This window comes from Streptomyces roseirectus, assembly GCF_014489635.1.
Taxonomy (GTDB): Bacteria; Actinomycetota; Actinomycetes; order Streptomycetales; family Streptomycetaceae; genus Streptomyces; species Streptomyces roseirectus.
Genome location: NZ_CP060828.1, coordinates 5,096,172 through 5,197,500 on the forward strand (window position 1 = coordinate 5,096,172; position 101,329 = coordinate 5,197,500).

A 101,329-nucleotide genomic window follows, 5' to 3' on the forward strand; every position below is an offset into this window, starting at 1 on the left:
CTTCACCTTCCACCAGGCCGACGCGCTCACGTTCCCGCTGGACGGGTTCGACCTGGTCCACGCGTCGTGGCCGTGCCAGCACTTCGCCCGTGTCACCGGGTGGCGCGGAAGCCGTGCGGACCACCCCGACCTCCTGACCCCCGGCCGTGAACGGCTGGAGGCGTCGGGACTGCCGTGGGTCATGGAGAACGTCCCGGAAGCACCGCTGAGGCGGGACTACCTGCTGTGCGGGACCCAGTTCGGGCTGAACGTCCGCCGGCACCGGGGGTTCGAGACGTCGTGGGGCGGCGGCGGGGACCTGGTCGCCCCGTGCTGGCACCGCAAGGGACTGCTGGCATTCGAGCACAAGGGCGAACGCGCGTATGCCGACGCCATGGGTTGCACCTGGATGACCAGCATCGAAGCCCGTCAGGCCGTACCCCCCGCCTACACCCACTGGATCGCCACCCAGTTCCTCGCCCTGGAAGGGAGGGCGGCAGCATGAGCAAGGATCTGTTGCACGCGGCGCTGGACGCGGCGGGCCGTGGCTGGCACGTCTTCCCCCTGCGCCCCGACACCAAGCGCCCCGCCCTGCACGGCGAGGCAGCGTGCCCCCGCACCGGCCCCTGCACCACCGGCCACCTGAAGTGGGAACAGCGCGCCACCACCGACCCCGCCCGCATCCACGCCGCGTGGCAGCGCGCCCCGTTCAACGTCGGCATCGCGTGCGGCCCCTCCGGGCTCCTGGTCGTCGACCTGGACATGCCCAAGACCCAAGAGCACAAGGGCAGTCAGGACGCGCCTTGCGGCGCGGCGACCTTCGAGGCGCTCTGCGAGCGCGCCGGGCACGCCGTCCCCGACACCTACCGGGTGCGGACCGCGACCGGCGGACAGCACCTGTACTTCACCGCCCCCGCCGGGGTCCGCCTCGCCAACACGGCGGGAACCATCGGGGAGTTGATCGACACCCGGGCGTGGGGCGGCTACGTCGTCGCCGCCGGATCCACCACCCCCGCCGGGACCTACGAAGCCGTGAGCGGCTCTGTGGCGGCCCCGTTGCCCGAATGGCTGCAAACCATCCTGAAACCCCACCCCAAGCCGTCTGCGGGCCCGCTGAGGCTTCCCGTGGTCGACGGGAGCCGCGCGGCCCTGTCCGCCCTCGAAGCCGAATGCGCCGCCGTGGCCACCGCGCCGGACAAGCAGCGCAACACGACACTCAACCGGTGCGCCTTCAAGGTGGGGCGCTTCGTCGCGTGGGGCGACATCCCCCGGCACGTGGTGGAAGCGGCCTTCCAAGGGGCGGGGGAAGCGCGGGGACTCACCGCCGCCGAGTGCCGCGCCACGATCCGCAGCGCCCTGGACAGCTCCATCCGCAAGGCCCGCCCCCGGGAGGCGGCATGAACACCCCCCGAACCCTCCCCTTGGAAGGCCAACCGCCCCCGAACGGAGGGCACGACGCCGAACCAGCCGCGCTCCCGGCGGTCGTGGGCGGACCGAAGGACGTCGCCCGCAAGGGCGTCCCTTCAGCTCTTGTCCCTGACCCGCGCCCGCACACCGACAGCATCACGGACCCGACGCCGGAACGGCCCGGTATCCGCATCTGCGCCCCGCCGGTCTACCGCTACCACTACGACGGCGCCCGCTGGTCCAAGCGCTACGCCACCACCCCCACCGCCGCCTGCGCGTGCGCCTGCGGACACACCCGCACCGCCACCGGCCAACGCGCCGTCACCGCCCTGGTCACCGAGTACGGCCGGCACAAGACCACCTGCACCGGCACCCCCACCGCACAACCCGACAGGAGGGCCGCCGCATGACACCGACGCCCATCGACGGCGCCGCACTGCTGAACGAGGTCGAAGCGTTCCACCGCCGCTTCAACGTCTTCCCCACCGAAGCCGCCTACGTCGCCGTCGCCCTGTGGGACGCGCACGCGCACCTGCTGGACTGCTTCGACTCCACCCCGCGCCTCGCGTTCCTCTCCCCGGAACCCGGATCGGGCAAGTCCCGCGCGCTGGAAGTCGTCGAGACCCTGGTCCCCGCGCCGATGACGGCGGTCAACGCGTCCGCCGCCGCCCTGTTCCGCTCCGTCGCCAACCCCAACGGACGCCCCACGATCCTCTTCGACGAGATCGACACCGTCTTCGGCCCGAAGGCCGGGGACAACGAGGAACTGCGCGGGTTCCTGAACGCCGGTCACCGCCGTACCGGGGTCACCTACCGGTGCATCGGAGACGGCGGCAACCAGACCGTTCAGGCGTTCCCCTCGTACTGCGCGGTCGCGGTCGCCGGACTCGGCAACCTCCCCGACACGATCATGACCCGGTCCGTCATCATCCGGATGCGCCGCCGGGCACGCAACGAGAACGTCGAATCCTTCCGGGCCCGCATCCACGAAGCCGAGGGCCACAAGCTCCGCGACCGCCTCGCCCAGTGGGCCGAAGCCATCCGGGGGTTCGTCATGGGTGCCTGGCCCGAGATGCCCGACGGGGTCACCGACCGGCCGGCGGACGTGTGGGAATCACTCCTTGCCATCGCCGACGCGGCCGGCGGGGACTGGCCCGAGCGCGCCCGCGCCGCGTGCGTGACGCTGGTGACCGCGTCCAAGGCCAACGACAAGGGCAGTCTCGGGGTCCGTCTCCTGACTGACCTGCGCGACCACGTCCTCACCGGCATCGACCGCCTCCCCACCGTGGCGATCCTCGACCGCCTCAACTCCCTCGACGACGCGCCGTGGGCCGACCTGCAAGGCAAACCGCTGGACAGCCGGCGCCTGTCGAAGATGCTCGCGGAGTACATGACCGGCGACAACGAGCCCATCGCCTCCCGCAACATCAAGACCGCCGGGAGCGTCCTCAAGGGCTACTACGCCACCGACCTGTGGGACGCGTGGCAGCGCTACTGCCCCCCTCCCCGGGAAAGTCCGCTACCGCCGCTACCCGGCACCGAAAACATGGCCTGACCAGCGACAACGCGGTAGCGGCATCCCGCGTTCGGGGCCGCTACCGCCCCGCTACCCGTCCGCTACCGCTACCCCTTCCCGCTACCCCGAACAGGCCCCTGACCTGCGCGGTAGCACCGGTAGCGGAAGTAGCGCCCCTCAGAAGGGGGCCGACAGTGCCCCCGCGCCCTGATCCCCACCCGTGAGACCAAGGAGCGCCGCATGGAAACGGCCCGCCTCGCCGAAGCCGTCGATCCCACCCTCGTACTGCTGACCGTCGAAGAGGCCGCCCGCCGACTCCGCATCGGCCGAACCCTCTGCTTCCGGCTCATCCGCACCGGAGAGCTGGAGTCCATCACCGTCGGCCACCTCCGCAGGGTCCCCGCCGACGCCCCCGCCGAATACGTCGCCCGCCGCCGTAGCAACGTCCGTACCGCCGCTTGAGGAGCACACGCGTGACCGAACCGAACGACAAGACGAAGCGCACCCGCCAACCCAACGGCGAGTCATCCATCTACCTGGGCAGCGACGGCAAATGGCACGGCCGCGTGACCGTCGGCATCCGCGACGACGGCAAGCCGGACCGCCGCCACATCGAGCGCAAGACCCGCCCCGAGGTCGTGAAGGCCGTCCGCGCCATGGAGAAGCAGCGCGACGCCCAGACCCTGGCCAAGCCGGGTAAGCCCTGGACGGTCAAGACGTGGCTGACTCACTGGATCGACACCATCGCGCCCCTCGCGGTGAACGAGAACACGATGGTCGGCTACGGCGTCGCCGTCCGGAAGCACCTGATTCCGGCACTCGGTGCGCACCGGCTGGACAAACTTCAGCCCGAGCACATCGAGCGCTTTTACGGGAAGATGCAGGCCAACGGCCGCAAGGCCGGAACGATTCACCAGATCCACCGCACCTTCCGCACCGCGCTGAACGAGGCGGTACGGCGCGGCCACCTCGGACGGAACCCCGTCCAGTTGGCCAAGGCGCCCAGTGTCCGCGAGGAAGAGGTGGAGCCGTACACCGTCGAAGAGGTACAGCGGCTCTTGGCCACCGCCGACCGGCGCCGGAACGCTGCCCGTTGGGCCGTCGCGCTCGCGCTCGGTCTGCGGCAGGGGGAAGCGCTGGGCCTCAAGTGGACGGACGTCGACTTGGAGCGGGGTGTCCTGATGGTCCGCCGGAGTCGTCGCCGCCCGCGCTACGCCCACGGGTGCGGCGACCCCTGCGGCAGGAAAGCCGGGTACTGCCCCCAACGTCAGCGCACGAACCCCGAGACGGCCGACACGAAGTCCCGCGCGGGGCGGCGCGCGGTCGGCTTGCCCGCACAGCTTGTTGATCTGCTCCGAGTCCACCGGACCAAGCAGGACGCCGAACGCGCGGCTGCCGGCGACCAGTGGACGGACGAAGGATGGCTGTTCGCCACCCCGACCGGTCGGGGCACGTCGCCCCGTACGGACTACGACGACTGGAAGGAGCTGCTTGACGCCGCGAAGGTGCGGGACGGCCGTCTGCATGATGCTCGTCACACCGCCGCCACGGTGCTGCTGATCCTCGGCGTCTCCGAACGCGCCGTCATGGGACTGATGGGCTGGTCGACTACGGCCATGGCCGCGCGGTACCAACACATGGTGGACAGCGTCCGGCACGAGGTGGCCAAGCAGGTCGACGGACTCATCTGGAAGCCGACCGGAGACAAGCCGGACGACGGTGACGATGGCGCCGCCGGGGTGCCCGTACCGGCCAACTGAGACGGAAACTGAGACGGAACGCGATGAGGGGTTGGCTCCAATTGGAGCCAACCCCTCATTCACCTGCGGTAGCGGAGGGATTTGAACCCTCGGTGACTTGCGCCACACTCGCTTTCGAGGCGAGCTCCTTCGGCCGCTCGGACACGCTACCGAGAGAGACCTTACAACATTCCGTTGGACGGTTGGTAATCGATCTCAGCGCTGACGAAAGAAGCTGGTCAGAAGCCCGGCACAGTCCTCGGCCAGCACCTCCCCGATCACCTCGGGACGATGGTTCAGCCGCCGGTCGCGGACGACGTCCCAGACCGAACCCGCCGCCCCCGCCTTCTCGTCCCGCGCGCCGTAGACCACCCGGTCCACCCGCGCCTGCACCAACGCCCCCGCGCACATCACACACGGCTCCAGCGTGACGACGAGCGTGCAGTCGACGAGCCGCCACGCCCCCAGCGCCGACGCCGCCCGGCGCAGCGCCAGCACCTCCGCGTGCGCGGTCGGATCCCCGCCCGCCTCACGCTCGTTGTGCGCCGCCGCCAGCACGGTCGTGCCGTCCGGCGCGAGGACGACGGCCCCGACGGGGACGTCCGCGCCGGCCCGCCCCGCCTCGGCGAGGGCGAGCCGCATCGCGGGACGCCAGGGGTCGCGTACGGGGTCGGGGGTCAGCGGACGGCTTCCAGGATCTCCGTCGCGCCGAGGGCGCCCGCGATCTCGCCCAGGGCGTCGCTGTCGAAGGACTTCAGCTCCTTCTCCGAGACGCCGAGGTCGTCCAGGAGTCGGGCGTCGCCCAGGGGGCCGTGCGGGACGGCTTCGGCGGCCGGGTCGTCGTCCTCGTCCTCCTCGCCGTCCTCGGTGCCGTCCAGGTCGAGGGCGTCCAGGTCGTCGGCGGGGTCCTTGGCGAGCAGGTCGGCGAGCAGCAGCTCGCCGTACGAGGTGCGGGCGGCCACCGCGGCGTCCGAGACGTACACGCGGGGGTCGTCCTCACCGTCCACACGGACGACGCCGAACCAGGCGTCCTCCTGCTCGATGAGGACGAGGACCGTGTCGTCGTCCACGGACGACTCGCGGGCCAGGTCGGCCAGATCGGCGAGGGTTTCCACATCGTCGAGCTCTGAGTCGCTCGCTTCCCACCCGTCTTCGGTGCGCGCGAGCAGTGCGGCGAAGTACACCGTGACTCTCCCAGATGGTCAAAGGTGTGCCGGTTGGGGGTCCCCCCGGCGGAGGTCTTCGGGTGGGTCAAGAGCGCTGGCGCCGAGCCCCACCCACTCGGAATCGTGGCAGAAACAAGGGCCCAAGGGGACGTCTTCGGCTCCCTGTGTCCGGCATTTTGATCGCGGATTCCCGCAACCGACCAGCGCACTCGCTTCTGCCACCTGCGGATCGTACGCGGCTTTGCCATCGGCCAACGCACGGGCGGGGCTTGAGGCCGGTGAGGGGCCGGTGATCTTTACCTCAAGCCGGCCCGACGGGTCACCAGCGGAACGTCCGCATGCGCATCGCGTGCCTCAGCCGGGCCGCCTTCGCCCGGCGGGGCTGGACCCGGTCGCGCAGCTCCCGCGCCTCCGCCAGCTCGCGCAGGAACCGGGCGCGGCGCCGACGCCGGTCGGCCGCACTCTCGGTGCCCTCTTCGTCGCTTTCCGGGTTTTCCGGCACAGTTCACACCACCGCGGTTCAAGTCGGTCATCCTCACTGTGCCCCTGTTCGGGGTTCCGACGCCAGAGCGGGCGGGGTGTGGCCCCGGTTAATCTGGACGTATGCGTCTCCACGTCGTCGACCACCCCCTGGTCGCTCACAAGCTCACCACGCTGCGCGACCAGCGCACGGACTCCGCGACCTTCCGCCGCCTCGCCGACGAACTGGTCACCCTCCTCGCCTACGAGGCGACCCGCGACGTACGCACCGAGCAGGTCGACATCACGACCCCGGTCACCGAGACGACCGGCGTCAAGCTGTCGCACCCCCGCCCCCTCGTCGTCCCGATCCTGCGCGCGGGCCTCGGCATGCTCGACGGCATGGTCCGCCTCCTGCCCACCGCCGAGGTCGGCTTTCTCGGCATGATCCGCAACGAACAGACCCTGGAGGCGTCCACCTACGCCACCCGCATGCCGGAAGACCTCTCCGGCCGCCAGGTCTACGTCCTCGACCCGATGCTGGCCACGGGCGGCACCCTGGTCGCGGCGATCCGCGAACTGATCAAGCGGGGTGCGGACGACGTAACGGCGGTAGTCCTCCTCGCGGCCCCCGAGGGCGTCGAGATCATGGAACGCGAACTCGCGGGCACCCCGGTGACGGTCGTGACGGCAGCGGTAGACGACCACCTGAACGAACAGGGCTACATCGTGCCGGGGCTGGGCGACGCCGGGGACCGCTTGTACGGCGCGGCGGAGTAAGGGTTCGCTTTGTAATGCCGGGGGGGCTGGTTGCTTTTTTAGGGGCGCGGGGAACTGCGCGACCAGCCCCCGACTACCCGCACCCGCTCAACAACCCTTCTTGGCAACCGGGTTGGCGGCCTTAGGCGCACTCAACGCGGTAAGCGCCTTGGCGGCGTCAGCCGGCGTGGCCAACCCCTTGAACGCGTTGCCGATGACGAAGTCCACGGACGCGTCCTTGCGGGCCGCGTCCATCTTCCGTTCGGCGCCGGGCAGTTGGACACCGACGACGGACAGCGATGTACCGGACGCGGTGGGCAGGCCCACCAACACCCCGGCGCCGGGGACCTTCTTGTCGAACTGGGCCGGGGCGTTCCCTACCTGCCCGACCTTGAACCCGCGCTTCTTCAACTCATCCGCGGTGCTCTTGGCGAGCCCGCTGCGCGTGGTCGCGTTGAAGACGTTGACGGTGATCTGCGCGGGCTTGGGCAGAACGACGGCCGCCGTACTGGGCACCGCCTGCTTCGACTTCGGCGCGCACCCTCCGGAGGACGCCGCCGACGCCGTCCCGCCCCCGCCCGTGAAGACGTCGACGAGCTGCAAGGTCCCCCACCCGGCGACCCCGAGAACGGCTCCGCACGCGACGACGACCACAACGAGCCGCCCACGCCGCCGGGATGGCCGCATGCGCGGGTACTTGTCGCCTGTGATGCGGTACTTGCCGCCCATGCCGGGGGGAGTCAGCATGCTCATGAGCGCAGCGTAGTGCGCCGACGCGCCCGTGACTAATAAACGATCATCCGACACCGCACGGTCACACGGATTGCACCCGAAAGGGTCAACACGGCTACCCGGAGCCCGGCGTCAGAGCCCGCGCCGGGATCTAGTCGAGTTCGAGCACGCGCGCGTGCAGCACCTGCCGCTGTTGCAGCGCCGCCCGCACCGCCCGGTGCAGCCCGTCCTCCAGATACAGATCGCCCTGCCACTTCACGACGTGCGCGAAGAGGTCCCCGTAGAACGTCGAGTCCTCGGCGAGCAGAGTCTCCAGATCGAGCTGCTGCTTCGTGGTCACGAGCTGATCGAGGCGGACCGGGCGCGGCGCGACGTCCGCCCACTGCCGGGTGCTCTCCCGGCCGTGGTCGGGGTACGGCCGGCCGTTTCCGATGCGCTTGAAGATCACACGGAAAGCCTACCGGCCCAGACCTTCCGGGCGCAGCCACGGCGGCGGAGTGCGACGCTGCAAATAACGTCAGGTACCCAGGCAAACCGGGAACGAGGGGCAGTCGATGAGCACGAGCGGACCGACCCCGGACGCGGTCACGGAGATCGCGGCCGGTTACGCCTTCACGGGCCCCGCCCTCGACCTCGGCGCACTCCTGTGGGACGGCGCCGCCCACCCCGAGGCGGCCGTCCGCATCCCCCTGCCCGTGCTCAACCGGCACGGACTCGTCGCGGGCGCCACCGGCACCGGCAAGACGAAGACGCTCCAGCTGATCGCCGAGCAGCTGTCGGCGCAGGGCGTCCCCGTCTTCCTCGCGGACGTGAAGGGCGACCTCTCGGGCATTTCGGCGCCGGGCGAGGCGGGGGAGAAAGTACAGGCCAGGGCCGCCGAAGTAGGCCAGAAATGGACCCCGTCCGGCTTCCCCGCGGACTTCTACGCCCTCGGCGGCATCGGCCACGGCATCCCCGTCCGCGCGACGGTCACCAGCTTCGGCCCCGTCCTGCTCGCCAAGGTGCTCCAGCTGAACCCCACCCAGGAGCAGTCCCTCGGCCTGATCTTCCACTACGCCGACACCAAGGGCCTCGAACTCCTCGACCTCAAGGACCTCCGCGCGGTCGTCGCCTTCCTCACCTCGGACGAGGGCAAGACGGAACTCACGAACATCGGCGGCCTCTCGACGGCGACGGCGGGCGTGATCCTGCGGTCCCTGACGGCCTTCGAGGCACAGGGCATGTCCGACTTCTTCGGCGAACCCGAATTCGACACCGCGGACTTCCTGCGGACGGCCCCCGACGGCCGGGGCATCGTCTCCGTCCTCGAACTCCCGGCGGTCCAGGACAAACCCCAGCTCTTCTCCACCTTCCTCATGTGGCTGCTGGCCGACCTCTTCCACGACCTCCCCGAGATCGGCGACGCCGACAAACCCCGCCTCGTCTTCTTCTTCGACGAGGCGCACCTCCTCTTCAACGGCGCCTCGAAGGCGTTCCTCGACTCCATCACCCAGACCGTCCGCCTCATCCGCTCCAAGGGCGTCGGCGTCTTCTTCGTCACCCAGACCCCGAAAGACGTCCCCGCCGACGTCCTCGCCCAGCTCGGCAACCGCGTCCAGCACGCGCTGCGCGCCTTCACGCCGGACGACCAGAAAGCGCTCAAGGCGACCGTCAAGACGTTCCCGAATTCCGCGTACGACCTTGAGGAACTGCTGACCTCGCTGGGAACGGGGGAGGCGGTCGTCACCGTCCTCAGCGAGAAGGGGGCGCCGACGCCGGTCGCGGCGACGCGGCTGCGGGCGCCGGAGTCGTTGATGGGGCCGGTCGAGGCGGGGGTTTTGGAGCGGGCGGTGGCGGGGTCGGTGCTGTACGGACGTTATGCACAGGCTGTGGACAGGGAGTCGGCGTACGAGAAGCTGGAGCAGAGGCCGGCTTCTGGGGCTGCGGTTGAGCCTCAGCGGAAGAAAGAGGCGCCGTCGATGGTCGAGCAGGTGATGGGCAGCGGGATGTTCAAATCCCTGGCGCGGTCGATCGGGACGCAATTGGGCCGGGAAATCACGCGGTCGCTTTTCGGGACGGCTCGGCGGCGGCGCTGAAATGGGGGTGGGCCGGATTTATTGGCCCACCCCCATTTCTGTTCAGCGGCTCTGCTCAGTCGGCGACTGGGCCCGCTTCTCGTTCTCCGGACGCTTCTCCCGGATCACCGACTCCGTCGCTTCCGGCGCCGTCCGCCGGGCCTCCGCGCGCAGCAAAGCACGCAGTACCGCATAAGGGTCTGTGGGCATGACTTTGTTTCCTCGCTCTGCGTGAAAGATGGGGTGTTTCGGGGATTTCGGGACTTTCCGAAACGCCGTCATCAGCACCGCAGAACCACACATCGCACGGCGGAGAGCGCGGGGGGAACGCGGGTCTCCGGGAACCTCTCCTGAACCTGCTCCGGAACTCCCGCCGGGACCTCCGGCAGCGCAGCGGGCCGCAACACCGTCACGGCACGCTCGACCGGCGCCGCCGACGGCCGCAGGCCGCTGTCGACGACGTCGTACTCCACACTCTCGACGGCCATCGCCACGCACGGCACCGTGCAGGCTTCCCCCGGCACCAGCAACGCGAGCACCACGGCCAACGCCCGCAGCCAGGTCCGGCCGCGCGAAAGAAGTCGTGTACTACTCACACAACGGGGATGCCCATGGCGCGCGGGGGAGGAGTCATGAGGGCGGCGAAATCAACCCGTTCGGAGGAGCGCACGGGGAATCAGTGGGGAGCGCTTTTCTCTTTTCGGGTCCGCTACCCCTTGGCCTCTTTCTTTTTCTCCTGCTTGTATGCCCGAACCTTGGCCAAAGAGTCCACCCCCGTGATATCCGCCACGGACCGATAAACCTTGGCCTCCCCATAACTCCCCGCAGCCTCCCGCCACCCCGTCGGCCGCACCCCCAGTTGCTTACCGAGCAGCGCCAGGAAAATCTGGGCCTTCTGTTTCCCGAACCCCGGCAGCGCCTCAAGCCGCTTCAACAGCTCGCCCCCGCTCGTGACCCCGGTCCACACCTGCTCGGCGTCCCCGTCGTAGTGCTCGACGAGGTACTGGCAGAGCTGCTGAACCCGCTTCGCCATCGACCCCGGATACCGGTGCACCGCCGGCTTCTCGGAGAGCGCCGACGCGAACCGCTCGGGATCCATCCCGGCGATCTCGTGGGCGTCGAGGTCGTCGGCGCCGAGCCGGTCCGCGATGGTCCGGGGGCCCTTGAAGGCCCACTCCATCGGCACCTGCTGATCCAGCAGCATGCCGACCAGCGCCGCGAGCGCGGACCGCCCGAGCAGTTCGTCGGCGTCGGGATCCTGCGCGAGATGAAGGGTGACGTCCATGCCCCGATGATCCCGCCGAAGACGTCAGCTCGCGCGCCAGTACCCGAGCGCGTGCAGCCGGTCCTTGGCGACGCCGAGGTCCTTGCGGACGTACGAGGACAGGGTCCGCGTCGTCTGCGTGTCGCAGGCGATCCAGACGTACGGCGACGGCGTCGACGCGAGGAGGTCGGGCAGTTCGCGCTTGACGCGGTCGACCAACTCCCCGCGCGGGACCCGGCGTACGTCCGTCCGGAACGGCAACTCCGGTTCCCCGCCCTCGAACCAGACGGTCACGGGTACGGAACCCAGCGCGTCGGTCAGGGAGTTGATCGCGGGCAGCGACGCGGGGTCGCCGATCGCGAGGACGTGCGTCGGCGCCGGGACGGGCATCTCGAACCCGGTCCCCTGAACGGTCGCCTCGATGGTCTCCCCGGCCCTCGCGCTCCGCGCCCACTCGCTCGCGGCCCCCTCGTGCAACGCGAACTCCAACGCGAACGTCCCGCCTTCCGGGTCCGGATCGACCAACGTGTAAGCCCGCTGGTGCGGCTTCCCGGCGTTCCGGAACCAGAGGCGGACCCACATCGTGGGATGCACCGGATTCGCCGCGAGCAGCCCCCCATCCGTCACACGCACCCGCCGGTACCCCTCGCTGACCTCCTCATTCGCCGTCACGGTGAGCGTGAAGTCCTTCGCCCGCATCAGCTTCAGGACCGCGCCCTCCCACCCCCGACCCTGCGCCATACCGTCTCCACCCCTCACGTACGCTTCCTCCACGCCTAACTTAGGCAAGCCTAACCTAAAACCCGGGAGCTACCCAGAATGACCACAGCCCTCTACCGCGACCCCTGGGGCATCCCCCACCTCCGCACCCAGACCCCTGCTTCCCTCGCCCACGCCCAGGGCCTCACCACCGCCCACGACCGCCCCTGGCAACTGGAACTCGAACGCCACCGCGCCCAAGGCACCTCCGCCACCTTCCTCGGCCCCAACGCCCTCCCCTGGGACACCTTCGCCCGCCGAGCCCGCCTGATGGACACGGCCCGAAGATGCTTCGAGCACTTGGAGGAGACGGATCCGGAGACGGCGGAGTGGGTGCGGGCTTATGTGGCGGGGGTGAACGAGGGGTTGGGGGTTGCGGGGGAGAAGGACGCGGGTGCCCTGCGGGGTACGCCGGGAGGCGGGGGCGCGCGGGGCGCGGGGGCTTCCGGGGGCGTATCGGGAGGCGAGGTCGCGCAGGGCGCGGAGGGTTCGGAGGACGTGGGGGTTTCGGAGGGCGCTGCGGGAGGTGAAGTCGCGCGGGGCGCTGAGGCTTCGCGGGTCGGGCCGAGGGTCGGGAGCGTCCGGGGTGCTGCTGCTTCGGGGTGTGTTGCGGGAGGCGGAGTCGCGCGGGGCGCGGGGGCTTCGGAGGGTGCTGCGGGAGGCGGAGTCGTGCGAGGCGCTGGCGCTCCGCGGGATGTGCCGGGGAGCGGAGGCGCGCAGGACGCTGCTGCTCCGAGGGGTGTCGTGGAAGGTGAGGCCGGGCGGGACGCGGAGGCTGCTCCGGTCGTGGCGGGCCCGCGTGCCGAGTCCGCTCCGGCGGATCCGCTCACCACCCCGGCTCCCGCCGAACCGCCGCGCGCTGCCGCCGAGTTCGAGCACGCCAGTGCGGACCAGGCTTACGCCGGGCCCGCGTATGCCGCCGGGTGCGCTGGCGCCGGCTCGGTTCCGGCTTCTGTCGGACCCCTGCGCGCGTCCGCCGAGCCCTCAAGCACCGGCTCGGCCTTTGCGTTCGCCGTCCCGGCTTCCGCCGAACCTTCCCGGCCCGCCTCCGGTTTCGCTGCCGCCCCCCAGACTCCAGCCAAGCCCTCTCATCCCGCCTGTGAGTCCGAGCGCGTCGACGCAGCCCCGGCTTCCGCCGGATCCGCGCGCTCGGCCGCCGAGCCTCAAAGCACCGGCCCGGCCGCCGAGTTCGCCGCCGACTCCCCATACCCCGCCCCCGAGTTCGAGCGAGTCGGCCTTGTCCCCGGCGTGTGGGAGCCCTGGACTCCCCTCGCGATCTGGCTTTCCGTGCACATTCTGTTCGCCGGGTTTCCCGCCAAGCTCTGGAGGGAGGAGGCGGTTCGGCATCTGGGGGAGGGGGCGGTGGGGTTGTTCGCGACTGATGGGCCGGCGACCTCTGGGAGTAATGGGTGGGTGCTGGACGGGAGTCGGACCGTGAGCGGGAGTGCGCTCATCGCGGGGGATCCGCATCGGTTCATCGAGGACCCCGGCATCTATCAGCAGATCCGGCTGGCGTGTGACGAGTTCGACGTGGTCGGACTGGCGGTGCCCGGGGTCCCTGGGATCGCGCACTTCGGGCACACGGGAAAGGTCGCGTGGGCGATCACGAACGCGATGGCCGACTACCAGGACGTGTACCGGGAGAAGTTGAGGAGGACCGGCGCGGGGGTGGAGGCGCTGGACGCGGACGGCGTGTGGAGGCGGGTTTCCCGGCACACGGAACTGATCGAGGTGGCGGGCGAACCCCCCGTCGAGATCGAGGTGTTGGAGACCCCGAGGGGCCCGGTGATCGCGGGTGGGCCTGAAGGGCTGGACGACGCGACCCCGTTGGCGTTGAGCCTGCGTTATCCGCCGCGCGTGACAGGGGAGTTGGGATTCGGCGCGCTGCTGAAACTCCTGCGCTCGACGACCGTCGCCGACGTGGACGCCGCTTTGGACGACTGGTGCGAGCCGGTGAACGTCGTCCAGGCGGCCGACACCGCCGGAGGCACCCTGCACAGGGTCGCCGGCAGAGTCCCCGTCCGAGCGGAGGCGAACCGCGTCCGCGTGGTCCCGGCCTGGGAACCCGGCCACGACTGGACGGGCTGGCACGAGATGCCGAGGGCCGAACTCACCGACGGCGCGGCGGTGATGGCCAACCAGCGGGGCCCGGCGAGGGAGTTGGGCGTCGAGTTCGCCCCACCCCACCGGGCCGACCGCATCAGAACCCTCCTCCAGGAACGCCGGAAGTGGACCCCGCAGGCCCTGACGGCGATCCACATGGACACCCGACTCGCGTCGGCGGAACCCCTGTTGAACACCCTCGCGGCGCTGAAGGACCTCACCGCCCCGGCGAACACCCTGCGCACCCAACTCCTGCGCTGGAACCGCCACATGGACGCCACCAGCACGGCCGCCGCCTCCTACGCGTCCCTCCGCGGCGAGGTCGTCCGCAGACTCGCCGCCCACCCCGCGTTCGCGGACCTGAGGACCCCGCCCGCCTACCCCGACGTCCTCCTTCCGTGGCTCGCCCTCACCCCCCGGATCGGCTTCGCCCTCGAACACCTGCTGCGCGCCGAGGAGTTGTTCGGCATCGACCGCGAGTCCGTCGTCCGCGAAGCCCTGGAGGACATCGCGACCCGCCCCCGGCGAACGTGGGGCGACACCCACCGCCTGACCCCGTGGCGCGCCCTCCCGGACGACACGTTCGACCCGCCGCCCCTCTCCGGCGACCACGACTGCGTGCTGTGCACCACCGCGATCCCCGGCGTCACGGACCACGCCACGCGGGGCCCGGCGGCGCGCTACGTCTGGGACCTGGCCGACCGTCAACGCAGCCGCTGGATCGTCCCCGACGGAGCCCAACTCCCCTTGTGGCTCAGGGGAGACACCGTCCCCGTGACCACCGACTGGAACAGCTTGCGCAAGGAGCACGATGTACGTCCATGAACAGCCCGTCCCCGGCTTCGGCACGGTCCGGATCCGCCCCCTGGACCCGGTCGGCGACGTCCGCACGGTCCACACCTGGGTCAGTGAGCGACGCGCCGAGTTCTGGGGCATGACCGGCCTCACCGAACCCCAAGTCACCGAGATCTACGCCCACATGGCGACCCTGGACACCCACCACGCCTTCCTCGCCGAGCTGGACGGCACCCCGGTGGCCCTGTTCCAGCTCTACGACCCGGCGGCGGACCGCGTGGGCGAGTGCTACGACGTCCAGGACGGCGACGCCGGCGTCCACGTCCTGCTGGCCCCCGGCGAGCGCCAACCGGGTTGGTCGGCGGCCCTGTTGGGGGCGTACGCGGCGTACGTGTTCCTGACGCTGGGCCGGCGCAGGGTCGTCGTCGACCCGGACCCGCGCAACGAGAAGGCCGTCGCCCGCTTCCTGCGCCAGGGCTTCGAGGCGGGCCCGCTCGTCACACTCCCCGAAGTCGATTTGTCGGACGTCCACTTGCCCGCGAAACCGGCCCGACTGGCGTTCCTGAGGCGGGAGGTAGCCTTCCCCGGATGACGCCGGAAGACCTCATCGCCCACTACTCCCTGGAGCCGATCCCCCGCGAGGGCGGCCTCTTCCACCGCACTTGGACCGGCCCGCCGGCCCCGGACGGCCGCCCCTCCGGCACCGCGATCGTCGCCCTCCTGCGCGACGGCGAGTACTCCGCCCTCCACCGCCTCCCCCACGACGAGACCTGGCACCACTACCTCGGCGCCCCCCTGGAGATGCTCCTGCTCGCCGAGGACGGCACCACGCGGACGCCGGTGCTGGGCCCGGACGTCCTCGGCGGCCAGTCCGTCCAGCTGACCGTGCCCGCGCGCACGTGGATGGGTGCGCGGCCCCTCGGCGGCTGGACGCTCTTCGGCTGCACGATGGCCCCGGGATTCACCTATGAGGAGTACGAGCACGGGGAACTCGGCCCGCTCACGGAGCGTTACCCCGATCAAGCGGAGCGTATTGGGGCGCTGTGCAGGCCGTGAGAGGCCGGGGCGGGGGAGTTGCCGGTGGGGCAAGCAGTGAGCGGAGGTGGGACCCGAGCCGTACGTACAGGGAGGAATGGACGCAGGGGGCAGTACGGAGGCGCAGTGAACGACGTGGGTGAGAAAGGCCGACCGGCGGGACGGGTGATCGTGCGGCGCGGCCTGGTGCTGCTGGGCACGCTGCTGGTCCTGCTGCTCTTCACCGGCCCGGGACCGGCGTCGGCGCACGCGGCGCTGGCCGGCACCGACCCGGCCGACGGGAGCGTGGTCAAGACCGTCCCCGGCGAGGTCACCCTCAGATTCACCGAGTCCGTCGGGCTCCTGGACGACTCCATCCGCGTCCTGAGCCCCGAGAACCGCCGCGTGAAGACCGGCAAGGCGGGCCACGTGCCGGGCCGTTCGGACGCCGTGCGGGTCACCATGCCGTCCGACGCGGGCACGGGCACGTTCACCGTCGCCTGGCGCGTCGTCTCCGCCGACAGCCACCCCGTCTCGGGCGCCTTCACCTTCTCCATCGGCGAGCCGTCCGCGACGCTCGTCCCGGTCGCCGCGGGCCCGACGGAGAACCCGACCACCAACAGCCTCTACACGCTCACCCGTTACGCCGCGTACGTCTCCGCCGCGCTCCTCATCGGCACGGCCGTCTTCATCGCCGTCTGCCGGCCCCCGGACACCCGCGCGCTGCGCCGCCCACTGCGCGTCGGCGGCTGGACCCTCGCGGGCACGAGCGTCCTCCTGCTCCTGCTGCGGGCCCCCTACGAGGCCGGCACCGGCATCGCCGGGATCCTCGACCCCGCCGCGCTCTCCCGGACGCTCACCACCCGCCCGGGGCTCGCGCTGCTGGCCCGGCTGCTCCTGCTCGGCGTCCTCGCGCTGCTCATGTGGCAGAAGTGGTGGTCGAAGCGGGCCACGCTGAGCGCGGGCGCCGTCACCATCGTCGGCCTCGCGCTGACCTGGGCCGCCGCCGAACACGCCTCCGCGGGCATCCAGGTGCCGCTCGCGATGACCTCCACGGTGCTTCATCTCCTTTCCATGGCCGTATGGTTGGGGGGTCTCACCTCCCTGTTCTCCGTGCTGAACCGGAGTTCTGTTCCGGTGCCCGCGCGCGTGATCACGGCCTTCTCCCGTACCGCCGCGACCTGTGTGGTCGTCCTTGTGGTGACGGGTGTCTACCAGTCCTGGCGAGGACTCGGCTCGCTCACCGCGCTCACCGAGTCCTCCTACGGACGGATCCTGCTCGCGAAGCTGGCGGCTGTCGTGGTGCTGCTGGCGGTCGGGGCGTGGTCGCGGGGAGCCGTGAGGCGGTTGACGGTGGCCGAGAGCGAGAGTCAGACGAGGGGAAATGCCGTGAGCAGTGCGGTGAGTTCCGCGGTGCGGGAGCGGGTGGTGGAAACGGTGGGAGCCGCCGGGGCCGGGGGCGCGGAGCCGTTGACGGCGGTACCGGGCCCGAGGTCGGGCTCGCGATCAGATGTGGCTGCGGGTGTGGGTGCGGGTGCGGGCGCGGGTTCGGTCAAGTCGCGCCCGGCGTCGGCCGGTTCGGCGGACGAGGGCGCGGACCAGGCGCCGGACGCGGACGCTGACGGGGTCGCCGGTGAGGGCGAGGCCAGGGGCGCGCGCAAGCCGTCGGGCGAGGGCGAGTCCGGGACACCGGGTGACCGCACGGATGTCCCCGTCCCGCTGAAGTCCCTTCCCGACCCCGGCAGGTTGACGCCGGCCGAGGACGCGCACCGGCGTGCGCTGCGGCGGTCGGTGATGCTGGAGGTCGTCGTCTCGGTGATCGTCCTGGTCATCACGACGGTCCTCACGGGCACGCTGCCCGCCCGCGCGGAGGCGGAGGCGGCGGCGACCCCGGCAGCGGAGTCCGGCATCCTCACGACCTCCGTGACCCGGGTCCCCTTCAGCGTCGCCGTCCCCGGCACCAAGGCCCAGGGCACCGTCCAGATCACCCTCAACCCCGGCCGCGTGGGCGCCAACTCCCTCGAAGCCGTCGTCTACGCGGCCGACGGCGGCTTCGCCACCGTCCCCGAACTCCGCATCTCCTTCACCCTCCCCACCCAGGACATCGGCCCCCTCGAAGCCAACCTCACCAACCGCGGCGGCTACTGGGCCGCCGACTCCCTCAACCTCCCCATCCCCGGCGACTGGACCATGCGCGTGACCGTACGAGTCTCCGAGATCGACCAGGTGACGGTGGAGAAGAGGGTCCGCATCGAGAGGTGAGGCGAGGGGGACGAGGCAAGGTGTCGGAAAACCCGGCGCCGAGGGATGGGCCCAACACCGGGCTGGGGACGGGCTGGCCCGGCGTCCGACGCTGGCCTCGGCGGTTGGCGCCGGGTCTCGCGGGGCAGTCTTGGCGCTGGACTGGGCTCGGCGTGACGGTCTTGGCGCTGGTCTCGGCGGGGCGGGTTTGGCGCTGGTCTCGGCGGTTGGCGTCGGGTTTCGCGGGGCGGTCTTGGCGCTGGGCTCGCTGGGCGGAGTTGGCGCCTGGGTTCGTGGGGAGGGCGCGGCGTCGGTCTCGGCGGGGCGGGTTTGGCGCTGGGCGCGGGGTTGGCGTCGGGTTTCGCAGGGCGGTCTTGGCGCTGGGCTCGCTGGGCGGAGTTGGCGCCTGGGTTCGTGGGGCGGGCGCGGCGTCGGGCTCCGCGTCGAACATCGCGGAACGACCGGAACGAACCAACGCAGGTGCCCGGACGCCGCCAGGGGCGCGGGGAACTGCGCGACCAACCACAACGCACCCGCACCCCGCCCCCGGCAGAACCCCCCACCCCCTACCGCCCCCGACCACCCCTCACGCGGCCGTACGAAACACCTGCTCCACATGCCACTCCCGATACCCCGCAGCCACAGCCCGCTCCCCCACCCGAGGCCCGATCAACGAGCGCCCGGCAAGCCCCGTCACCTGGGCCTCGGCAGCCGCCGTCCCCCCACTGAAGACCGGCGACACGAGAATCCGATACCCGGCATCGAACCCGAGCACCCCCTTGTCGAACAGCTTGTGATGCAGCGAGCAGAGACAGAGCCCGTTGTCGACGGAGTCGGGCCCCTCGAACGCCCACCAGCGAACATGCGCCGCCTCAAGCCCGACAGGCTTCCCGCCAAGCTTCCCGTCGTACCCACAGAACGCGCACTGATGGCCGTACGCGGCAAGCACCAACTCCCGCATACGAGGATCCCGTTGCTGCCGCCGCCCGAACGAGTACCGCGCCGGTGAGAACGCCTCCTCAAGCCCGACCGCCTCGCACAACTCCCCATGCAGCGACGGCGGAAAATGCCGCTCAAGGATCAACTGAACGAGCTGCCACAGCAGTTCGGGCCGCCGCCGCAACTCCCCTTGCAGCGAGGGCGCGAGCCGCCCCGTCGCCCCCGACTCCCGCAACAGCCGCACCCCGCTCCCGGGACTCTCGTCCCCGAGTTCGCTGCGCACCTCCCACACCCCGTCGTTGACGAGGTGATGGAACGGATAGGCCGGCGTGGTCGGACGGGTGGGCCCGTACTCGGCCAGCAGCCGCTTCAACTCCCCTTCGACAGCGCTGTACTTGAGCTCGTCCTCGTCCTGCCGGAACCGCCCGAGCGCATACAGCAGCAGAAGCGGCTTGTGCGGCGCCCGCACCCCGTGCCGAGACCACTGCCGAAGCTCCGCCACCCGCTCAAGCCACTCCATGCCCCGATCGTAATAACCACCCCCGCACCCCCCCCGAAACCCGGACGGCCCCGAAACCCGAACGGGCCCGGAACCACCAGGTCCCGAGCCCGTCACTTCAACGAGCGCCCCCTGCACCTAGGCCCCCTACACCTCGGCCCCCGCCGCAGTCGCAGCCGCCCCCACCGGCCGCTCACCCACCGACTCCCCGACCCCCACCCTCCGCCGCGGAATGAACATCGCGAGGAGGAAAGCCACCACCGCCGCCCCCGCCCCGAGCGCCATGACGACCTTGAACCCGTTCTCCGAGGCCAGCGCGTGCCCCCCGAAGTCCGTGGTCATCTGCGCGAGGACAACCCCCGCGATGGCGCTGGCGAACGACGTCCCCAGCGACCGCATCAACGTGTTGAGACTGTTCGCCGCCCCCGTCTGCGACGGATCGACCGCACCCATGATCAGCGCGGGCAGCGCCCCGTACGTGAACCCGACCCCCGCGCCGATCACACAGGACACCAGGATCAGATGCCACACCTCGGACATCAGCAGGATGTTCAGCCCGTACCCGCCCGCGACGATCAGCGAGCCGATCATCAGCGTCACCTTCGGCCCCTTCGCCCGCGTGACCTTCGCGGACAGCGCGGAGACGACCATCATCACGAACCCCTGCGGCGCCAGCACCAGCCCGACGGTCATCATCGACTTCCCGAGCCCGTACCCCGTCCGCTCCGGCAACTGGAGCAACTGCGGCAGCACCAGCGACATCGGGAACATCGAGAACCCGAGCGCGACCGACGCCAGGTTCGTGAACAGCACCTGCGTCCTCGCGGTCGTCCGCAGATCCACCAACGGCTGCTTGGCCCGCAGCTCCCACCAGCCCCAGCCCAGCAGGACGACGACGGCGACGGCGCCGAGCCCCAGCGTCGTCCCCGAGGTCCAGCCCCAGTCGGCGCCCTTCGACACCGCGAGCAGCAGCGAGACCAGCCCGGCGGACAGCCCGAGCGAGCCGACCAGGTCGAACCGGCCCCCGGCGCGGTTCCTCGACTCCGGCACGAACGCCATGACCAGCAGGAACGAGACGACGCCCAGCGCGGCCGACGTCCAGAACAGGATGTGCCAGTCCCAGTTCTCCGCGATGAACGCGGCGATCGGCAGCCCCAGCGCACCGCCGACACCCAGCGACGCACTCATCACGGCCGTCGACCCCGCGAGCCTGTCGGCCGGGACCGTGTCCCGCAGGATGCTGATCCCGAGCGGCACGACCGCCGCGGACAGCCCCTGCAACGCACGGCCGATGACCATCGGGACGAGCGAGTCGGCCAGCGCGCACACCACCGAGCCGGCGACCAGCAGCACGATGCTGACCAGCAGCATCCGCCGTTTCCCGAACATGTCCCCGAGCCGCCCCACGACCGGCGTCGCCACGGCCGCCGCCAGCAGCGTCGCGGTCACCGCCCACGCCGTGTCCGACGCGGGCGCGTCCAGCAGCCTCGGCAGCTCCGGGACGATCGGGATGACCAGCGTCTGCATCAACGAGACGACGATCCCGGCCAGCGCCAGCACCGCCACCACGGCGTTCGGCTTCGGCTGGGCCGGCGACCCCGCCGGGGCCTCCGAAAGGAGGGAGGTTGCTTGAGTTGCGCAAGTTAATTTTTCCGAGCCGTGTCACCGGGCCCGGCGCGGAACGGGGGGTGTTTCCGCTGCCGGGCCCGGTGTCCGCGTCGCTCCCCGTCCCCACGGGACACGACGCGCTCCGGGGTTACGCCCGCTGACGTAGACCCCGGGTCTTGGAACCCCTGGACCTCCAGAGGTAGTACCTCAGGGACGGTGGTGGTGCCCCCACCCGTGCCAGGAGACGACGAACGCGGCCAGCCCCGCGCCGAGCAGCCCGAGGGCGAGTGAGCAAAGGAGGGCGGCGTCCGGCATGGGGTCACTCCTGACGTTCATCGCGGATTCCTCTCCGGTGCTCCACCCGCATGGGGGTCGGGTGGAGCACCCCCAGGCTACTTGTACTTTCAAGATTCTGTGGGGTGATCGGAGGACTTGCGTAGTCCCGCAGAAGGAGTACCGCAGAGGGAGTACCGCAGAGGTAGTCCCACGGCGGGAGTTCCGCGGCGGGAGCGGAGGGAGACCGGAACACCCGCACCCCCGGCCATGAACCTGCACCCTCCGGCCATGAACCCGCAACCCTTTTCGGCCATCTCTAGTAGGGGCCCCGCGCTGTCCCGAGACCGGCGCGGGGCGAGAGGGACCGAAAGGGAAGACACGTGCCGGTCATCGGTCAGCGGACGCACCTCGTGCTGCTCGCCGCCTGGACGCTCCTGTGGTTCGCGGTGGTCGAGCCGCACGGGGGGTTCTCCTGGCACTACCTGCGCACCGGCGGCGAGCTGATCTACGGCGGCGAGGGCGGCGGCCTCAACCTCTACGCCCACCACCCCGAGCTCCAGATGGGCCCGGTCAGCTTCCTGGTCGCGGGCCTGTTCAACCCCTTCTCGCAGCACACGGGCCAGTTCCTCGCCGCCGCCCTGATGTCGTTCCTCGGCCTGGTCATCCTCGTCCTCGTCGGCCGCAGCGCCGCCTGGCACATGCTGGGCACCGGCACCAACCACCAGCGCCTGCGCCAGCGCGTCCTCGTCGCCGGCCTCGCGTTCATCCCGATGTGGATCGAGGTGGCGGTGCGTTTCGGGCACCTGGACGACGTCCTCGCCCTGTTCTTCACGACGCTCGCCGTCCGCGCACTCACCCGGGGCAACGCGGTCGCGACCGGCGCGTTCCTGGCGCTGGCCCTCGACTCCAAACCGACGGCGCTGGCCTTCGTCCCCCTGCTCCTCGCCCTCCCCCGACGCCACTGGCTCCGCGCGCTCCTCACCTGCGCCGCCCTGGTCGCCGCGGCCTGGCTCCCCTTCTTCATCGACGCCCCGCACTCCTACGCGGCGGCCCAGTTCACCATCCCCGTCCAGCCGGCCTCCCCCCTCCGCTGGCTGGGCGTCGGCACCCCCGACACCCCGCCCTGGGGCCGCCCCGCCCAGGCCGCCCTCGCCCTCACCCTCGGCTGCCTGGCCGTCGCCCGGGGCCGCTGGCCCGCGGTGGTCCTCCTCGGAGCCAACGCCCGCATCGCCCTCGACCCCAGCGTCTACACCTACTACACCGCCTCGGTCCTCCTCGGCACCCTCCTCTGGGACACCATCGGCCAACGCCGCCTCATCCCCTGGTGGACCTGGATCGGCCTCCTCACCCTCTACGCCCCCGTCCTCACCATCCCCGACGCCGCCACCCGCGGCCTCCTCCGCCTGGCCTTCGTAGTCATCTCCACCCTGTACGTCCTCTTCCGCCCCCTACGCCCCCGCACCCGCCGAAACCCCCACCCCTTGGCACGAGCCACCTGACCTCGCGCCTCACTCACCGCCTCCCAAAAGCCGCACGCATCGGCCAGGGACAATGCCTCGCTGCCGAGTACGAAGACGCGAAACGGCCGTTACTCGCGCCCACCGACGCGCCTTTTCACGCGACCTCTCCCGTGTCGCTTCCTCCTGGAGTCAGCCGGCCAGTTCCAGCCAGGCGGTTCGTTACGGGTGTCATCTGTTAACCCCTATCCCAAATTATCTCGGAGGGCCAAGGCTGCCATCTCCGGGAAAAAGTGCAGGTGTGCCAAGAAGCGGCGCCATCCTGGTTGCGCTCCAAACCTCTCGTAGCCGTACGTACTATGTGCGCACCTGTAATGCGCACTGGACTCCTCTGGTTGCTCACCCCTACGGTTCAGGGGTCGAGCAGTGGCCAACACCAGAAGGGGAACACATGGTTGCCATGTCGGATGAGCGTGATCCGCTGATCACCCGGTCGGAGATCGCCTCGTACGCGGGTGTGGAACGGCCGACCGTATCCAACTGGGCGCGACGACATCAGGATTTCCCCGTCCCGACGCGCTCCGGTGAGCTGGAGTACTTCCGCCTCTCCTCGGTTCTCGACTGGCTCGGTGACCGGAAGATCTCGCAGGGCCGACTGCGGCCCGACGAGAGCCCCGGCGCCACTTACCGGGACCGTGTCCTGAGCGGTTGGCAGGCCCGGAACGGTCCTGCGAACCCTGTCCGCCGAACGGAGAGTGAGGAAGAGAACGGAGAGGCCGACAAGCGGAGTGTCAGCGCACTCATGGGACCCCTTTCCGACCGAGTGCGGGGCTCAGCCTCGATGCTGGACTACCTGACCTTGCTGCTCGCCCTCGTTTTCCTGCGCGGCAACGAGTCCCGATGGAGCACCCTCAAGGCCGCTGCCGATGCCGGTACAGGCCCGGAACACATCGCGGACTTGCTGCACCGGATCGGCGACGCGGCCGACGAAGAATTGCGGCGGTACGGGGTGCTGCCGGGGATGCGGGAGATCCTCGGCCGGCTGGAGCCCCGGACCTATGGCGACCTCGCCCAGGTGGTGCGGCTGGCGGGGGAACTGCGTCGAGGAGCCTTCCGGCTCATCCTCGACGAGTACGAGTCCCGGGCGGGGCTCCGCAGTGGAGAGTTCTTCACCCCCAGAGGGGTGGTTCGCTTGGCCGCCGAACTGGCCCTGGGCGCGGACAAGGGTGGCAAGTCGGTCTACGACGGGTACGCCCGTGGCGGCGAGATGCTGGCGGCGGCGGCCGAGTACGTCGGCGCGCGGACGTCCGGATTCTCGGTGCGGGGTGAAGTGCCCAGCCGTGACACCCTGCGGCTCGCCGGGATGCACGTGCTCCTGCACGGGGCGCTGCCGAGACTGCGCAGCACCGGGGACCTGCCATGGGAGGCGAGGACCCGCGCCGAGCCGTTCGCCGACGTGGTGATGATGAATCCCCCGTTCAACATGACCGACTCCACCGGATCGGGCCGGAGGGAAGGCGTATGGGAGTTCGGGGCCCCGCCCAGGGGCAACGACAACTTCGCCTGGCTGCAGCACGGGATGGCGCAGCTGAAGGACGAAGGGCGCGCTGCGGTCGTGATGCCGGTCAAGGCCGGCAACTCGGTCGATGAAGCCGAGCGCAATATCCGGCGGAACCTGATCGAGAGCGGAGCGGTCGAGTGCGTGATCGCCCTGCCGCCCAACTTGTTCTCCGCGACTCCCGTGCCGGTGGCCCTGTGGTTCCTGCGGCGCACCGAACAGCCGACTCCCGAAGTCCTGTTGCTGGATGCCCGGCACCTGGGTACCAGGCAAGGAAACCGGAACGTCCTCGAAGCGGACGACCGGCAGGCCATCGTGGACGTCGCCGTGCCATGGCTGTTCCGGCAAGTACGACCGACCGCGGGCAGTGGCCTTGAGCCGTACACGGCGTTGATCCCGCGAGGCGCGTTCGAAGCCGTCGACTACTCACTGAGTCCCATCGATCACGTCACCGGCAGGCGCCCTGAAGAAGCAGGCTCTCTCGACGAGGTCGACGCGTCGCGTCAGGAAAGTGTCCGCCTTCGTGACGACGTCGACACGGCGGACGAGGCAGCGGCTGCCCTCGACTGGAACTGGGGCGCGAGCGGAACCGCACGCCACGGGGAGCCGCCGTCGGCATGGATGGAAACCACTCTGGCTGAGCTGTGCGAGATCCAGCCGGGGCCCTCCTATACCCGCCTGGGCAAGAACGACCGCTCGGAGCAGGGGCTGGTGCCGGTTGTCCTGCCGCGCCAGCTCGTGGACGGCAGGGTCGTCGCCCTTGACGGTGAGCGGGTCTCTTTGGAGACGGCGAAGAAGCTCAAGAAGTTCTGGTTGCGGCCGCAGGACATCGTGTGTGTCCGGTCCGGGGCCATGCGTGCCCCCGCGATGGTGACCGCGGAGCAGGAGGGCTGGCTGCTGAGCCCCAACGTGATGAGGCTCAGGCTGCGAGAGCACTCTGTCGCGGTGGACCCCGAATACCTCTTGGGCTATCTCGCGTCGCCACGCCGCATGGAGTGGATGAGCAACCGGTCAGCGGCCACCGCCGCTTCCTCCCTCAGCCGTGACGTGCTCGGTCATCTACCGGTCCGGCTCCCGCCGCTGGAACAGCAGCGACGTGCGGTACGGGCGATCAACACACTCCGCGACCAGGCCGCGGCTCACCAGGCGTATGCGGACTCGCTTTCCAGGACTCGTGCGGAGCTGGCGAAGTTCCTGATGGACGGACCACTGGGCACCCCGTGATTCACGACCTCTTTTTCTCTCCCACCCTTCGCAACCCTCTGAAAGGAACCTTCCGTGTCCACGTCTGTGCCTCCGGCCTCCTCACGCACCTGGGCCCTGTGGCTGGGGATCGCTGCTCTGCTGTCCACCGTGGTGGCTCTCTGCGTAGCCCTGCTCAAGGTCCGCGCCGGCGCGGACACGACTGACGTCGTGCTGTCCGCCGGCGGGGGTTTCGCCGCAACAGCCGGCTTGTGCCTGGCTGTGCCGGCAGCTGTGAAGGAACTGAAGCGGCTCAGTTGAACGTCGAAGGGCCCCACCGCAAGCGGTGGGGCCCTTCGACAACGTGCCCGGTGAGGCACTGGCGGAGGATACGAGATTCGAACTCGTGAGGGGTTGCCCCCAACACGCTTTCCAAGCGTGCGCCCTAGGCCTCTAGGCGAATCCTCCGGTCGGAACATTACATGACGTCGGAGGGTGGTTGCGAACTCGTTCGGGGGAGGGTGGAGGGGTGGGGAGAGGGGGTGGGGGATCGGGTAGGCTGGGGGACAGCCCCTCACGCGGCGCTATCTGACTGAACTCCCCCAGGGCCGGAAGGCAGCAAGGGTAGGTTGGCTCTGGCGGGTGCGTGGGGGGTCTTCGCGTACGCGCGCGACAGACGCCGGCTCGCCGTCACGGCCCCGTACCGTCGTCACCGTTCCCCGTCCCCGCGGCCCCTCTTCCCCGCCCCACCCCACCACCCGGCCCGGTTTGTCAGTGGGCGCCTATAACCTCGTAGGCGTGTCGTCTCTCGCGCTGTACCGCCGTTATCGCCCGGAGTCGTTCGCCGAGGTCATCGGGCAGGAGCATGTGACAGACCCGTTGCAGCAGGCGCTGCGGAACAACCGGGTCAATCACGCGTACCTGTTCAGTGGCCCGCGCGGCTGCGGGAAGACGACGAGCGCGCGGATCCTGGCGAGGTGCCTGAACTGCGAGCAGGGGCCGACGCCGACGCCGTGCGGGGAGTGCGAGTCGTGCAAGGACCTCGCGCGCAACGGCCCCGGTTCGATCGACGTGATCGAGATCGACGCGGCGTCGCACGGCGGCGTGGACGACGCCCGTGACCTGCGCGAGAAGGCGTTCTTCGGCCCGGCCCGCAGCCGCTACAAGATCTACATCATCGACGAGGCCCACATGGTCACGTCGGCGGGGTTCAACGCGCTGCTGAAGGTCGTCGAGGAGCCCCCGGAGCACCTCAAGTTCATCTTCGCGACGACCGAGCCCGAGAAGGTCATCGGCACGATCCGCTCGCGCACGCACCATTACCCCTTCCGCCTCGTCCCCCCGGGCACGCTGCGCGACTACCTCGGGCAGGTGTGCCAGAAGGAGGACATCCCGGTCGAGGACGGCGTCCTGCCGCTCGTCGTGCGCGCGGGCGCCGGCTCCGTGCGTGACTCGATGTCCGTGATGGACCAGCTCCTCGCGGGCGCCACCGCCGAGGGCGTGACGTACACCATGGCGACCTCGCTCCTCGGGTACACGGACGGCTCGCTGCTCGACTCCGTCGTCGAGTCGTTCGCGACGGGCGACGGCGCGGCCGCCTTCGAGGTCGTCGACCGCGTCATCGAGGGCGGCAACGACCCCCGCCGCTTCGTCGCCGACCTCCTGGAGCGCCTGCGCGACCTCGTCATCCTCGCGGCCGTCCCGGACGCCGCCGAGAAGGGCCTCATCGACGCCCCCGCCGACGTCATCGAGCGCATGCAGGCACAGGCCGGCGTCTTCGGCGCCGCCGAACTCAGCCGCGCCGCCGACCTGGTCAACGAGGGGCTGACCGAGATGCGCGGCGCCACCTCCCCCCGCCTCCAGCTGGAGCTGATCTGCGCGCGCGTGCTCCTGCCCGCCGCCTACTCCGACGAACGCTCCCTCCTGGCCCGCCTCGACCGCATCGAACGCGGCGCGAGCTTCGCCGCCGCCCACACGCCCCCCGGCGTCCCGGTCGGCTACGCCCCCGCCTCCGACGCTCACATGCAGGTCGCCCCGGGCGGCGGCGCGGCAGCGGCGAGGGCGGCGGTCCGAGGCGGCACGGGGACGACGCCGGCGCCCCTGGCACCCCCTGCGCAGTCCCCGGCGCAGCCGCAGTCCCCCGCACCCGCGTACGCCCCTCCCGCCCAGCAGCCCTCCGCCCCGCCCGCGTACGCCCCCCCGGCGCAGCAACCGTCCGCCGCCCCGGCCCCGGCCCCGGCACAAGCCCCGGCCGCGTACGCACCCCCCGTCGAACCCCCCGCCACCCCCACCCCCACCCCCACTCCCGGTGCCTGGCCCACCCCCGCCTCCACCGGCGCGGACCGCAAACCCGGCGGCTGGCCCACCGCTACCACCCCCGGCGCCGCCCCCCGCCCCGCCCAGCAGCCCCAACCCCAGGCACAGGCGCAGGCCCCCGCACAGCCCCCCACCGACCAGGCCCCCGCCTACACCCCCCAGGCCGGCGGCCTCGACCCCCGCATGCTCTGGCCCAACATCCTGGAGGCCGTCAAGACCCGCCGCCGCTTCGCCTGGATCCTCCTCAGCCAGAACGCCCAGGTCAGCGGCTTCGACGGCACCACCCTCCAGCTCGGCTTCGTCAACGCGGGCGCCCGCGACAAGTTCGCGAGCAGCGGCAGCGAGGAAGCGCTCAAGCAGGCGCTGGCGGAACAGTTCAACGTCCAGTGGAAGATCGACGCGGTGGTCGACCCGACGGGCTCAGGCGCCCCGCCGAGCGCACCCCCGCAGGCGTACGCCACCCAGCAGGCCCCCGCGTACCAGCAGCAGCCCCCGGCACCGGCCTACCAGCCCCCGCAACCGGCCCCTCAGCCCCAGCCGACCCCGCACCCCACCCCCCAGTCCGCCCCGCAGTCCGCCCCACCCCCGCCCCCGGTCCACCACGAGGTGGTGGCCCCCGAGGACGACACCCCCGAGGACGACGACCCGGACCTCAACGAGTCGGCCCTGTCCGGCCACGAACTGATCGTCAGGGAGCTCGGCGCGACGGTGGTCGAGGAGTTCACGAACGAATAGGGGAGAGGCGGGCGGGCTTTGGAGGAACGCACAGCCAATCCGCCCACCAACCCTCAGCGGTTACGCTGACCCCGTGAACGTCCTCGTCATCGGAACCGGCGCCCGCGAACACGCCCTGTGCCGCTCCCTGTCCCTCGACCCCGCCGTCACGGCCCTGCACTGCGCCCCCGGCAACGCCGGCATCGCCGAGGTGGCCGAGCTGCACCAGGTCGACGCCCTGGACGGCGAGGCGGTGACGGCGCTGGCGAAGAAGCTGGACGCGCAGCTGGTCGTCGTGGGCCCCGAGGCCCCCCTCGTCGCGGGCGTCGCCGACGCCGTGCGCGAGGCCGGCATCCCGGTGTTCGGCCCGTCGAAGGACGCGGCCCAGCTGGAGGGCTCGAAGGCGTTCGCGAAGGAGATCATGGCGGGCGCGGGCGTCCCGACGGCGCGCTCGTACGTGTGCACGACGCCGGAGGAGACCGCCGAGGCGCTGGACGCGTTCGGCGCCCCCTACGTCGTGAAGGACGACGGCCTGGCGGCCGGCAAGGGCGTCGTCGTCACGGACGACCTCGACGCGGCCAAGGCGCACGCGGACGCCTGCGAGCGCGTCGTCATCGAGGAGTTCCTGGACGGCCCCGAGGTCTCCCTCTTCGCGATCACGGACGGCGAGACGGTCGTCCCGCTCCAGCCGGCCCAGGACTTCAAGCGCGCGCTGGACGGCGACGAGGGCCCGAACACGGGCGGCATGGGCGCGTACTCGCCGCTGCCGTGGGCGGACCCGAAGCTCGTCCAGGAGGTCATGGACACCGTCCTGCAGCCGACGGTCGACGAGATGCGCAGGCGCGGCACCCCCTTCTCGGGCCTGCTGTACGCGGGGCTCGCGATCACCAGCAGGGGCGTGCGGGTCATCGAGTTCAACGCCCGTTTCGGCGACCCCGAGACCCAGGTCGTCCTGGCCCGCCTGAAGACCCCGCTGGCCGGCGTCCTGCTCGCCGCCGCGACCGGCACCCTCGCCGACCTGCCCCCCCTGCGCTGGAGCGACGAGGCCGCCGTCACCGTCGTGATCGCCTCCCACAACTACCCCGGCACCCCCCGCACCGGCGACCCCATCACCGGCCTCGACGAGGTCACCGCCGAGGACGCCCCGCACGCGTACGTCCTCCACGCCGGCACCCGGCGTGAAGGCACCGACATCCTCAGCGCCGGCGGCCGCGTCCTCTCCGTCACCGCCACCGGCGAGACCCTCACGCACGCGCGCGACCGCGCCTACAAGGCCGTCTCCCGCATCACCTTGGACGGCTCCCAGCACCGCACGGACATCGCGGCGAAGGCGGCGGCGCAGTCCTGACGCCGTCCCCCCCGCCGAACCCGCCGAACCCGGCGCACCCGGTGAACCCGAAGGGCTCCGCATCCGTCTCACGGTGCGGGGCCCTTTTCCGTCCCGGCCCCCCGGGTTCCGGTCAGCCACCTCTCCCCAAAGCCATTCCATCGAGTGACCGTCGCACCATCCGGCTGACGGGGATGGCCGCCCCAACTAGGGTGCGGGCCATGTGTTCAGGCGCCTGCCGAGGTTCCGGCACTTGGCCCACCGGCATTGCGATGTCAGTGGCGGGTGCCACAGTGGGGGAGTGAGCAGAGGCAGGCGGAAGCGAGCGAGCCGGGAGGGGGAGTGATGCGGGCATGAACGGCGGTTCGGTCGGTGTGGAGGCAGGTGCGCAGGCCGCGCGCGCCCGCGCCCTCGCGGTGCTGCGGATGCGCGGGCGCGCGCTGGGCGTGGCCCTGCTGCCGGCGGCGGCCGCCGTGATCCTGCTCGCCGGGGGAGGGACGGACCATCTGGTCGGCCCCGGCTGGGACCTCGCCCGCTGGATCGTCTCCGGCGTCGCCGTCGTCGTCCTGCTCGCCACCGCCGCGATCGCCCTGCTCGTCGCCCGCGCGCGCCCGGCGGTCAGCCCGACCGTCCCGGTCCCGGAGTCGGCCGCCCCCGACCTCTACCGCATGGTCCGCGACCTCGCCGACCGGCTCGACGTCCCCGCGCCCTCCGCGATAGCCCTGACGCCGGACTGCGACAGCTGGCTGGAGGACCGCACGCACCGGGCGCACGGCACCCCGGCCCCGCCCAGGGGCGACGAGGTCGCGGGCGGCGACACCCCGAGGCGGACGGCGACGGCACCGGTCCTCGTCATCGGCTCGCCCTTCCTGTGGTGGATGCGCGTCGGTGAACTCCGCGCGGTCCTCGCCCCCGTCGTCGCCGGCACCGGCCCCTCCGCGCACCCCGACATAGCCGCCGCCCGCCGCTTCGTCCGCGGGCTCGACGCGGCCGTCGCGGTCACCGCAGGCCGCTCCCCCCGCCTGCTCCTCGCGGGCGTCGGACACGTCGTACGGCTCCTGCTGCGCGCCTGCCGGACACACGCGGCGGAGATGGAGCGGGCGGTCGCGGCAGCCGCCGCCGAGCGCGCCCAGACGGTCGACTACGGCCTGCGCATCGTCGCCCAGGAGCAGGTGGGCCTCGCGTACGCGGGCTGGGACCGCCTCCTCACCCGGGTCGCGCTCCCCGCCTGGCGCATGGGCCGCTGGCCCTCCCGGCTCGACGCGGGCGTGGTCGCCGCCCTCACCGAACTCTCCCGCCGCGACCGCCTCGCCGAGGGCTTCGCCTCCCGCCTCGGCGAGCGCCCCGCCTGCGACCTCCTCGAAGAGCCCGGCACGATCGACGAGGCGGCCTCCCTCCTCGCCGCCCGCCTCTTCCACGGCGGCCCCACCGACCCCGGCCCCGACTGGTCCCCGGTGACCTGGCAGGACTACCCGGACGAGGTCGTCGACCGCAAGTGGCGCACCGACGCCTCCCGCCTCCACCGCACCCTCGACGCCCTCGGCGTCCGCCCCTCCCCGGCGACCAACGACCACCCCCACGCCCCGACGCTGGCGAGGGTCCTGGACCACTTGACGGAGGCCGAGGAACGCCGGCCGAACCCGCCGGGGGAGACCCCGGGGACGACAGGGCGGGCCACCATGGACGACACGGACGCCGGTGCGCCCGCGGGGCCGTTCACGCCGGACCCCTCCGAAGCCGCCGGGGACCCCGCACAGACGTCCGCGCCGCCCCCGTCCGAAGCCGTCGAAGCCGGCGAAGACTCCCCCCACCCCGACGACGCCGGCCTCTACCCCGAGGACCCCCCCGCCCTCTCCCCCCGCACCTCCGCCCTGGCCGCCCGCCTCAGCGCGGAACTCGCCCGCGACGAGGCCGCGACCCCCCGCCGGACGGCCCCGGACGCCACGCCGGGCCCGGACGCGGCCCTGTGGGACGACGCCGCGCTCCCCCTCTTCCCCCTCCAACCCCCGCGCACGGAACGCGAGTTGCTGGCCGACCACGTCACGGCGATGGTCTGCTGCGCGGCGATGGACACGGCGGGCGCGACGCCGGGCCTGGACTGGCTGGACGGCCCGGTCCTGCTGGTCGCCGGCGAGCGGGCCCCCGACCTGACCCCCCGCGTCCTGAGCCTCGTCGAGGACGGCGACCCCGAGCCCCTGCGGATCTGGCTCGTGGAGCTGGGCATACGTCCGGAGAAACCCCTCCGCCTGGTCTGACGCCGGAAGCGCGGATTCCTCTTCAGGCCAATTAGCGACGAACAGTGACTACCTACGCGCGTTATGTGATGTGCTGGGACCGATCGGGGTACATGGCAAGGTCCCCCGACATAGGACAGACACAGAGCGCGACCGCACGGCGCGACCACGGGGGCGAGCGGGAGGGGAGCGACCATGACGAAGAACCCGGACAAGAACGCACACCCGCCCACGCCGGACGACTTCCCCGTCCCGGACGACGACTACGCCCCCGAGGAAGACCCCACCCCCCTCCCGCCCCCACCCGGCACCCCCACCCCCCGCTGGCAGTCCGGCGCCCTCGCGCACGCCGTCTCCGACCCCTTCGCCCTCGGCCCCCTCCCCTGGCTGAGGGGCAGCGAGACCTACTTCGACGACACCGGCAGGATCGTCCCCTGGTACGTGGACCACCCCCCGCACCACACCCCCCGCGTCCCGCCCCCCAGGGACAGGACCTTCCCCACCGGCGCCCCCCGCTCGGCGGACGACGTGCACCGCCAGATCAAGGGCTTCACGGCCCAGGGCGCGGTCGCCCCCGGCGAGGCGATCGACTTCCACATCACGGTCGACCCGCCCCAGCAGTTCACCGTCGACGTCTACCGGATCGGCCACTACAACGGCGAGGGCGCCGCGAAGATCACCACCAGCCCCCGCCTGAGCGGCATCGTCCAGCCCCCGCCCCTCACGGCGGACCGCACGGTCTCCTGCCACCACTGGTGGCTCAGCTGGCGCCTCCAGGTCCCGGGCTACTGGAACGTGGGCGCGTACGTGGCCGTCCTGACCACGGTGGACGGCTACCGCTCCCACATCCCGTTCACCGTCCGGGACAACCGCCCGGCGGACCTGCTGCTCCTCCTGCCGGACGTCACCTGGCAGGCGTACAACCTGTACCCCGAGGACGGCCGGACCGGCGCGAGCCTCTACCACGCGTGGGACGCGCGGGGCCGCCTCCTGGGCGAGGCCGACGCCGCCACGACCGTCTCCTTCGACCGCCCGTACGCCGGCGCCGGCTTACCCCTGCACGTCGGCCACGCGTACGACGTCATCCGCTGGACCGAGCGCTACGGCTACGACATGGCGTACGCGGACGCACGGGACCTGCACGCCGGGAACGTCGACCCGACCCGCTACCGGGGCCTGGTCTTCCCCGGCCACGACGAGTACTGGTCGGCGAACATGCGCCGCACGGCCGAACTCGCCCGGGACAGCGGCACCTCCCTCGTCTTCCTGTCGGCGAACACCATGTACTGGCAGGTCGAGCTGGGCCCGTCCCCCTCCGGCGCCCCCGCCCGCCTGCTGACCTGCCGCAAGCGCAAGGGCCCCGGCAAGTCCCTCCTGTGGCGCGAGATCGACCGCCCGGAACAGCAGCTCCTCGGCATCCAGTACTCCGGCCGCGTCCCCGCCCCCCGCCCGATGACCGTCCGCAACGCCCACCACTGGCTGTGGGAGGCGACCGGCGCCCACGAGGGCGACGAGATCGAGGGCCTGGTCGCCGGCGAGGCCGACCGCTACTTCCCCCGCACACCCCTCCCGGAGCACGAGGAGCGCGTCCTGCTCGCGCACTCCCCCTACGGCGACGCCAGGGGCGTCCGCCGCCACCAGGAGACGTCCCTGTACCGGGCCCCCTCGGGCGCCCTCGTCTTCGCGTCGGGCACGTTCGCCTGGTCCCCGGCGCTGGACCGCCCCGGGCACGTCGACGCGCGCATCCAGCGGGCGACCGCCAACCTCCTGGACCGCATCTGCAAGCGGGACTGACCCGCCGACCCCGGCGCGGACCGTATACGGGAGAATCGAGTCACCTTTTATACAGATCCACGGGGAGGAACCGTGCCCGGTTTCGTAGTAAAGCCCGAACCCACCGAGGTTCCGGGCCTGGTGCACCTGCACACCGGAAAGGTGCGTGAGCTGTACCAGAACGAGGCGGGCGACCTCGTGATGGTCGCCAGCGATCGCACCTCCGCCTTCGACTGGGTGATCCTCAGCGAGATCCCCGACAAGGGCCGCATCCTCACGCAGCTCTCCCTGTGGTGGTTCGACCAGCTCGCCGACCTGGTCCCCAACCACGTGATCAGCACGGACGTCCCCGAGGGCGCCCCCGCCGACTGGGCGGGCCGCACGCTCGTCTGCAAGTCGCTCACGATGCTCCCCGTCGAGTGCGTGGCCCGCGGCTACCTGACCGGCTCCGGCCTGCTGGAGTACAACGCGTCCCGCACGGTCTGCGGCCTCGCGCTGCCCGAGGGCCTGGTCGACGGCAGCGAACTCCCCGCCCCGATCTTCACCCCGGCGACGAAGGCCGCCGTCGGCGACCACGACGAGAACGTCTCCTACGAGGAGGTCGCCCGCCAGGTCGGCGCCGACACGGCCGCCCAGCTCCGCCAGGCCACCCTCGCCGTCTACGGCCGCGCCCGCGACATCGCCCGCGAGCGGGGCATCATCCTCGCCGACACGAAGTTCGAGTTCGGCTTCGACGGCGACACCCTGGTCATCGCCGACGAAGTCCTCACCCCCGACTCCTCCCGCTTCTGGCCCGCCGCGACGTGGCAGCCGGGCCGCGCCCAGGAGTCCTACGACAAGCAGTTCGTCCGCGACTGGCTGACGTCCCCCGAGTCCGGCTGGGACCGCACGAGCGAACAGCCCCCGCCCGCCCTCCCGGACGAGATCGTCGAGGCGACCCGCGCCAAGTACATCGAGGCGTACGAGAAGCTGACGGGCCAGAGTTGGCAGTAGCGCATGAGAAAACCCCGGTCCGAACCCGGACCGGGGTTTCATCTGGAGCGGACGACGAGGCTCGAACTCGCGACCTCAACCTTGGCAAGGTTGCGCTCTACCAACTGAGCTACGTCCGCAGTGCGCCGAAGCGCGAGCCCAACTATACCCAACCCCGCTCCCGGGCGAGCCGCACCGCCGCATGCCGGTTCTCCACCCCCAGCTTCGACACGGCGGACGACAGATAGTTCCGCACGGTCCCCTGGGACAGCGACGCCCGCTCGGCGATCTCCGCGACCGGCGCCCCGTCGGCGGCCAGCTCCAGCACCTCCGCCTCCCGCGACGTCAGCGGCGAGTCCCCGGAGGAGATCGCGTCGGCCGCCAACTCCGGGTCCACGTACCGGTTCCCGGCATGCACGGTCCGGATGATCTCGGCCAGCCGCTGCGCGCTCACCGTCTTCGGCACGAACCCCCGCACCCCCGCCGCGAGCGCCCGCTTCAGATGCCCCGGCCGACCATGACTCGTCACGATCAGCACCCGGCACGAAGGCAGCTCGGCCCGCAACGATGTGGCGACCTTCACACCGTCCGCCCCCGGCATCTGAAGATCCAGCACGGCGACGTCGGGCTCGTGCGCCCGCGCCATGGCCAGCGCCTCGGGCCCGGTGGCCGCCTCGGCGACGATGACGAGGTCGTCCTCCAGCGACAGCAGCGCGGCCAGCGCACCCCGGATCAGATGCTCGTCGTCGGCGAGCAACACCCGCACGCTCATGAAACGCCCCTGTTCACAGAACCGACAGAACTCCCGGCCCCCACGGACAGCGGCACATCCGCCACGACCCGGAACACCCCACCCGGCACCAACCCCGCCTCCAACGTCCCGTCGACGACGGCAAGCCGCTCCCGCAACCCCGCGAGCCCCGACCCGCCCGTCCCGCCGCCGGCCCCGCTCGCCCCGTCGTTCTCGACGGTCAGCACGACCCGTCCGTCGGACACGGCGAGCCCCACCCGGCACCGCTGCGCGTCCCCGTGCCGCAGCACGTTGGTGGTGGCCTCCCGCACGACCCACCCCAGCACCGACTGCACCTCCCCGGGCAGCTTCCCGACGTTCCCCCGCACCTCGCACTCGATCCCGGCCGCGCTCAACACACCCTGCGCGCCGAGCAGTTCGACCCCGAGGTCCACCTCCCGGTACCCCCGCACCACTTCCCGTACCTCCCGCTGCGACTCCTGTGCGATCCGCTGCACCTCGATCATCTGCTCCACCGCCTCCTCCCGCCCCCGCCGCGCGAGTTGCACGGCCAGCTCGCTCTTCAGCGCGATCACCGCGAGGTTGCGCCCCATCACGTCGTGCAGATCCCGCCCGAACCGCAACCGCTCCTCGGCGACGGCGAGCCGGGCCTGCGCCTCGCGGGCGGAGTCGAGTTCGTAGACGGCGTTGATGAGCCAGATCGAGAAGACGCCGATGACCGCGCACAACGCGGAGGAGATCAACACGACGACGGCGACGACCAGCGCGGCGACCCAGGGCCGCCCCAGCGCCGGCAGCAGCACCGCCGTCCCGCCCGTGAATCCGCCGACGACCGTGTACATCTGCCGCCGCTCCCGCAGCCCGAAGCAGACGATGCCGGGACCGAAGACCATGACGACGCCGAAGATCCCGCCGGCGACGCTCTCCACGTCGTTGCCGGGACCGTACTTGCCGATCACGCTCGCCACGGCGCCGATCAGCGCGGTGAGCGCGCCGAACGCGTACAGCAGCCGCACGGGCTGGTCGCGCAGCCCCCGATGCCAGTCCAGCGACCGGAAGACGACGGCGACGACGCCCGCCGCGTGCAGCGCCGTCAGCCCCAGCATCAGGGGGCCGAGCGTCGGCCCCAGGCGGTGGACGGAGACCACGATGCTTCCGACCTCGATCACCCCGAACGAGCCGAACGACCACCGCATGTACGTGTCGAACTTCTCCGGCGTGCTCTTCCGCCCCCACCAGCCCCGCATGTTCTCCCGCTCCTCAGCGCCTCGGCTCCCACCGGAACCACCGCTGCACAGCAAACACGCCTCCGACGGTCCAGGCCACCCCGACCACGACCGCGAGCACCGCGTCGCCCCCGGACATGTCGCCCGTCCACCCGCCCCGGATCAACGTGATGGCCGGCGACAGCGGCAGCAACTCGAAGAAGGACGCGGCCCGTTCGGGAAAGACCTCCAGCGGCACGGCGACCCCGGAGAGGATCATCGAGACGAACAGGAACGGCATCGGAGTCACCTGCGCGCTCTCCGCCGTCTTCGTCAGCCCGGACGTCACCGCGGCCAGCGTCACACACACCGAGAACCCCAACACCACTCCCAGCAGCGCGAGATGAGGCGCCTCGGGCATGCCGAGGTCGACCAGCGCCATGGACCCGGCGATGAGGACGAACGTCTGGAGCAGCCCCGTCAGGACCATCGGCAGCGCGGTCCCGGCCAGGATCTCCGCGTCCCGCAGCTCCCCGGTGCGCAGCCGCTTCAGCACCAGCTCCTCGCGCCGCATCGTGTAGATCGCGGAGAGCGTCGTGTAGACGCCGAACAGCAGCGCGAACCCGATCCCGGCGGGCAGCAGCACCTGCCCGACGTCGAGCCCGGTCTCCTTCAGCATCTTGTCGTCCGTGAACGCCTTCAGGCTGAACGGCAGCAGCAACGGCACCAGCAGCGCCGTGACGAGCGTGCTCCTGCTCCGCACCAGCAGCGTGAACTCGGCCCGCGCGAGCGCCTTCAGCCGCCCGCCCGGCGTCGTCGTGGCGATCCCGCTCACACCGTCACCTCTTCCTTGCGCTCCGAGGCGATCCCGAGGAACGCCTCCTCCAACGAGGCCGACCGCACGTCCAGCCGCCCCAGTTCCACCCCGGCCTCCCGCGCCCACACGAGCACACCGGTGGCCGCCCGCTGCAGCTCGTGCGTCCGCAGCTTCACGACGTTCCCGTCGACGGTGTGCCCGGTCACCCCGAGTTCCCCGAGCGGCGGCAGATCCCCGACGAAGTACCCCGGGGGCAGCTCGAAGGAGATCCGGGACGGCTGCGAGGCGGTCACCTCGGCCGGCGTCCCGGCGACGGCGACGCTCCCGGCGTGCATGATCGCGAGCCGGTCCGCGAGCCCTTCGGCCTCCTCCAGGTAGTGCGTGGTGAGCAGCACGGTCGTCCCGGAGTCCCGCAGCTCCCGCACCAACTCCCAGGTGTCGCGCCGCCCTTCGGCGTCGAGCCCGGTCGTCGGCTCGTCGAGGAACAGCACCTCGGGCTTGCCGAGCAGCGCGAGCGCGAGGTCGAGCCGCCGCCGCTCACCGCCGGACAACTGCTTGACCCGGACGGTCCCTTTGGCGCCCAGCCCCACCAACTCCAGTGCCTCACCGATCGGTCGGGCCCCGCTGACGCACCCCGCCCACATCCGCGCCGTCTCCATGACGGTCAACTCCGAGGGAAATCCGCCCTCTTGGAGCATGACCCCGGTCCGGGGCCGGACGGCGGCCCGCTCGGCGTACGGATCGTGCCCGAGCACGCGCACCTGACCCCCGTCCGGCCGCGCCAGCCCTTCCAGCAGTTCGACGGTCGACGTCTTGCCGGCGCCGTTGGTGCCGAGCAGCGCGAAGACCTCCCCGCGGTCGACGTGGAAGCTCACCCCCCGGACCGCCTCGAAGCCGCCCCCGTACACACGCCGGAGGTCTGTCGCCTCGATCACGTGTTCTTTCGTCCCCATGGCGTTCATGCCTTCAGCGTCTCGTGAGGGGAGGGGGTGAGGCAGTGCGCGTTGTCACCACCCGGCATGACAAATGTCAGAAGCGGATCACAGAGGCAGGGCGCGAGGGAACGAAAATACCCCGGTCCGAATGGACCGGGGTCTTAACCCTGAGCGGACGACGAGGCTCGAACTCGCGACCTCAACCTTGGCAAGGTTGCGCTCTACCAACTGAGCTACGTCCGCACTGCATCCGACCGGCTCCCACCGATCGGCGCGAGCACCACCCTACCTGATCCACAAGCCAGACCGGTACGGCGATGCAGAGCGGGTGACAGGAATTGCACACTGCGCCTTCCCCCTGGAAGGGGGATGTTCTGCTACTGAACTACACCCGCACAACCTGCCTGGCCTGGATTTTTCTCCCGTGCCCGGCGGCGTGCTCCAGACATTAGCCGATCGGCAGGGGGGTAACGCAAGTCGGCTGCCCCCAGGCCCTCCTGAGGGTGCGGGCGGGGGCAGCCGGCCGGTGGCTACTGCGCCTCGGCGAACGCCTCGTACACCTTCTTGGGGATCCGGCCCCGGGCCGGCACGTCGAACTTGTTCGCCAGGGCCCAGGCCCGGACGGCGGACGGGTCGGGGGCGACCTCCGTCTGCTTGTACGCCTTGCCCGACCGGGACCGCTTGCGGCCGGCCTCCACGTACGGCGCGAGCGCCTTACGCAGTTTCTTGGCATTGGCTTCATTCAGGTCGATCTCGTACGACTTGCCGTCGAGCCCGAACGCGATCGTTTCCGCCGCTTCCGAGCCGTCGATGTCGTCAAAGAGAGTGACCACGACCTTCTGCGCCACGAATATCGGTCCCTTCGGCTGAAAATGCCAATTTTTTTGTCACGGTACAGCGCCTGGTAATAAAAAGTGAAGCCGACTAAATCTCCCCGCGTGTCAGCTGCGCAATACCCGCCGGGGGCCGAACAGGGATCTTTCCCGGAACTTTTCCCGAGCGCCACAGTCCGATACCGGATCGTGATGGCGATCACGTAGCTTCCTACAACTCTACCCGCGTAGAAATTTCGTACGGGTAGTCTGAAGACACCTGCCGGAACAGCCGCAGGAACCCAAGCACCACACCACCGGGAGTGCCCGTGGCACGCGTCGTAGTCGACGTCATGCTCAAGCCGGAGATCCTCGACCCCCAGGGCCAGGCGGTGCAGCGCGCACTGCCGCGTCTGGGTTTCGACGGGATCTCGGATGTACGTCAGGGAAAGCGATTCGAACTGGAAGTTGACGGACCCGTGGACGAGGCCGCCCTCGCCCGGATCCATGATCTCGCCGAATCCTTCCTCGCCAACACGGTGATCGAGGACTTCACCGTGAAGGTCGAAGAAGTCGCGGAGGCGGCCAAGTGACCGCTCGTATTGGCGTCGTCACATTCCCCGGCAGTCTCGACGACCGCGACACCCAGCGCGCGATCCGCCTCGCCGGCGCCGAACCCGTCGCTCTCTGGCACAAGGACAAGGATCTCCACCAGGTCGACGCCGTCGTCCTTCCCGGCGGTTTCTCCTACGGCGACTATCTCCGCGCCGGCGCGATCTCCCGTTTCTCCCCGGTGATGGAGACGGTCATCGAGCAGGCCAAGGCCGGCCTCCCGGTCCTCGGCATCTGCAACGGCTTCCAGATCCTCACGGAGGCCCACCTGCTGCCCGGCGCGATGCTCGGCAACAACCACCTGCACTTCATCTGCCGCGACCAGAAGCTGCGCGTCGAGAACGCGGGCACGGCGTGGACGTCCGACTACGCGGCGGGCCAGGAGATCCACATCCCGCTGAAGAACATGGACGGCCGCTACGTCGCGGACGAGTACACGCTCGACAAGCTGGAGGCCGAGGGCCGGGTCGTCTTCCGGTATCTCGACTTCAACCCCAACGGCTCCCTGCGGGACATCGCGGGCGTCACCAACGAGGCCGGCAACGTCGTGGGCCTCATGCCGCACCCCGAGCACGCGGTCGAACCGCTCATCGGCACCGGCCGCACCGACGGCCTCCCCTTCTTCACCTCGATCCTCAAGAAGCTGGTCAACGCATGAGCCGCACGCCTCTGGACACGGTCGAGAACGCGGCCGCGACCCCCGACGTCGAGCTGCCCTGGGCCGAACTCGGCCTGAAGAAGGACGAGTACGAGCGCGTCGTCGAGATCCTGGGCCGCCGCCCGACCGGCGCCGAGCTCGCCATGTACTCGGTCATGTGGTCCGAGCACTGCTCGTACAAGTCCTCCAAGGTCCACCTCCGCCAGTTCGGCGAGAAGGCCCCCCAGTCCGACGCGATGCTCGTCGGCATCGGCGAGAACGCCGGTGTCGTGGACGTCGGCCAGGGCTACGCGGTCACCTTCAAGGTCGAGTCGCACAACCACCCCTCGTACGTCGAGCCCTACCAGGGCGCCGCGACCGGCGTCGGCGGGATCGTCCGCGACATCATCGCGATGGGCGCCCGCCCGGTCGCCGTCGTCGACCCGCTGCGCTTCGGCGCCGCCGACCACCCCGACACCAAGCGCGTCCTGCCGGGCGTCGTCGCGGGCATCGGCGGCTACGGCAACTGCCTGGGCCTGCCCAACATCGGCGGCGAGGTCGTCTTCGACGCCTGCTACCAGGGCAACCCGCTGGTCAACGCCGGTGCCATCGGCGTCATGCGGCACGAGGACATCCACCTCGCGAAGGCGTCCGGCGCGGGCAACAAGGTCATCCTGTACGGGGCCCGCACCGGCGGCGACGGCATCGGCGGCGCGTCGATCCTCGCGTCCGAGACCTTCGACGACGCCAAGCCCTCCAAGCGGCCCGCGGTCCAGGTCGGTGACCCGTTCCAGGAGAAGCTGCTCATCGAGTGCACGCTCGAAGCCTTCGCCGAGAAGCTGGTCGTCGGCATCCAGGACCTCGGCGCGGCCGGACTCTCCTGCGCCACCAGCGAGTTGGCGTCCAACGGCTCCGGCGGCATGCGCGTCACCCTGGACGACGTCCCGCTGCGCGACTCCACCCTCTCGCCCGAGGAAATCCTCATGAGCGAGTCGCAGGAACGCATGTGCGCGGTCGTCGAGCCCGAGAAGGTGGACCGCTTCCTCGCCATCTGCGAGAAGTGGGACGTCATCGCCACGGTCATCGGCGAGGTCACCGACGGCGACCGCCTGGAGATCTTCTGGCACGGCGGCAAGATCGTCGACGTCGACCCGCGCACGGTCGCCCACGACGGCCCCGTCTACGAGCGCCCCTACGCCCGCCCCTCGTGGCAGGACGCGCTCCAGGCGGACGGCGCGGAGAAGCTGGCGCGACCGGCCGACTCCGCTGAACTGCGGGCGCAGGTACTGAAGTTGGTCGCCTCCCCCAACCAGGCGTCCAAGAGCTGGATCACCTCCCAGTACGACCACTTCGTGCAGGGCAACACGGTGCTGGCCCAGCCCGAGGACTCCGGGATGATCCGCATCGACGAGTCGACCGGCCTCGGCGTCGCGATCGCCACGGACGGCAACGGCCGCTACGCCAAGCTCGACCCGTACACCGGCGCCCAGTTGGCGCTCGCGGAGGCGTACCGCAACGTCGCGACGACGGGCGCGAAGCCGCTCGCCGTCTCCGACTGCCTCAACTTCGGCTCCCCCGAAGACCCCGCCGTCATGTGGCAGTTCGCCGAGGCCGTGCGCGGACTCGCCGACGCCTGCCAGCAGTTGGGCACGCCGGTCACGGGCGGCAACGTCTCCCTCTACAACCAGACGGGCGAGGCGGCGATCCACCCCACGCCGGTCGTCGCGGTGTTGGGCGTCATCGACGACGTCGCCCGCCGCACGCCGGTCGCCTTCCAGGAGGAGGGCCACCTGCTCTACCTCCTCGGCGACACCCGCGAGGAGTTCAGCGGTTCGGCGTGGAGCCAGGTCGTCCACGACCACCTGGGCGGCCTGCCGCCCAAGGTCGACCTGGAGCGCGAGCGGCTGCTGGCCGAGATCCTGATCTCCGCCTCCCGCGACGGCATGATCGACTCCGCCCACGACCTCTCGGACGGCGGTCTGATCCAAGCGGTCGTGGAATCGGCCCTGTTGAGCGGCCTCGGCGCCCGGCTGGTCGTCCCGGACGGCCTGGACGCGTTCACCTTCCTCTTCTCGGAGTCGGCGGGCCGCGCGGTCGTCGCCGTCCCCCGCTCCGAAGAGCTCCGCTTCACCGACATGTGCGGCGCACGCGGCCTGCCGGCCACCCGGATCGGGGTCGTCGACGGCGAAGAGGTGGAACTCCAGGGCGAGTTCACGCTCCCGCTCGCGGAACTCCGTGAGGCCCACGAGAACACGATCCCGGCGCTGCTGGCGTAGTTCTCCGAGCACAACGATCCGAGCACAACGAGAGGTCCCGTCCGGCTCACCGGGCGGGACCTCGTCGTACGTCAGGCCCGCCGCACCCCGGCCGCGTGCGCCCAGCCGCGCAGGTCCGCGCAGGTCGGGCCGGGCGTCGACACGCGACCCGTGAGCGTGAGCAGGGTGTGCGCCAAGTACCGTCTCAGCACGGGGACATGGGGATAACGGACGTACACGCACAGCCGCAACGCCAGCGCGGCGGTCTCCTCGGCCTCGTCCATGAACGCGGACGGCATCCCGATCAGGAACGCGTAGTCGGCCCTGTCGGTGACCACCTCCAGGACCGCCTTCAGCGGAACGGCGTCGAGCGTCGCGACGGACAGTGAACTCCCCTCCGCCACAGCGTCCTTGACCGCCGAGTGGAACACGATCCCGGCGAACACCCCGAACACGTACTCCCCCCGCTCCACCCCCATCTTCTGGAACGTCTCCGCCCGGCTGTCCCGCCGCCACGCCTCCACATCCATCAACGGCAACAGACACCGACCCAGCCACACGCACTCGCCCCACACCCGCTTCTCCTCTTCCCCACCCATCAACTCCGCTCCTTCCAGGGGCAATTGTCAGGTCTCCGCACCCCTACGGAAAACCCCACCTCCACGCCACCGGCCACCCCCATTCCTCCCCCGCCCAACTCGCCCTAACGTCCCCCCATGCCAAGAACCACGCCCCTCCTCCTACGTGCCGTCCTGTTCCTTCTGGCCCTGTCCGCAACGGTGTTGACCGCACCCACCGCTTCGGCCGCCACCGTTCAGCTCGAACTGCCGCGCCCCACAGGCCAGTTCGCGGTGGGCCGGGACACGCTGCACCTGGTCGACGCCAGCCGGCCGGACCCCTGGGTGCCGGAGGCGGGCGCGCGGGAGTTGTTGGTGTCGCTCTCCTACCCGGCCCGTCCCGGCACCGGCGACCCGGCCGCCTACATGACCACGGCAGAGGCCGAACGGCTCCTGAAGAACCAGGGCTACGACACCGTCGTCCCCGCCGAGACGGTCAGCGCCACCCGCACCAACGCCCGCACCTCCGCCCGCCCGGCACCCGGCCGCTTCCCCCTCGTCCTGCTCTCCCCCGGCTTCACCCTCCCCCGCACGACCCTCACCCTCCTCTCCGAGGAGATCGCGAGCCGCGGATACGTCGTCGCAGCGGTCGACCACGCCTACGAGTCCGTGGCCACCACCTTCCCCGGCGGACGCCTCCTGCCGTGCGTGGCCTGCGAGAAGTACAAGGAGACGGGGCTGGCGAAGGTCACCGAGATCCGCGCACGCGACTTCTCTTTCGTGACGGACGAATTGACGGGGGACCACAGCCGACACGCCACTCCCTCTCCTTACGCCGCGATGATCGACCCCCGGCGCATCGGCGTCGCAGGCCACTCCGTCGGCGGCGCGAGCGCGGTCCCCGCCATGGCTGGTGACCCCCGCTTCCGCGCCGGCGCGAACCTGGACGGCGGTTTCTTCACCGACGTACCCGCCGCCGGCCTCGGCGCCCGCCCCTTCCTGATGCTCGGCACCCGGTCCACCCACAGCCCCGGGAACGCGACCTGGGACCTCGCCTGGCAGCGCCTCGACGGCTGGAAGCGCTGGCTGACCGTCACCGACGCCGGCCACTTCACCTTCACCGACCTCCCCGTCCTCGCCGGCCAACTCGGCATCACCGACCCCGACGCCCCTCTCCCCGGCGCCCGCTCCGGCGAGATCACCCGCGCCTACCTCGCCGCCTTCTTCGACCTCCACCTCCGCCACCTCCCCCAGCCCCTCCTGTCCGGCCCCACCCCCACACACCCAGAAGTGACCTTTCAGCACACCTGACCCTCACTCGAACGAGTGATCATCACCCACATGGCGGACATTGCCCGGACAGACGGTCCTACGATCATGGCGTTCACATTGAGTAACCGCTTAGGGACGCCATGGTGAGTTCACCGCACGAGGCAATGCACCGGATCATCCAGCAGGACCCCGGTGTCTTCGTCCGCGTGGCCAGGGCGAACGGGATTCCGTTCGCCGACATCGTCACCAGCAAGGAGATGCCGACCGACCTCACGGAGAACCATCCGCTGGAGCGGCGGGTGGACAGCCTGCTGCGCATCTACACCTCCGACAGCGAGAGCTACCTCCTCGCGGTGGAGGCCCAGCGCAAGAAGGACGAGGACAAGGCGGCCAGCTGGGCCTACTACCTCAGCTACCTCTACTCCAAGTACAGGATCCCGCCGGTCCTGGTGGTCGTCTGCGAGGACCGCGCCACTGCCGAGTGGGCCGCCGGGCCGTTCGACATCGGCCCGGAGGAATGGAGCGCGCTCACTCTGCGGCCCATCGTCCTGGGCCCGGACAACGTCCCGGTCTTCACGACCCCGGAGCAGGCGGCCCGCGACATCCCGATGACCGTCCTGTCCGCGATCCTGCACCACCGCGACCCGGAGATCCGGGCCATACTGAAAGCACTGGTGCTGGCTCTCCGGGACCTTCAGGATCGCGACGAGTCCGCAGCAGAACACTTCGTCGAACTCACCGCTCAGGGCCTGGGCAAGGGCCCGTACGCCGACCTCTGGAGGGAACTCGTGGCCATCGACACCTCATTCTTCGTCTCCCCCCTGTCGGAGGGCATCCGTGAGGAGGGCCGCATCGAGGGCCGGGAAGAGGGCCGGGAAGAGGGCCGGGAAGAGGGCCGGGAAGAGGGCCGTGCGGAAGCCACCGCGGAAGCCATCCTGCACCTCCTCACCCGCCGAGGCATCGCCCTCCCCACCCCCGCCCGCGACCGCATCACCTCCTGCACCGACCTCCCCACCCTCGACCGCTGGTTCGACCGAGCCATCACGGCCACCACGGCAGACGACGTCTTCGCCGGAGACGCCGGAGATCCCGGGGACTCCTGAACCCGCGCCCACCACCCCTGCCCCCTGAGGCGAGGGGCATAGGCTCCCGCCCATGCCTCCCGCCCAGAAACGCCCCCGCACGTACGACCCCGCCAGAACCCGCGCGGCGATCCTCGCGCAGCTGGCGCACCTGGACACGGCCGTGAGGAGCCTCACGGCTGAGCAGTTGGGCCGCCCGACGAGGCTCGGCGGATGGACGGTGAGGGAGCTGATCGCGCACATCGGGATGGCGGTCACGGCGGTGGACAGGGCCCTGTCGCTCCCGGAGCCGCAGGAGCGCACGGCGACGCTGCTGGACTGGCCGTTCGCGACGGCGTCGAACGCGGGGGCGATCGACGAGTTCACGAGGAAGCTGGCGGACGAGGCCCCGGCGGACCTCGCGGCGACGGCGAGGACGTTCGCCGCGCGGCTCGACGCCCACCCCGGCACCCGCCTGGTCCAAACGAACGCGGGCGCGATGCCGCTGGCCGAGTACGTGGTCACACGCACGGTGGAGCTGATCGTCCACACGGACGACCTCAACGACGCGCTCCCGGACAAAGCCGTCCCCTACGACCGGCAGGCCCTCGCCGCGGCCACCCGCCTCCTGACCGACGCCCTGGCGAAGAAGGCCCCCGGCGGCTCCACGGAGGTCCGCGTCCCCCCGTACGCGGTCGTGCAGTGCGTCGAGGGCCCGAAGCACACGCGAGGCACCCCGCCGAACGTCGTGGAGACCGACCCGCTGACCTGGATCAGGCTCGCGACAGGCCGTCTGAGCTGGGCGGACGCGCTCGACGGGGCCAAGCTGAGCGCCAGCGGGGAACGCGCTGACCTGACCCCCTACCTGCCGGTGATGTCGTAGGCCAGAGGGCCCCGAATGATGTGCGACACCTCACTCACCGGTACGGCAAACCGCACCGACCGAGCCGGAAAGAACCCCGCTGACCAGCGGAAACACAAACTCCGGAGACTACTGACCGGTATCCCCAATTCGGACCAGTGGTCGACCTCGCCTACACTCGGAGCCGTGCCACGTGGTGACGGTCGACTCAGTCATGATCTGCTCCCCGGTGAGAAGGGCCCCCAGGACGCCTGCGGCGTCTTCGGAGTCTGGGCTCCCGGCGAAGAGGTCGCCAAACTCACTTACTTCGGGCTGTACGCCCTCCAGCATCGGGGCCAGGAATCCGCGGGAATCGCGGTCAGCAACGGCTCCCAGATCCTCGTCTTCAAGGACATGGGGCTCGTCTCCCAGGTCTTCGACGAGACCTCCCTCGGCTCGCTCCAGGGTCATATCGCGGTCGGTCACGCCCGCTACTCGACCACCGGAGCCTCCACCTGGGAGAACGCCCAGCCGACGTTCCGTGCCACCGCGCACGGCTCGATCGCGCTCGGCCACAACGGCAACCTGGTCAACACCGCGCAGCTCGCGGAGATGGTCGCGGACCTGCCCAAGCAGGAGGGCGGCCGTACGCCCCGCGTCGCGGCCACCAACGACACCGACCTGCTGACGGCCCTGCTCGCCGCCCAGACGGACGACGAGGGCACCCCCCTGACCATCGAGGAGGCCGCCCACGCGGTGCTCCCGAAGGTCCGCGGCGCCTTCAGCCTCGTCTTCATGGACCAGCACACCCTCTACGCCGCCCGCGACCCGCAGGGCATCCGCCCGCTGGTCCTGGGCCGGCTGGAGCGCGGCTGGGTCGTCGCCTCGGAGACCGCGGCCCTCGACATCACGGGCGCCAGCTTCGTCCGCGAGATCGAGCCCGGCGAGTTCATCGCCATCGACGAGAACGGCCTGCGCACCTCCCGATTCGCGGACGCGAAGCCCAAGGGCTGTGTCTTCGAGTACGTCTACCTCGCCCGCCCCGACACCGACATCGCCGGGCGGAACGTCTACGCCTCCCGCGTCCAGATGGGCCGCATGCTGGCGAAGGAGGCCCCCGTCGAGGCCGACCTCGTCATAGCGACCCCGGAGTCCGGCACCCCCGCCGCGATCGGCTACGCCGAGGCGTCCGGCATCCCCTTCGGCAACGGCCTCGTCAAGAACGCCTACGTCGGCCGGACCTTCATCCAGCCCTCGCAGACCATCCGGCAGCTCGGCATCCGCCTGAAGCTGAACCCTCTCAAGGACGTCATCAAGGGCAAGCGCCTGGTCGTCGTCGACGACTCGATCGTCCGCGGCAACACCCAGCGCGCCCTGGTCCGCATGCTCCGCGAGGCGGGCGCCGCCGAGGTGCACATCCGGATCTCCTCGCCGCCGGTCAAGTGGCCCTGCTTCTTCGGCATCGACTTCGCGACCCGCGCCGAACTCATCGCCAACGGCATGACCGTCGACGAGATCGGCACCTCGCTCGGCGCCGACTCCCTGGCGTACATCTCCATCGACGGCATGATCGAGGCGACCACCATCGCCAAGCCGAACCTCTGCCGCGCCTGCTTCGACGGCGAGTACCCGATGGAGCTGCCGGACCCCGAGCTGCTGGGCAAGCAGCTCCTGGAGACCGAGCTGGCGGCCGGCACGGCGGCCCCGGCGGCGGTCGACGCGATCCGTCGCCCGTAAGCCTCCGCAGGACGAAACGAAAGTCACACCATGTCTGAGACCCCCGTTGTTTCCGAGGGCGGTGCCAGCTACGCCGCGGCCGGCGTCGACATCGAGGCGGGCGACCGCGCCGTAGAACTGATGAAGGAGTGGGTGAAGAAGACCCAGCGCCCCGAGGTCCTGGGCGGCCTCGGCGGCTTCGCCGGCCTCTTCGACGCCTCCGCCCTCAAGGGCTACGACCGCCCGCTGCTCGCCTCCGCCACGGACGGCGTCGGCACCAAGGTCGACATCGCCCGCCGCCTCGGCGTCTACGACACGATCGGCCACGACCTGGTCGCCATGGTCATGGACGACATCGTGGTCTGCGGCGCCGAGCCCCTGTTCATGACCGACTACATCTGCGTCGGCAAGGTCCACCCCGAGCGGGTCGCCGCGATCGTCAAGGGCATCGCCGAGGGCTGCGTCCTCGCCGGTTGCGCCCTGGTCGGCGGCGAGACGGCGGAGCACCCCGGCCTGCTCGGCCCGGACGACTTCGACGTCGCCGGCGCGGGCACCGGCGTCGTCGAGGCCGACCGCCTGCTCGGCGCCGACCGGATCCGCGAGGGCGACACGGTCATCGCGATGGCCGCGTCCGGCCTGCACTCCAACGGCTACTCGCTGGTCCGCCACGTCCTTCTGGACCGGGCGAAGCTCGACCTGGACGCGGAGATCGCGGAGCTGGGCCGCACGCTGGGCGCGGAACTCCTGGAGCCGACCAAGATCTACTCCCTGGACTGCCTCGCCCTCACGCGGACGACGGACGTCCACGCCTACTCCCACGTGACCGGCGGCGGCCTCGCGGCGAACCTGGCCCGTGTGATCCCGGACACCCTGCACGCCGTGGTCGACCGCTCGACCTGGACGCCGGGTCCGATCTTCGACCTCGTCGGCACGACCGGTCAGGTCGAACGCCTCGAACTGGAGAAGACCCTGAACATGGGCGTCGGCATGATCGCCATCGTCCCCCAGGACTCCACTGACGTGGCCCTGACGACCTTGGCGGACCGCGGGGTGGAGTCGTGGGTCGCGGGCGAGATCACGGCCCGTGGAGACCGCACGACGGGCGCCGAGCTGGTGGGCGACTACGCGAGCTGAGCCCCCTGCGGAGGGCAGCACAAAACCCGGTCCGATGATCCCTCGGACCGGGTCGGGTGCGGCCAAACCGCCGGAAGCTAACGCTTACGCGCCACGACGGTGTTGGTGTTGGGACGAGGGCGACTCGTCGTCGTCCTCGTCGTCCCCGTACAGCTCGGCGTACCGTGCGTACGGGTCATCCTGCCCATCGTCATCGTCGTCATCCTCGAACGGCTCAGCGTTCGGCGGAATATTCGATGGCGATGCGCCCAGCTCTTCGGCCAGGCGTGAGAGATCCGTCCCGCCGCTGTTGTACTTCAGCTGGCGGGCGACCTTCGCTTGCTTGGCCTTGGCCCGGCCGCGCCCCATGGCTCGACCCCCTCAACGACGGGGCTCGACGGCCCCAGAGTCTTGACACGCGTTCATGATCCAGAACGGACTCTCCGTGGAGAGGCCGTCCGTAGGGCTCCCACGGTACCTGAGCCCGCACCCATACGGTACGTCGCCCGTGGCGAGCGCGTGCGCCCGGCCTCGGTGAGACATGCCGTCATGGCTGGTCAGTGGCGATTTTAACCACTTATTGGCGGGCGACCCGCCGGGAAGAGTGAGAGTTCTCTCCAACTTTCCTCCCGGCGGTACCGCGACCTTGCTCCGGGGACCTGCTACCAACCCCGCGCGAGAGCCCCCTCGTGCATCCGCTGCTCGGCGATCCGGTCGGCCGCGGCGGCCGGCGGAATCCCGTCCGTCTTCGCACGTGCGAATATTGCCAGCGTCGTGTCGTAGATGCCGGCCGCCTTCGCCTTGCACCGGTCGAAATCGAACCCGTGCAGCTCGTCGGCGACCTGGATGACCCCGCCCGCGTTCACGACGTAGTCCGGCGCGTAGAGGATCCCCCGGTCCGCGAGGTCCTTCTCGACGCCGGGGTGGGCGAGCTGGTTGTTGGCGGCGCCGCAGACGACGGACGCGGTGAGCACCGGCACGGTCGTGTCGTCCAGCGCCCCGCCGAGCGCGCACGGCGCGTACACGTCGAGCCCGTCGACGCGGATCAGCGCGTCGGTGTCGGCGACGGCCCGCACCCCGGGGTGCAGATCGAGCACCCGGCGCACGGCGTCCTCGCGGACATCGGTGACGACGACCTCGGCGCCCTCGGCGAGCAGATGGCCGACGAGGTGGTGGCCGACCTTCCCGACCCCGGCGATGCCGACCCGCCGCCCGGCCAGGGAGGGGCCGCCCCACAGGTGCTGGGCGGAGGCCCGCATGCCCTGATAGACCCCGTACGCGGTGAGGATCGAGGAGTCGCCCGCGCCGCCGTTCTCGGGCGAACGCCCGGTCGTCCAGCGGCACTCGCGCGCGACGACGTCCATGTCCGCGACGTACGTGCCGACATCGCACGCGGTGACGTACCGGCCGCCGAGCGAGGCCACGAACCGGCCGTAGGCCAGCAGCAGTTCCTCGGTCTTGTCGCGCAGCGGGTCCCCGATGATCACGGCCTTGCCGCCGCCGTGGTCGAGCCCGGCCATGGCGTTCTTGTACGACATCCCGCGCGCCAGGTTCAGCGCGTCGGCGACGGCCTCCTCCTCGGAGGCGTACGGGTAGAACCGGGTCCCGCCGAGCGCGGGGCCCAGCGCGGTCGAGTGCAGTGCGATGACGGCCTTGAGGCCGCTCTTGCGGTCCTGGCAGAGCACGACTTGCTCATGACCACCCTGATCGGAGTGGAACAGGGTGCGCAGGACGCCGTCGGATACGTCGGTCACGGTGGTGACTCCCAAGTAACTAGCGGCGGTTGGGGCTGAGACCCCGTACAGGTGGCGGGGCCTGTGGCATGAGCGTAGGGCCTTTTCGGACAGCGGAGGGGGTGTGTGGGGGATCACCCGCGGGAGGTGTACGCACGTGCGACGATTTGCACGGCTTTCGGGTTCATTCGTGACCGGTCCGGCAGGTTTTCCGATCGGCGGGCTGGGGAGGGAGCAGGCGTGCCCAAGGTGTCCTCGGTGACCGTCCCGTACGCGGCCTACTTGCGCGTGTACGAGCCCCTGGCCGCTTTCCCGGAGCCCGAGCGGGAGCACTGGACGCGCTACGCCCGCCGTCCGCACCGCCCGTCGTACCAGGACGAGCTGCGCCGCTCGCTCGCCGACCTGCTGCCCACGCCGCCGGTCGCGGTGCCGGTGCACGAGAGCACCGACGCGTTCGTGATCGAGGCGAACGGCGTGCTGTGCGTGTGCCCTTGGCGGACCCGGCTGCGCGGCTGGCAGGCGCTCGGCGACCTGGAGGGCGAACTGCCCCGCCCGCTGGTGGACGCGGTCCTGCCGGAGCTGGTGCGCAGCCAGGCGGCCCAGGACTACGACCGCTGGCGCCGCCGCAACCCCGACGCCCGCCCCTGGATCCGCACGGCGACCTGGCAGGTCCCGCTGAACTGGTTCGTGCTGGTCTCCGACGACGAGCGGCGCTGGGACAAGGGCACCGCCGACGAGCCCCCCACGCTGCGCTACCGCACCCCGATGGTCCAGGCGAGACGCCGGGTCGCGCGGGGCCTGAAGGCCCTCAGGGACGCGATCGACGAGGGCCCGCTGATCGACGGCCTGACGGACGTCGGACGCTGGCTGGAGGAGTTCCACCCGCGTTCGCTCGTCGAACTCGACTACGGCGGGCTCGTGCACACCCTGCCCGCCGGCGACCTGGAGGTCGACCACTCGGCGGCCGACGTCGCCGAGGGCATCGACGCGCTGCGGCGCGGGGACGGCGAGGCGGCGGGGGAGGCGTACGGGCGGCTCGTGGAGCGCTGGCGGGCCGTGCGCGACCGGCGCTCCGCGAACTGACCGGTCGGTCACGGGGATGTTGCAGGTAACTGATCCGTCATCAACTGTGACGCACGTCACGGCTCGAACGTTGTCGAACAGCGTACGGTCTGCCGTACTTCGTCCTGAGGTTCGGAAACTGATGGGACGTTGGTCCCGATCCGGGCTTTCGTGTCAAGCGTGACAGACCGCACGTAACTGGCCCTTGCGTCCCTCGCCGCTCCTCGTGCCAAAATAGGACAAGGAGCCCGGGGGAGGCTCTGTCTCAGCATTACATGCTTTGGGGGGTCTTGTGACTCCTGATCATCGCTGTGACTGATCGTCACAGTGGTGTGACTGTCCGCTATGGCATGGTCCATCGGCTTCCGCGGCTGATGACTACCTGGGAGGGCAATTCCATCGGTTTGGCCGACGCGGCTGGACAGATGGTGTAGTTGTAGTGCCGAGGACAAGCCGTTCGTCCTATAACCGACTCGACTCGCGTCCGCCCATTTCGGGCAACGCGGGTCAAGGTGCAGAATTTAGAGGAAAGAACCGAGAAGGTTCGGTTCTCCCGAGGAGGCCGCTCATGACCGCTCGCACCCCTGATGCTGAGCCGCTGCTGACCCCGGCTGAGGTCGCCACCATGTTCCGCGTCGACCCCAAGACGGTCACGCGGTGGGCGAAGGCCGGGAAGCTCACGTCCATCCGTACGCTCGGCGGACACCGCCGTTACCGCGAGGCCGAGGTTCGCGCACTGCTTGCGGGCATTCCGCAGCAGCGCAGCGAAGCCTGACGCCCACTGACCGGGCATCCCGGCGGTCCCCCCACCGGTCGTGATGTCCACTGCTCCACCGCATCACCGCTTTATCGCAACACCGCTTCACCGCACCACAGCTCCACACGACGCGGGCCCTGCCCCAACAGGCCCCTGACCCACACCGGGTGTGTCGTCGATCGCGCTGGACTCCGCCGGGTCCAGCGCGATCTTTTTTTGTGCGTCGGGACATGCTCGGGCATGGGTGCAATTGCACATATTAAATTGACCCTTTGTAGGAGGCGGGTAAGACCCCTCATCCTTCGAACAAACCTCGTGACACCCATCACACCCCCACACCCTTGCCCCCAACCCCCGCTTCCCCTATAGGAGTTCACCCCTGCTGTATGTCTACCCGCCTGCCCGCTCGCGGACACGCGAAAGAGGCCCGCGCCCAGTGGGCGCGAGCCTCTTCAACTATGCGGTCCTGACGGGATTTGAACCCGCGGCCTCCACCTTGACAGGGTGGCGAGCACTCCAAACTGCTCCACAGGACCAGGCTTTGCGGCTGGGGATTCGTGCTTTCCCCTGGCTGCGAAGAGGACTCTACAGGAGGTGAGTGGTCAGGTCGAACTCACCCTCTGTGAGCGCCTGATCACGGTACTTCCGCGTCGATCGCCTTCACGATCCGCTTGTCCGAGACGGGGTACGCGGTGCCCAGCGCGTGCGCGAAGTAGCTCACCCGCAGCTCCTCGATCATCCACCGGATGTCGAGCACCGACGACGGCACCGGACGCCCCTTCGGCAACTGCTCCAGCAGCCAGGCGTACTCGTCCTGCATCTCGTGGACCTTCTCCATGCGGGTGGTGTCCCGCTGGACGTTGGCCGGCATCTGCTGGAGCCGCCGGTCGACCGCGACCAGGTACCGCATCAGGTCCGGCAGCCGCCGAAGCCCCGCCCGCGTCACGAAACCGGGCCGTACGAGCCCGTCCAGCTGCGTCCTGACGTCCCGTAGGTTCGCGAGCAGCGCGGGGCTGCTGACGGCCTTCAGGCGCCGTTCGGCGGCCTGCCAGGCGGCGAGCACCTGCTGCACCGCCCCGACGGTCCGCACGGTCGTGTCGACGATCTCCGCGCGCACCTTGTCGTACAGCTTCCGGTACGACGACTCGTCCCACGCCGGGCCCCCGAAGTCACCGATCAGCTTGTCGGCGGCGGCCATCGCGCAGTCGTCGAACAGTGCCTGGATCGAACCGTGCGGATTCGCCGACAGCGCGAGCTTCTGCGCGTTGGTCAGCTTCTCGGAAGCGAACTTTGCGGGGTTGACCGGAATGTTGCGCAGGATCAGCCGCCGCGTGCCCTTCCACATCGCCTGCTGCTGCTCGGCCTCCGTGTCGAAGAGCCGGACGGAGACGGTGTCCCCGTCGTCCACCAGCGCCGGGTACGCCTTCACGGGCTGGCCGGCCCGCCGGGTCTCGAAGACGCGGCTCAGCGAGCCGATCGTCCAGTCCGTCAGGCCCTTGCGCTCCAGGGACTCGCCGCCCTCGCGCTCGGCGGTGACCGCGGCGGCCTTGGACAGCGCCTGGCGCGCCTTCGGCTTCAGCTGGAGACGCAGCGCCTCCAGGTCCTTGTCCTCGGCGAGCTTGCGGCGCCGCTCGTCCACGATCCGGAACGTGATCCGCAGATGCTCCGGGACGCGGGCCCAGTCGAAGTCGTCCGCCTCGAAGGGGACGCCGACCATGCGCTTCAACTCCCGCGCCATGGCGGTCGTCAGGGGCTCCTGGACGGGAACCGTGCTGTCCAGGAAGCGCTTCGCGAAGTTCGGGGCCGGGACGTAGTTGCGGCGGATCGGCTTCGGGAGGGAGCGGATCAGCTCCGTCACCAACTCCTCGCGCAGGCCCGGGATCTGCCAGTCGAAGCCGTCGTCCGTGACCTGGTTGAGGACCTGGAGCGGGATGTGGACGGTCACGCCGTCCGCGTCCGCGCCGGGCTCGAACTGGTACGTCACACGGAACTTGAGCTGACCCTGGCGCCAGCTGTCGGGATAGTCCGCCTTGGTGACCGCCTCCGCCGACTCCCGAATGAGCATCGCGCGCTCGAAGTCCAGGAACTCCGGCTGCTCGTGCCGCTTGTGCTTCCACCACGAGTCGAAGTGGGCGCCGGACACGACGTGTTCGGGCACCCGCTGGTCGTAGAAGTCGAAGAGGGTGTCGTCGTCGACGACGATGTCCCGGCGCCGGGCGCGGTGTTCTAGTTCTTCGACCTCGCTCAACAGCTTCCTGTTGTCCGCGAAGAACTTGTGGTGCGTGCGCCAGTCGCCCTCGACGAGCGCGTTGCGGATGAACAGCTCGCGGCTGACCTCGGCGTCGATCCGCCCGTAGTTGACCTTGCGCTGCGCGACGAGCGGGACGCCGTACAGCGTCACCTTCTCGTACGCCATCACCGCCGCGAGGTCCTTCTCCCAGTGCGGTTCGGAGTAGGTCCGCTTCAGCAGGTGCTCGGCGAGGGGTTCGACCCACTCGGGCTCGATGCGGGCGTTGACGCGGGCCCACAGGCGGGAGGTCTCCACCAGCTCCGCCGACATCACGAACCGCGGGGGCTTCTTGAAGAGCGCCGAGCCCGGGAAGATCGCGAACTTGGCGCCGCGGGCGCCCAGATACTCGTTCCGGCCGCCCTCCTTGCGCGGGTTGCCGGCGGCGTCCTTGGTCTCCTTCACGTCCTTCATGCCGACGTGGGAGAGGAGACCGGCGAGGAGGGAGACGTGGATGCGGTCGCCGTCCGCGTCCTGCTCGTTGAGGTGGATGCCCATCTGCTTGGCGACCGTGCGCAGTTGGGTGTAGATGTCCTGCCACTCGCGGATGCGCAGGAAGTTCAGGTACTCCTGCTTGCACATCCGGCGGAACGACGACGAGCCGCGCTCGCGCTGCTGCTCCCGCACGTACCGCCACAGGTTCAGGAACGCCAGGAAGTCGCTGGTCTCGTCCTTGAAACGGGCGTGCTGCTGGTCCGCCTGCGCCTGCTTGTCCGACGGGCGCTCGCGCGGGTCCTGGATGGACAGCGCGGCGGCTATCACCATGACCTCGCGGGCGCAGCCGTTCTTGTCGGCCTCCAGGACCATGCGGGCGAGCCTCGGGTCCACCGGGAGCTGGGCCAGCTTGCGGCCGGTCTCCGTGAGCCGCTTGCGCGGGTCCTTCTGCGCCGGGTCCAGGGCGTTCAGCTCCTGGAGCAGCTGGACGCCGTCGCGGATGTTGCGGTGGTCCGGCGGGTCGATGAACGGGAACTTCTCGATGTCGCCGAGGCCGGCCGCCGTCATCTGGAGGATGACCGAGGCGAGGTTCGTGCGCAGGATCTCCGCGTCCGTGAACTCCGGGCGGGTCAGGAAGTCGTCCTCGGAGTACAGGCGGATGCAGACGCCGTCGCTGGTACGGCCGCAGCGGCCCTTGCGCTGGTTCGCGCTCGCCTGGCTGACCGGCTCGATCGGCAGGCGCTGCACCTTCGTGCGGTGGCTGTAGCGGCTGATGCGGGCGAAGCCCGGGTCGATCACGTACTTGATGCCGGGGACCGTGAGGGAGGTCTCCGCGACGTTCGTCGCCAGAACGATCCTGCGGCCCGTGTGGGGCTGGAAGACGCGGTGCTGTTCGGCGTGCGAGAGGCGGGCGTACAGGGGGAGTACTTCCGTGAACCGGTACTTCTTCTTCTCCAGCGCGTCCGCCGTGTCCCGGATCTCCCGCTCGCCGGACAGGAAGACCAGGATGTCGCCGGGGCCCTCGCCCTGAAGTTCCTCTACGGCGTCGCAGATCGCGGTGATCTGGTCGCGGTCGGCGTCCTCGGAGTCGTCCTCCAGGAGCGGGCGGTAGCGGACCTCCACCGGGTACGTCCGGCCGCTCACCTCGATGATCGGGGCGTCGCCGAAGTGGCGGGAGAAGCGTTCCGGGTCGATCGTCGCGGAGGTGATGACGACCTTGAGGTCGGGGCGCTTGGGGAGGAGCTGGGCGAGGTAGCCGAGCAGGAAGTCGATGTTCAGCGACCGCTCGTGCGCCTCGTCGATGATGATCGTGTCGTAGGCGCGCAGCTCGCGGTCCGTCTGGATCTCCGCGAGGAGGATGCCGTCCGTCATCAGCTTGACGAACGTCGCGTCCGGGTCGACCTGGTCGGTGAACCGGACCTTCCAGCCGACGGCCTCGCCGAGGGGGGTGCGCAGCTCCTCGGCGACGCGTTCGGCGACCGTGCGGGCGGCGATCCGGCGGGGCTGGGTGTGGCCGATCATGCCCTTGACGCCGCGGCCCAGCTCAAGACAGATCTTCGGGATCTGCGTCGTCTTCCCGGACCCCGTCTCGCCGGCCACGATGACGACCTGGTGGTCGCGGATGGCCGCCGCGATGTCGTCCTTCTTCTGGCTGACCGGAAGCTGCTCGGGATAGGAGACGGCCGGCACTCTTCCGGTCCGCTGGGCCATCCGTTCGGCGCACTTCTCCACCTCCGCCCCGATCTCGGCGAGCACCGCGGTCCGGGCTTCCGGCTTCCGAATCTTCCGCGCACCCTCAAGCCTGCGGCCGAGCCGGTGCGCATCGCGCAACGAGAGCTCGGTGAGGCGGGAAGCGAGGTTCCCGAGGGCGGGGGCAGGCTGCGTAGACATACGCCACCCAGGATCTCATCCTCCCGAAATCCCTGGCGAACCCTTTTGCCCCCGACCCTTCCGCCCTCGCTCCTTCTGCCCCGCCCGGCGTCCGTCAGCGGACGTCCACGTAGTCCTCGGTCCCGGCTCCCACGAAATGCCGGTAGTCGGGTTCGAGGAAGACCGGCACCCAGGTGCCGTCCTGCTGGGCCCGGAACCCCTTGCTGAACGAGCCGTTCGTCCTGTTCGAGGTGACCGTCGCCATCAGATACCAGGTCTTCTTGCCCTGGGGCCGGAAGAGGATCTGCACCTTCCGTGAGCCGTACGCCTTCCACGCGGCGCCGGGCGCGCGTTCCTGGAGGACACCCCTGACGGTGATCGTGCGCCCCTTGCGCACCGGCTCCGGCGACGCGTCGGCGTTCGCGATCCGCGTGTCCACGCGGTTGCGGCGCAGGACGGCGCTCGTGGTGCCCCTGATGTCCTTCGCGGTGGAGCCCGCGTAGGACAGCCGCCAGTAGCCGTCCGTGTAGCCGGGCAGGTCCTTCACCCAGAACTGGGAGTCGAACGACGTCCGCACGGTCTTCTGGGTGCGCCAGCCGGTCTTGCCGTTCGGCGAGTACTGGACGGCGACGTCGACCGGGCCGTCGAAGTGGTTGCCGACGGGGCGCAGGATGCCGCTCATCTCCAGCCGCGCGTACTCGTCGATCCGTGCGGTGAACTCCGTGAACCGGCTCGTCGAGGTGACCGCCACGCGGACGTCGGCGGTCGCCGTCTGCTGGATCCAGGGGTTGCGCGGGTAGTACGGGAAGCGGACCTGGTAGACGGCGGTGGCGTAGCCGTACTGGGAGAAGACGAAGCGGCCGTTCGGGTCCGTGGTCGCCTCGGACGGGTGCGAGACGCTGCTGTCTTTGTAGTCCATCTCGACGGGGACACCGGCCAGGGGCTTCCAGGTCGTGCCGCTTTGGTACTCGGCCTTGCCGGTGACGGTGTACGACTGGTTGGCGACGGGGTGGAAGCTGTTCCTGTCGAGGATGATGCGGGTGGGGGCCTGTTGGGGGTCGACGTTGACGCTGGGGGCATCGGCGTAGCCCAGGTCGCCCTGGTAGGTGGCCCAGAACCAGGTGTCGCCCGGGACCTCACTGGTTCGGGAGAACCGGCCCGCCTCGTCCGTGACCAGAGTGAACGTCCCCTGGCCCGATTTGACGTCCACGGAGGCGTCCGGGAACGGGACCGTCTCCCGGCTCCTGGGATCGCGGACGACCATGCCGCCGCTGACCGTGACGCGCTTGTCCTCGATGGTCGGCGCGGACGGGGTCGCGGTGAAGTCCGTGAACACCGGCTGCTTCGCGTAGTGCAGGGTCCCGGCGTTCTTCTTGACCGTCGTCTCGCCCGCCGAGTTCGTCGCCTCGACGTCGATCGTGTAGTCCCCCAGCGTCTCCAGATGCACCGGCGGCGACGACCAGACGCCCTCCCACTGGCTGACCCAGTACGTCTCCTTGAACTCGGTGACGGTCGCCACCGGCGCATCGCCCTCCGCGCTGCCCACGGGACGAAGACTCGCCTTGACCTTCTCGATCTCCCCACCGAAGTTCAGCCGCACATCGACGACCGACCAGTCGGTGGAGTGACTGCGCGCCTCCATGACCGTCGGTCCCGCCGCGTACGCCGTCCCCGGCAGCCCGATCCCGGCCAGCAGAACGGCACCGGCTGTCAGCAGCCCCTGGCTGATACGTCTCAAGAAACCCCCCTAGGTTCCGGATACAACAACACCCCCACCGGTTACCCGGTGAGGGTGTGTGCTGTGGCTGGGGCCGGGGTCGAACCGGCGACCTACCGCTTTTCAGGCGGTCGCTCGTACCAACTGAGCTACCCAGCCGAGGAGAACCAGCGAGTGGAACTCCAGCGGTCCTGACGGGATTTGAACCCGCGGCCTCCACCTTGACAGGGTGGCGAGCACTCCAAACTGCTCCACAGGACCTTGCGTTGTGCGAACAGTGTCGCACAGGGTGTTGCGTGCCCCCAACGGGATTCGAACCCGTGCTACCGCCTTGAAAGGGCGGCGTCCTAGGCCGCTAGACGATGAGGGCTATCGGCCCGCCTGGGCGCTTTGTCAGCGCGTCGGGGACGTCTGAAGCATAGGGGATGGCTGGAGGGATCGCCAAAACGGATTACGAGGGGGAGGGGGACGGGGGCGCCCCGGGCTTGTTCTCCTCGGCGAGGTGGCGGCTCACCTCGGCCGTGGTCTCGCCGAGCCCGCCGAGCTTGATCTCGTCCCACGCCTGGAGCCGGCGGCTGTCGCGGTCGAAGTAGAGGATGGACGCCTCGATGGGGTCGGGGTACTTGCCCTCGACGGCGCGGAGGCCGCTTCCGCCGGTGGAGCCTTCGACGCGCAGCCGGGTGCCGTTCTTCATGACCTCGGTCTGCCGGTGGTGGAGGTGTCCGGAGAGGACGAGGGGAACCGTCCCGTCGACTTCCCGCGCGGCGTCCGGCTCGTGGACGACCGCCACATCGGCCGGCGGCCCGAGCCGCAGCGCGCCCGCGAGCCGTCGCCCGGCGGCTTCCTGGACCCCCTCCTCGCGCGCCGCGGACCGGTCCGGCGTGAACTGGGGGTCGCCGATCCCGGCGAAGCGCAGCCCGGCGAGGGTGACGCTCCGCCCGTCGTCGAGGACGTGGACGCCCCGCATCCGGGCGAGGTACCGCTGGGTGACGAGGGAGTCGTGGTTGCCGCGGACCCAGACGTACGGCGCCCCGAGGTCGGCGATGGGGTCGAGGAACCCGTTCTCGGCGGCCGACCCGTGGTCCATCGTGTCGCCGGAGTCGACGATGACGTCCACGTCGTACTGCTCGACCAGCGAGGCGACGATTTTCCAGCTCGCGGGGTTGAGGTGGATGTCGGAGACGTGCAGGACGCGCACGGTCGTCGGGTCGGGCCGGTAGACGGGCAGCGTCGAGGTGACGTCGTACAGCTTGGTCACGTTCGTCACGAGGCGGGCGAGTTCCTGCTGGTAGACGTCGAACTCGGTGACGATGCTGCGGGCGTCGCCGACGAGGGAGGGGGCGGAGGACAGGAGCCCGGAGAAGCGGGGTTCGAGGACCGACTCCGGTTTCCAGGTGGCGAACGCGGTGGCGCCGGACGCGGTGAGCAGGGACAGCGCGAGGCCCCCGGCCAGCAGCGCCCGGCGCGGCCGGCGGTACACCGCGAGCCCGAGCGCCGTCGCCCCCGTCACGACCGCCGCGTAGGAGCGGACCACGAGGTCGAGCGCGCCGTGCGAGACGTCGCGGGCGACCTCGTCCTGGAGCCCGGAGAGCCGTTCGGGGTGGTCGACGAGGGCCTGGGAGCGGACGGGGTCGAGCTGGTCGACGTTGACGTCGAGGCGGACCGGCGCGGTGTGGGTGTCGAGGGCGAGCGCGCCGAGCGGCGAGACGTTGATCTTCGTGCCGCCGTCGATCGAGGGCCGCAGCGTCATCGTCGTGTCCATCGGGCCGACCGAGGTGCGGACGTTTCCGACGATCAGCAGGCCCAGCCAGGCGCCGACGAGGACGACGGCGACCATGCCGAGGGCGCCGCGCCAGCGGATCAGGGACTCCTGCAGACGGGACATTGCTGCCGTATGCCCCGGTGCGCGCACGGGTATGCGGACACAACAGGGACCGGCACAGGGCTCCGGCGTACCTGACAATGGGCGTGTGCTGGAGATGACGCGCGAGGAGTTCGAGGAACTGGTCGCCGAAGCGCTCGACCGGATCCCCCCGGAGCTGACGCGGCTCATGGACAACGTGGCGGTGTTCGTCGAGGACGAACCACCCGCCGACGACCCGGAGTTGCTGGGCCTGTACGAGGGGACGCCGCTGACGGACCGGGGCGAGTGGTACGCGGGCGTCCTGCCCGACCGGATCACCATCTACCGGGGTCCGACCCTGCGGATGTGCGAGACGCGGGAGGAGGTCGTCGCGGAGACCGAGGTGACCGTCGTCCACGAGATCGCGCACCACTTCGGCATCGACGACGAGCGGCTGCACGCGCTGGGCTACGGCTGAGCGCGTGTCCTCTTACGGGCGGCGGGAGTTGGAGGGGTGACTTCTTCCCCCTCACCCGGAGGCTCCCGTGCGCTCCTGTTCCGTTTCCGTCCGGCTGGCCGCCTCGCTGCTGGCCGTCGCCGCCGCCTCCGGCTGCATGAGTGTCGGGGACGACGGCGCGGGCGCCGGTGCCGTGAAGCCGTCCCGGTCGGCGGGCGGGCCGGGTGGCGTCGCGCCGGACGGCGGCAAGGCGGGCTCGGGCCGGTACGTGGACGGTCCGGCGCGCGAGGGCGACGGCAAGGGCCCGCACGACGGGCACGCGGACGGCACCGGCGAGCCGTCCGCGTCGCCGTCCGCGTCGGTCTCGGCGGGCGCGTCGCCGTCGGCGCCCGCCCCTAAGCCGGGGGGCGGTGGGCCGGGGCCGGGGAAGCCGGTGCCGACGCGTTCGCCGGTGCCGCAGGAGCCGCAGCCGTCGCCGGAGCAGCCGACGCCGCCGGTGGAGTCGCCGTCGCCCTCGCCGGAGCCGTCGCAGCCCGAGCCGTCGCCGTCCGCACAGGAGCCGGCACCCAGCTGACCTGCGCGGTTTGCCTAGTGGGGGGTGAGGTGCGTATGGTGGTAGATCGTTTGATCCCATTTGCCCGGCGCCAACGCAGAGCGCGCCGTGTGGCGCGTACTCTCCTTTGCCGTGGCGGACCGCATAGAGGCGGTCGTAGTGCAGAAATCACGGAGTTGACGGGCGCGTGCCGACGAGACTCCGGAAGGTTTCGCATACGCATGTCCATTTCCAGTTCTGATCAGGTCGTCGAGTCGGTCGTCGAGTCCGAGGAGTTCGTCTCGGACGAGGCCGTCGAGGTCTCCGAAGACACCACCCCCGAGATCACCTTCGCCGACCTCGGTCTCCCCGAGGGTGTCGTGCGCAAGCTCGCGCAGAACGGCGTCACCACCCCCTTCCCGATCCAGGCCGCGACCATCCCGGACGCGCTCGCGGGCAAGGACATCCTGGGCCGGGGCCGCACCGGCTCCGGCAAGACCCTCTCCTTCGGCCTGCCGACGCTGGCGCGTCTCGCCGGCGGCCAGACCGAGAAGAAGCGCCCCCGCGCCGTCATCCTCACCCCGACCCGTGAGCTGGCGATGCAGGTCGCGGACGCGCTCCAGCCCTACGGCGACGTCGTCGGCCTGAAGATGAAGGTCGTCTGCGGCGGTACGTCGATGGGTAACCAGATCTACGCCCTGGAGCGTGGCGTCGACATCCTCGTCGCCACCCCGGGCCGGCTGCGCGACATCATCAACCGGGGCGCCTGCTCCCTGGAGGACGTCGAGGTCGCCGTCCTCGACGAGGCCGACCAGATGTCCGACCTGGGCTTCCTGCCCGAGGTCACCGAGCTGCTCGACCAGGTCCCGGCGGGCGGCCAGCGGATGCTGTTCTCCGCGACGATGGAGAACGAGATCTCCACGCTGGTCAAGCGCTACCTCGTCGACCCGGTCTCGCACGAGGTCGACGCGGCGCAGGGCGCGGTGACGACCATGTCGCACCACATCCTCATCGTGAAGCCCAAGGACAAGGCGCCGGTCACCGCCGCGATCGCCTCCCGCAAGGGCCGCACGATCATCTTCGTCCGCACCCAGCTCGGCGCCGACCGCGTCGCGGAGCAGCTGCGCGAGTCCGGTGTGAAGGCGGACGCGCTGCACGGCGGCATGACCCAGGGCGCGCGCACCCGCACGCTGGCCGACTTCAAGGACGGGTACGTCAACGTCCTGGTCGCCACGGACGTCGCCGCGCGCGGTATCCACGTCGACGGCATCGACCTCGTCCTGAACGTGGACCCGGCCGGCGACCACAAGGACTACCTGCACCGGGCGGGCCGCACCGCTCGCGCGGGGCGCACCGGGACCGTCGTCTCGCTGTCCCTGCCGCACCAGCGGCGCCAGATCTTCCGGCTGATGGAGGACGCGGGCGTCGACGCCGGGCGGCACATCATCCAGGGCGGGTCGGCGTTCGAGCCGGAGGTCGCGGAGATCACCGGCGCGCGGTCGATGACCGAGGTGCAGGCGGAGTCCGCGGGCAACGCGGCCCAGCAGGCCGAGCGTGAGGTCGCCCAGCTCACCAAGCAGCTGGAGCGGGCGCAGAAGCGGGCCGCCGAGCTGCGTGACGAGGCCGACCGGCTCGTCGCCCGGGTCGCGCGCGACCGTGGCGAGGACCCGGAGGCCGCCGTCGCCGAGGCGCAGGAGCAGGCCGTCGCCGAGGTCGCCGCCGCTGTCCAGGAGGCGGCTGCCGCCGAGGCGCGGGACGCGCGGCGTGAGCGTGAGCGGGACGACCGTGGTGGGCGCGGGTTCGAGCGCCGGGACGACCGGGGTGACCGTGGCGGGTTCCGCCGGGACCGTGAGGACCGTCCGTTCAACCGTGACCGCCGTGACGACCGCCGTGACGACCGGGGTGGCCGTGGGTTCGAGCGCCGCGAGGGCGGTTTCGAGCGCCGGGACAACGACCGTGGCTTCGAGCGGCGTGACAATGACCGTGGCGGGTTCCGTCGCGACCGCGAGGACCGTCCGTTCAACCGTGACCGCCGTGACGACCGCGGTGGGCGTGGGTTCGAGCGTCGGGACAACGAGCGCGGTGGGTTCGAGCGCCGGGACAACGACCGTGGGTTCGAGCGGCGCGACGACCGGGGCGACCGGGGTGGCTTCCGCCGGGACGACCGTGGTGGTCACCGGGGCAGCGACCGTCCGTTCAACCGTGACCGGCGTGACGACCGTCCGGGCTTCCGCTCCGGCGGGCACGACCGGCCGTACGGGCGTCGTGACGACCACCGGGGTGCCGGTTCCGGCTCGTCCTTCCGTCGTGACGACAAGCCGCGCTGGAAGCGCAACGGCTGAGTGAACGTCTGAATGTCTGAAGGGCCCTCTCGTTTCGGCGAGGGGGCCCTTTTCGTGCGCGCTTCTTGGCCACTTGTGACGCATGTCACGTGCGATGCCAGGGCATTGCATGTGACATGACAGATGACGCGATATCCGCCGAGCGCACCTCGGAACTCACCGGTGACGAGGAGCGGTTGGCGCAGCTCGGCTACACGCAGGTCCTCGCCCGCCGTATGTCGGCGTTCTCCAACTACGCGGTGTCCTTCACGATCATCTCGGTGCTGTCGGGCTGTCTCACCCTCTACGCGTTCGGCATGAACACGGGAGGTCCGGCCGTCATCACCTGGGGCTGGGTCGCCGTCGGTCTCATGACCCTCTTCGTCGGCCTCTCGATGGCCGAGATCTGCTCGGCGTACCCCACCTCGGCGGGCCTCTACTTCTGGGCGCACCGCCTCGCGCCGGCGCGGTCGGCCGCGGCCTGGGCCTGGTTCACGGGGTGGTTCAACGTCCTGGGCCAGATCGCCGTCACCGCCGGTGTCGACTTCGGTGCCGCGTCCTTCCTGGGGGCCTATCTCAACCTGCAGTTCGGGTTCGAGGTGACGCCGGGGCGGACGATCCTGCTCTTCGCGGGGATCCTGCTGCTGCACGGGCTGCTCAACACGTTCGGCGTGCGCATCGTCGCGTTCCTCAACAGCGTCAGCGTCTGGTGGCACGTCCTCGGGGTCGCCGTCATCGTCGGCGCGCTCACCTTCGCGCCGGACCACCATCAGTCGGCGTCCTTCGTGTTCGGGGAGTTCGTCAACAACACGGGGTGGGGGAGCGGGGTGTACGTCGTCGCGCTGGGGCTGCTGATGGCGCAGTACACGTTCACCGGGTACGACGCCTCGGCGCACATGACCGAGGAGACGCACGACGCGTCCACCGCCGGGCCGCGGGGCATCGTCCGGGCCATCTGGACGTCCTGGATCGCCGGGTTCGTGCTGCTGCTCGGGTTCACCTTCGCCATCCAGGGGTACGACGCCCAGCTGGGCTCCGAGACCGGGGTGCCGCCCGCGCAGATCCTCCTCGACGCGCTCGGGGCGACCGCCGGGAAGCTGCTCCTGCTCGTCGTCATCGGCGCGCAGTTGTTCTGCGGGATGGCGTCCGTGACCGCCAACTCCCGCATGATCTACGCCTTCTCGCGGGACGGCGCGCTGCCGTTCTCCCGGCTCTGGCGCACCGTCAGCCCCCGGACCCGGACGCCCGTCGCCGCCGTCTGGCTCGCGGCGGGCGGTGCGCTGGTCCTCGGCTTGCCGTACCTCATCAACGAGACGGCGTACGCGGCGGTGACCTCCATCGCCGTCATCGGGCTCTACATCGCGTACGTCATCCCGACGTTCCTGCGGGTGCGCAAGGGCGCCGACTTCGACCGGGGCCCCTGGCATCTCGGCCGCTGGTCCGGCGTCATCGGCGCGGTCTCCGTCACCTGGGTCCTCGCCATCACCGTCCTCTTCATGCTCCCCCAGGTCTCCCCCGTCACCTGGGAGACCTTCAACTACGCCCCCGTCGCCGTCCTCGTCGTCCTCGGCTTCGCCGCGACCTGGTGGCTGACCTCCGCCCGCCACTGGTTCCTCAACCCCGACCACACCCCCCAGGAATCCGCCGATCTCTGACCATTCCGCCCCCGGACACGGCCGTGTCCCCCCTACCCGATCGGCGACACGGCCCCGGGCGGCTATGCTCGGGGTGGCAACATCAGCCTCGGGCCGTTAGCTCAATTGGCAGAGCAGTGGACTTTTAATCCATTGGTTGTGGGTTCGAGTCCCACACGGCCTACCGAAGGCGGGCGAGGAACCCCATCGCCCCGCCGTGAAGCGCCCCGACCGGGTTCGACTGGTCGGGGCGCTTTGGTGTTCGCTCGGGAAGTCCGGCTGGACGGGCCGGCTGGAAGCGGCCCGGCCCGGGGCGGCGATTCTTGTCCACTCCAGCGGCAAGGCGCATCTTCCCGGCTGCTGGCACATCGTCCCGGCCGATGTCCGGCCGCCTGTCTACGGATGGGTGCTTGATTCGCCGCCCGGGGAATGGCGCCGCTGATGCGACGCAGTAGGGGGCGGCCTTCCTAGTGCGCCGTCCGCTGCTGCCACGGCCCCAGTTTCTGGGGGTTGCGGATGGCCCAGATGTGGTGGATGCGGCCGGCGGTGATGTCGAAGGCGTAGACCGTGGCGACGGTGCCGTGCTGGTGGGCGAGGAGGCCGGGGAGGCCGTTGACGGGGTGTTCCTCGAAGGTGGTGAAGTGGCCGGCGTGGTGGATGATCTCGGCGTAGGCGTGGGCGATGTGGTGGGCGCCGATGAGGGGGGCGAGGTGGGTGACGGCGAGGCCGCCGCCGTCGGCTGTCGCGGTGGCGGCGGGGTCGAGGAGGGTGATCAGGGTGGTGATGTCCTTCGCCTCCCAGGCGAGCCTGAAGCGGCGGATCGTCGACGCCTGTTCGGCGGACGGGGGAGCGGGGGCGCGGGACGTGCGGATGCGGCGGCGGGCCGAGGTGGCGAGTTGGCGGCAGGCCGCGGGGGTGCGGCCGACGATCTCGGCGACCTCGGCGAAGGGGTAGCGGAAGACGTCGTGCAGGACGAACGCGACGCGCTCCGCCGGCGTCATCGTGTCGAGGACGACGAGGAAGGCCATCGTCACCGACTCGTCGAGGGTGATGCGGTCGGCCGGGTCGGCGTCGGGCGTGGGCTCGGGCAGGGGTTCCGGGAGCCACGCGCCCACGTACGTCTCCCTGCGCGCCCGTGCCGAGCCGAGCAGGTTGAGGCAGATGCGGCTCGCGACGGTCGTCAGCCACGCGCCGGGGGACTCGACGGCGTCCTGCTGCTGCCGTGACAGGGCGTACCAGCGGGCGTACGTCTCCTGGACGACGTCCTCCGCGTCGGCGAGCGAACCGAGCAGGCGGTAGCCGAGGTTGAGCAGTTTCCGCCGCTCGCTCATGATCGCGCCGAGGTCCGTTTCGTCCGTCGCCATGGTCTTCCCCGTTCGTCCGTGAGCCCTCTCCCCACTTACGACACCGCGGGGCGCCGGATTGTGAGGGCGCCGGCTCACATTTCGCGGGGCCGCTCTGTCGTACCGGTGAGGACACCTACGGACGGAGACACCATGAACGACTTCCAGGCCGTCGCTGACCGGGTCGAGATCGAGGCCCTGCGCGCGGAGTTCACCGACGCGGCGATGATGCGCGACCGGGCCCGGCTCGCCGCGCTCTTCCTTCCCGACGGGGTGCTGCGGATGCCCAACATCCCCGTCGAGCAGGTCGGGCGCGCGGAAATCCTCGCCGGGGGTGAACTGCTGCAACGCCAGTGGGACTTCTTCGTCCAGAACACCCACCCCGGGACCGTCGTCCTCGACGGGGACACCGCCACCGGGCGGGCCTACATCCACGAGATCGCCCGTGCGCTCGACGGACGTCAGGGCATCAACTACGCCGTCTACCACGACCGTTACCAGCGCACCGAGGAGGGCTGGAGGTTCGCCGAGCGGGAGTACGAGGTGCGGTATCTGGACACGTCGCCGTTGACGGGAGCGGCGCCGGAGACGGACGACGGTGGTCCCGACTTCGGCGCCCCCGCGTCGGACGCCCGGCTGGAGCGGACGGCAACTGCCCTGCGCGGGAACGGTTTCGACGTCGAGATCCTGGACGACGTCGCGGCCGCGCGGGCCCGTGTGAAGGAGTTGCTGCCCGAGGGTGCGGGGGTGCTCACCGGCGCGAGTGAGACGCTGCGGCTGTCCGGGATCGACGAGGACATCAACGCCACCGGCCGCTACGACGCCGTCAGGCCCCGGCTCCTCGCCCTCGACCGCGCCGCCCAGGGCGACGAGTTCCGTCGGCTCCTCGCGAGCCCCGACTACGTCGTCAACAGCGTTGCCGCCGTCACCGAGACCGGCTCCCTCGTCCTCGCGTCCGGCAGCGGCAGCCAGCTCCCGGCCAACGCGGGCGGCGCCGGCCACCGCGTCTGGATCATCGGCGCCCAGAAGGTCGTCCCCGACCTCCCGACGGCCCTCCGCCGCGTCGAGGAACACGCCCTCCCCCTGGAGAACGTCCGCGCCCGGGCCGCCTACGGCCAGGACAGCGCCGTCAACCGCCTGCTCATCCTCAACGCGGAGCCGCAGGCGGGGCGGGGGCGGGTGCTGCTGCTGAGGGAGGCGGTCGGGTACTGAGCGGGGGCGTCGGCGTGTCCCACCTGGGCTGGTGCTGTGAGCGTGTGGCGGCTCAAGTCCCTTCTGGTTGACCGGAATTCAGGCACTCTCCGGCGCTTTCCGGCCAAAGTCTGAGGTCTCTCTGAGGTTTTCCCGTCCCCTGGTGCCCAACAATCACAGGCAGGCGGCAACGGCGTGTGCATGCCATCCGCCTGTGACCAAGCGATTGACCAAGCGACCAGCTTCATCGAAACGGGGGACCCATGAGAAACGTGCTGACGCGCACCGCGCTGCCCGTCCTGACCGCCGCGACCGTCCTGTTGACGGCGTCCGGGGCGGGTGCCGCGGCGGCGGACGACGAGCCCGTACCGGCCGACGGTACGAAGATCGTCATGAACGACGGGACGGTCGTCGGTGCCGACGGCGAGACCGACTTCGCGTTCGAGGGGGACGAGCCGGAGGAGAGGCCGTCGAAGTCCCCGTTCGGTTCCGTCTGCCCCGAGGTGAACCAGCCGGCCACGTACACCGTGAAGGGGAAGCCGTACTTCCTGGTCGACAAGGACGAGCCGCAGTCGACGTGGCTCCTGCCCCGGCAGTCGGTGAAGTGGGAGGTGTCGGGCTCCCACACCTTCACGTTCGACGTCACCGGCGGGTACGAGGCGGAGGCCAAGATCATCGTGGCGAAGGCCAAGGTGAAGATCGACGTCAAGGTCGGCAACTCGTGGACGTGGACCGGGTCCCAGACGGTCACCGACACGAACAGCACCAGCAAGGCGTACCGCGCCGTTCTCGGCCAGGTGGGCTGGAAGCTGACCTCGGTGAAGACCTGGTATGCGCCGCCGTGCGTCAAGAAGACCAAGACCATCGTCGTGAAGGCCCCGCGCAAGGGCGACATGTCGATCGGCCGCCAGAAGTCGTGATCCCGGCAGGGCACGCCTGACGCCCTGGACCTCGAAAGCCGGCACCTCCGTGAAGGGGGTGCCGGCTTTGGCGTGAACGGGGCGCGGGACCCGGAGGGAGGCTCAGCCCGCGTTCAGCTCCGCCAGCGGCAGCGTGTGGCTGGTCTGGAGGACCTTCGCGCGGAGGTAGCGGACGTTGTGGGGGGTCGTGAAGACGCCGGTGGGGACGCGGTTGTGGATGGTGAGGCCGAGGGTGCGGAGTTGTTCGGCCTTGTCGGGGTTGTTGGAGAGGAGGTCGAAGCCGGAGATGTCGAGGGCGGTCAGCATCTGGGCCGCCGCCGTGTAGTCGCGGCCGTCCTCGGGGAGCCCGAGCGCCTTGTTCGCCTCGTACGTGTCGAGGCCCTGGTCCTGGAGGGCGTACGCGTCGAGCTTGTTGTAGAGGCCGATGCCCCGGCCCTCCTGACGGAGGTAGAGGAGGACGCCGCCGGTTTCGGCGATGCGCTCGACGGCCTCGCGGAGCTGGGGGCCGCAGTCGCAGCGGGCGGAGCCGAAGACGTCGCCGGTGAGGCATTCGGAGTGGAGGCGGACGAGGGGCGTGCGGGTGCCGGGGTCGCCGAGGACGACGGCGATGTGCTCCTGGCCGTCGGCGAGGCCGTGGAAGGTGACGATCTCGGCGTCGACGCCGTAGCCGTCGGCGAAGCGCAGCGGGACCCGGACACGGGAGCGCGGCGTGGCGGCGGGGAAGTCGGTCATGCGGGTCTCCGGGGTCCGGTGCGGGTGCCATGACTATCTGCTTCAGTTTTGAAGCAGGTGACGGGTCCCGACCCTACTCCTCGTTTTAAAGTTGAAGCAACAGGTTTGTGATGCATGCCCTGTGACGGCAGAGGCTCAGCCCTCGCACCCCGCCCCCGACGACCTCCGCCGCCACGGCACGTCCTCCCCGCCCCCCTGCTGCCCCTCCAGCGCCCCGGCGATCCGCCGGCTGATCTCCTCCAGCTGGCCCACCTGCTCCGGCGTGAGCTGGTCGAAGACCGCCGAGCGGACCGTCTCGACGTGGCCCGGCGCGATCCGCTCCAGGATGGCCAGCCCCTCGTCGGTGAGCGCGGCGATGCTCCCCCGCTTGTCCCACCGGCACTGCTCGCGCCGGACCAGACCGTCCTTTTCCAGCCGAGTCACGGCATACGTCAGACGGCTGCGCGTGATCTTCGTACGCTCGGCGAGGTCGGTCATCCGCAACTGGCGCTCGGGCTCCTCGGAGAGGTTCGCGAGGATCGAGTAGTACAGGTGCGGCATACCGGCGTCCTGCTGGAGCTGCCGGTCGAGCGTGTCCTCGAGGAGGAAGACCGCTGAGATGTACGCGCGCCACGCACGCATCTCGTCGGGGTTGAGCCAGCGGGTCGTCATACGACCAGTGTAAGTTTGTTTCAAACTTGAACCAAGATCCCCGGGGGAGACCGCGCCGATGCCCTACCCGTACGTCCTCCTCTCCGCCGCCGTCTCCCTCGACGGCTACCTCGACGACACCGGCAAGGACCGCCTGCTGCTGTCCAGCCCGGCGGACTTCGACCGCGTCGACGAGGTGCGCGCGTCCGTGGACGCGATCCTCATCGGCGCCGGCACCATCCGCGCCGACAACCCGCGCCTCCTGGTCAACTCCCCCGACCGCCGCGCCGCCCGCCGCGCCGAGGGCCGCCCCGAGTACCCCCTCAAGGTCACGGTCACCGCCTCCGGCGACCTCGACCCCGACGCCAACTTCTGGCACACCGGCGACAAGAAGCTCGTCTACACGACGGACGGCGGAGCGGCCCGCGCCCGCACGGCCGTCCGGGACACCGCCGACGTCGTCCCCCTCGGCCCCGAGCTGGACTGGCACCGCCTCCTCGCCGACCTGCACGCGCGCGGCGTCCGGCGGCTGATGGTCGAGGGCGGCGGCACCATCCACACCCAGCTCCTCCAGCGCGGCCTCGCGGACGAACTTCAGCTGGTGCTGGCCCCGCTGTTCGTCGGCGACCCCAAGGCACCCCGGCTCTTCGGCCCCGGCACGTACGAGCCGGGCCGCCTCACCCTCGTCGACACCCGGCAGATCGAGGACGTGGTCCTGATGACGTACCGCCCCGCCGTCACCCCCGCCGACCACCACTGGCTCTCCCTCGCCTGCGACCTCGCCGCGCTGTGTCCGCCCTCGGAGACGGCCTTCAGCGTCGGCGCGGTGGTCGTCGCGGCCGACGGGACGGAGATCGCGCGCGGGCACTCGCGCGAGGGCGACGACACCGTCGTCCACGCGGAGGAGGCGGCCCTCGCCAAGCTGGACCCGGCGGACCCGCGGCTCGCCGGGGCGACGGTGTACTCCAGCCTGGAACCCTGCGCGCGCCGCGCCTCCCGCCCGGCGCCCTGCGCGCGGCTCATCCTCGACGCCGGGGTGCGGCGGGTCGTCACGGCGTGGATCGAACCGGACACCTTCGTCCAGGACGCGGACGGCAACGGGCTGCTGAGGGACGCGGGGGTGGAGGTGCTGCTGTTGGACGAGTACGAGGGACGGGCGAAGGCGCCGAACGGGCACCTGCTCTGATCAGCCGGGGGAGCCCTGACCCGCCCGGCCCACCCCAACCTGCGCACCACCCCGGTCCGGGCCACGCTGCCCACATGAGGTCAGCCAAACCCGTACTCGCCGCCGCCCTGCTGCTCGCGCTCGCCGCCTGCTCCACCACCACCCCCGAACCCCGCCGGATGGCCCGCGCCCTCCCCCCGGAGGCGTCGTTCACGCACCCGGGGGTGCTGGTGGCCAGGACGCAGCTGGACGCCGTCCGGGAGAAGGTGCACGCCGGTGAACAGCCGTGGCTGGGCGCCTACTTGGACATGAGGGACAGCAAGTACGGCTCGTACAAGTACGCCCCGGAGCCGTACGAGAGCGTCGACTGCCCCGGCGGCGACCAGCCGAACCGCCCCGCGCACGGCTGCGTGGAGGAGCGCCAGGACGCGATCGCCGCCTACACCCAGGCCCTCCTGTTCAGCGTGACCGGCAAGCCGCGGCACGCCGAGAAGGCGCGGGAGATCATGGACGCCTGGTCGGCGCGGATCAGACGGCACACCGAGGACGACGCCGGGCTCCAGACCGCGTGGGCGGGCTCGACGTGGGCGAGGGCGGCGGAGATCGTCCGGCACACGCCCGGCGGGGGCTGGCCCGAGGACCGGGTGCTGCGGTTCGAGGCGATGCTGCGCGACGCCTACCTCCCGGCCGTCACCCGGGAGGTCCCGGACTACAACGGCAACTGGGACCTCGCGATGACGGACGCGGCCATCGGCATCGGCGTCTTCACCAACGACCACAAGGTCTTCGACCAGGCCCTGAGCCGCTTCCGGGCCCGCGTCCCCGCCTACTTCTACCTGGAGAAGGACGGCCGCATCCCGATCGCCCCCGCGAAGGCGGGCCTGGACGACCCGGCGAAGCTCACCGCGTACTGGTTCGGGCAGACGACGTTCAAGGACGGCGTCTCCCAGGAGACCTGCCGCAACTTCAAGCACGCCGGCTACTCCCTGGCCGCCGCCGCCCACATCGCGGAGACGGCGTGGCACCAGGGCGTCGACCTGTACGGCGAGACCAAGGACCGGCTGAAGGCGGCGGCCGAGCTGCACGCCCGCTACCAGGCGGGCGAGAAGGCCCCGGCGTGGCTGTGCGGCGGGAAGGTCGACCGCAACATGGGCCCCGACCTGGAGGTCCTGGTCAACCACCTGGAGGGCCGGCTCGGCGAGTCCGTCCCGGCGGCGCACCGGCTCGTGGAGCGGCACCGGCCCGCCGGCACGGACGACCTGTTCGTGGCCTGGGAGACCCTGACGCACGCCCGTAACCCGGGGGTATGACGGGGGTAGGACGGAACCGGTTTGGAGTTCCACTCGGCGTATGCCTATAGTTATCTCACCGACGCGGGGTGGAGCAGCTCGGTAGCTCGCTGGGCTCATAACCCAGAGGTCGCAGGTTCAAATCCTGTCCCCGCTACTGAAAAAGGACCGGGATCCTGGAAACAGGGTCCCGGTCCTTTTGTTGTCCCCGGCGGTCACTCTGCGTATCGCGAGGTTCGCATCACCGCCCCAACTCGCCCGTTTTTCCCTACCGTTGACCCGAAAATTCCGGGCCAGAAATGTTTGTCGATCAAGAGGAACAGCTTGGAAACGGGTACTCGGGTCGATTAACGTTCGATAACGCAGCACGGTTGTTCCAGCCGTCATCAGGGGCGGCTCCGTGCGCACGCGCCGAATCCCGTAAGGGAACCGGGGAACCACCACCTTGGGGTGAATCACGCGGACGCCACCGCTCACGAGCGGCCGGTTTACGCGCGTAGGAGACCTTCCCGCTCCGAACCCGTCAGCTAACCCGGTAGGCGGCGGAAGGAAAGGAGTGCGCCCGCGTGGCGAACCGGACTGCCCCAGAAGCCCCTGCCCAGCCGACCTTCGGGTTCGGCGGCTACCGCGTCGAGGAAGAGGGCCCCTGGGAGGAGTGGAACCCGACGGCCGACTCCGTCCCGGCCAAGGGCAAGCACCGGGTCGCCAGGCAGCGCGCCGGAGCCGGCGGCGGATTCGCCCGTAGCTCCACGGTCCTCGGCGTCGGCGTCATAGCCGCCGTCAGCGCGGGCGGCATGGCCAGCGCCAACACGGGCAACGCGCCCGTCTCCATCTCCGTCGACGACATCCCCGGCGTCGGCTCCCTCGTCTCCGACGACGACGACCGGACGCCCGAGGCCACGCCGATCGCCAGCATCGTCAGCGAGGCCGGGCAGGAGTCCGCCGACGCCGCCGAGGCGCTGCGCAACCGGATCATCGCGCAGGCCGAGTCGCAGGCGACGCAGGCCGAGCAGCAGGCGAAGGTGGCCGCGCAGCGCGCCGAGGCCGACGCCGCCGCGAAGGCCGCCAAGGCCGCGCAGGCCAACGTCGAAGAGGCCAAGGAAGAGGCCGACGCCGCCGCCAAGCGCAAGGCCGAGGAGGCGCGGCTCGCCGAGCTGGCCAAGCAGTACGCGCTGCCGACGTCCTCGTACACCATCACCTCGACGTTCGGGCAGTCCGGGGCGCTCTGGTCGTCCGGGTACCACACCGGGCTCGACTTCGCGGCGCCCACCGGCACGCTCCTCAAGGCTGTCCACAGCGGGACCATCATCGAGGCCGGGTACGCCGGGTCCTACGGCTACCTCACGAAGCTCAAGCTGGATGACGGCACCGAGATCTGGTACGCCCACCAGTCGTCCATCAGCGTCAGCGTCGGCCAGCGGGTCGGGACCGGGGACGTCATCGGGCGGGTCGGGGCGACGGGGAACGTGACCGGGGCGCACCTGCACCTGGAGGTCCACGTCAACGGGTCCGGGAGCGGGATCGACCCGGCGGCTTGGCTGCGGAGCAAGGGCCTGACGATCTGAGGGTGCTCGGACGGGCTCTTCGCGTGGTGAGTTCTTTGCGTGACGGGCGGAATTCGTGGGTCCGGGGCCGGTGTTGACGTAGATCATGACTACTCTGCGCCCGCTCGGCTCCTCCGACCTCGAAGTCTTCCCCCTCGCCCTCGGCGGTAACGTCTTCGGCTGGACCGCCGACGAGGAGACCTCCTTCGCCGTCCTCGACGCGTACACCGCGGCGGGCGGCAACTTCGTCGACACCGCTGACGTCTACTCGGCCTGGGTCGAGGGCAACAGCGGTGGCGAGTCCGAGACGATCATCGGCAAGTGGCTCGCCTCGCGCGGCAACCGGGACGACGTCGTCATCGCGACCAAGGTCAGCCAGCACCCCGAGTTCCAGGGGCTGTCCGCGGACACGATCAAAGCGGCGGCGGACGCGTCCCTGAAGCGCCTCGGTACCGACCACATCGACCTCTACTACACGCACTTCGACAAGCCCGAGACGCCGGTCGAGGAGATCCTGGGCGCGCTCGACGAGTTGGTGCGGGCGGGCAAGGTGCGGCACATCGCCGCCTCCAACATCTCCCCCGAGCGGCTTCGCGAGTTCCTCGACTTCTCCGACCGCGAAGGGCTCGCCCGGTACGTCGCCGTCCAGCCCCACTACAACCTCGTCTCCCGCGACACGTACGAGGGGCCCCTCCAGGACGTCGTCTCCCACACCGGCCTCGCCGCCGTCCCCTACTTCGCCCTCGCCTCCGGCTTCCTCACCGGCAAGTACCGCCCCGGCACGACCGTCTCGGGCGCCCGTGCCGCCGGCGGCGCCGGCAAGCACCTCGACACCGAGCGGGGCCGCAAGGTCCTCGCCGCCCTCGACGAAATCGCCGCCGCGCACGACGCCGAGGTCGCCACCGTCGCCCTCGCCTGGCTCGCGGCCCAGCCGACCATCACGGCGCCGATCGCTTCCGCCCGCACGGTCGCCCAACTCCCCGCCCTGCTCGCGGTGGGAGAGCTGGAACTGACGGAGGCGGAGATCGGGAGGCTGACGGAGGCTTCGGCGTAAGGGGCAGCGGGGCGGGGGCTTCGGCGTAAGGGGGGAGCAGGGGGGGCTTCGGCGTGCGGGGGAGCAGACGGGGGCTTCGATCACGTCCCGGTGAGTGGTGTACCGGCGTGGAGCCGGCGACTGGGTGGCGTCCCGCCAAGTGGTGCAGCCGCTCGGCTGTCACGGCTTCGCAGGTCGCGGCCGAGTTCCGCCCGTCGGTCCAGGGCCGGGCGGCCCCCGCCGCGCCGACCGGCTCACGCGGCGGCGCGGGCTTCGGCCGAGCCGGCGATCGCGGGGCGCTCGGCGAGCGCGCTCCGGAGGGCTCTACACCACTCGGCGGGACGCCACCGGGGCTTCGGCGCCGGGCCGCGCTTCAAGGGGGCCCGGTCCCGGTGGTGTCCCGCCGGGTGGTGTGACTGTGCGGGGCCGTCGGCCTCCGCCCGGAGCCGAGGCGGCTGCCGCAGGCACGCCTGCCCAGCCGCGACGCGTGCCGTTCACCGGCATCAGCGCGCCGATGCGATCCGCCGGCCCCAGCCGGCCGCCCTGCCGAGCCACCGGTTCCACGCCGGTACGCCAGCGGGACATCACCCCGGTCCCTTCGTCGGCTTCGGCGCCGGGATTCGGCTCAGAGGGGGGCGCGGCTGAGGGGTGAGGGCGCGTGGCTCATGAGCCGGTGCCGGGCATGGCTCCTGGCGGCTTCGGCGCCTCGCTGCGGAGTTCAGGGAGTGGGGGCGCGCTTCGTGAACCGGTGCCGGGGCATCGCTTTCGGTGGCTTGGACGCCGGGTTGCGGCGCACGGGGGCGTCGAGGTGAGGGCCACGGCGGTTCGCGGGGCGGTGTCCCGGGGTGGGCTCGCCGGGGCGGCGTCGGGGGCTCGGGGGTGCCCGCCTTGCGTGGTTCGGGGCGTTGCAGGGGGCGGGGCCGTGGGCCGGGGGTGGACGGGTACGTCATGCCGGGCGCGGTTTCTGATGCTCTGGGCCCGGCGCATTTACGACCGGTTCGCGCTGGGGGCGTGCGGTCGGGAGGGGCCTCGACGCCGGGGGATTGGGCACGGGAGCCTCGTCCGTATCTGTGGCCGGAGGCCGGTTGAGGGTGCGGGCGTCGGTGCTCGGGGGCGGTTGCTTGGGCCGTCTTCGGCCACTGGGCCTCCGTCCCGCTCCGGGCCTGGCTCCTGCGGCGTCGCGCCTCGGGTCCTGGGGCGCGGCTCTGTCTTCTCGGCCCGGTCCTGGTCAGGGCCCTTCGGCTCTGTTCCCCTCCGGCGCTGACCTCTCAGGATCTGGTCCCGGGCCTTGGGCCCCCGGCTCTGTGTCCCCGCGCTGATGTCCCCAGCTCCGGCCTGCTCCGCGCCTGGCCTGCTCCGTTCCGGCCTGCTTCGTTCCGGCCTGCTCCGTTCCGGCCTGCTCCGCGCCTGGCCTGCTCCGTTCCGGCCTGCTCCGTTCCGGCCTGCTTCGTTCCGGCCTGCTCCGTTCCGGCCTGCTCCGCGCCTGGCCTGCTCCGTTCCGGCCTGCTTCGTTCCGGCCTGCTTCGTTCCGGCCTGCTCCGCGCCTGGCCTGCTTCGTTCCGGCCTGCTTCGTTCCGGCCTGCTTCGTTCCGGCCTGCTTCGTTCCGGCCTGCTTCGTTCCGGCCTGCTCCGCGCCTGGCCTGCTCCGCGCCTGGCCTGTTCCGTTCCGGCCTGCTTCGTTCCGGCCTGCTTCGTTCCGGCCTGCTTCGTTCCGGCCCACTCCGCGCCTGGCCGCTTCTCGCTCCGGGCCCTTTCCGACGTCGGCTCCTGCCGTGGCCCCGTCCGGTTCAGGTTTCTTTCCGGTCCGGCCCCGACCGGGACGGTTCCCCCACTCCGGCCTCTCTCCCGGCGCGGCTTGGCCTGCGGCGTTTACCGCCTGGCTCTCTGCTCGGCTCGCCCTTGTGCCCGCCCCCCCCGCATACCCCGTCCCCGGCCTCCTCCAGCCCGGCTCTTCGCTCGGGCTCGACCTGACTCTCTCCCCGGCCTCTTCGGCTCCGGCCCCTCCAGACTCGGTCCTGCCGCTCCCGCGCGGCTCGGTTCTTGCTCTCGGCCCAGCCCGTCTCCGGCCATGCGACCTTCTCGCTCCGGCCCCTCCCGGTCTGGCTGTTTGCCCAGCCGGCATCACTCCGCCTGCTCCAGCCCCTCGCAGCTCAGCCCGTCTCCGGCCCGCCCCTACGCCCGGTACCCCCCGTACTGCGGGGGATATGGCCCCGTCGGTAGGCCGTAGGCCGGGGGGTGTTGCCAGGTGGGGTGGGGGTGCCAGGGGAAGGGGGCTGGGGTGGGGGGAGTGGTGGTGTGGGCCGCGTATTCGAGGGCGGGGCGGGTGGTGGGGCGGAGGGTCCAGAGGGTGGTGAGGAGGTGGTGTTCGAGGGTGACGAAATCCGTGGGGGCGTGGCCGAGGCGGCCTCGGCGGCGGAGTTGGGCGAGGGCGGTGGCGGTGGAGGTGTACTCCGCGAGGGTCTTCGCGGCCGGTTTGCCGAGGTAGTGCGTCGCGTACTCGCGGGCGACGCGGCGAGCCCGCATGGAGGAGAGGGCGAAGGGCTCGGCGGGGGAGAGCCAGCCGGCGGCGACGTATACGGGCAGCTCTTCGCGGAGTTGCCGCAGGCCACGTCGGCGGGTCCAGAGGACGAGCCAGGTCAGCAGCCCGAACACCGGCACCATGAAGACGCCGTAGACGACGAAGAACCCGAGCGGACCGAAGTGCGCGGAGCCGTTCCACAGGGAGTGCATCCCCATCGCGAGGACCAGCCCGGTGAGGGGGAGCAGGACCCGGCGGGCGCGCCGGCGTTCGGGCGTGAGCGCGGAGAGTCCGAAGCCGATGCCCGTGAACACCGTGAACAGGGGATGCGCGAACGGCGACATGATCACCCGCACGAAGAACGTCGCCGCCGTCACCGACGCGACCCCGCCGTCCCCGGACAACTGGTCCGTCCCGAACGCCGAGCCCAGATAGAGGATGTTCTCGGTGAACGCGAACCCCGCCGCCGTGGTCCCCGCGATGACGACGCCGTCCACCAGCCCCGTGAACTGCCGCCTGCGGAACAGGAAGACGAGCAGGACGGCGGCGGCCTTGGCCGTCTCCTCGACGACCGGCGCTATCAGCGTCGCGCCGAGCGTGTCCGCGCCGTCCGGATCGGCCGTCGTGTTCGCTATCCACTGTGTCGTGAACGTGTTCGCGAGGATCGCGATCAGCGTCGCCGCGCAGGCGCCCCACGCGAACGCGAAGACCATGTTCCGCCAGGGCGCGGGGTCCGTCCGGTCCAGCCACCTGAACGCGGTGACGAGGATCGGGACCGGGAAGACGGCCAGCCCGAGCCCCACCAACAGGCCCTGCGTGCCGGTCTGTTCACGGACGAGCGCCAGGATGATCACGCCGGAGACCGCGAGGAGGGCGATCAGGGCGGTGTAGCGGACGGCGGGGCGTTTCCACCAGCGGGGGCGCAGCTCTTGGGGGTGTGGGGCGGGCGGGGGCGGCACGGCACTGGTCGACACGTCATTGACCCTAACGAGGGAACGGCTCCGCCGCGACGGGCCGAACGCCGGTGCGCGAGGGTGCCGTTCGCCGGGGGCGCCGCTCGCTGAGGCGCCGTTTGCTGAGGGCGCCGCCCCTCCCGGCCCTCAAGGACGCCGGTCCTCAAGGGCGTTGTTCCCTAAGGGCGTCGTTCCACCCGGCGGAACAGCAGGTCGTTCACCACGTGCCCCTTCTCGATGCCCTGTGCCTCGAAACGGGTCAGCGGACGGAACTCCGGACGCGGCGCGAAACCGCCGTCCGTCCGCGTGTTCTCGAACTCCGGGTGCGCGTCGAGGACTTCCAGCATCTGCTCCGCGTACGGCTCCCAGTCCGTCGCGCAGTGGACGACCCCGCCCGGCCGCAGCCGCGTCGCGACGAGGTCCAGGAACTCCGGCTGGATCAGCCGCCGTTTGTGGTGCCGCTTCTTCGGCCACGGGTCCGGGAAGTAGACCCGCAGCCCGTCCAGCGCGTCCGGCTTCAGCATCTCCCGCAGCAGGATGATCGCGTCCCCGTTGGCGACCCGGACGTTCGTCAGCCCGTTCTGCTCGGCGAGGTTCAGCAGGTTCCCCTGCCCAGGGGTGTGGACGTCCACGGCGAGCACGTTCGTCGCAGGATCAGCCGCGGCCATCTGCGCAGTCGCCTCGCCCATCCCGAACCCGATCTCCAGGACGACCGGCCGCTCGTCCCCGAACAGCTCCCGCAGATCGACGGCATGCCCGTCGATATCCAGCCCCCACCTCCCCCACAACCTCTGCAACCCCTCCGCCTGCCCCGCCGTGACCCTGCTCCGCCTCGGCTGAAAACTCCTGATCCGCCGCTCGAAGTGCGACCCCGCAGGATCCGCCTGCGGCCCATCAGGAAACCGCGGCTCCCCCCTGACCCGCCGCGCCCGCGCGAAGGCGGCGGCGACGTCGTCGGAGGACCGGTGCTCGGAGGACGGGGGCTCACTGGGATTAAGGGATTCAGACACAGTGAGCCGATTTTACGGGGTGCGCCACATACCGGCTCGCGCAGCAGCACCTGCCGGCCTGCGAAACAGCACCTGCCGGCTCGCCCAGCCCTCTCCAGCCCGCCCGACGTTTGAGCCCGAGCCCCACCCAGAACCGCCCCCCACCCACAAGCCCCACCTCTCCACCGGCCCCAGCCCGCCCGACACTTGAGTCCAGGCCCCACCCAGGCCCGACCCCCACCCACAGCCTCCACTTCCCCACCCACCCAACTCCCTCCAGCACCCCTTCCCACCCACCCCAGCCCTCTCCAGCACCCCTTACCCCACATCACCTCCCCACCCCCCCCCCCACTTCCCCACCCACTCCCTCCAGCACCCCTTCCCACCCACCCCAGCCCTCTCCAGCACCCCTTCCCACCCACCCCCCCCCCCCCCCCCCCCCCCCCCCCCGCCGGCCGGGCGCTTGCGCCCGAGGCCCCTTAAGGGCCGAACGGGGTCCAGGGGCAGAGCCCCTGGCGGGGTGGAAGGGGCGGAGCCCCTTCGAAGGGATGGGACGGGTAGGGGCGGCGGGGGCGAGAAAACCCCGTCACGCGGCCCGCAGCACATCCACCGCCCGCCGAGCCACCTCCCGCCCGATCGGCAGCGAGGCCGTAGCCGCAGGGGACGGCGCGTTCAACACGTGCACAGCCCGAGCCCCCTCCTGAATCAGGAAGTCGTCCACGAGCCCCCCGTCCCGCAGGACGGCCTGAGCCCGCACCCCCGCCTCGGCCCGCACCAGATCCTCGGCCTCGACCCCCGGCAACATCCGCCGCACCGCGTCGAGGAAGGCCGCCTTGGACACGGACCGGCGTATCTCCCCGGCGCCATACCGCCAGTGCCGCCGCCCCATCCGCCAGACCCCGGGCCAGGCCAGCGTCCCGGCGAGTTCGGCCCCCCGGACGACCCCCCACCCGTACCCCTCCCGGGCAAGCGCGGGAACGGCGTTGGGCCCGACATGGACACCCCCGTCGATCCCCCGGGTCAGATGCACCCCGAGGAACGGAAACGCCGGATCGGGCACGGGATACACGAGCCCCCGCACGAGGGAGGTCCGCGTCAGCGAGTAGTACTCCCCCCGGAACGGCACGATCCGCACGGACGGTTCGTCCCCCACGAGCCGGGCGAGCGAGTCGCAGTACAGCCCGGCGCAGTTGACGAGCACGCGCCCCCGCACGACGTCCCCACGCGAGGTCTGGACGGCGACCCCGAGGTCGGCCCGCCGATCGGCACGGACGACCTCGGCCCCGTACCGCACCTCCGCCCCGGACGCCTCCGCGAGGACCCGAGCGACCCCGGCGTAGTCACAGATCCCGGTGGTCCCGACATGGATCGCCGCGAGCCCCCGCACCTCGGGCTCGTACTCCTGGATCTGCGCGCCCCCGAGTTCCCGCACGGAGATCCCGTTCTCCCGCCCGCGCTGCACGAGCGCGTGCAGCCGGGGCAACTCGGCCCGGTCGGTCGCGACGATCAGCTTCCCGGTGACCTCGTGCGCCACCCCGTACTCGGCGCAGAACTTGACCATCTCGGCCCCGCCCTGCACGGCGAACCGCGCCTTCAGCGACCCGGGCCGGTAGTAGATCCCGCTGTGGATGACCCCGCTGTTGCGCCCGGTCTGGTGCCGCGCGGGCCCGTCCTCCTTCTCCAGGACGACGACCCGCGTCCCGGGGGCGGCGCGACCGACGGCGTACGCGGTGGCGAGCCCGACGATCCCCCCACCGACGACGAGCACATCACAGTCGTACGAACCCCCACGGGCCACGAGCACCACCTCCGCCTCCGATAGTGCACTGCGCCACTGACAACGCCTTCAAACGTCTACGCCGGAGTCATCAGCAACGGCCGGGCCCGCTCCCGCAGCTCGACCACCCGGGGCTCGTCCCCGTACGGCTCCAGCCGGTGCAGGAGGTCCTTGACGTACTCGGTGGTCCGCGCGGACGAGATCCGCCCGGCGACCTCCACGGCCCGCACCCCCTGCTCGCAGGCCGCGTCGAGGTTCCCGGACTCCAGCTCGGCGACGGCGGAGACGACGAGCCGCAGCCCGTGCGAGCGCACGAACTCCTCGGTGGGCGAGGACAGCGCCTGCTCGGTGAACCGGCGCACCTGGCGCGGCGCCTTGAGATCGCGGTAGCACTCGGCGGCGTCGGCGGCGAACCGGTCGTAGGAGTAGAAGCCGAGCCAGGAGGGGTCGCTGTCGCCGTCCCGCGCGCGCTCCAGCCAGCCCTCGGCGGCGCGCAGGGCGGCCCCGGCGGCGTGCGCGTCCCCCGCGCGGGCGTGCGCGCGTGCCTCGACGAGGCGGAAGAAGCTCATGGTGCGGGCGGTGGCGAGGCCCCGGTTGCGTTCGAGGGCGGCCTGCGCGAGGTCGACGCCCTCGTCCCCGAAGCCCCGGTAGGTGGCCTGGAGGGACATGGACGCGAGGACGTACCCGCCGAGCGGGACGTCGGCCGCCGCGCGCGCGAGGCGCAGCGCCTGGATGTAGTACCGCTGGGCGGCCTCCTGCTGGCCGGTGTCGAAGGCCATCCACCCGGCGAGGCGGGTGAGTTCGGCGGTGGCCCCGAAGAGCGCGCGCCCGACCTCGTCGGAATAGGCGCCGAGCAGCAGCGGGGCCGCCTCGACGCGCAGGCACTCGGGCACCATGGACGAACGCCAGTCGCCGCCGCCGTACTTGGAGTCCCAGCGGCGCGCGTCCTCGGCGGCCTCGCGGAGTTTGCGGACGTCGCTGTGGCCGACTCTGACCGGTGCGCCCGCCCCGTCGGCGAGGGGTGCCTCGCGCGCGACGGTGCTGTCGGCCGGGGTTATCAGCCACCGGGAGGCGGGTGTCGCGTACGCGCTGACGGCGAACGACCCCGCGAGGGACTGCCAGATGCCCCCGGTGCCCGCGCGGCGGCCGGCGAGGTCGAGCCGGTACAGCTCGGTCGCGGAGCGGACGGCCTGGCCGACGTCCCGGGGGAACGCGAGGCCCACTTCGGGCGCGGGGTCGGCGTCGGCGAGGCCGATCTCGTGCAGCGGGACGGGCCGGCCGAGTTTCTGGCCGATCGCGGCGGCGATCAGGTGGGGCGCGGCGCCCTGCGGGACCATGCCCTTCGACACCCAGCGCGCCACAGAGGTCTTGTCGTAGCGCAGCGTCAACCCGCGTTGTGCGCCGAGGTCGTTGACACGCCGCGCGAGCCCCGCGTTGCTGATTCCCGCGAGGGCGAGAACGGCGCCGAGTTTTTCGTTCGGCCCGCGTTGCTCCCTGGACATTGCGCCACCCCTCGACACAGACGGCTGCCGCGCTGGCATAACCACGCGGCATTCGTAAACCCAGCGTAGTTCGCCGCATCCCAAGCGTTAAGAGGCATTGTTCCGGTTGGCGGGATTGTTGCCCGTACGGAAGTGCGGGCTCCGTAGCGGTCCGTCGCGATGTGCTCCCGCTGTGTGGCCGTGCGCCTGCGTGTGCGCTCTTCTCCGGCCACCCCGGGAGCGCTTCGATGGATGGTGCGTGGGTCGGCCCGCTGTACTGGATCCAGTGGGCTGGGGGACACCGCCGCCTACATCCCCGCGGGCGGCGGAACGGTCCGGGGGGCGAACCCCGCCTCCCGGATCGCGCGCTCGCACAGGGTCGTGCGGGCTGTGTACGGAGCGTGTGCGCGGCTTTTCCAACAGCCGTGCGCACGCTGCGAGTTCGGCTGCGTATTTGGCCGAAAAACGCCCCTAGGAACGCCGGGTGATCAAGCCCCCGACCATGGGAATCGAGGGCGCACAGGGCGTTCGGGGGGAGCGTATCGGGGGCGCATTCACGTCGCGGGCGCGGGGGCGCACGCGGGAGCGCGTACCGGGTGTGTGCCCTGGTGCGTGCGAGGTGCCCGCGGGTACCCACCTCGGCAACGGCACGCGCGCACAGGCGCGTTGCCCGGCCTCTCAGGCGATCTGCCTTCCCTCATGGGCGCGTTCTTCGTGGCAGCATGGTGACCGGTTCGTGCGGTGCACCGGTTGTCCACAGCCTGTGGAGGCGTCGATGCGGTGGTTGGTGGGTTGGAGCATGACCGCCGCGGGGTCCGCCCCGGGCTTCGGCGACCCCTACGGCGGTTACGACGGCGGCGGCGCCGTCGGCCTGGACGGCGAGGTCGTCCAGCCGGTCGGCTCGCAGCTCCTGTGGGGCGACCCCGACCCCCTGTGGGCCGTCGGCGACTGGCGCCCCGACGAGATCCGCGTCGTCCGCGTCGACGCGCGCACCAGGATCGCCGTCCTGGGCCTGTGCGGGGCCAGCGACGAGCAGTTGCGCATCGGGCTGCTGACGGCGCGCGGGGGCGCCCTGCGCCACCTCACCACCTGGCCCGGCAGCTACACGGCCGTCGTCCAGGTCGACCGCCGCGTCACCGTCTGCGGCGACCTCGCGGGCGCGCGCCCGGTGTTCCACACGCCCTGGGCGGGCGGGACGGCGTACGCGACGGCCGCGCTGCCGCTCGCCGACCTCGTCGAGGCCAACCTCGACTTCGGGCACCTCGCCGCGCTGCTCGCCGCCCCCGACGTACCGGCCGCCCTCCTCGATTCGACGCCCTACGACGGTGTCCGCCGGGTGCCCCCGGGGCACGCGCTGGTGCTGCGCGCGGGCGCGCGTGAGGTCGTCGGGTACGAGCCGGTCGCCTCCCTCGCCGTCGCCGCCGCCCCCATGGATTCGGACAGCGCCGTCGAGGGCGTGCGGGACGCGCTCGTCGAGGCCGTCCGGACGCGGCTGTCGGCACCCCGGCACGTGCCCGACATGGACCCCGGTCCCGTCCCCGGCATGGGGCCCGCCGAGCGGCGTGCCGCGCGCGGGATGCCCGTCCCCGGCATCGGCGCGGACCTCACGGGCGGGCCCGCGTCCGGCACGCTCGCCCTCCTCGCCGCCGGCCTGCCCGGCATGCCGGGGACGCTGCTCGGTCACGGCACCGGCGCGGGCGAGCGCCTGCTCGCGGTCACCTTCAACGACCTCACGTCCCGGCGTCAGCAGGAGGAGCTGGAGCGCGCCGGCGAACTCGCCGCGAACCCCCGCCTCCACCACGTCGTCGTCACCGGCGACGCCGACATGCTCCCCTACGCGGCCCTGGACGGCCCTCTGACGGACGAACCCGGCCCCTCCCTCGTCCTGGCCGCCCGGCACCGCGCCCGCCTCGCAGCGGGCAGCGCCGACCACTTCACGGGGCACGGGGCCCGGCAGGCGCTCGACGCGAACCCCGCCCGCCTCGCGGACCTCCTCATGGACCGCAAACGCCGTCACCTCGTCCGGCCCGTCGCCGCGCTGACCAAGGCGGACGGCTCCGTCCTCGTGCCCGCGCGCGTGTACGGCGCCGCCCGCCGCCTCGCGCGCACGCCCTACGCCGCCGGTCTCGAATCCCTGGCCGACCGTCTCCTGTCCCGCCGCTTCGAGGACGTCCCCGGAGCCGTCGGGGCATCCCTGGCCGCGCTGACCTGGGCCCCCGCCGGGCCCGCCGCCCGCTGGCTCACCGGCGAGGCCCTTGCTGAAGTATCGGTTCGCCTCCAGTCCGCCACGTCCCGTTCCGGCGCGGGCGGGCCCGGACAGAGACCCGGCGACCACCGTGCCCGCGCCGCCCTCGCCCGCCACGCCTCCGACCTCCGCGTCCTGGAACAGGCCACCGAGATCCGCTCCCAGCGGCTCCACGCGCCCTTCCTCGACAACCAGGTCGTACGCGCCTGCCAGGCGCTACCGGAAACGTTGCGCGTACAGCCGGGCGCACGCGCCTCGATCCTGCGCCGGGTCCTCAAAGCCTCCGGCGTGGGCGAGCTGCCCCCCGGCTGGGGCACCCCCACACCGGGCTCCGCCACCGCGACGGCCCGCGCGGGCCTGAGATCCGCCACGGGAAGCGTCCTCTCCCTCTTCGAGACACCCCTGCTCGCCGAGGCCGGACTGGTCGAGGCACGAGTCGTCCGCAAGGCGGTCCGCGACGCCGCCGCAGGCGAGCCGCTGCCCCTGGCCGGACTCGCCGACCTCGTCTCCCTGGAACTGTGGCTGCGGCGGCTGCTGGCGCGACGGGGGACGTGTTGGACGGGGACACCCGCGCGTGCGCGCGCGGTGCCTGCGGGGATCGCGCCGAGGCGGGGGGCGTTGTCGTCCGGGGGGTGAGCGGGCAGGGCCCTCGATCAGGCGCTGAACTCTCCCGTCTTCACGCCCGTGAGGAAGGTTGCGAAGGCGGTGGCGTGGACGCTCAGGGCCGGGCCCGCCGGGTTCTTCGAGTCGCGGAGCGGGACCGTGCCGTGGATGGCGGCGAGGTTCGTGGCGACCTCGACGCACTGGCCGCCGTTCTCGCTGTACGAGGAGGTGATCCAGTGAGGCTGTTCGGTGTTCACGGGGTGCCCTTTCGCAACTCTCTGATCATGGCCACGGAATCCGTTTGGGAAAGCGCTTCGGCCTGTAGCTGATAGTAGGCCGTCAACAGGGGGACGACGTAGGTGTTGTCCCGCTCAAGATGGCCTCGCAGGGCGGACTCGGCGTACGCCACGAGTGTCCGGTCCGGCATGGTCAGCAGAGTGATCGGCAGGCTGACCGGCCGGTGCTCGCCCATGTCGAAGAGGGCGATCTGGAGATGGGTGTTCTTCAGCTCCGCGAACTCCAGCAGCCGATCCAACTGGGCCTTCATGACCCTGGGGTCACCCATGGGCCGACGGAGGCAACTCTCGTCCAGCACCGCGAAGATCTGCGGCGCGGGAAGCCGGAGCAGCGACGCCTGCCGTTGCGCGATGAGCGCGATCCGCTCCTCTGCCTGCGCACTTGTGATCACTCCCCGCTTCACGGCACTCCACGCGGAGACCTCCGCGTACTCAGGTGCCTGGAGCAGGCCGGGGATGACCCCTACCTCGTACAGCCGGATCTCGGCGGCCTTCGCCTCATGCGAGACCATCTGCGGGAACCCCTCCAGCAGCCCCCCGTTGTTCATCTGCCGCCACCGACGTTCGAACATGTCCCCGGTCCCCAGGGCCCTGTCCATCAGTCGGGCCACTTGAAGAGTCGGCTTCTTGCGGGCGGTCTCCACGGCGGACATGTGCGAGCTGGAGAACCCCGCGCGGTCCGCCACCTCCTCCTGCGTGAGCCCCTGTTCCTCACGCACCTTGCGGAGTTGCGCCCCGAACTCGGCGTGCGGGGAACTGTCGGGGTCCAGTTTCTTGCGGTTCAACGGCGGAGTACCAACCTTCCGATCCGGTGGGCCAGTTGAAGGCTCCGGTGGCTCGACCACTCCGAAGAAGCCTGCCCTGCACGGGGGTTGTAGCTCTCAAGTACTACGGGGGAGTTCATCCTTAAGGATGAAACCTCGGAATTCTCTTCTCCAGTTGTGGACCTTGCCCTACGGTCTGTGATCACAACTACCCACAACGCGAAAGCGCCCCGAAGGATCGCGGCAACGATCCGACGGGGCTAGCTGAAGCAGCTCCGTAGAAAGCTGAATCAACCTTGCGCGATTTTATCGTGCGCGCCCTTTCGTGCGCCCTCCGCGTCCTCATGCCCCGTCGCCGTCCCGGCCGTCACAGCGCCGCGCACCTCACGGCCACGGCCCCCGCGACCCCCGTCATCCCGGAAAGCCCCTGGTCCCGTCCCTGGACCAGCCCCAGCAAGGAAGAAGCCGCGGAGATCTTCCGCCGCCAGGCCGAGGCCGACAACGCCCGCCGCCTCCGCGAACACCACCTCCAACGAGAACGCCGCCATGCCGCCGCGCTGGCCACCCTGGGCGTCGACTACCCGTACACGTACGAGGGCGCCCCGTTCACGGAGTTCCCGGGGTACGGCGGGCCCGGCGGCGGCTGGGCCCGGCCCGCTTGACGTCCGCCGGGGCGGGGAGCTCAGACGGTCAGCTCCCCGCCAGCGCCCTCCCCGCCGCCGCGACGAGCTCGTCCGTCGCCGTGATCGCCGCCTCCCGGCGCGCCGCGAGCCCTTCCAGATCAGGGGAGTTGCGCAGTTCGACCGCCGCGAGGACCGCCTTGCGCGCCGGCTCGGAGAGGGACGGCTCCAGGACGGAGACGGAGACCAGCGGGGCCGTCAGCGCGGACCTCGTCGACTGGGACGTCGTCCGCGCCGCCCGCAGCGCCTCGTCACCGGCGCCGCGCAGCCGCAGCTCCTCCCGGTACCACAGCGCCCTGCGATGATCCCCCAACGCCGCCACCAGCTCCCCGAGCGCCACCCGCAACGCCTCCTCCCTCCGCTCCGCCCGCGCCGCCCTCTCCCCGCGCCGCTGCAGAACCCCGGCCAGCAGGCCACCGAGCAACGTACCGGCCACGGCTATGACGCTGGACCACATGGTGATGCCTCCTGGGGTGAACGTCCGTACAGAGCAGTCCAGTTTCACCACCCACCCGCCCCGACCACACCCCCTGCCCGGCCTCACCCATCAACCCACATCCCGCCGAACAAACCGCCACACGGCAACCGCCACCACCGGCACGACATAACAAGCCAGCCCCAGGAACGCCACCCCCGCAGGCGTCCCCTCCCGCATCGCGAGGCACGCGAGGTCGCCGGTGCAGTCCGTCTTCTCCGTGGCCATCAACAGTCGTTCGTCGAGGACGGCGAAGGCGATCCCGGAGAGGTGGAACTCGGCGAGGGACGGCAGGTAGTCCTGGAGGAGGGCCCCGGCGGCGACGAGGTACGCGAGGGCGAGCCCGAGGGCCTGGCCGGGGTGGCGCAGCAGCATGCCGAGCCCGTACCCGAGGAGCCCGGTGAGCCCGACGAAGGCTGCGCCCCGCAGGACGATGACGGCCAGCACACCCCAGAAGTGGACGTCCGTCCCCTCCAGACTCCCCCGGAACCGGGCCACGACCAGCAGCAACGGCACGAGCAGCACCGCCGACAGTACGGTCACCCCCGCCGAGACCGCCGCCACCAGCCCACCCCGGACCACGAAGAACCGCACCCGACGCGGCTCGGCCGCCGTCAACGTCAGCATCACTCGCGTCGCCCAGTCCCGGCTCCCGCTGAACACCCCGAGGACGAGCGCGGCGACCGCGAGCGCGGTGCACACCGAACGCAGGTCCACGAAAGACGCCTTGGCCATCTGATACCGGGGATCGTCGTAGAAGAAGCCCGGCGAGAGGGGTTCCGCGTTGGCCAACCCCGCCATCTGCGCGGTGTACCGGCGATGTGCTTCGGCGGCGTCCCGCCAAGCCCCGGCGATATCGGTGTCGTTGGAGAAGAACGCCAGCACGGCGAACCCCACCAGCAGCAACGGCAATGCGTACAAGGTGAGTCGGACAGCCCGTGGGCTCAACAACCGCCGCAGCTCAGCCCGCAGGAGCCGAGGAAGAGGCACAGAAGCGTACGAGTTCATCAGCCGATGTCCGTCCGTGTGGACCGCCACAGCGCGAGCGCGAGGATCGGTACGAGATAGATCAGCACCCCCAACAGCCCATCCACGATGGTCAGATCGACATGGACGGCCTCACACCCCGGCCCCGCGAAACACTCCGACCGCGCCAGCGGGATCACCGGCCTCTCGTTGAGCACCGCGTGCACCAGACCCCCCATGTCGTACTCGGCCAACCGCGGACCCCGCCCCGCGAAGAGCCGGTCCGCGCTCGCGAGGTACAGGAACGCGACGGCGAGCGCGGTCGAGGTGCGGCGCGTGAGCATCGCGAGGGAGTACCCCAGCAGCGCGAGGACGCCGACGAGGAGGACACCGCGCACGTAGATGCCGGCGAGGACGTTCCAGAACGTGCCGTCGAGCCCGGACAGCCCGTTCGTCGTCCACGCGGCCAGCAGCAACAAGGGCACAACCAATGCCCCCGCGACGGCAGTTGCCGCCATCGACAACCCCGTCACGAGCAGCGCCCGCGTCCCGAACAACCGCCCCCTGCGCGGCTCCGCCGCCGCCAGCGTCAGCATGATCCGCGACGCCCAGTCCGAGCCGCCCGCGAAGATCCCGAACAGCACGGCCGCCGCCGCGAGCGCGGTGACGAGGGTACGGAGATCGCCGTACGCCAGCGGCTCCATGAGGTAGCGGGGGTCGTCGTAGAAAAAGCGGGGCGTGATGGCGGCGTTGGTGGGCAGGTCGTAGCGTGCCGCGTCCTCCTGGAACCGCGTGAACCTCTCATCCGCCGTACGCCACGCGGCACTTGTGTCGCCGTCGTGCAGGAGGAGCTTGGAGAGGCCGAAGAGGAGAACGGCGACGGGGAGAAGGGCCGCGGTCAGGCGTGCGGCTCGGGGCGCGGCGAGTCGGTGGAACTCGGAGGAAAGGAGATAAAGCCAGGGAAGGGGACGGGTACGGGAAATTGGAAGTTCCTCTGCTTTAACTCGCATGAGGGCGCCCCCTAGTCGACAGTTTATTCGTGTCAACTATCTGTGCTCGCTCTTCGTCCGCCTTCCGTACTGCCTCGATGTAAGCGTCCTCCAGTGAAGCTTTCTCTCGGCGAATTTCATCCGGAAAGACTCCGTGCTCGGCAAGTACCCGAAGCACCTCAGAGCTAGGACCAGAAGTGCTGACATGCAGTTCTGAACCTGCTGCCGGAATTACCGAGTAGCCGTGTGCATCAAGGAGTTCTCGCGCAGATGAAACTTCCGGACCTCGCAGCACCGTCCGCGCCGGCCCTCGCGCGAGCAGCGTCTCGACACTGTCATCACAGATCACCCGGCCGTGTCTGACGATCGTCACTCTGTCGCAGACCAGTTCAACCTCGGCGAGGATGTGTGACGACACCACGACCGTCATCTCTCGCTCTCTCTGTAACCGCACCAGCAACTCTCGCATGTCCCGGACTGCTTCGGGATCGAGCCCGTTCATAGGCTCGTCGAGAACGAGAAGTTCGGGTGAGGGCAGCAACGCGGCAGCGACCCCCAGACGCTGCTTCATGCCGAGCGAGTAGCCGGAGTATGACCGATGCGCGGCCTCCGCGAGCCCGACCAGGTCAAGGACTTCGTCCACCAACCTCTTTTTCACGCCGTGTAGTTCACCGAGCAGCCGAAGATTGTGGTGCCCGGTGAGTGACGGAGTGAACGCCGGCCCTTCGATGATCGCTCCCATCTTCCGCGCCACGAACCGCTGGTCACGCGGAAGGTCATGCCCGAAGGCGCGCAACGTGCCTTGATCGGCCCGCACTAACCCCAGCAGGACCTTCAACGCAGTCGTCTTACCAGATCCGTTGGGCCCTAGCAGCCCGACCAGCGATCCGCGAGGGATGGTCATGGAGAATCCATCCAACGCTGTCTGGCGGCCCCCGCGAGGCGTCCGGAACTTTTTGACGACTCCGTCGAACCGAACCAACTCACTCACTGCTGGACCTTCCCGGCTGTAGGCGAAGAATACGCGACTGCGCAGTAGCCTGTCCGGTTTCCCTCAGCCCATGACTGCTTGTCATACGCCATGAGATACAGAGCGATCCGTGTGCCTCGTGCCGCTGCTACGACCGGTTCAAGAGTGGGTTCACAGGCGGTTCGTGTCTGATTTACCAGCTCTTGTTGGCCTGGGTAAGGGGATTTCGCGTCACCTTTGAGGACTATTTTTGAAACGATTTCCAATAGGTGTGGGTCGGTGCAGTCGACGGTGCCGATCTGCTGACTTGCGGTCACTTCTCCCCAGTAGTTGGAACACGTGCCGACTGCGAGCTTGCTGTATGACACGGGCTTCCCCTGAGGCAAGTTCTTGCCCATTGCTTCGAAGGGGTTCTGCGTCTGCGTCCCGTGTTCTTCCTTCTCATCGTGCCCGGAGTCAGTTGTGGCGCACCCGGTGAGAAACACCGCAGTGATGAGGGCCGCGCCCAGGCGGACATGAAAATTGTGCGCCATGTTGCTCGCCTTCGTTGGAGGAATGGAGCCGCCTGGGCGGGACCGGAACTCCGGTCCCGCCCAGGCGGCGGACTGCCTTCGTAATGGGTCAGCAGATCCTTGTGCCGTAGTAAGTGTCCCTGGTGTCACCGTCGTCGCCACCGTTGTTGTCAGCCCACCAGTCGACGACCAGGTTGCCACCCGTGTTGGCTATGGCTCCCACGTAGTGGTTACCCGTGTCATGGCTGTGACCCGACGCTCTACTCGGAGCCTCAGCCCCAGGGTTGCCGTTGATGGTGATGGTGCCCCAGGTGCAGCGGGTGTCCGCGTGAGCGGTTGAGGCGGTCCCCCCCAGGACCAGGAGACCCGCGCATGCGGCAGTAGCGGTTCCCAGCGCGCTGAGGCGGCGAACGTTCTTCTTCACGACTGTTCCCTCCCACTAGAACGATTCAATCAGTGGTGCGGGGCAACACTCACAGGCAGGGAAAACGTAAAGCAAGGCAGTTCTGCGGCGTGGCTGAAACAGTGGACCATGTGAAGTCCTGGCTCAGGAGCCCTAATTGTGGTCTGGACTTGACGGCCCGTCATTAAATAGTTCCGCCTTTGATGTAAATGAGGGCGACTTTGTCTTATTTGTCGGGCTGGAATCCTGGTTGCGAGTGATGCCATCCACTTTCATGACTGCGCAAGTATGCAAAAGAGGCTCTTCCTGTAATGGCGTGATCACGATCCTTGGAATCAGGGTCTCCGAACCGCTGGAAGGCTGGATAGTGTTTTCTCGGACAGGGCTGTCTGCATCGGGGTTCGCCTCCGCCTCGGCGAAGCCGCTTGTCCAACGGAGGGGTACTTGGTCGGCCGAGCGCGGTCTGCGGGACTGGATACCTGCCGTGGTTCTGTTGCGCTTGAGCCGAGACCTATTTGCGCCTGTTCAGTAGGAACGAGACGTTTGCCGTGAGGCTCGCAAGGTCGCTGCCCAGAGCGTCGGTTTTGCCTGTGGCAGGGTCCTAGCAGTGCTCTGATGGCCGTTGCCCTGAACGGCATCACGGCCCAGACCGACCTCTGTTACGGAGGTCGTGACCTCACCTGTATTCCTGGCGCACGCTGCCGCGTCGTAGTACCTGGCATTGGCCACGTGCTGTGGATCCGCGTCTATCGGGTCCGAGCTGTATTGCTCACGAACACCGGAACCGCGACTCCGCCCAGTCCACCAACGCCAGTTCGTCGAACGGCGTGTGCGGCTCCACCACGAGCCGGACGGTCTTGCGCCCCCGCAGATCGACATGCACAGGCACCGCCGCGTCGCCGTTCTTCACGAGCCCGGAGCGCCACAGGCGGACCCCGTCGGCGTAGACGGCGAAGTGGGCCTGGCCGAGGCGGAGGGTGGAGTCGTCGATGCCGACGAGGGCGTCGTAGGAGGTGCACGTGCGGTTGAGGTCGACGGTGACGGAGGACCCCGCGCGCACGGTCACCCCGCTGTAGGGCTGCCCGGCGATGGAGAGGTTGTCCCGCTGCCAGACCCAACTGCTCTCGAAGAGCCGGATCTCGGGCCCGGTTCCGTCGCCGTTGGTGTCGTACGTCAGCTCGTTGAGCGGATAGACGGCGGGGGCGGGCGGCGGCGGAGTGGGTGAAGGCGTGGGGGTGGGGGTGGGCGTAGGTGCAGGGGTGGGAGTCGGCGTCGGCTTGGGACTCGGCCGCACCGGAACCGGCTTCACCGGCACGGGAGTTGGCGTCGGCGTAGGCGTCGGAGTCGGCTCCACGACCGGCACCACCACCTCCGGCTCCTCCGAAGGAGACGGCGAAGGCGACGGCGTCGGCGTGACCTCCTCCCGCACCACCGGCGCCGAAGAGGGCGCCGGCGCCGCGGGCGTCTTCTCCGCGCTGTCGTTGCCCACCAGCGCCAAGGCCACCGCCGCGGCGGCCACCGCCACCACCCCCGCCGCGATCCCCGCCTTCACCGGCGCCCCCAGCCCCTCGGAAGCCGCGGCCCCACCGGAGGACGCCCCACCGTTCGCGGCGGCAGCCGCACCACCCACACCAGCGGCCCCCGCTCCCACGCCACCCGCGATGAGCGCGGCGGCCTTCGCGTACCCGGCCGCCCCGAACCACCCGATGACCGCGACCGGCACGACCGCCGGGATCCCGCTGGCCACTTCCTCGATCTGGAGCGCCGCCAGCCGGCACTTCGCGCACTCCTCCAGATGCTTGCGCAGCCCCCGCTCGGCCCGCGTCCGCAACCGTTTGCGCGCGTACGTCCCGAGCTGGTCGGCGTACTGGCTGCACTCCTCGTCGGAGGTCAGCGTCGCCGACACGTGCGCCTGGAGATACGCCTGCTTCAGCCCCTCCCGGGCCCGCGACGCCAGCACCCGCGTCCCGTTGGCGTCCAGCCCGAACAGCGTCGCGACCTCGCTCGGCGACTCGTCCTCGACCTCGGTGTGCCACAGCACCGCCTGCCACCGCTCGGGCAGCGACCGGAACGCCTGCATCGCCATCGACTGCTCGGCCTCGTGCATGGCCCGCACGTCCGCGCCGAGTTCCAGCGTGTCGTCGTCCCCGCCCTCGGAACGCCCCGCCGCCTGCGCCGCGAACACCGCGAAGTCGTCGACCAGTTGCTCACGCTTCGCCGACTGGATCCACTGCGCGGCGACCCGCCGCACGGACGTCAGCAGATAGGCGCGGACGGCGTGCTCGGGCCCGGAACCGCCCCGCACGGCCTGGAGCATCCGCGCGAACACCTCGGCCGTGAGGTCGTCGGCGGTGTGCCCGTCGCGGCAGCAGGTGCGCGCGTACCGGCGCACGGCGTCGGCGTGCCGGCGGTACAGCTCCTCGTACGCGGAGTCGTCCCCGGCGCGCATCGAGCCGATCAGCTCGGCGTCGGCCGGCGGCAGCTCCCTGAGCGGCGGCAGGACGCCCTCGTCCCGCCGGTCCCGCTGACTGGGCACCTGCGGCGAGGCCAGCGCCTCACCGTCGTCCAGTGACTCGTCCCGCCCGTCAACACTCATCGCGGAAAGCCCCCGCCGCCAGCCCGTACAGTCCCGAACACCGGCCTAGCGTGCCATACCCGCATGAACCCGGACTCCCCTCGGAAACCTCTTCCACCCGTCCGTGGCCGTGGCCCGCTCCCCTGTACTAGAACCGGCCCGCCGAAGAATCACCTTTTCGAGTCACAGCCCCCGTACCTCTCGAAAGAGGTACGGGGGCCGCACGGACCCGCACCCGCTACAGCGAACTGGGCCGGGACCTCAACCCCTCCAGCAGGATGTCCAGCAGCCGGGCCGAAGCCGCCGCCTGCTGCACCGCGTCCGGCAGGGACGGCGCCGCCGTCGCGATCACCAGCAGCACGTCGGACACGGACACGTCCGCCCGCAGCTCACCTGCGGCCCGAGCCCGGTCGACCAGCTGCCCGACGACATCGAGCAGCGCGGCCACCCCGGGATCGTCCAGCGGCGAGACCGGCACCTCCTCGGGCACCAGCCGCAGCTCCCCGCCTCCCGGCTGGGACCGCTGCTGGGGCACCCGCGCCTCCTCCTCCGCGACCCCCACCCGCAGCACCTGCGGCGGCAGCAGCCGCCCCGCGCCGGAGGCGACGGACGTGCGGAGGAACCGCGAGAGCGCGGACCAGGGCTCGTCCTCCTGACCCAGCGCGGCCCGCGCCTGCTCGGTCAGCCGGGACGTCTCCTCCTCGGCTATGCGCCGGACCAGGACGTCCTTGCTGGGGAAACGCCGGTACACCGTGCCCACCCCCACGCGGGCCCGGCGTGCGACGTCTTCCATGGGAGCCCCGTAACCGAGCTCCCCGAACACCTCGCGGGCGGCCCGCAGAACGTGTTCGAGATTGCGCTGTGCGTCCACGCGCAACGGCGTCGTCCGCGAGGATTCCCCGCGTCCGCGCGTCGCCGCGCTCATCATGGCGCCGCCCGCGAGAGCGGACGCCGTAGACCATTGCGAGTCCTGAATGTGCATCAATGATCCCCCGGTAAATGTCGTCTCCCCCCGGAGACTTTCCCCGCCATTGAATGCCGGGGCGTGTGGAACCCGGGGCAGCGTGCCCGCCCCCGCGTGTCGCGGGTCCGGCGGAACACCTCCCCCCTCGGGCGGCCGACCGCCGCGCCCCGTCCCCGACGGACACGCACCGGACAGGCATCCCTACACCCCGTCGACACACGAACATAGTTGAGCGGCAGTCAATTCAGAAGAGGCACGTTCCGCGTGGAGGGCCGCCCGAACGGAGTACACGGGGTGTGTATCCGGCGCGCACACCCCTGTTCACCCCGGCGCACCTCCTCTGACCTGCACGCCTGGCGCGCGTACGACAGCCCTGGCAGGCCCCGGCCACACCGGGGCGCGCGCCCCGCTGCGCGCCGGGACTGTGGACAAACTCCGGCGCCCGGTGCGTCATGGGGTGGTGAAGGAACGTGTGCGCATTCTCGTTGTCGGCGGCGGCTACGTCGGGATGTATACGGCACTGCGACTCCAGCGGAAGCTGAGGCATGAACTGAGGCGCGGGGAGGCCGAGATCACCGTCGTCACCCCCGACCCGTACATGACCTATCAGCCGTTCCTCCCGGAGGCCGCGGCCGGCTCGATCTCCCCCCGGCACGTCGTCGTCCCCCTGCGCCGCGTCCTGCCGCACTGCCGCGTCGTCATCGGCGAGGTCACCGCCGTCACCCACGCCGAGCGCACCGCCACCCTGACCACCCTCGCCACCGCCGAGGAGGGCACCGGACCCCGTCAACTGCCGTACGACGAACTGGTCCTGGCGCCCGGCTCCGTCTCCCGCACCCTCCCCGTCCCCGGCCTCGCCGAGCACGCCATCGGCTTCAAGACCGTCGAGGAGGCCATCGGCCTGCGCAACCACGTCATCGAGCAGATGGACATCGCCTCCTCCACCCGCGACCCCGCCGTCCGCGACGCCGCCCTCACCTTCGTCTTCGTCGGCGGCGGCTACGCGGGCGTCGAAGCCCTCGGCGAACTGGAGGACATGGCCCGCTACGCCTCCCGCTACTACCACAACGTCACCCCGGACGACATGAAGTGGATCCTCGTCGAGGCGTCCGACCGCATCCTCCCCGAGGTCGGCCCCGACCTCGGCCGCTACACGATCAGCGCACTGCGCAGCCGCAACATCGACCTCCGCCTGAACACCCGCCTCGACTCCTGCCTCCACCGCACCGCCGTCCTCAGCGACGGCTCCCGCTTCCCCACGCGGACGATCGTCTGGACCGCCGGCGTCAAACCGCACCCCCTGCTCGCCGCGACCGACCTCCCCCGCACCGACCGGGGACGCCTCACCTGCACCCCCGAGCTGACCATCGAGGGCACCACGCACGCGTGGGCCGCCGGAGACGCCGCCGCCGTCCCCGACACCACCGCCGCCCCCGGCACCCACACCGCCCCCAACGCCCAGCACGCCGTCCGCCAGGCCAAGACCCTCGCCGACAACCTCGTCCGCTCCCTGCACGGCCGGCCCCTCACGCCCTACGCGCACGCGTACGCCGGCTCGGTCGCCTCCCTGGGCTTCCACAAGGGCGTCGCGCACGTGTACGGGCGCCGGTTCAAGGGCTACCCCGCGTGGTTCATGCACCGCGCCTACCACCTCAGCCGCGTCCCCACCTTCAACCGCAAGGCGCGCGTGCTCGCCGAATGGACCCTCTCCGGGCTCTTCAAACGGGAGATCGTCTCCCTCGGCTCCCTCGAACATCCGCGCGCGGAGTTCGAACTGGCCGCCGGTGGAAAGCCTTCAGATGAACACACCGGTCCACACCGGGAATCCGGTCACCAGGACGACGAGGACAACCCGAAGGAGTAGTCCTCACCCGATCCAGGAACTCCGCCGCACGCCCCGGCGTCGAACGAATACCGGGCCCGGCGCCCGCACTGCCAGACTGCAACCCCGACGACCTCCCACCGACCTCTGTCCCACAGGCGGCACACGGCGCGTCCCCCCGCCGCACGGCCGCCCCGGAGCCGGCCGACCACCACTACACGAGGCAAGGATTCGTGAACTTCACGCGCTGGAGCGCCCGGCTCCCCGGAACGCAGCGCCGCGCCGCCGCGCGGGCCGAACACCCGCACGCCACCACCACCGACCGGCGAGGCGAGGGCTCCGTCCCCGCGGCCCGCGCCGAACACCTCACCGACCCCGACGAGCCGCCCGCCCGCCAGCCCGTCGACACCCTCCCCGTCCGTGAGGTCCTCGACCGCGTCCCCGCCCTGGTCGCCCTCGTCCACGGCCCCGACCACCGCCTCGCCTACGTCAACGACGCGTACGCCGCCGCCTTCGGCACCCGCGCGCCCGGCGAACCCGCCGCCGAGACCCTGCCCGAACTCTCCGAACTCGGCCTGCTCCCCCTTCTCGACCAGGCCCTGCGCAGCGGCCGCCCGCGCACCCTCAAGTCCCGCAAGGCGCCCGACGGCCGCTCCTACACGTTCACCTGCACCCCGGTCGCCGAGGGCGACGGCGGCGAGAAGGACGCCGTCCTGATCTTCGCCGTCGACGTCACCGACCACGCCGAGGCCGCCGAGCGCCTGCGCGCCAGCGAACGCCGCCAGCGCGAGACCGCCGTCACCCTCCAGCGCTCCCTCCTCCCCCAGGAGCTCGAACAACCCGACGACCTGCGCATCGCCGCCGTCTACCACCCCGGCGGCACCGAGGCGGCCGTCGGCGGCGACTGGTACGACGTCATCACCCTCGGCGGCGGCCGCACCGCCCTCGTCATCGGCGACGTGATGGGCAGAGGCGTGCGCGCGGCGGCCGTCATGGGCCAGCTGCGCACCGCCGTCCGCGCGTACGCGCGCATGGACCTCCCCCCGCACGAGATCCTGCAACTCCTCGACGGCCTCGCCTCCGAGATCGACGCCAACCAGATCGCCACCTGCGTCTACGCCGTCCACGACCCCAACGAGGGCCGCCTCGTCTACGCCTCCGCCGGCCACCTCCCGATCCTCGTCCGCGACGAGTCGGGCACCGTCACCCGCGCCCCCGAACCCACGGGCCCCCCGCTCGGCACCGGCGGCCTCATGCACTCCTCGACGTCCATCCCCCTGGGCCCCGGCTCGACGGCCGTCCTCTACACCGACGGCCTGGTCGAACGCCGGGACGCCGACCTCGACGAGGGCATCGAGGCCCTGGAACACGCCCTCTCCGGCGCCACGGGCACCCCCCAGGTCGTCTGCGACCGCCTCGTCCGCTCGGCGGGCGTGACCGCCGACCACGACGACGACGTCGCCGTCCTCGTCCTCCAGCACCCCAGCCGCACCGGCCCCGAACGCGAACTCTTCCGCAACGCCGCCCTCGAACTCCTCGGCGGCGTCGAAGCGGCCCCCCGCGCGCGTGCCTTCGCCTCCGGCGTCCTCACCAGCTGGCGCTTCCCCCCGGACCTCCACGACCACGGCGTCCTGGCGGCCAGCGAACTGGTCGCCAACTCCCTCCAACACGGCACCCCGCCCATGCGCCTGCGCCTGCGCCGCACCGACCGCCGCCTCATCATCGAAGTCACCGACGGCGACGACCACCTCCCCCGCCGCCGCCAAGCCGACCCCGCCGACGAATCCGGCCGCGGCATCGCCATCATCGCCTCCCTCGCCACCACCTGGGGCGCCCGCCGCACCCCGGGCGGCGGCAAGGCGGTCTGGTGCGAGTTCGCCCTGCCGTAGGACACGGGGAAGGGCCGCCGCAGGGAATGCGACGGCCCTTTCGGACAGGGGGGTGGGCCGCGAGGCGCCGGCCGGCACCCTCGTCCCCGTCAGGCGTTGACGGACTCCGCCGGGGTCCCGCCCCGTGCGACCACGCGGTTTCGGGTGAGCCAGGGCCGGTCCTGGGTGGGGGTCAGGTGGCGGCCGAGCCTCAGGGCGAGCCAGGTGATGCCCAGGGAGAAGAGGAGGAAGGTCACGATGTAGGGGGCGTGGAGGGAGGCTCCCATGGGGCCGCCGAGGGCGGGGCCGAGGGCCAGGGCGAGTTGTTTCACCAGGGCGAACGCCGAGTTGTACTGGCCGGCGAGGCCGGTCGGCGCGAGGTCCGCGACCAGCGGGGCGACCGTCGGGGCCAGCATCGACTCGCCGAGCCCGAACAGCGCGTAGGTCGACACGAACGCGGCCGTCGCCACCTCGGGGCTCGCGTGACCGAGGCCCGCGAAACCGGCCACCACCCACGCGACGGCCCAGATCAGCCCGACGCCCGCGATGACCCGCGACCGGCGCCGCCGCTCCACGAAACGCAGGATCGCGAACTGCGCGACGACGATCACCGCGGTGTTCGCCGCGAGCGCCGTCCCCAGCGCCGACGGCGAGATCCCGGCCGCCTCCACGCCGTACGCGCTCAGCCCCGACTCGAACTGGCCGTAGCAGGCGAAGAAGAGGACGAAGCCCAGGACCGACAGCTGCACCATCGCCCGGTTGCTCATCAGCTCGCGCCAGCTCGCCCGCGCCGACCGGGGCGCGTCCGTCACCCGCGGGGCGTGCGGCACCCGGACCGTCGCCATCAGCACGACCAGCAGCAGGAACATCGCCGCCTCGATCGAGAACAGCAGCACGAACGACGACGCCTTCGAGGTGTCGACCAGATGCCCGCCGATCAGCCCGCCGACGCCCAGACCCAGGTTCTGCAGGAAGAACTGCGTGGCGAACGCCCGCGACCGCGTCTCGGTCGTCGAGCAGTCCACGATCATCGTCGCGAGCGCCGGCGACATCACGGCCTGCCCCGCGCCGAGCAGCGAGGCCGCGGCCAGGACGGCGACGGCGTTCGCGGCGAGACCGAGCGCCAGGGCACCGAAGGCGGCGGCGACCAGGGCGACGAGCAGCACCGGCAGCGGGCCACGCCGCACGATCGCCCGACCGGCGAGCGGCAGCACGATCAGCGCGGCCACGGCGAAGACGGCGAGCACGAGCCCCGCCGTCACCGCCCCGAGCCCCCGCACCTGCGCCACGTAGACGTACAGGTAGGGGACGGTGAAGCCGAGCCCGAACGCGCTGAGTGCGTTGCCCACGTGGATCCGGCGCATCGCCGCGCCCTTCTCCCTGGTCACGTTCACCTCTCTCAGATGGTTGCTAGGTCCAGCACTTAGCAACAAAGACTTCGAAGATAAAATTTCGAGCTAAACTGTACACCTCGAAGAACTTGAACGCCAACAGCCCCATGCGATACTGACCGGCATGGGCGACCACCCCGACACCCCCGGCGAACCGACGCTCGACGA

At 70.8% G+C, this 101,329-nt stretch carries 84 protein-coding genes, 11 tRNA genes, 1 other RNA gene, 2 pseudogenes and 1 riboswitch (2 of these 99 only partly in view); of the genes and pseudogenes, 49 read left to right on the top strand and 49 right to left on the bottom strand.

Annotation, left to right across the window (positions count from 1 at the left end; all coding sequences use genetic code 11):
- From IAG44_RS21500 to IAG44_RS21525, 6 genes are all read left to right on the top strand, one after another.
- A protein-coding gene (locus IAG44_RS21500; RefSeq protein WP_187748714.1) for a DNA cytosine methyltransferase crosses the window boundary here: on the top strand, positions 1 to 484 show its 3' portion. 146 nt of this gene lie to the left of the window's left edge; only the last 484 of its 630 coding nucleotides appear in the window; its start codon lies off the left edge, out of view; its stop codon occupies positions 482 to 484.
- Positions 481 to 1,380 (top strand): bifunctional DNA primase/polymerase, encoded by a 900-nt coding sequence (locus tag IAG44_RS21505; RefSeq protein WP_187748715.1) that lies wholly within the window; start codon positions 481 to 483, stop codon positions 1,378 to 1,380. Before IAG44_RS21500 ends, IAG44_RS21505 begins: the two co-directional genes overlap by 4 nt.
- On the top strand, positions 1,377 to 1,796 hold the full coding sequence (locus tag IAG44_RS21510) for a hypothetical protein (protein ID WP_246561956.1): 420 nt from the start codon (positions 1,377 to 1,379) through the stop codon (positions 1,794 to 1,796). The genes IAG44_RS21505 and IAG44_RS21510 overlap by 4 nt, the downstream gene beginning before the upstream one ends.
- On the top strand, positions 1,793 to 2,941 hold the full coding sequence (locus IAG44_RS21515) for a DUF3631 domain-containing protein (protein WP_187748716.1): 1,149 nt from the start codon (positions 1,793 to 1,795) through the stop codon (positions 2,939 to 2,941). The genes IAG44_RS21510 and IAG44_RS21515 overlap by 4 nt, the downstream gene beginning before the upstream one ends.
- 201 nt (positions 2,942 to 3,142) lie before the next feature.
- A complete protein-coding gene (locus IAG44_RS21520; RefSeq protein WP_187748717.1) occupies positions 3,143 to 3,364 on the top strand; it encodes an excisionase family DNA-binding protein in 222 nt (73 codons plus the stop codon).
- Between the two features lie 11 nt (positions 3,365 to 3,375).
- Entirely contained in the window at positions 3,376 to 4,662 is a 1,287-nt protein-coding gene (locus tag IAG44_RS21525; RefSeq protein WP_187748718.1) for a tyrosine-type recombinase/integrase, read from the top strand.
- Positions 4,663 to 4,728: 66 nt separating this feature from the next.
- Here IAG44_RS21525 and IAG44_RS21530 read toward each other — a convergent pair.
- From IAG44_RS21530 to IAG44_RS21545, 4 genes are all read right to left on the bottom strand, one after another.
- Positions 4,729 to 4,813, bottom strand: a tRNA-Ser gene (locus IAG44_RS21530).
- A 44-nt stretch (positions 4,814 to 4,857) separates the two neighbouring features.
- On the bottom strand, positions 4,858 to 5,283 hold the full coding sequence (gene tadA / locus IAG44_RS21535) for a tRNA adenosine(34) deaminase TadA (protein ID WP_187748719.1): 426 nt from the start codon (positions 5,281 to 5,283) through the stop codon (positions 4,858 to 4,860).
- A 35-nt stretch (positions 5,284 to 5,318) separates the two neighbouring features.
- Positions 5,319 to 5,825: a tRNA adenosine deaminase-associated protein gene (locus IAG44_RS21540; protein ID WP_187748720.1), complete on the bottom strand. Its 507-nt coding sequence runs from the start codon at positions 5,823 to 5,825 to the stop codon at positions 5,319 to 5,321.
- A gap of 301 nt (positions 5,826 to 6,126) precedes the next feature.
- Positions 6,127 to 6,309 (bottom strand): hypothetical protein, encoded by a 183-nt coding sequence (locus tag IAG44_RS21545; protein WP_187748721.1) that lies wholly within the window; start codon positions 6,307 to 6,309, stop codon positions 6,127 to 6,129.
- Positions 6,310 to 6,410: 101 nt separating this feature from the next.
- On the opposite strand from IAG44_RS21545, the gene upp reads away from it, so the two are divergent.
- Positions 6,411 to 7,046, top strand: coding sequence for a uracil phosphoribosyltransferase (gene upp / locus IAG44_RS21550; protein ID WP_187748722.1), 636 nt, complete (start codon positions 6,411 to 6,413; stop codon positions 7,044 to 7,046).
- An 87-nt stretch (positions 7,047 to 7,133) separates the two neighbouring features.
- Here the strand turns inward: upp and IAG44_RS21555 are convergent, their stop codons facing one another.
- Both IAG44_RS21555 and IAG44_RS21560 read right to left on the bottom strand, forming a co-directional pair.
- Entirely contained in the window at positions 7,134 to 7,754 is a 621-nt protein-coding gene (locus IAG44_RS21555) for a LytR C-terminal domain-containing protein (protein WP_187752806.1), read from the bottom strand.
- A gap of 154 nt (positions 7,755 to 7,908) precedes the next feature.
- On the bottom strand, positions 7,909 to 8,205 hold the full coding sequence (locus IAG44_RS21560) for a type II toxin-antitoxin system VapB family antitoxin (protein ID WP_004943146.1): 297 nt from the start codon (positions 8,203 to 8,205) through the stop codon (positions 7,909 to 7,911).
- Positions 8,206 to 8,311: 106 nt separating this feature from the next.
- Between IAG44_RS21560 and IAG44_RS21565 the strand changes: the two genes are divergently transcribed.
- A complete protein-coding gene (locus IAG44_RS21565) occupies positions 8,312 to 9,832 on the top strand; it encodes a helicase HerA-like domain-containing protein (protein ID WP_187748723.1) in 1,521 nt (506 codons plus the stop codon).
- Positions 9,833 to 9,874: 42 nt separating this feature from the next.
- Here the strand turns inward: IAG44_RS21565 and IAG44_RS21570 are convergent, their stop codons facing one another.
- The 4 genes from IAG44_RS21570 to IAG44_RS21585 all read right to left on the bottom strand — a co-directional run bounded on the left by IAG44_RS21570 (position 9,875) and on the right by IAG44_RS21585 (position 11,816).
- Positions 9,875 to 10,021, bottom strand: a complete 147-nt coding sequence (locus IAG44_RS21570; protein WP_187748724.1) for a hypothetical protein — start codon at positions 10,019 to 10,021, stop codon at positions 9,875 to 9,877.
- 71 nt (positions 10,022 to 10,092) lie between these two features.
- On the bottom strand, positions 10,093 to 10,407 hold the full coding sequence (locus IAG44_RS21575) for a hypothetical protein (RefSeq protein ID WP_187748725.1): 315 nt from the start codon (positions 10,405 to 10,407) through the stop codon (positions 10,093 to 10,095).
- 113 nt (positions 10,408 to 10,520) lie between these two features.
- Positions 10,521 to 11,096 (bottom strand): HhH-GPD-type base excision DNA repair protein, encoded by a 576-nt coding sequence (locus tag IAG44_RS21580; RefSeq protein WP_187748726.1) that lies wholly within the window; start codon positions 11,094 to 11,096, stop codon positions 10,521 to 10,523.
- Between the two features lie 24 nt (positions 11,097 to 11,120).
- On the bottom strand, positions 11,121 to 11,816 hold the full coding sequence (locus IAG44_RS21585; protein WP_187748727.1) for a siderophore-interacting protein: 696 nt from the start codon (positions 11,814 to 11,816) through the stop codon (positions 11,121 to 11,123).
- A 78-nt stretch (positions 11,817 to 11,894) separates the two neighbouring features.
- Between IAG44_RS21585 and IAG44_RS21590 the strand changes: the two are divergent.
- The 5 genes and pseudogenes from IAG44_RS21590 to IAG44_RS21610 form a co-directional block, all read left to right on the top strand.
- Positions 11,895 to 12,218 (top strand): annotated as a pseudogene (locus tag IAG44_RS21590) (penicillin acylase family protein); the annotation flags it as partial.
- Positions 12,219 to 13,037: 819 nt separating this feature from the next.
- A pseudogene (locus tag IAG44_RS21595) lies at positions 13,038 to 14,762 on the top strand (penicillin acylase family protein); the annotation flags it as partial.
- Positions 14,749 to 15,324 carry a GNAT family N-acetyltransferase gene (locus IAG44_RS21600; protein ID WP_187748728.1) on the top strand — a complete coding sequence of 192 codons (576 nt, stop codon included), beginning with the start codon at positions 14,749 to 14,751 and terminating at the stop codon, positions 15,322 to 15,324. The pseudogene IAG44_RS21595 and the gene IAG44_RS21600, both read left to right, overlap by 14 nt.
- Positions 15,321 to 15,788, top strand: a complete 468-nt coding sequence (locus IAG44_RS21605) for a cupin domain-containing protein (RefSeq protein WP_187748729.1) — start codon at positions 15,321 to 15,323, stop codon at positions 15,786 to 15,788. Before IAG44_RS21600 ends, IAG44_RS21605 begins: the two co-directional genes overlap by 4 nt.
- 105 nt (positions 15,789 to 15,893) lie before the next feature.
- Positions 15,894 to 18,008: a copper resistance CopC/CopD family protein gene (locus tag IAG44_RS21610; RefSeq protein ID WP_343075745.1), complete on the top strand. Its 2,115-nt coding sequence runs from the start codon at positions 15,894 to 15,896 to the stop codon at positions 18,006 to 18,008.
- Positions 18,009 to 18,573: 565 nt separating this feature from the next.
- Here IAG44_RS21610 and IAG44_RS21615 read toward each other — a convergent pair.
- From IAG44_RS21615 to IAG44_RS44300, 3 genes are all read right to left on the bottom strand, one after another.
- Positions 18,574 to 19,446 (bottom strand): phosphorothioated DNA-binding restriction endonuclease, encoded by an 873-nt coding sequence (locus IAG44_RS21615; RefSeq protein ID WP_187748730.1) that lies wholly within the window; start codon positions 19,444 to 19,446, stop codon positions 18,574 to 18,576.
- 126 nt (positions 19,447 to 19,572) lie between these two features.
- Positions 19,573 to 20,994: an MFS transporter gene (locus tag IAG44_RS21620; protein ID WP_187748731.1), complete on the bottom strand. Its 1,422-nt coding sequence runs from the start codon at positions 20,992 to 20,994 to the stop codon at positions 19,573 to 19,575.
- Between the two features lie 246 nt (positions 20,995 to 21,240).
- Complete coding sequence (locus tag IAG44_RS44300) at positions 21,241 to 21,369, bottom strand: hypothetical protein (RefSeq protein ID WP_281404297.1); 129 nt, start codon at positions 21,367 to 21,369, stop codon at positions 21,241 to 21,243.
- Between the two features lie 320 nt (positions 21,370 to 21,689).
- Here IAG44_RS44300 and IAG44_RS21625 point away from each other — a divergent pair, with 320 nt between their 5' ends.
- From IAG44_RS21625 to IAG44_RS21635, 3 genes are all read left to right on the top strand, one after another.
- Positions 21,690 to 22,808, top strand: coding sequence for a hypothetical protein (locus tag IAG44_RS21625; protein WP_187748732.1), 1,119 nt, complete (start codon positions 21,690 to 21,692; stop codon positions 22,806 to 22,808).
- A gap of 409 nt (positions 22,809 to 23,217) precedes the next feature.
- Positions 23,218 to 25,548: a type I restriction-modification system subunit M/S gene (locus IAG44_RS21630; protein ID WP_187748733.1), complete on the top strand. Its 2,331-nt coding sequence runs from the start codon at positions 23,218 to 23,220 to the stop codon at positions 25,546 to 25,548.
- Between the two features lie 54 nt (positions 25,549 to 25,602).
- Positions 25,603 to 25,827, top strand: a complete 225-nt coding sequence (locus IAG44_RS21635; protein WP_187748734.1) for a hypothetical protein — start codon at positions 25,603 to 25,605, stop codon at positions 25,825 to 25,827.
- A 59-nt stretch (positions 25,828 to 25,886) separates the two neighbouring features.
- Here the strand turns inward: IAG44_RS21635 and IAG44_RS21640 are convergent.
- Positions 25,887 to 25,974: transfer RNA gene (locus IAG44_RS21640), tRNA-Ser, on the bottom strand.
- A gap of 97 nt (positions 25,975 to 26,071) precedes the next feature.
- Here IAG44_RS21640 and ffs point away from each other — a divergent pair.
- The 6 genes from ffs (at position 26,072) to IAG44_RS21670 (ending at position 34,863) form a co-directional block, all read left to right on the top strand.
- Positions 26,072 to 26,168: signal recognition particle sRNA small type (gene ffs / locus IAG44_RS21645), an RNA gene on the top strand.
- 136 nt (positions 26,169 to 26,304) lie between these two features.
- Complete coding sequence (locus IAG44_RS21650; RefSeq protein ID WP_187748735.1) at positions 26,305 to 28,557, top strand: DNA polymerase III subunit gamma and tau; 2,253 nt, start codon at positions 26,305 to 26,307, stop codon at positions 28,555 to 28,557.
- Between the two features lie 73 nt (positions 28,558 to 28,630).
- Positions 28,631 to 29,884 carry a phosphoribosylamine--glycine ligase gene (purD, locus tag IAG44_RS21655; RefSeq protein WP_187748736.1) on the top strand — a complete coding sequence of 418 codons (1,254 nt, stop codon included), beginning with the start codon at positions 28,631 to 28,633 and terminating at the stop codon, positions 29,882 to 29,884.
- Positions 29,885 to 30,216: 332 nt separating this feature from the next.
- Positions 30,217 to 32,118, top strand: a complete 1,902-nt coding sequence (locus IAG44_RS21660; protein WP_187748737.1) for a hypothetical protein — start codon at positions 30,217 to 30,219, stop codon at positions 32,116 to 32,118.
- A 174-nt stretch (positions 32,119 to 32,292) separates the two neighbouring features.
- A complete protein-coding gene (locus IAG44_RS21665; protein ID WP_246561959.1) occupies positions 32,293 to 33,891 on the top strand; it encodes a N,N-dimethylformamidase beta subunit family domain-containing protein in 1,599 nt (532 codons plus the stop codon).
- 72 nt (positions 33,892 to 33,963) lie between these two features.
- Entirely contained in the window at positions 33,964 to 34,863 is a 900-nt protein-coding gene (locus IAG44_RS21670; protein ID WP_187748738.1) for a phosphoribosylaminoimidazolesuccinocarboxamide synthase, read from the top strand.
- A 43-nt stretch (positions 34,864 to 34,906) separates the two neighbouring features.
- Here IAG44_RS21670 and IAG44_RS21675 read toward each other — a convergent pair.
- The 8 genes from IAG44_RS21675 to IAG44_RS21710 all read right to left on the bottom strand — a co-directional run bounded on the left by IAG44_RS21675 (position 34,907) and on the right by IAG44_RS21710 (position 39,398).
- Positions 34,907 to 34,982 (bottom strand) — tRNA-Gly (locus tag IAG44_RS21675).
- Between the two features lie 23 nt (positions 34,983 to 35,005).
- A complete protein-coding gene (locus IAG44_RS21680; RefSeq protein WP_187748739.1) occupies positions 35,006 to 35,614 on the bottom strand; it encodes a response regulator transcription factor in 609 nt (202 codons plus the stop codon).
- Positions 35,611 to 36,840, bottom strand: a complete 1,230-nt coding sequence (locus IAG44_RS21685) for a sensor histidine kinase (protein WP_187748740.1) — start codon at positions 36,838 to 36,840, stop codon at positions 35,611 to 35,613. The genes IAG44_RS21680 and IAG44_RS21685 overlap by 4 nt, the downstream gene beginning before the upstream one ends.
- Before the next feature lie 13 nt (positions 36,841 to 36,853).
- Positions 36,854 to 37,633 carry an ABC transporter permease gene (locus tag IAG44_RS21690; protein ID WP_425508462.1) on the bottom strand — a complete coding sequence of 260 codons (780 nt, stop codon included), beginning with the start codon at positions 37,631 to 37,633 and terminating at the stop codon, positions 36,854 to 36,856.
- On the bottom strand, positions 37,630 to 38,568 hold the full coding sequence (locus IAG44_RS21695; RefSeq protein ID WP_187752809.1) for an ABC transporter ATP-binding protein: 939 nt from the start codon (positions 38,566 to 38,568) through the stop codon (positions 37,630 to 37,632). The genes IAG44_RS21690 and IAG44_RS21695 overlap by 4 nt, the downstream gene beginning before the upstream one ends.
- A gap of 152 nt (positions 38,569 to 38,720) precedes the next feature.
- Positions 38,721 to 38,793 (bottom strand) — tRNA-Gly (locus IAG44_RS21700).
- Between the two features lie 80 nt (positions 38,794 to 38,873).
- A tRNA-Gly gene (locus IAG44_RS21705) sits at positions 38,874 to 38,945 on the bottom strand.
- Positions 38,946 to 39,080: 135 nt separating this feature from the next.
- A complete protein-coding gene (locus IAG44_RS21710) occupies positions 39,081 to 39,398 on the bottom strand; it encodes a histone-like nucleoid-structuring protein Lsr2 (RefSeq protein WP_187748741.1) in 318 nt (105 codons plus the stop codon).
- A gap of 293 nt (positions 39,399 to 39,691) precedes the next feature.
- Between IAG44_RS21710 and purS the strand changes: the two genes are divergently transcribed.
- From purS to purL, 3 genes are read left to right on the top strand one after another with little or no spacing between them, the layout of a single operon-like run.
- Complete coding sequence (gene purS / locus IAG44_RS21715; RefSeq protein WP_007383088.1) at positions 39,692 to 39,955, top strand: phosphoribosylformylglycinamidine synthase subunit PurS; 264 nt, start codon at positions 39,692 to 39,694, stop codon at positions 39,953 to 39,955.
- Positions 39,952 to 40,632 (top strand): phosphoribosylformylglycinamidine synthase subunit PurQ, encoded by a 681-nt coding sequence (gene purQ / locus IAG44_RS21720; protein ID WP_187748742.1) that lies wholly within the window; start codon positions 39,952 to 39,954, stop codon positions 40,630 to 40,632. The genes purS and purQ overlap by 4 nt, the downstream gene beginning before the upstream one ends.
- Positions 40,629 to 42,887: a phosphoribosylformylglycinamidine synthase subunit PurL gene (gene purL, locus IAG44_RS21725; protein ID WP_187748743.1), complete on the top strand. Its 2,259-nt coding sequence runs from the start codon at positions 40,629 to 40,631 to the stop codon at positions 42,885 to 42,887. The genes purQ and purL overlap by 4 nt, the downstream gene beginning before the upstream one ends.
- Before the next feature lie 71 nt (positions 42,888 to 42,958).
- On the opposite strand, the gene IAG44_RS21730 is transcribed toward purL, so the two are convergent.
- Positions 42,959 to 43,465: a hypothetical protein gene (locus IAG44_RS21730; protein WP_187748744.1), complete on the bottom strand. Its 507-nt coding sequence runs from the start codon at positions 43,463 to 43,465 to the stop codon at positions 42,959 to 42,961.
- A 117-nt stretch (positions 43,466 to 43,582) separates the two neighbouring features.
- Between IAG44_RS21730 and IAG44_RS21735 the strand changes: the two genes are divergently transcribed.
- The 5 genes from IAG44_RS21735 to purM all read left to right on the top strand — a co-directional run bounded on the left by IAG44_RS21735 (position 43,583) and on the right by purM (position 49,447).
- Positions 43,583 to 44,734, top strand: coding sequence for an alpha/beta hydrolase family protein (locus IAG44_RS21735; protein WP_187748745.1), 1,152 nt, complete (start codon positions 43,583 to 43,585; stop codon positions 44,732 to 44,734).
- A gap of 101 nt (positions 44,735 to 44,835) precedes the next feature.
- Positions 44,836 to 45,798 (top strand): hypothetical protein, encoded by a 963-nt coding sequence (locus IAG44_RS21740; protein WP_187748746.1) that lies wholly within the window; start codon positions 44,836 to 44,838, stop codon positions 45,796 to 45,798.
- Positions 45,799 to 45,850: 52 nt separating this feature from the next.
- The gene (locus IAG44_RS21745) at positions 45,851 to 46,639 is read left to right on the top strand and encodes a maleylpyruvate isomerase family mycothiol-dependent enzyme (RefSeq protein ID WP_187748747.1); all 789 of its coding nucleotides are present in this window, start codon (positions 45,851 to 45,853) and stop codon (positions 46,637 to 46,639) included.
- Positions 46,640 to 46,804: 165 nt separating this feature from the next.
- Positions 46,805 to 48,334 (top strand): amidophosphoribosyltransferase, encoded by a 1,530-nt coding sequence (gene purF / locus IAG44_RS21750; protein WP_187748748.1) that lies wholly within the window; start codon positions 46,805 to 46,807, stop codon positions 48,332 to 48,334.
- A 30-nt stretch (positions 48,335 to 48,364) separates the two neighbouring features.
- Positions 48,365 to 49,447: a phosphoribosylformylglycinamidine cyclo-ligase gene (gene purM / locus IAG44_RS21755; RefSeq protein WP_187748749.1), complete on the top strand. Its 1,083-nt coding sequence runs from the start codon at positions 48,365 to 48,367 to the stop codon at positions 49,445 to 49,447.
- A gap of 84 nt (positions 49,448 to 49,531) precedes the next feature.
- On the opposite strand, the gene IAG44_RS21760 is transcribed toward purM, so the two are convergent.
- Both IAG44_RS21760 and IAG44_RS21765 read right to left on the bottom strand, forming a co-directional pair.
- Positions 49,532 to 49,795 (bottom strand): DUF3073 domain-containing protein, encoded by a 264-nt coding sequence (locus IAG44_RS21760; protein WP_187748750.1) that lies wholly within the window; start codon positions 49,793 to 49,795, stop codon positions 49,532 to 49,534.
- A 293-nt stretch (positions 49,796 to 50,088) separates the two neighbouring features.
- The gene (locus IAG44_RS21765) at positions 50,089 to 51,180 is read right to left on the bottom strand and encodes a Leu/Phe/Val dehydrogenase (protein ID WP_187748751.1); all 1,092 of its coding nucleotides are present in this window, start codon (positions 51,178 to 51,180) and stop codon (positions 50,089 to 50,091) included.
- A gap of 219 nt (positions 51,181 to 51,399) precedes the next feature.
- On the opposite strand from IAG44_RS21765, the gene IAG44_RS21770 reads away from it, so the two are divergent.
- Positions 51,400 to 52,242 carry a DUF8083 family protein gene (locus IAG44_RS21770; protein WP_187748752.1) on the top strand — a complete coding sequence of 281 codons (843 nt, stop codon included), beginning with the start codon at positions 51,400 to 51,402 and terminating at the stop codon, positions 52,240 to 52,242.
- A gap of 547 nt (positions 52,243 to 52,789) precedes the next feature.
- Positions 52,790 to 52,996 carry a developmental transcriptional regulator BldC gene (gene bldC, locus IAG44_RS21775; protein WP_003949541.1) on the top strand — a complete coding sequence of 69 codons (207 nt, stop codon included), beginning with the start codon at positions 52,790 to 52,792 and terminating at the stop codon, positions 52,994 to 52,996.
- 443 nt (positions 52,997 to 53,439) lie between these two features.
- Here bldC and IAG44_RS21780 read toward each other — a convergent pair.
- The 7 genes from IAG44_RS21780 to IAG44_RS21810 all read right to left on the bottom strand — a co-directional run bounded on the left by IAG44_RS21780 (position 53,440) and on the right by IAG44_RS21810 (position 61,171).
- Positions 53,440 to 53,514: transfer RNA gene (locus IAG44_RS21780), tRNA-Asp, on the bottom strand.
- 98 nt (positions 53,515 to 53,612) lie between these two features.
- Entirely contained in the window at positions 53,613 to 57,590 is a 3,978-nt protein-coding gene (gene hrpA, locus IAG44_RS21785; protein ID WP_187748753.1) for an ATP-dependent RNA helicase HrpA, read from the bottom strand.
- Between the two features lie 94 nt (positions 57,591 to 57,684).
- Positions 57,685 to 59,307: a hypothetical protein gene (locus IAG44_RS21790; RefSeq protein WP_246561960.1), complete on the bottom strand. Its 1,623-nt coding sequence runs from the start codon at positions 59,305 to 59,307 to the stop codon at positions 57,685 to 57,687.
- Positions 59,308 to 59,371: 64 nt separating this feature from the next.
- Positions 59,372 to 59,445, bottom strand: a tRNA-Phe gene (locus IAG44_RS21795).
- A 27-nt stretch (positions 59,446 to 59,472) separates the two neighbouring features.
- Positions 59,473 to 59,547 (bottom strand) — tRNA-Asp (locus IAG44_RS21800).
- 36 nt (positions 59,548 to 59,583) lie between these two features.
- Positions 59,584 to 59,656, bottom strand: a tRNA-Glu gene (locus IAG44_RS21805).
- A gap of 81 nt (positions 59,657 to 59,737) precedes the next feature.
- Positions 59,738 to 61,171 (bottom strand): metallophosphoesterase family protein, encoded by a 1,434-nt coding sequence (locus IAG44_RS21810; protein WP_187748754.1) that lies wholly within the window; start codon positions 61,169 to 61,171, stop codon positions 59,738 to 59,740.
- 85 nt (positions 61,172 to 61,256) lie between these two features.
- Here IAG44_RS21810 and IAG44_RS21815 point away from each other — a divergent pair, with 85 nt between their 5' ends.
- The 5 genes from IAG44_RS21815 (at position 61,257) to IAG44_RS21835 (ending at position 66,257) form a co-directional block, all read left to right on the top strand.
- Positions 61,257 to 61,607, top strand: coding sequence for a metallopeptidase family protein (locus IAG44_RS21815; protein WP_055723322.1), 351 nt, complete (start codon positions 61,257 to 61,259; stop codon positions 61,605 to 61,607).
- Between the two features lie 67 nt (positions 61,608 to 61,674).
- Positions 61,675 to 62,160, top strand: coding sequence for a hypothetical protein (locus tag IAG44_RS21820; RefSeq protein WP_187748755.1), 486 nt, complete (start codon positions 61,675 to 61,677; stop codon positions 62,158 to 62,160).
- A gap of 200 nt (positions 62,161 to 62,360) precedes the next feature.
- The gene (locus IAG44_RS21825; RefSeq protein WP_187748756.1) at positions 62,361 to 64,460 is read left to right on the top strand and encodes a DEAD/DEAH box helicase; all 2,100 of its coding nucleotides are present in this window, start codon (positions 62,361 to 62,363) and stop codon (positions 64,458 to 64,460) included.
- A gap of 116 nt (positions 64,461 to 64,576) precedes the next feature.
- Positions 64,577 to 66,094 (top strand): amino acid permease, encoded by a 1,518-nt coding sequence (locus IAG44_RS21830; protein WP_187748757.1) that lies wholly within the window; start codon positions 64,577 to 64,579, stop codon positions 66,092 to 66,094.
- Between the two features lie 90 nt (positions 66,095 to 66,184).
- Positions 66,185 to 66,257: transfer RNA gene (locus IAG44_RS21835), tRNA-Lys, on the top strand.
- 283 nt (positions 66,258 to 66,540) lie between these two features.
- On the opposite strand, the gene sigJ is transcribed toward IAG44_RS21835, so the two are convergent.
- Positions 66,541 to 67,437 carry an RNA polymerase sigma factor SigJ gene (gene sigJ / locus IAG44_RS21840; RefSeq protein WP_187748758.1) on the bottom strand — a complete coding sequence of 299 codons (897 nt, stop codon included), beginning with the start codon at positions 67,435 to 67,437 and terminating at the stop codon, positions 66,541 to 66,543.
- A 132-nt stretch (positions 67,438 to 67,569) separates the two neighbouring features.
- Here sigJ and IAG44_RS21845 point away from each other — a divergent pair, with 132 nt between their 5' ends.
- Positions 67,570 to 68,628, top strand: coding sequence for an LUD domain-containing protein (locus tag IAG44_RS21845; protein WP_187748759.1), 1,059 nt, complete (start codon positions 67,570 to 67,572; stop codon positions 68,626 to 68,628).
- 242 nt (positions 68,629 to 68,870) lie between these two features.
- On the top strand, positions 68,871 to 69,527 hold the full coding sequence (locus IAG44_RS21850; protein WP_246561961.1) for a hypothetical protein: 657 nt from the start codon (positions 68,871 to 68,873) through the stop codon (positions 69,525 to 69,527).
- A gap of 102 nt (positions 69,528 to 69,629) precedes the next feature.
- On the opposite strand, the gene IAG44_RS21855 is transcribed toward IAG44_RS21850, so the two are convergent.
- Both IAG44_RS21855 and IAG44_RS21860 read right to left on the bottom strand, forming a co-directional pair.
- Positions 69,630 to 70,259 carry a GTP cyclohydrolase II gene (locus IAG44_RS21855; protein WP_187748760.1) on the bottom strand — a complete coding sequence of 210 codons (630 nt, stop codon included), beginning with the start codon at positions 70,257 to 70,259 and terminating at the stop codon, positions 69,630 to 69,632.
- Positions 70,260 to 70,394: 135 nt separating this feature from the next.
- The gene (locus IAG44_RS21860) at positions 70,395 to 70,910 is read right to left on the bottom strand and encodes a MarR family winged helix-turn-helix transcriptional regulator (protein ID WP_187748761.1); all 516 of its coding nucleotides are present in this window, start codon (positions 70,908 to 70,910) and stop codon (positions 70,395 to 70,397) included.
- Positions 70,911 to 70,968: 58 nt separating this feature from the next.
- On the opposite strand from IAG44_RS21860, the gene IAG44_RS21865 reads away from it, so the two are divergent.
- The 5 genes from IAG44_RS21865 (at position 70,969) to IAG44_RS21885 (ending at position 75,941) form a co-directional block, all read left to right on the top strand.
- The gene (locus IAG44_RS21865) at positions 70,969 to 72,075 is read left to right on the top strand and encodes a dihydrofolate reductase family protein (RefSeq protein ID WP_187748762.1); all 1,107 of its coding nucleotides are present in this window, start codon (positions 70,969 to 70,971) and stop codon (positions 72,073 to 72,075) included.
- Between the two features lie 74 nt (positions 72,076 to 72,149).
- On the top strand, positions 72,150 to 73,364 hold the full coding sequence (locus IAG44_RS21870; RefSeq protein ID WP_425508463.1) for an alginate lyase family protein: 1,215 nt from the start codon (positions 72,150 to 72,152) through the stop codon (positions 73,362 to 73,364).
- A 62-nt stretch (positions 73,365 to 73,426) separates the two neighbouring features.
- Positions 73,427 to 73,500 (top strand) — tRNA-Met (locus IAG44_RS21875).
- A gap of 242 nt (positions 73,501 to 73,742) precedes the next feature.
- A riboswitch (cyclic di-AMP (ydaO/yuaA leader) is annotated at positions 73,743 to 73,900 on the top strand.
- A gap of 9 nt (positions 73,901 to 73,909) precedes the next feature.
- Positions 73,910 to 74,908, top strand: a complete 999-nt coding sequence (locus IAG44_RS21880) for a M23 family metallopeptidase (protein ID WP_187748763.1) — start codon at positions 73,910 to 73,912, stop codon at positions 74,906 to 74,908.
- Between the two features lie 85 nt (positions 74,909 to 74,993).
- The gene (locus tag IAG44_RS21885) at positions 74,994 to 75,941 is read left to right on the top strand and encodes an aldo/keto reductase (RefSeq protein WP_187748764.1); all 948 of its coding nucleotides are present in this window, start codon (positions 74,994 to 74,996) and stop codon (positions 75,939 to 75,941) included.
- A gap of 2,151 nt (positions 75,942 to 78,092) precedes the next feature.
- On the opposite strand, the gene IAG44_RS21890 is transcribed toward IAG44_RS21885, so the two are convergent.
- From IAG44_RS21890 to IAG44_RS21905, 4 genes are all read right to left on the bottom strand, one after another.
- Positions 78,093 to 79,412: a PrsW family intramembrane metalloprotease gene (locus IAG44_RS21890; RefSeq protein WP_246561962.1), complete on the bottom strand. Its 1,320-nt coding sequence runs from the start codon at positions 79,410 to 79,412 to the stop codon at positions 78,093 to 78,095.
- A gap of 158 nt (positions 79,413 to 79,570) precedes the next feature.
- Positions 79,571 to 80,401 carry a tRNA (guanosine(46)-N7)-methyltransferase TrmB gene (trmB, locus tag IAG44_RS21895; protein ID WP_187748765.1) on the bottom strand — a complete coding sequence of 277 codons (831 nt, stop codon included), beginning with the start codon at positions 80,399 to 80,401 and terminating at the stop codon, positions 79,571 to 79,573.
- Between the two features lie 565 nt (positions 80,402 to 80,966).
- Positions 80,967 to 82,187, bottom strand: coding sequence for an L-2-hydroxyglutarate oxidase (gene lhgO / locus IAG44_RS21900; RefSeq protein ID WP_425508464.1), 1,221 nt, complete (start codon positions 82,185 to 82,187; stop codon positions 80,967 to 80,969).
- 47 nt (positions 82,188 to 82,234) lie between these two features.
- Positions 82,235 to 83,659, bottom strand: a complete 1,425-nt coding sequence (locus tag IAG44_RS21905; RefSeq protein ID WP_187748767.1) for an NsdA family TPR-like regulatory protein — start codon at positions 83,657 to 83,659, stop codon at positions 82,235 to 82,237.
- Between the two features lie 754 nt (positions 83,660 to 84,413).
- Here IAG44_RS21905 and IAG44_RS21910 point away from each other — a divergent pair.
- The gene (locus tag IAG44_RS21910) at positions 84,414 to 86,519 is read left to right on the top strand and encodes an asparagine synthase-related protein (protein ID WP_187748768.1); all 2,106 of its coding nucleotides are present in this window, start codon (positions 84,414 to 84,416) and stop codon (positions 86,517 to 86,519) included.
- A 17-nt stretch (positions 86,520 to 86,536) separates the two neighbouring features.
- On the opposite strand, the gene IAG44_RS21915 is transcribed toward IAG44_RS21910, so the two are convergent.
- Together IAG44_RS21915 and IAG44_RS21920 are read right to left on the bottom strand one after the other, a co-directional pair.
- On the bottom strand, positions 86,537 to 86,743 hold the full coding sequence (locus tag IAG44_RS21915; protein WP_187748769.1) for a DUF397 domain-containing protein: 207 nt from the start codon (positions 86,741 to 86,743) through the stop codon (positions 86,537 to 86,539).
- Positions 86,740 to 87,567, bottom strand: a complete 828-nt coding sequence (locus tag IAG44_RS21920) for a helix-turn-helix domain-containing protein (protein ID WP_187748770.1) — start codon at positions 87,565 to 87,567, stop codon at positions 86,740 to 86,742. The genes IAG44_RS21915 and IAG44_RS21920 overlap by 4 nt, the downstream gene beginning before the upstream one ends.
- Positions 87,568 to 87,890: 323 nt before the next feature.
- Here IAG44_RS21920 and IAG44_RS21925 point away from each other — a divergent pair, with 323 nt between their 5' ends.
- Positions 87,891 to 88,208 (top strand): hypothetical protein, encoded by a 318-nt coding sequence (locus tag IAG44_RS21925; RefSeq protein WP_246561963.1) that lies wholly within the window; start codon positions 87,891 to 87,893, stop codon positions 88,206 to 88,208.
- A gap of 28 nt (positions 88,209 to 88,236) precedes the next feature.
- Here IAG44_RS21925 and IAG44_RS21930 read toward each other — a convergent pair whose 3' ends face one another.
- From IAG44_RS21930 to IAG44_RS21960, 7 genes are all read right to left on the bottom strand, one after another.
- On the bottom strand, positions 88,237 to 88,683 hold the full coding sequence (locus IAG44_RS21930; protein ID WP_187748772.1) for a protein kilB: 447 nt from the start codon (positions 88,681 to 88,683) through the stop codon (positions 88,237 to 88,239).
- Between the two features lie 90 nt (positions 88,684 to 88,773).
- Complete coding sequence (locus IAG44_RS21935) at positions 88,774 to 89,613, bottom strand: hypothetical protein (RefSeq protein ID WP_187748773.1); 840 nt, start codon at positions 89,611 to 89,613, stop codon at positions 88,774 to 88,776.
- Between the two features lie 95 nt (positions 89,614 to 89,708).
- Positions 89,709 to 90,677 carry a hypothetical protein gene (locus IAG44_RS21940; protein WP_187748774.1) on the bottom strand — a complete coding sequence of 323 codons (969 nt, stop codon included), beginning with the start codon at positions 90,675 to 90,677 and terminating at the stop codon, positions 89,709 to 89,711.
- Positions 90,667 to 91,647, bottom strand: a complete 981-nt coding sequence (locus IAG44_RS21945; RefSeq protein ID WP_246561964.1) for an ABC transporter ATP-binding protein — start codon at positions 91,645 to 91,647, stop codon at positions 90,667 to 90,669. Before IAG44_RS21945 ends, IAG44_RS21940 begins: the two co-directional genes overlap by 11 nt.
- Positions 91,644 to 92,159, bottom strand: coding sequence for a septum formation family protein (locus IAG44_RS21950; RefSeq protein ID WP_187748775.1), 516 nt, complete (start codon positions 92,157 to 92,159; stop codon positions 91,644 to 91,646). The genes IAG44_RS21945 and IAG44_RS21950 overlap by 4 nt, the downstream gene beginning before the upstream one ends.
- 1,151 nt (positions 92,160 to 93,310) lie before the next feature.
- Complete coding sequence (locus IAG44_RS21955; RefSeq protein WP_187748776.1) at positions 93,311 to 95,137, bottom strand: sigma-70 family RNA polymerase sigma factor; 1,827 nt, start codon at positions 95,135 to 95,137, stop codon at positions 93,311 to 93,313.
- Positions 95,138 to 95,354: 217 nt separating this feature from the next.
- On the bottom strand, positions 95,355 to 96,098 hold the full coding sequence (locus tag IAG44_RS21960) for a TetR/AcrR family transcriptional regulator (RefSeq protein WP_187748777.1): 744 nt from the start codon (positions 96,096 to 96,098) through the stop codon (positions 95,355 to 95,357).
- Between the two features lie 439 nt (positions 96,099 to 96,537).
- On the opposite strand from IAG44_RS21960, the gene IAG44_RS21965 reads away from it, so the two are divergent.
- Positions 96,538 to 97,944, top strand: coding sequence for an NAD(P)/FAD-dependent oxidoreductase (locus IAG44_RS21965; RefSeq protein WP_187748778.1), 1,407 nt, complete (start codon positions 96,538 to 96,540; stop codon positions 97,942 to 97,944).
- Positions 97,945 to 98,135: 191 nt separating this feature from the next.
- Positions 98,136 to 99,791, top strand: a complete 1,656-nt coding sequence (locus IAG44_RS21970) for an ATP-binding SpoIIE family protein phosphatase (protein ID WP_187748779.1) — start codon at positions 98,136 to 98,138, stop codon at positions 99,789 to 99,791.
- A gap of 89 nt (positions 99,792 to 99,880) precedes the next feature.
- Here the strand turns inward: IAG44_RS21970 and IAG44_RS21975 are convergent, their stop codons facing one another.
- Positions 99,881 to 101,134: an MFS transporter gene (locus IAG44_RS21975; RefSeq protein ID WP_187752815.1), complete on the bottom strand. Its 1,254-nt coding sequence runs from the start codon at positions 101,132 to 101,134 to the stop codon at positions 99,881 to 99,883.
- 151 nt (positions 101,135 to 101,285) lie between these two features.
- Between IAG44_RS21975 and IAG44_RS21980 the strand changes: the two genes are divergently transcribed.
- On the top strand, positions 101,286 to 101,329 hold the start of the coding sequence (locus IAG44_RS21980; protein ID WP_187748780.1) for a MarR family winged helix-turn-helix transcriptional regulator. The gene runs 508 nt beyond the window's last position; 44 of the gene's 552 nt are visible here — the first part of the coding sequence; the start codon lies at positions 101,286 to 101,288; its stop codon lies beyond the right edge, outside the window.

Bases quoted from the DNA above. Each gene is read 5' to 3' on its own strand.
- IAG44_RS21830 (WP_187748757.1), top strand. From the start codon at position 64,577: ATGACAGATGACGCGATATCCGCCGAGCGCACCTCGGAACTCACCGGT.
- IAG44_RS21520 (WP_187748717.1), top strand. From the start codon at position 3,143: ATGGAAACGGCCCGCCTCGCCGAAGCCGTCGATCCCACCCTCGTACTG.
- IAG44_RS21695 (WP_187752809.1), bottom strand. From the start codon at position 38,568: ATGGGGACGAAAGAACACGTGATCGAGGCGACAGACCTCCGGCGTGTG.
- IAG44_RS21555 (WP_187752806.1), bottom strand. From the start codon at position 7,754: ATGGGCGGCAAGTACCGCATCACAGGCGACAAGTACCCGCGCATGCGG.
- IAG44_RS21870 (WP_425508463.1), top strand. From the start codon at position 72,150: ATGAGGTCAGCCAAACCCGTACTCGCCGCCGCCCTGCTGCTCGCGCTC.
- IAG44_RS21515 (WP_187748716.1), top strand. From the start codon at position 1,793: ATGACACCGACGCCCATCGACGGCGCCGCACTGCTGAACGAGGTCGAA.
- tadA (WP_187748719.1), bottom strand. From the start codon at position 5,283: ATGCGGCTCGCCCTCGCCGAGGCGGGGCGGGCCGGCGCGGACGTCCCC.
- IAG44_RS21510 (WP_246561956.1), top strand. From the start codon at position 1,377: ATGAACACCCCCCGAACCCTCCCCTTGGAAGGCCAACCGCCCCCGAAC.
- IAG44_RS21860 (WP_187748761.1), bottom strand. From the start codon at position 70,910: ATGACGACCCGCTGGCTCAACCCCGACGAGATGCGTGCGTGGCGCGCG.
- IAG44_RS21855 (WP_187748760.1), bottom strand. From the start codon at position 70,259: ATGACCGACTTCCCCGCCGCCACGCCGCGCTCCCGTGTCCGGGTCCCG.
- IAG44_RS21960 (WP_187748777.1), bottom strand. From the start codon at position 96,098: ATGCACATTCAGGACTCGCAATGGTCTACGGCGTCCGCTCTCGCGGGC.
- IAG44_RS21565 (WP_187748723.1), top strand. From the start codon at position 8,312: ATGAGCACGAGCGGACCGACCCCGGACGCGGTCACGGAGATCGCGGCC.
- IAG44_RS21580 (WP_187748726.1), bottom strand. From the start codon at position 11,096: ATGGACGTCACCCTTCATCTCGCGCAGGATCCCGACGCCGACGAACTG.
- IAG44_RS21885 (WP_187748764.1), top strand. From the start codon at position 74,994: ATGACTACTCTGCGCCCGCTCGGCTCCTCCGACCTCGAAGTCTTCCCC.
- IAG44_RS21810 (WP_187748754.1), bottom strand. From the start codon at position 61,171: ATGTCCCGTCTGCAGGAGTCCCTGATCCGCTGGCGCGGCGCCCTCGGC.
- IAG44_RS21570 (WP_187748724.1), bottom strand. From the start codon at position 10,021: ATGCCCACAGACCCTTATGCGGTACTGCGTGCTTTGCTGCGCGCGGAG.
- IAG44_RS21660 (WP_187748737.1), top strand. From the start codon at position 30,217: ATGAACGGCGGTTCGGTCGGTGTGGAGGCAGGTGCGCAGGCCGCGCGC.
- IAG44_RS21505 (WP_187748715.1), top strand. From the start codon at position 481: ATGAGCAAGGATCTGTTGCACGCGGCGCTGGACGCGGCGGGCCGTGGC.
- IAG44_RS21940 (WP_187748774.1), bottom strand. From the start codon at position 90,677: ATGCGAGTTAAAGCAGAGGAACTTCCAATTTCCCGTACCCGTCCCCTT.
- IAG44_RS21665 (WP_246561959.1), top strand. From the start codon at position 32,293: ATGACGAAGAACCCGGACAAGAACGCACACCCGCCCACGCCGGACGAC.
- IAG44_RS21605 (WP_187748729.1), top strand. From the start codon at position 15,321: ATGACGCCGGAAGACCTCATCGCCCACTACTCCCTGGAGCCGATCCCC.
- IAG44_RS21955 (WP_187748776.1), bottom strand. From the start codon at position 95,137: ATGAGTGTTGACGGGCGGGACGAGTCACTGGACGACGGTGAGGCGCTG.
- IAG44_RS44300 (WP_281404297.1), bottom strand. From the start codon at position 21,369: ATGAACGTCAGGAGTGACCCCATGCCGGACGCCGCCCTCCTTTGCTCA.
- IAG44_RS21850 (WP_246561961.1), top strand. From the start codon at position 68,871: ATGAGAAACGTGCTGACGCGCACCGCGCTGCCCGTCCTGACCGCCGCG.
- IAG44_RS21865 (WP_187748762.1), top strand. From the start codon at position 70,969: ATGCCCTACCCGTACGTCCTCCTCTCCGCCGCCGTCTCCCTCGACGGC.
- purM (WP_187748749.1), top strand. From the start codon at position 48,365: ATGTCTGAGACCCCCGTTGTTTCCGAGGGCGGTGCCAGCTACGCCGCG.
- bldC (WP_003949541.1), top strand. From the start codon at position 52,790: ATGACCGCTCGCACCCCTGATGCTGAGCCGCTGCTGACCCCGGCTGAG.
- IAG44_RS21740 (WP_187748746.1), top strand. From the start codon at position 44,836: ATGGTGAGTTCACCGCACGAGGCAATGCACCGGATCATCCAGCAGGAC.
- IAG44_RS21905 (WP_187748767.1), bottom strand. From the start codon at position 83,659: ATGTCCAGGGAGCAACGCGGGCCGAACGAAAAACTCGGCGCCGTTCTC.
- hrpA (WP_187748753.1), bottom strand. From the start codon at position 57,590: ATGTCTACGCAGCCTGCCCCCGCCCTCGGGAACCTCGCTTCCCGCCTC.
- IAG44_RS21685 (WP_187748740.1), bottom strand. From the start codon at position 36,840: ATGCGGGGCTGGTGGGGGCGGAAGAGCACGCCGGAGAAGTTCGACACG.
- IAG44_RS21825 (WP_187748756.1), top strand. From the start codon at position 62,361: ATGTCCATTTCCAGTTCTGATCAGGTCGTCGAGTCGGTCGTCGAGTCC.
- IAG44_RS21910 (WP_187748768.1), top strand. From the start codon at position 84,414: ATGCGGTGGTTGGTGGGTTGGAGCATGACCGCCGCGGGGTCCGCCCCG.
- IAG44_RS21600 (WP_187748728.1), top strand. From the start codon at position 14,749: ATGTACGTCCATGAACAGCCCGTCCCCGGCTTCGGCACGGTCCGGATC.
- IAG44_RS21735 (WP_187748745.1), top strand. From the start codon at position 43,583: ATGCCAAGAACCACGCCCCTCCTCCTACGTGCCGTCCTGTTCCTTCTG.
- IAG44_RS21585 (WP_187748727.1), bottom strand. From the start codon at position 11,816: ATGGCGCAGGGTCGGGGGTGGGAGGGCGCGGTCCTGAAGCTGATGCGG.
- IAG44_RS21975 (WP_187752815.1), bottom strand. From the start codon at position 101,134: ATGCGCCGGATCCACGTGGGCAACGCACTCAGCGCGTTCGGGCTCGGC.
- IAG44_RS21930 (WP_187748772.1), bottom strand. From the start codon at position 88,683: ATGTGGTCCAGCGTCATAGCCGTGGCCGGTACGTTGCTCGGTGGCCTG.
- IAG44_RS21925 (WP_246561963.1), top strand. From the start codon at position 87,891: ATGCCCCGTCGCCGTCCCGGCCGTCACAGCGCCGCGCACCTCACGGCC.
- IAG44_RS21950 (WP_187748775.1), bottom strand. From the start codon at position 92,159: ATGGCGCACAATTTTCATGTCCGCCTGGGCGCGGCCCTCATCACTGCG.
- IAG44_RS21760 (WP_187748750.1), bottom strand. From the start codon at position 49,795: ATGGGGCGCGGCCGGGCCAAGGCCAAGCAAGCGAAGGTCGCCCGCCAG.
- IAG44_RS21730 (WP_187748744.1), bottom strand. From the start codon at position 43,465: ATGGGTGGGGAAGAGGAGAAGCGGGTGTGGGGCGAGTGCGTGTGGCTG.
- IAG44_RS21745 (WP_187748747.1), top strand. From the start codon at position 45,851: ATGCCTCCCGCCCAGAAACGCCCCCGCACGTACGACCCCGCCAGAACC.
- sigJ (WP_187748758.1), bottom strand. From the start codon at position 67,437: ATGGCGACGGACGAAACGGACCTCGGCGCGATCATGAGCGAGCGGCGG.
- IAG44_RS21615 (WP_187748730.1), bottom strand. From the start codon at position 19,446: ATGGAGTGGCTTGAGCGGGTGGCGGAGCTTCGGCAGTGGTCTCGGCAC.
- IAG44_RS21845 (WP_187748759.1), top strand. From the start codon at position 67,570: ATGAACGACTTCCAGGCCGTCGCTGACCGGGTCGAGATCGAGGCCCTG.
- IAG44_RS21630 (WP_187748733.1), top strand. From the start codon at position 23,218: ATGGTTGCCATGTCGGATGAGCGTGATCCGCTGATCACCCGGTCGGAG.
- IAG44_RS21680 (WP_187748739.1), bottom strand. From the start codon at position 35,614: ATGAGCGTGCGGGTGTTGCTCGCCGACGACGAGCATCTGATCCGGGGT.
- purL (WP_187748743.1), top strand. From the start codon at position 40,629: ATGAGCCGCACGCCTCTGGACACGGTCGAGAACGCGGCCGCGACCCCC.
- upp (WP_187748722.1), top strand. From the start codon at position 6,411: ATGCGTCTCCACGTCGTCGACCACCCCCTGGTCGCTCACAAGCTCACC.